Annotated in this window: 114 protein-coding genes (2 of these 114 cut by a window edge); 58 read left to right on the top strand and 56 right to left on the bottom strand. The window is 62.8% G+C overall.

Annotated elements, in window-relative coordinates:
- The 4 genes from rpsD to G471_RS0107125 form a co-directional block, all read left to right on the top strand.
- Nucleotides 1–596, top strand: partial view of a 30S ribosomal protein S4 gene (rpsD, locus tag G471_RS0107140; protein WP_028994745.1) — the 3' portion only. It extends 22 nt beyond the left edge of the window; only the last 596 of its 618 coding nucleotides appear in the window; the start codon falls outside the window, past its left edge; the stop codon is at nt 594–596.
- 18 nt (nt 597–614) lie between these two features.
- Nucleotides 615–845, top strand: coding sequence for a hemin uptake protein HemP (hemP, locus tag G471_RS16965; protein ID WP_043420982.1), 231 nt, complete (start codon nt 615–617; stop codon nt 843–845).
- A 265-nt stretch (nt 846–1110) separates the two neighbouring features.
- A complete protein-coding gene (locus G471_RS0107130) occupies nt 1111–1317 on the top strand; it encodes a hypothetical protein (RefSeq protein ID WP_028994744.1) in 207 nt (68 codons plus the stop codon).
- Nucleotides 1301–1732, top strand: coding sequence for a hypothetical protein (locus G471_RS0107125; protein WP_028994743.1), 432 nt, complete (start codon nt 1301–1303; stop codon nt 1730–1732). Before G471_RS0107130 ends, G471_RS0107125 begins: the two co-directional genes overlap by 17 nt.
- A 117-nt stretch (nt 1733–1849) precedes the next feature.
- On the opposite strand, the gene G471_RS0107120 is transcribed toward G471_RS0107125, so the two are convergent.
- Genes G471_RS0107120 through G471_RS16955 form a run of 5 tightly spaced genes read right to left on the bottom strand, consistent with a single transcriptional unit; the run spans nt 1850 to nt 8267 of the window.
- Nucleotides 1850–3190, bottom strand: a complete 1341-nt coding sequence (locus tag G471_RS0107120; protein WP_028994742.1) for a dihydroorotase — start codon at nt 3188–3190, stop codon at nt 1850–1852.
- Nucleotides 3191–3192: 2 nt separating this feature from the next.
- Nucleotides 3193–3753 carry a gamma carbonic anhydrase family protein gene (locus G471_RS0107115; RefSeq protein WP_028994741.1) on the bottom strand — a complete coding sequence of 187 codons (561 nt, stop codon included), beginning with the start codon at nt 3751–3753 and terminating at the stop codon, nt 3193–3195.
- Entirely contained in the window at nt 3750–5693 is a 1944-nt protein-coding gene (thrS, locus tag G471_RS0107110; protein ID WP_028994740.1) for a threonine--tRNA ligase, read from the bottom strand. The genes G471_RS0107115 and thrS overlap by 4 nt, the downstream gene beginning before the upstream one ends.
- Before the next feature lie 37 nt (nt 5694–5730).
- Nucleotides 5731–7164: a cysteine--tRNA ligase gene (cysS, locus tag G471_RS16960; protein ID WP_043420979.1), complete on the bottom strand. Its 1434-nt coding sequence runs from the start codon at nt 7162–7164 to the stop codon at nt 5731–5733.
- Nucleotides 7161–8267 (bottom strand): CobW family GTP-binding protein, encoded by a 1107-nt coding sequence (locus G471_RS16955; protein ID WP_043420976.1) that lies wholly within the window; start codon nt 8265–8267, stop codon nt 7161–7163. Before G471_RS16955 ends, cysS begins: the two co-directional genes overlap by 4 nt.
- A gap of 252 nt (nt 8268–8519) precedes the next feature.
- Here G471_RS16955 and G471_RS19500 point away from each other — a divergent pair, with 252 nt between their 5' ends.
- The 17 genes from G471_RS19500 (at nt 8520) to G471_RS0107015 (ending at nt 26762) form a co-directional block, all read left to right on the top strand.
- A complete protein-coding gene (locus G471_RS19500) occupies nt 8520–9791 on the top strand; it encodes a DUF2325 domain-containing protein (RefSeq protein WP_051295329.1) in 1272 nt (423 codons plus the stop codon).
- A 75-nt stretch (nt 9792–9866) separates the two neighbouring features.
- Nucleotides 9867–10046, top strand: a complete 180-nt coding sequence (hemP, locus tag G471_RS0107090) for a hemin uptake protein HemP (protein WP_028994738.1) — start codon at nt 9867–9869, stop codon at nt 10044–10046.
- Between the two features lie 102 nt (nt 10047–10148).
- Nucleotides 10149–10796, top strand: coding sequence for an energy transducer TonB (locus G471_RS0107085; protein ID WP_028994737.1), 648 nt, complete (start codon nt 10149–10151; stop codon nt 10794–10796).
- Between the two features lie 2 nt (nt 10797–10798).
- Nucleotides 10799–11545, top strand: a complete 747-nt coding sequence (locus G471_RS0107080) for a MotA/TolQ/ExbB proton channel family protein (protein ID WP_028994736.1) — start codon at nt 10799–10801, stop codon at nt 11543–11545.
- 1 nt (nt 11546) lies between these two features.
- Nucleotides 11547–11969, top strand: coding sequence for an ExbD/TolR family protein (locus tag G471_RS0107075; protein ID WP_028994735.1), 423 nt, complete (start codon nt 11547–11549; stop codon nt 11967–11969).
- Nucleotides 11970–11993: 24 nt separating this feature from the next.
- A complete protein-coding gene (locus G471_RS16950; protein ID WP_051295328.1) occupies nt 11994–14153 on the top strand; it encodes a TonB-dependent receptor plug domain-containing protein in 2160 nt (719 codons plus the stop codon).
- Entirely contained in the window at nt 14153–14650 is a 498-nt protein-coding gene (locus G471_RS18285) for a TlpA family protein disulfide reductase (protein ID WP_051295327.1), read from the top strand. The genes G471_RS16950 and G471_RS18285 overlap by 1 nt, the downstream gene beginning before the upstream one ends.
- Before the next feature lie 12 nt (nt 14651–14662).
- Nucleotides 14663–16603: a ferrous iron transport protein B gene (feoB, locus tag G471_RS0107060; RefSeq protein ID WP_028994734.1), complete on the top strand. Its 1941-nt coding sequence runs from the start codon at nt 14663–14665 to the stop codon at nt 16601–16603.
- A gap of 7 nt (nt 16604–16610) precedes the next feature.
- Entirely contained in the window at nt 16611–16853 is a 243-nt protein-coding gene (locus G471_RS0107055; RefSeq protein WP_028994733.1) for a ferrous iron transport protein A, read from the top strand.
- A 10-nt stretch (nt 16854–16863) separates the two neighbouring features.
- Nucleotides 16864–17376 carry a sigma-70 family RNA polymerase sigma factor gene (locus G471_RS0107050; RefSeq protein ID WP_028994732.1) on the top strand — a complete coding sequence of 171 codons (513 nt, stop codon included), beginning with the start codon at nt 16864–16866 and terminating at the stop codon, nt 17374–17376.
- Nucleotides 17373–18368 carry a FecR family protein gene (locus G471_RS0107045; protein WP_211226396.1) on the top strand — a complete coding sequence of 332 codons (996 nt, stop codon included), beginning with the start codon at nt 17373–17375 and terminating at the stop codon, nt 18366–18368. The genes G471_RS0107050 and G471_RS0107045 overlap by 4 nt, the downstream gene beginning before the upstream one ends.
- A 157-nt stretch (nt 18369–18525) precedes the next feature.
- Complete coding sequence (locus G471_RS0107040; RefSeq protein WP_081700141.1) at nt 18526–21378, top strand: TonB-dependent receptor; 2853 nt, start codon at nt 18526–18528, stop codon at nt 21376–21378.
- Nucleotides 21379–21436: 58 nt separating this feature from the next.
- Nucleotides 21437–22525, top strand: coding sequence for a cytochrome-c peroxidase (locus G471_RS0107035; RefSeq protein WP_028994729.1), 1089 nt, complete (start codon nt 21437–21439; stop codon nt 22523–22525).
- Nucleotides 22525–25251, top strand: coding sequence for a M16 family metallopeptidase (locus G471_RS0107030; RefSeq protein WP_028994728.1), 2727 nt, complete (start codon nt 22525–22527; stop codon nt 25249–25251). Before G471_RS0107035 ends, G471_RS0107030 begins: the two co-directional genes overlap by 1 nt.
- A gap of 129 nt (nt 25252–25380) precedes the next feature.
- The gene (gene bfr / locus G471_RS0107025) at nt 25381–25866 is read left to right on the top strand and encodes a bacterioferritin (protein WP_028994727.1); all 486 of its coding nucleotides are present in this window, start codon (nt 25381–25383) and stop codon (nt 25864–25866) included.
- Between the two features lie 10 nt (nt 25867–25876).
- On the top strand, nt 25877–26359 hold the full coding sequence (bfr, locus tag G471_RS0107020) for a bacterioferritin (protein WP_028994726.1): 483 nt from the start codon (nt 25877–25879) through the stop codon (nt 26357–26359).
- 199 nt (nt 26360–26558) lie between these two features.
- Entirely contained in the window at nt 26559–26762 is a 204-nt protein-coding gene (locus G471_RS0107015; RefSeq protein ID WP_028994725.1) for a (2Fe-2S)-binding protein, read from the top strand.
- Nucleotides 26763–26813: 51 nt separating this feature from the next.
- On the opposite strand, the gene G471_RS0107010 is transcribed toward G471_RS0107015, so the two are convergent.
- From G471_RS0107010 to hemN, 10 genes are all read right to left on the bottom strand, one after another.
- The gene (locus G471_RS0107010; RefSeq protein WP_028994724.1) at nt 26814–27827 is read right to left on the bottom strand and encodes a Fe(3+) ABC transporter substrate-binding protein; all 1014 of its coding nucleotides are present in this window, start codon (nt 27825–27827) and stop codon (nt 26814–26816) included.
- 14 nt (nt 27828–27841) lie between these two features.
- Entirely contained in the window at nt 27842–28525 is a 684-nt protein-coding gene (locus G471_RS0107005) for a Fe2+-dependent dioxygenase (RefSeq protein WP_028994723.1), read from the bottom strand.
- Between the two features lie 3 nt (nt 28526–28528).
- Nucleotides 28529–29635, bottom strand: coding sequence for an alpha-hydroxy acid oxidase (locus G471_RS0107000; RefSeq protein ID WP_028994722.1), 1107 nt, complete (start codon nt 29633–29635; stop codon nt 28529–28531).
- Nucleotides 29636–29711: 76 nt separating this feature from the next.
- Nucleotides 29712–31988, bottom strand: coding sequence for a TonB-dependent receptor (locus G471_RS0106995; RefSeq protein ID WP_245580517.1), 2277 nt, complete (start codon nt 31986–31988; stop codon nt 29712–29714).
- A 210-nt stretch (nt 31989–32198) separates the two neighbouring features.
- A complete protein-coding gene (locus tag G471_RS0106990) occupies nt 32199–32516 on the bottom strand; it encodes a hypothetical protein (protein WP_157272461.1) in 318 nt (105 codons plus the stop codon).
- Nucleotides 32506–32712, bottom strand: coding sequence for a heavy-metal-associated domain-containing protein (locus tag G471_RS0106985; RefSeq protein ID WP_028994719.1), 207 nt, complete (start codon nt 32710–32712; stop codon nt 32506–32508). Before G471_RS0106985 ends, G471_RS0106990 begins: the two co-directional genes overlap by 11 nt.
- Nucleotides 32713–32715: 3 nt before the next feature.
- A complete protein-coding gene (locus tag G471_RS16940; protein ID WP_245580516.1) occupies nt 32716–34377 on the bottom strand; it encodes a putative bifunctional diguanylate cyclase/phosphodiesterase in 1662 nt (553 codons plus the stop codon).
- 49 nt (nt 34378–34426) lie between these two features.
- Nucleotides 34427–36622, bottom strand: a complete 2196-nt coding sequence (locus G471_RS0106975) for a heavy metal translocating P-type ATPase (protein ID WP_051295326.1) — start codon at nt 36620–36622, stop codon at nt 34427–34429.
- 1 nt (nt 36623) lies between these two features.
- The gene (locus G471_RS0106970; protein ID WP_028994717.1) at nt 36624–37295 is read right to left on the bottom strand and encodes a sulfite exporter TauE/SafE family protein; all 672 of its coding nucleotides are present in this window, start codon (nt 37293–37295) and stop codon (nt 36624–36626) included.
- Between the two features lie 62 nt (nt 37296–37357).
- Complete coding sequence (gene hemN, locus G471_RS0106965; RefSeq protein ID WP_028994716.1) at nt 37358–38761, bottom strand: oxygen-independent coproporphyrinogen III oxidase; 1404 nt, start codon at nt 38759–38761, stop codon at nt 37358–37360.
- 85 nt (nt 38762–38846) lie between these two features.
- Here hemN and fnr point away from each other — a divergent pair, with 85 nt between their 5' ends.
- Entirely contained in the window at nt 38847–39590 is a 744-nt protein-coding gene (gene fnr, locus G471_RS0106960; protein ID WP_028994715.1) for a fumarate/nitrate reduction transcriptional regulator Fnr, read from the top strand.
- A gap of 3 nt (nt 39591–39593) precedes the next feature.
- On the opposite strand, the gene G471_RS0106955 is transcribed toward fnr, so the two are convergent.
- Nucleotides 39594–40724: a PQQ-dependent sugar dehydrogenase gene (locus tag G471_RS0106955; protein ID WP_342663998.1), complete on the bottom strand. Its 1131-nt coding sequence runs from the start codon at nt 40722–40724 to the stop codon at nt 39594–39596.
- Between the two features lie 13 nt (nt 40725–40737).
- A complete protein-coding gene (locus G471_RS0106950; RefSeq protein ID WP_028994713.1) occupies nt 40738–41673 on the bottom strand; it encodes a LysR family transcriptional regulator in 936 nt (311 codons plus the stop codon).
- A 139-nt stretch (nt 41674–41812) separates the two neighbouring features.
- Here G471_RS0106950 and rnk point away from each other — a divergent pair, with 139 nt between their 5' ends.
- Entirely contained in the window at nt 41813–42187 is a 375-nt protein-coding gene (gene rnk / locus G471_RS0106945) for a nucleoside diphosphate kinase regulator (protein ID WP_028994712.1), read from the top strand.
- A 22-nt stretch (nt 42188–42209) separates the two neighbouring features.
- Nucleotides 42210–43553 (top strand): NADP-specific glutamate dehydrogenase, encoded by a 1344-nt coding sequence (gene gdhA, locus G471_RS0106940; RefSeq protein WP_028994711.1) that lies wholly within the window; start codon nt 42210–42212, stop codon nt 43551–43553.
- On the opposite strand, the gene G471_RS0106935 is transcribed toward gdhA, so the two are convergent.
- The 8 genes from G471_RS0106935 to G471_RS0106900 all read right to left on the bottom strand — a co-directional run bounded on the left by G471_RS0106935 (nt 43550) and on the right by G471_RS0106900 (nt 50503).
- Complete coding sequence (locus G471_RS0106935) at nt 43550–43930, bottom strand: SirB2 family protein (RefSeq protein WP_028994710.1); 381 nt, start codon at nt 43928–43930, stop codon at nt 43550–43552. The two genes, gdhA and G471_RS0106935, sit on opposite strands and share 4 nt — an antisense overlap.
- Nucleotides 43927–45213: a hypothetical protein gene (locus G471_RS0106930; protein ID WP_028994709.1), complete on the bottom strand. Its 1287-nt coding sequence runs from the start codon at nt 45211–45213 to the stop codon at nt 43927–43929. The genes G471_RS0106935 and G471_RS0106930 overlap by 4 nt, the downstream gene beginning before the upstream one ends.
- A gap of 6 nt (nt 45214–45219) precedes the next feature.
- On the bottom strand, nt 45220–45444 hold the full coding sequence (locus G471_RS0106925) for a DUF2249 domain-containing protein (RefSeq protein WP_028994708.1): 225 nt from the start codon (nt 45442–45444) through the stop codon (nt 45220–45222).
- The gene (locus tag G471_RS0106920) at nt 45444–45887 is read right to left on the bottom strand and encodes a hemerythrin domain-containing protein (RefSeq protein WP_043421111.1); all 444 of its coding nucleotides are present in this window, start codon (nt 45885–45887) and stop codon (nt 45444–45446) included. The genes G471_RS0106925 and G471_RS0106920 overlap by 1 nt, the downstream gene beginning before the upstream one ends.
- An 87-nt stretch (nt 45888–45974) precedes the next feature.
- Nucleotides 45975–46715 (bottom strand): oxygen-binding di-iron domain-containing protein, encoded by a 741-nt coding sequence (locus G471_RS0106915; RefSeq protein ID WP_028994706.1) that lies wholly within the window; start codon nt 46713–46715, stop codon nt 45975–45977.
- 19 nt (nt 46716–46734) lie between these two features.
- The gene (locus G471_RS16935; protein WP_043420973.1) at nt 46735–47310 is read right to left on the bottom strand and encodes a chemotaxis protein; all 576 of its coding nucleotides are present in this window, start codon (nt 47308–47310) and stop codon (nt 46735–46737) included.
- Nucleotides 47307–49055: a PHA/PHB synthase family protein gene (locus tag G471_RS0106905; protein WP_081700139.1), complete on the bottom strand. Its 1749-nt coding sequence runs from the start codon at nt 49053–49055 to the stop codon at nt 47307–47309. The genes G471_RS16935 and G471_RS0106905 overlap by 4 nt, the downstream gene beginning before the upstream one ends.
- A 35-nt stretch (nt 49056–49090) precedes the next feature.
- A complete protein-coding gene (locus G471_RS0106900; RefSeq protein WP_028994704.1) occupies nt 49091–50503 on the bottom strand; it encodes an MBL fold metallo-hydrolase in 1413 nt (470 codons plus the stop codon).
- Between the two features lie 83 nt (nt 50504–50586).
- On the opposite strand from G471_RS0106900, the gene G471_RS0106895 reads away from it, so the two are divergent.
- On the top strand, nt 50587–51030 hold the full coding sequence (locus G471_RS0106895) for a universal stress protein (protein WP_028994703.1): 444 nt from the start codon (nt 50587–50589) through the stop codon (nt 51028–51030).
- Nucleotides 51031–51063: 33 nt separating this feature from the next.
- A complete protein-coding gene (locus tag G471_RS18280) occupies nt 51064–53223 on the top strand; it encodes an ATP-binding protein (protein ID WP_157272460.1) in 2160 nt (719 codons plus the stop codon).
- Here G471_RS18280 and G471_RS0106885 read toward each other — a convergent pair whose 3' ends face one another.
- Genes G471_RS0106885 through G471_RS0106865 form a run of 5 tightly spaced genes read right to left on the bottom strand, consistent with a single transcriptional unit; the run spans nt 53224 to nt 58298 of the window.
- Nucleotides 53224–53715, bottom strand: coding sequence for a hydrogenase maturation protease (locus G471_RS0106885; RefSeq protein ID WP_028994702.1), 492 nt, complete (start codon nt 53713–53715; stop codon nt 53224–53226). It abuts the gene before it with no gap.
- Nucleotides 53712–55175 (bottom strand): Ni/Fe hydrogenase subunit alpha, encoded by a 1464-nt coding sequence (locus G471_RS0106880; protein WP_028994701.1) that lies wholly within the window; start codon nt 55173–55175, stop codon nt 53712–53714. The genes G471_RS0106885 and G471_RS0106880 overlap by 4 nt, the downstream gene beginning before the upstream one ends.
- A gap of 12 nt (nt 55176–55187) precedes the next feature.
- Nucleotides 55188–55742: an NADH-quinone oxidoreductase subunit B family protein gene (locus G471_RS0106875; protein ID WP_028994700.1), complete on the bottom strand. Its 555-nt coding sequence runs from the start codon at nt 55740–55742 to the stop codon at nt 55188–55190.
- A 1-nt stretch (nt 55743) separates the two neighbouring features.
- Nucleotides 55744–56505, bottom strand: coding sequence for a 2Fe-2S iron-sulfur cluster-binding protein (locus G471_RS16925; protein WP_051295324.1), 762 nt, complete (start codon nt 56503–56505; stop codon nt 55744–55746).
- A complete protein-coding gene (locus tag G471_RS0106865) occupies nt 56502–58298 on the bottom strand; it encodes an NAD(P)H-dependent oxidoreductase subunit E (RefSeq protein WP_051295323.1) in 1797 nt (598 codons plus the stop codon). Before G471_RS0106865 ends, G471_RS16925 begins: the two co-directional genes overlap by 4 nt.
- 144 nt (nt 58299–58442) lie before the next feature.
- Here G471_RS0106865 and G471_RS19040 point away from each other — a divergent pair, with 144 nt between their 5' ends.
- The 8 genes from G471_RS19040 to G471_RS0106830 all read left to right on the top strand — a co-directional run bounded on the left by G471_RS19040 (nt 58443) and on the right by G471_RS0106830 (nt 66852).
- Entirely contained in the window at nt 58443–58694 is a 252-nt protein-coding gene (locus tag G471_RS19040) for a hypothetical protein (RefSeq protein WP_157272459.1), read from the top strand.
- Complete coding sequence (fabI, locus tag G471_RS0106860; protein WP_028994698.1) at nt 58691–59479, top strand: enoyl-ACP reductase FabI; 789 nt, start codon at nt 58691–58693, stop codon at nt 59477–59479. Before G471_RS19040 ends, fabI begins: the two co-directional genes overlap by 4 nt.
- A 74-nt stretch (nt 59480–59553) precedes the next feature.
- Nucleotides 59554–60132, top strand: a complete 579-nt coding sequence (locus G471_RS0106855) for a hypothetical protein (RefSeq protein WP_028994697.1) — start codon at nt 59554–59556, stop codon at nt 60130–60132.
- Nucleotides 60133–60136: 4 nt separating this feature from the next.
- The gene (locus G471_RS0106850; protein WP_028994696.1) at nt 60137–60619 is read left to right on the top strand and encodes a hypothetical protein; all 483 of its coding nucleotides are present in this window, start codon (nt 60137–60139) and stop codon (nt 60617–60619) included.
- A gap of 32 nt (nt 60620–60651) precedes the next feature.
- Nucleotides 60652–62070: a bifunctional enoyl-CoA hydratase/phosphate acetyltransferase gene (locus G471_RS0106845; RefSeq protein ID WP_028994695.1), complete on the top strand. Its 1419-nt coding sequence runs from the start codon at nt 60652–60654 to the stop codon at nt 62068–62070.
- A gap of 2 nt (nt 62071–62072) precedes the next feature.
- Nucleotides 62073–63254, top strand: coding sequence for an acetate/propionate family kinase (locus tag G471_RS0106840; RefSeq protein WP_028994694.1), 1182 nt, complete (start codon nt 62073–62075; stop codon nt 63252–63254).
- A gap of 201 nt (nt 63255–63455) precedes the next feature.
- A complete protein-coding gene (locus G471_RS0106835) occupies nt 63456–66350 on the top strand; it encodes an adenosylcobalamin-dependent ribonucleoside-diphosphate reductase (RefSeq protein ID WP_028994693.1) in 2895 nt (964 codons plus the stop codon).
- 199 nt (nt 66351–66549) lie between these two features.
- A complete protein-coding gene (locus G471_RS0106830; protein ID WP_028994692.1) occupies nt 66550–66852 on the top strand; it encodes a DUF3579 domain-containing protein in 303 nt (100 codons plus the stop codon).
- A gap of 63 nt (nt 66853–66915) precedes the next feature.
- Here the strand turns inward: G471_RS0106830 and rpsT are convergent, their stop codons facing one another.
- Nucleotides 66916–67191, bottom strand: coding sequence for a 30S ribosomal protein S20 (gene rpsT / locus G471_RS0106825; protein WP_028994691.1), 276 nt, complete (start codon nt 67189–67191; stop codon nt 66916–66918).
- A gap of 207 nt (nt 67192–67398) precedes the next feature.
- On the opposite strand from rpsT, the gene G471_RS18275 reads away from it, so the two are divergent.
- From G471_RS18275 to G471_RS19570, 6 genes are read left to right on the top strand one after another with little or no spacing between them, the layout of a single operon-like run.
- The gene (locus tag G471_RS18275) at nt 67399–67794 is read left to right on the top strand and encodes a GspH/FimT family pseudopilin (protein ID WP_081700137.1); all 396 of its coding nucleotides are present in this window, start codon (nt 67399–67401) and stop codon (nt 67792–67794) included.
- A gap of 13 nt (nt 67795–67807) precedes the next feature.
- Nucleotides 67808–68242, top strand: a complete 435-nt coding sequence (gene pilV, locus G471_RS0106815) for a type IV pilus modification protein PilV (RefSeq protein ID WP_028994690.1) — start codon at nt 67808–67810, stop codon at nt 68240–68242.
- An 11-nt stretch (nt 68243–68253) separates the two neighbouring features.
- The gene (locus G471_RS0106810; protein WP_028994689.1) at nt 68254–69084 is read left to right on the top strand and encodes a PilW family protein; all 831 of its coding nucleotides are present in this window, start codon (nt 68254–68256) and stop codon (nt 69082–69084) included.
- Nucleotide 69085: 1 nt separating this feature from the next.
- Complete coding sequence (locus G471_RS18670) at nt 69086–69679, top strand: pilus assembly PilX family protein (protein ID WP_281170385.1); 594 nt, start codon at nt 69086–69088, stop codon at nt 69677–69679.
- A gap of 26 nt (nt 69680–69705) precedes the next feature.
- Nucleotides 69706–73077, top strand: coding sequence for a pilus assembly protein (locus G471_RS16910; protein WP_081700135.1), 3372 nt, complete (start codon nt 69706–69708; stop codon nt 73075–73077).
- Between the two features lie 3 nt (nt 73078–73080).
- Nucleotides 73081–73470: a type IV pilin protein gene (locus G471_RS19570; protein WP_028994687.1), complete on the top strand. Its 390-nt coding sequence runs from the start codon at nt 73081–73083 to the stop codon at nt 73468–73470.
- A 49-nt stretch (nt 73471–73519) separates the two neighbouring features.
- Here G471_RS19570 and ispH read toward each other — a convergent pair whose 3' ends face one another.
- The 5 genes from ispH to G471_RS0106770 are packed head-to-tail and all read right to left on the bottom strand — an operon-like array spanning nt 73520 to nt 79082.
- Nucleotides 73520–74440 (bottom strand): 4-hydroxy-3-methylbut-2-enyl diphosphate reductase, encoded by a 921-nt coding sequence (gene ispH, locus G471_RS0106790; RefSeq protein ID WP_028994686.1) that lies wholly within the window; start codon nt 74438–74440, stop codon nt 73520–73522.
- Nucleotides 74440–74871, bottom strand: a complete 432-nt coding sequence (locus G471_RS0106785) for an FKBP-type peptidyl-prolyl cis-trans isomerase (protein WP_028994685.1) — start codon at nt 74869–74871, stop codon at nt 74440–74442. The genes ispH and G471_RS0106785 overlap by 1 nt, the downstream gene beginning before the upstream one ends.
- Entirely contained in the window at nt 74868–75347 is a 480-nt protein-coding gene (gene lspA, locus G471_RS16905) for a signal peptidase II (RefSeq protein WP_043421100.1), read from the bottom strand. The genes G471_RS0106785 and lspA overlap by 4 nt, the downstream gene beginning before the upstream one ends.
- Complete coding sequence (ileS, locus tag G471_RS0106775; protein ID WP_028994684.1) at nt 75340–78153, bottom strand: isoleucine--tRNA ligase; 2814 nt, start codon at nt 78151–78153, stop codon at nt 75340–75342. Before ileS ends, lspA begins: the two co-directional genes overlap by 8 nt.
- Nucleotides 78154–78161: 8 nt before the next feature.
- Nucleotides 78162–79082: a bifunctional riboflavin kinase/FAD synthetase gene (locus G471_RS0106770; protein WP_028994683.1), complete on the bottom strand. Its 921-nt coding sequence runs from the start codon at nt 79080–79082 to the stop codon at nt 78162–78164.
- A 130-nt stretch (nt 79083–79212) separates the two neighbouring features.
- Between G471_RS0106770 and G471_RS16900 the strand changes: the two genes are divergently transcribed.
- Complete coding sequence (locus G471_RS16900) at nt 79213–80256, top strand: GGDEF domain-containing protein (RefSeq protein WP_051295319.1); 1044 nt, start codon at nt 79213–79215, stop codon at nt 80254–80256.
- Nucleotides 80257–80269: 13 nt separating this feature from the next.
- Here G471_RS16900 and G471_RS0106760 read toward each other — a convergent pair whose 3' ends face one another.
- The gene (locus G471_RS0106760; RefSeq protein WP_028994682.1) at nt 80270–81577 is read right to left on the bottom strand and encodes an N-acetylmuramoyl-L-alanine amidase; all 1308 of its coding nucleotides are present in this window, start codon (nt 81575–81577) and stop codon (nt 80270–80272) included.
- A complete protein-coding gene (tsaE, locus tag G471_RS18665; RefSeq protein WP_081700150.1) occupies nt 81511–82026 on the bottom strand; it encodes a tRNA (adenosine(37)-N6)-threonylcarbamoyltransferase complex ATPase subunit type 1 TsaE in 516 nt (171 codons plus the stop codon). Before tsaE ends, G471_RS0106760 begins: the two co-directional genes overlap by 67 nt.
- On the opposite strand from tsaE, the gene queG reads away from it, so the two are divergent.
- The gene (gene queG, locus G471_RS0106755; protein ID WP_028994681.1) at nt 82021–83073 is read left to right on the top strand and encodes a tRNA epoxyqueuosine(34) reductase QueG; all 1053 of its coding nucleotides are present in this window, start codon (nt 82021–82023) and stop codon (nt 83071–83073) included. The two genes, tsaE and queG, sit on opposite strands and share 6 nt — an antisense overlap.
- On the opposite strand, the gene G471_RS0106750 is transcribed toward queG, so the two are convergent.
- The 4 genes from G471_RS0106750 to G471_RS0106735 form a co-directional block, all read right to left on the bottom strand.
- On the bottom strand, nt 83074–83913 hold the full coding sequence (locus tag G471_RS0106750) for a sulfurtransferase (RefSeq protein WP_028994680.1): 840 nt from the start codon (nt 83911–83913) through the stop codon (nt 83074–83076).
- Complete coding sequence (locus G471_RS0106745; RefSeq protein ID WP_028994679.1) at nt 83910–84260, bottom strand: SpoIIAA family protein; 351 nt, start codon at nt 84258–84260, stop codon at nt 83910–83912. The genes G471_RS0106750 and G471_RS0106745 overlap by 4 nt, the downstream gene beginning before the upstream one ends.
- Nucleotides 84261–84291: 31 nt before the next feature.
- Entirely contained in the window at nt 84292–85143 is an 852-nt protein-coding gene (locus G471_RS0106740) for a DMT family transporter (RefSeq protein WP_028994678.1), read from the bottom strand.
- Between the two features lie 75 nt (nt 85144–85218).
- On the bottom strand, nt 85219–86355 hold the full coding sequence (locus G471_RS0106735) for an aromatic ring-hydroxylating oxygenase subunit alpha (protein ID WP_028994677.1): 1137 nt from the start codon (nt 86353–86355) through the stop codon (nt 85219–85221).
- A gap of 103 nt (nt 86356–86458) precedes the next feature.
- Between G471_RS0106735 and xseB the strand changes: the two genes are divergently transcribed.
- Genes xseB through folE2 form a run of 4 tightly spaced genes read left to right on the top strand, consistent with a single transcriptional unit; the run spans nt 86459 to nt 90247 of the window.
- Complete coding sequence (gene xseB, locus G471_RS0106730; protein WP_028994676.1) at nt 86459–86698, top strand: exodeoxyribonuclease VII small subunit; 240 nt, start codon at nt 86459–86461, stop codon at nt 86696–86698.
- A 20-nt stretch (nt 86699–86718) separates the two neighbouring features.
- Nucleotides 86719–87579 (top strand): polyprenyl synthetase family protein, encoded by an 861-nt coding sequence (locus G471_RS0106725; protein WP_051295318.1) that lies wholly within the window; start codon nt 86719–86721, stop codon nt 87577–87579.
- Nucleotides 87580–87581: 2 nt separating this feature from the next.
- Entirely contained in the window at nt 87582–89456 is a 1875-nt protein-coding gene (dxs, locus tag G471_RS0106720; protein ID WP_043420964.1) for a 1-deoxy-D-xylulose-5-phosphate synthase, read from the top strand.
- Nucleotides 89453–90247: a GTP cyclohydrolase FolE2 gene (gene folE2 / locus G471_RS0106715; RefSeq protein WP_028994674.1), complete on the top strand. Its 795-nt coding sequence runs from the start codon at nt 89453–89455 to the stop codon at nt 90245–90247. The genes dxs and folE2 overlap by 4 nt, the downstream gene beginning before the upstream one ends.
- 122 nt (nt 90248–90369) lie before the next feature.
- Here folE2 and rplS read toward each other — a convergent pair whose 3' ends face one another.
- From rplS to rpsP, 4 genes are read right to left on the bottom strand one after another with little or no spacing between them, the layout of a single operon-like run.
- Nucleotides 90370–90741: a 50S ribosomal protein L19 gene (gene rplS, locus G471_RS0106710; RefSeq protein WP_028994673.1), complete on the bottom strand. Its 372-nt coding sequence runs from the start codon at nt 90739–90741 to the stop codon at nt 90370–90372.
- Nucleotides 90742–90763: 22 nt separating this feature from the next.
- Complete coding sequence (gene trmD / locus G471_RS0106705) at nt 90764–91528, bottom strand: tRNA (guanosine(37)-N1)-methyltransferase TrmD (RefSeq protein WP_211226394.1); 765 nt, start codon at nt 91526–91528, stop codon at nt 90764–90766.
- Nucleotides 91525–92037 (bottom strand): ribosome maturation factor RimM, encoded by a 513-nt coding sequence (gene rimM, locus G471_RS0106700; protein ID WP_245580515.1) that lies wholly within the window; start codon nt 92035–92037, stop codon nt 91525–91527. The genes trmD and rimM overlap by 4 nt, the downstream gene beginning before the upstream one ends.
- 12 nt (nt 92038–92049) lie before the next feature.
- Nucleotides 92050–92304, bottom strand: coding sequence for a 30S ribosomal protein S16 (gene rpsP, locus G471_RS0106695; RefSeq protein ID WP_028994670.1), 255 nt, complete (start codon nt 92302–92304; stop codon nt 92050–92052).
- 159 nt (nt 92305–92463) lie between these two features.
- On the opposite strand from rpsP, the gene G471_RS0106690 reads away from it, so the two are divergent.
- Genes G471_RS0106690 through G471_RS0106680 form a run of 3 tightly spaced genes read left to right on the top strand, consistent with a single transcriptional unit; the run spans nt 92464 to nt 94969 of the window.
- A complete protein-coding gene (locus G471_RS0106690; protein WP_043420962.1) occupies nt 92464–93975 on the top strand; it encodes a hypothetical protein in 1512 nt (503 codons plus the stop codon).
- 35 nt (nt 93976–94010) lie between these two features.
- Nucleotides 94011–94607 carry an NAD(P)H:quinone oxidoreductase gene (gene wrbA, locus G471_RS0106685; protein WP_028994668.1) on the top strand — a complete coding sequence of 199 codons (597 nt, stop codon included), beginning with the start codon at nt 94011–94013 and terminating at the stop codon, nt 94605–94607.
- A complete protein-coding gene (locus tag G471_RS0106680) occupies nt 94604–94969 on the top strand; it encodes a DUF2069 domain-containing protein (protein ID WP_028994667.1) in 366 nt (121 codons plus the stop codon). The genes wrbA and G471_RS0106680 overlap by 4 nt, the downstream gene beginning before the upstream one ends.
- A 27-nt stretch (nt 94970–94996) precedes the next feature.
- Here G471_RS0106680 and G471_RS0106675 read toward each other — a convergent pair whose 3' ends face one another.
- From G471_RS0106675 to ilvB, 5 genes are all read right to left on the bottom strand, one after another.
- Entirely contained in the window at nt 94997–96541 is a 1545-nt protein-coding gene (locus G471_RS0106675; protein WP_028994666.1) for a 2-isopropylmalate synthase, read from the bottom strand.
- Between the two features lie 16 nt (nt 96542–96557).
- The gene (pssA, locus tag G471_RS0106670) at nt 96558–97310 is read right to left on the bottom strand and encodes a CDP-diacylglycerol--serine O-phosphatidyltransferase (protein WP_028994665.1); all 753 of its coding nucleotides are present in this window, start codon (nt 97308–97310) and stop codon (nt 96558–96560) included.
- A gap of 193 nt (nt 97311–97503) precedes the next feature.
- Nucleotides 97504–98520 carry a ketol-acid reductoisomerase gene (gene ilvC, locus G471_RS0106665; protein ID WP_028994664.1) on the bottom strand — a complete coding sequence of 339 codons (1017 nt, stop codon included), beginning with the start codon at nt 98518–98520 and terminating at the stop codon, nt 97504–97506.
- Nucleotides 98521–98545: 25 nt separating this feature from the next.
- Nucleotides 98546–99037 (bottom strand): acetolactate synthase small subunit, encoded by a 492-nt coding sequence (gene ilvN / locus G471_RS0106660; protein ID WP_028994663.1) that lies wholly within the window; start codon nt 99035–99037, stop codon nt 98546–98548.
- Nucleotides 99038–99055: 18 nt separating this feature from the next.
- The gene (ilvB, locus tag G471_RS0106655; protein ID WP_028994662.1) at nt 99056–100756 is read right to left on the bottom strand and encodes a biosynthetic-type acetolactate synthase large subunit; all 1701 of its coding nucleotides are present in this window, start codon (nt 100754–100756) and stop codon (nt 99056–99058) included.
- A gap of 59 nt (nt 100757–100815) precedes the next feature.
- On the opposite strand from ilvB, the gene G471_RS0106650 reads away from it, so the two are divergent.
- From G471_RS0106650 to G471_RS16885, 4 genes are read left to right on the top strand one after another with little or no spacing between them, the layout of a single operon-like run.
- Nucleotides 100816–101436, top strand: a complete 621-nt coding sequence (locus G471_RS0106650) for an RNA polymerase sigma factor (protein ID WP_245580514.1) — start codon at nt 100816–100818, stop codon at nt 101434–101436.
- A complete protein-coding gene (locus G471_RS18660; protein WP_157272458.1) occupies nt 101433–101831 on the top strand; it encodes a DUF3619 family protein in 399 nt (132 codons plus the stop codon). Before G471_RS0106650 ends, G471_RS18660 begins: the two co-directional genes overlap by 4 nt.
- Nucleotides 101801–102307 carry a DUF3106 domain-containing protein gene (locus tag G471_RS16890; RefSeq protein ID WP_081700132.1) on the top strand — a complete coding sequence of 169 codons (507 nt, stop codon included), beginning with the start codon at nt 101801–101803 and terminating at the stop codon, nt 102305–102307. The genes G471_RS18660 and G471_RS16890 overlap by 31 nt, the downstream gene beginning before the upstream one ends.
- Nucleotides 102308–102321: 14 nt before the next feature.
- Complete coding sequence (locus tag G471_RS16885; RefSeq protein ID WP_081700131.1) at nt 102322–102786, top strand: RDD family protein; 465 nt, start codon at nt 102322–102324, stop codon at nt 102784–102786.
- Here the strand turns inward: G471_RS16885 and lptG are convergent.
- Both lptG and lptF read right to left on the bottom strand, forming a co-directional pair.
- Nucleotides 102736–103809: an LPS export ABC transporter permease LptG gene (lptG, locus tag G471_RS0106630; RefSeq protein WP_028994660.1), complete on the bottom strand. Its 1074-nt coding sequence runs from the start codon at nt 103807–103809 to the stop codon at nt 102736–102738. The genes G471_RS16885 and lptG overlap by 51 nt on opposite strands.
- Nucleotides 103806–104900, bottom strand: coding sequence for an LPS export ABC transporter permease LptF (gene lptF / locus G471_RS0106625; protein ID WP_028994659.1), 1095 nt, complete (start codon nt 104898–104900; stop codon nt 103806–103808). The genes lptG and lptF overlap by 4 nt, the downstream gene beginning before the upstream one ends.
- A gap of 73 nt (nt 104901–104973) precedes the next feature.
- Here lptF and G471_RS0106620 point away from each other — a divergent pair, with 73 nt between their 5' ends.
- The 5 genes from G471_RS0106620 to G471_RS0106600 are packed head-to-tail and all read left to right on the top strand — an operon-like array spanning nt 104974 to nt 111707.
- Nucleotides 104974–106470 carry a leucyl aminopeptidase gene (locus G471_RS0106620; protein ID WP_028994658.1) on the top strand — a complete coding sequence of 499 codons (1497 nt, stop codon included), beginning with the start codon at nt 104974–104976 and terminating at the stop codon, nt 106468–106470.
- A complete protein-coding gene (locus G471_RS0106615) occupies nt 106467–106889 on the top strand; it encodes a DNA polymerase III subunit chi (protein ID WP_028994657.1) in 423 nt (140 codons plus the stop codon). Before G471_RS0106620 ends, G471_RS0106615 begins: the two co-directional genes overlap by 4 nt.
- 8 nt (nt 106890–106897) lie before the next feature.
- Nucleotides 106898–107239, top strand: coding sequence for a hypothetical protein (locus G471_RS0106610; protein ID WP_028994656.1), 342 nt, complete (start codon nt 106898–106900; stop codon nt 107237–107239).
- Between the two features lie 30 nt (nt 107240–107269).
- Nucleotides 107270–108820 (top strand): glycosyltransferase family 39 protein, encoded by a 1551-nt coding sequence (locus G471_RS0106605; protein ID WP_081700130.1) that lies wholly within the window; start codon nt 107270–107272, stop codon nt 108818–108820.
- Between the two features lie 49 nt (nt 108821–108869).
- Nucleotides 108870–111707: a valine--tRNA ligase gene (locus G471_RS0106600; protein ID WP_028994654.1), complete on the top strand. Its 2838-nt coding sequence runs from the start codon at nt 108870–108872 to the stop codon at nt 111705–111707.
- A gap of 25 nt (nt 111708–111732) precedes the next feature.
- Here the strand turns inward: G471_RS0106600 and pabB are convergent, their stop codons facing one another.
- The 3 genes from pabB to G471_RS0106585 form a co-directional block, all read right to left on the bottom strand.
- On the bottom strand, nt 111733–113346 hold the full coding sequence (gene pabB / locus G471_RS0106595) for an aminodeoxychorismate synthase component I (protein WP_051295316.1): 1614 nt from the start codon (nt 113344–113346) through the stop codon (nt 111733–111735).
- A 122-nt stretch (nt 113347–113468) separates the two neighbouring features.
- Nucleotides 113469–113696, bottom strand: coding sequence for a sulfurtransferase TusA family protein (locus tag G471_RS0106590; protein WP_028994652.1), 228 nt, complete (start codon nt 113694–113696; stop codon nt 113469–113471).
- Between the two features lie 37 nt (nt 113697–113733).
- On the bottom strand, nt 113734–113957 hold the 3' portion of the coding sequence (locus G471_RS0106585) for a M48 family metalloprotease (protein ID WP_028994651.1). Its footprint extends 1225 nt past the window's final position; 224 of the gene's 1449 nt are visible here — the last part of the coding sequence; the start codon falls outside the window, past its right edge; its stop codon occupies nt 113734–113736.

Genomic DNA, 113957 nt, shown 5'->3' with positions numbered 1-113957 from the left:
GCCTCAAAGTCCTGCGCGCCCTCGGCGTCGATCTGCCGGGGCTGTCACGCAAATCGATGCAGGAACGCAACCAGCCGCCCGGCCAGCACGGCGCCCGCAAAGTCACCTCGCGCAAGTCCGAATTCGGCCTGCAACTGATGGAAAAACAAAAGCTGCGCTACAACTACGGCCTGAGCGAACGCCAGCTGCGCCGCGCCGTTGCCGATGCCAAGAAGGATCGTGGTGCTACCGGCAACAAGCTGGTCGAACTGCTCGAACGTCGGCTCGACAACATGGTCTTCCGCGCGGGTTTCGCGCCGACCATTCCGGCCGCGCGCCAACTGGTCAGCCACGGTCATTTCCAGCTCAACGGCAAGCGCGTGACCATTCCTTCGATCCGCCTGCGCATCGGCGACGCCTTCGGCCCGACCGAGGCCGGACGTAAGATCGATCTGGTAAGGGCTACGCTGGAAGAGCCGGCGCTGGAGCGCCCACAATGGATCACCTTCGATGACGCGACGACCTGCGCCCGCCTGACCCACCTGCCCGACGGCGACGCGGCGCCCTTCCCACTCGACCTGCAGCGTGTGGTCGAGTACTACGCCACCCGGATGTAATCCCTCGAGGAGCCCATCATGGAACCGAGCAAACAGACTCTGCGCATTCCTTTCCTGCATGCCAACGGTCCGCGCCCGACCTTGCGTCTCAAGCCCGAACAAGCCGCCGCCCGGGCCGCAAGCTGCGCAGTCCAGTGCATCGCCAGCAAAGCCCTGTTTGGCGAATGCAACGAAATCTGCATCCGCCACAGCGGCAGCGAGTACCGCCTGCGCATCACCCGCCAGGGCAAGCTGATCCTGACCAAGTAAGCCCCACCGAGCAAGCCGGAGCAGGTCGCTGACCCCGCCTGCTCCTCCGGAGGGCGCCGATCACACGCCGGCGCCCTCCACCCGAAAATATAGCATTGTCACAAAACGAAACAATTCTTGTTTGACTAAATTCGCTATTCACGTATATTAAGAACCATTCTCACTCACGCGAGGCGCCACATGAACAGCCTGTTGATCCATACCGGTATCGCCGCCACCCTGCTCTGGCTGATGCTGGCCGGCGCCAGTTTCTGAGGAGAAAACCATGCCGAAAAGCGACATCTGGGCCGCCACCCTCAGCCTGGTCCTGATCCACGAAGAGACCGGGTGTCGTCAATCCGCGCTGCACGCGGCACGACTGCTTGAGCATCTGTGCGATCAGGACATTGATCATGAAACCCGTGAATTGTGCGAACGCGCCAGCCAACGCCTGGGTCAGCGTCAGGAGTTACACCATGCTTGCCCCGCTTGAAAACCGCGCCATCCTCGAAAAGGAACCTGCCGAGCCGCAGAGCGCCCTGGAAAGGGAAAACGCCGCCCTGCGCCGCGCCTTGCAGAAAGCCCGCAGCAGCCAGAAGCGGATGATCACGCTCAATGCTGCCCGCAGCATCGAACAAGCCAATCGCATCGCGGTGCTCGAAACACAATCCAGCAATCTACGCGCGCGCATCGCCCAGCTCGAATCCGGCCAGGCCATCATCGAACTGGGCCGGCAACTGATGGAACTGCGGGAAGCCAACGAACAATTGATCGTCGCCGCCCAGCGCGTCTGGCACTTGGACAAGACCATCTGCGCCGCGCACCGCGAGTGCGAGCGCCTGGCCCGCGAGCGCGACGACCTCGCCTTCCGCTTGTGCCAGCACGCCAGCCATCACATCGAACACTAAGTTTCTCACCCTCGCTTCCAGCAAGCCAGCCAGACGCCAGCCAGCTGTTTTTTTAAGCACAGCCAGGTGAAACTTCAGGATGGAACGCATCCTTCTTGACGCGGCTTGATGCTACGGTCAACCGGAAGAATCGCGCAAAAATGAAAGTGCTTGCCCACGGCAGTTCGGCCGTAATTGACCTTCATGCCAGGCAAGCTGACCCGAAACAACCGTAGTGGAAACCCGGCTGCGAAAGCGTCGGCCAACAAAGGGTGACCAGCCGCAACGGCTGAGGATGGGATCGTCCGGTGCATCGATATCGCGGCCGCCAATCAACACCAGATCGGCCCAGTAGCCTTCGCGCAGATAGCCGCGTTCGGCAATCGCAAACAGGTCGGCGACGCGGTGGCTGGTCTTGGCAACCAGCGTCGGCAGGTCGATGACGCCGTCGTGCACCAGCCCCATCAGGCCTGGCAGCGCGTGCTGGACGAGCGGCAGGCCGGACGGTGCCTGGAAGTAGTTGCCGGCCTTTTCTGCCAGCGTGTGCGGCGCGTGATCGGTACCGATCACATCCAGCCGGTTAGTGTTGAGCGCGGCGCGCAGGGCATCGCGGTCAGCCTCGGTTTTGACCGCCGGGTTGCACTTCAGATGACTGCCGAGGATGGCATAGTCCCGCTCGTCAAAGAGCAGGTGATGAACGCAGACTTCGGCGGTGATACGCTTGTCGGCCAGCGGCTTGTCTTCAAAGAGAGCCAGTTCGCGGGCGGTGGAAATGTGCAGCACATGTAGTTGTGTGCCGTGTTTCCTGGCCAGCTCGACCGCCAGCGAGGAGGATTTGTAGCAGGCGTCGGCGTCGCGAATCAGCGGATGGGCCGAGAACGGCACGGCGTCGCCATATTTTTTGCGCCATTTCTCCTCGTTGACCGTAATCGACGGTGTGTCCTCGCAATGGGTGATCAGGATGGTTGGCGCGCAGGCGAACAGGCGCTCCAGCACGGCCGGGTCATCGACCAGCATGTTGCCGGTGGAGGCGCCCATGAAGACCTTGATGCCGGCCACTTGGCGCGGATCAAGCGCGGCCACGGCATCGATGTTGTCGTTGGAGACGCCAAAGTGGAAGGCGTAGTTGGCCAGCGAATCCCGCGCCCCGATGGCTTTCTTTTCCGCCAGCGCCGCCATCGACAGGGTCGGCGGCTTGGTATTCGGCATGTCCATGAAGCTGGTGATGCCGCCAGCCACCGCCGCCGCCGATTCGGTCGCGATACAGCCCTTGTGCGTCAGCCCCGGCTCACGGAAATGCACCTGATCATCGATCATCCCGGGCAGCAGCCATTGCCCGGCGGCGTCGATTTCCTCATCGGCGCTGGCCGCGATGCTAGTCGCAATCTTGTCGATACGGCCATCGCGCACCAGCAGGTCGGATTCAAAAATTTGCCCTTCGTTGACCAGACGGGCGTTGCGGATCAGGAGGGTGGTCATGGTCAGAACTCGTTCTGCAGCTTCTTGTAGCCTTGCACCAACTCATGGTTGGTACGCACGACATCTTCCGAGAATTCGGTTGCTTCTTGCGGCACACGGGGCACAGTTGAAAGATCGGTTTTCGGGCCGATGCGTAGCGTGGAGGAGACGTAGAAACCCGGCGGCAGGTCGGTGCCATCGACCACGGCGTTGTGGCGGATGACGCAGCCATCACCGATGCTGCAATTGAAGACGACGCTGTTGAAGCCGAGAAAGACGTTGTTGCCGACCACGCAGGGACCGTGCACGATGGAGCGGTGGGCAATCGAGGTGTGCTCACCAATATCGACCAGGGCACCGGACTTGGAATGGATGACGACGCCATCCTGGATATTGGAGTGGGCACGGATGCGGATCGGCGCCAAGTCGCCGTCGGCATTCACCTCGTCGGCGCGGATCACGGCGTAGGGGCCGACGAAGACGTTTTCTTCGATGATGACCTTGCCGCAGATGATGGCGGTCTGGTCGACGTAGGCGGATTCGTGGATTTGCGGCAGATCGCCGCGCGGGTTCTTGCGGATCATGTTCTAGACTCGAAGGTGGTGGATAGGTCGTTAACCGGGGGCCAAGCTTCCTGCTGCAAGCGCGCGATGACCTCGTCCAGCGCCAGGCTGCCGAGATCCTCACCCGCTCGCGAGCGAAGTGCGACACGGCCTTCGGCTTTTTCCCTGTCGCCGACGACGAGCAGATAAGGCACTTTCTGCAGCGTGTATTCGCGGATCTTGTAGCCGATCTTTTCGTTGCGCAGATCGACCGAGGCGCGCAGCCCGGCCTTTTTCAAGGCTTGCAACACGCGTTGCGCATAGTCGGCCTGAGCTTCGCTGATGTTGAGCACGACCGCCTGTTGCGGTGCCAGCCAGAGCGGAAAAAGGCCGCTGTAGTGTTCGATCAGGATGCCGGTGAAGCGCTCGAGCGAGCCGAACAGCGCCCGGTGCAGCATGACCGGCCGTTCGCGTTCGCCCTGTTCGTTGATGTAGCTGATGTCGAAGCGCTCGGGCAGGTTGAGGTCAACTTGCAGCGTGCCGCATTGCCAGTCGCGGCCGATGGCGTCGCGCAGCACGAATTCCAGCTTCGGGCCGTAGAAGGCCCCTTCGCCGGGATTGATGCGGTAGGCGATGCCCATCCGGTCGAGCGCGCCGGACAGCGCGCCTTCGAGCTGATCCCAGGTGTCGTCGCTGCCGATACGGTTGGCCGGCCGCGTCGACAGTTTCACGGCAACATCGTCGAAGCCGAAATCGCGGTAGATGGCGAAGACCAGGGCAATGGTGCGGGCGCATTCGTCCTGCATCTGGGCCGGCGTGCAGAAGATGTGCGCATCGTCCTGGGTGAAATGGCGCACGCGCAAGAGTCCGTGCAATGCGCCGGACGGTTCGTAGCGATGCACCTTGCCGAACTCGGCCATGCGCAGCGGCAGGTCGCGGTAGCTTTTCAGCCCCTGGGCAAAGAGGGAAACGGCGCCCGGGCAGTTCATCGGTTTCAGCGCGAACACGCGCTCGTCCTCGGTCGTCGTCGTAAACATCGCTTCGCGATAATTGAACCAGTGGCCGGAGGTTTCCCACAGGCCCCGATCCATCACGTCCGGGGTGTTGATCTCGACATAATCAGCCCGCTCCTGCTGGGTGCGCATGTAGCCGATCAACTGCTGGAACAGGGTCCAGCCTTTCGGGTGCCAGAACACCGAACCCGGTGCGCAGTCGTCAAAGTGGAACAGGTCGAGCTGGGCGCCGAGCTTGCGGTGATCGCGCTTGCCGGCTTCTTCGAGGCGGGTCAGGTAGGCCTTGAGCGCTTTGGCGTCCGCCCAGCAGGTGCCGTAGATACGCTGCAGCATGGCGTTCTTGGCATCGCCGCGCCAATAGGCGCCGGCCACCTTGGTCAGCTTGAAGGCCTGCAGCTTGCCGGTGCTCGGCACGTGCGGGCCGCGACAGAGGTCTTCAAAATCGCCCTGACGGTAAAGCGACACCGTTTCGCCTTCGGGAATGGCGCGGATCAGCTCGGCCTTGTAAGACTCGCCAAGTTGCTCGAAATAGGCGATGGCCTCGTCACGCGGCAACTCGCGCCGGCTGAGCGGCAGATCAGCGGCGGCGAGGTCCTGCATGCGGGCTTCGATCTGCGCCAGATCGTCGGGCGTGAACGGGCGCTCGAAAGCAAAGTCGTAGAAAAAGCCATCCTCGATGACCGGGCCAATGGTGACCTGGGCGCCCGGATGGAGCTGCTTGACGGCCATGGCCAGCAAGTGGGCGCAGGAGTGGCGGAGGATTTCCAGCCCTTCCGGGTCGCGGGCTGTGATCAGGCTGACGCTGGCATCCCGGTCGACGATGAAGGCGCCATCAACCAGCCGACCATCGACCCGGCCGGCCAGGGCGGCCTTGGCCAAACCGGGGCCGATGTCGGCAGCCAGTTCGGCGATGCTGACTGCTTGCGAAAAATGTCGTTGGCTGCCATCGGGCAGGGTGATGCTGGGCATGTTTTAGGGTCTCTTGATGTTGTCAGTGGGGGCAGCCTTACTGGCCGGCGGGACCGGATCGAGCCCGCCGGGATGCCACGGGCTCCGCGTGCAGGCGATGCCAGGTGGTGCCGCTGGCGCTGTCTTCGATACCGATGCCCAGGGCGGCGAGTTCCTGGCGCAGGGCATCGGCGCGGGCGAAATCACGCGCTGCACGGGCGGCTTGCCGCGCGGCAATCAGGGCTTCGATCTGTTCGGGGCTCGGGCCGCTGGCCTGCCCGGTCGCCGCCATGCTGCCTTGCTGCCGCCACTGGGTCGGGTCGGCTTGCAACAGCCCGAGCAAATCGGCGCCATCACGCAGCACGGCGAGTAGCCTGGATTGCTCGTCCGGGTCCGAACATTTGCGCAGGGCGCTGGCGGTTTCGTGCAGACAGGCCAGTGCCAGCGGGGTGTTCAGGTCATCGGCCAGTGCCGCCTCGACGGCTTCGGCACGCACTTTGGGTGGCGGGCTGCCGGTGGCTGGCAGGCTGGCGTACAGGCGGTCGAGCGCTGCCCGGGCCTGATCGAGTGCGCTCAGCGAAAAGTCGAGCGGCTTGCGGTAGTGACCGGCGAGCAAGGCATAGCGGATGACTTCGCCCGGGTAATGCTGCAGCAGGTCGCGCACGGTGCGGAAGTTGCCCAGCGATTTCGACATCTTTTCGCCGTCGACCGTGACATAGCCGTTGTGCAGCCAGTAGCGGCAGTACTGGCTACCATGGGCTCCTTCGCCTTGGGCGATCTCGTTTTCATGGTGCGGAAAGATCAGGTCCTGGCCACCGCCGTGAATGTCGATCGACGACCCGAGGTGGGTGTTGATCATCGCCGTGCATTCGATGTGCCAGCCCGGACGACCGACGCCCCAGGGGCTCTCCCAGCCCGGCTGGGCGGCGGTCGACGGTTTCCACAACACGAAATCGGCTGGATCACGCTTGTAGGGCGCGACTTCGACCCGCGCACCGGCAATCATGTCCTCGCGATTGCGGCCGGAGAGCTTGCCGTAATCCGGCAGCGACGGCACGTGGAAGAGCACGTGGCCTTCGGCGGCGTAGGCATGGCCGCGTTCGATCAGGCACTCGATCAAGGCGATCATCTGCGGCACATGTTCGGTGGCCCAAGGTTCGACGCCGGGCGGCAAGGCATTCAACTGGGCCATGTCCTCACGGTAAGCCGCGGCAAAGCGCTCGGCCAGCACGCGGATAGTCTCGCCGTTGGCGGCTGCAGCCGCGTTGATTTTGTCGTCCACGTCGGTAATGTTGCGGGCGTAAATCACCTGCGGGAAGTGCCGCGCCAGCAGTCGGTAGAGCACATCGAAAACGACCACCGGGCGGGCATTGCCGATATGCACGTAGTTGTAGACGGTGGGCCCGCAGACGTACATCGTGACGCGCTGCGGATCGGCCGGTACAAAGGCTTCCTTCTGCCGGCTCAGCGTGTTGTGCAGGCGAATGGTCATGGCATGCGTCCTTCGGCAACCAGCGCTTCCCGGCGCTCGCCATCAAGCACGCCGCAGAACATGGCGAAAGCTTTCTCGATCAGGAGTTGATCAAGGCCACGCACGATGAACACCAGGCGGCTTTTGCGGTCGTTGTAGGGGGCTTCGGCCGGCCACTCGTCGAGGCGGGTATAGGGGTAATTGGTGTGCTGGACGCACTGAATGACGCGTGGCTTGTCATCACCGATCACATTGAGCAGGCCCTTGATGCGCAGGATGCGGTCGCCCATGCCCTGCAGCAACATACTCACGGCGTCGACGAAACTGACCCACTGCAGCGGCTGGTCGAAAGTCAGGGCGAAGCTGTAAACCTCGGCGTCGTGCCGGTCGACATCGTGGTGATGGTGGTGATGGCCGTGGGCCTTGCGTCGTTCCTCGCGCACCTTTTCCTCGGCCAGCCAGCCGGCGACATCCGGCGTCTTGCTGCCTGGGTCGTAGAGGCCGCAACCGGTCAGCGAGGCCAACGCGACTTCGCCACGGCGTACGAAAATCTGCGGCGCGCCCGGGTTGATCCGGCGCAAGGTCTGACTGATCGCTTCGATGGCCGGACCATCGGCCAGATCGCACTTGCTGAGCAGCAAGCGGTCGGCCATCGCCACCTGCTTGACCGCCTCGGGATGCTGCGCCAGTTGTCCGGCCGCATGCGTCGCATCGACCACGGTCACCACCCCATCGATACGGAAGCGCTCGGCAATGAAAAAGTCTTCCATCAGCGTGAAGATGACCGGCGCCGGATCGGCCAGCCCGGTGGTTTCAATGACTACGCGGTTGATCGGCACGATCTTGCGCTGCAGGCTCTTCATGAACAACTCGGTCAGGCTGCGCGTCAAATCGCCGCGCACCGTGCAGCAGATGCAACCGGAGTCGAGCAGGATCAGGTCTTCGTCGATCTTGGTCACCAGATGGTGGTCGACCGCAACACTACCGAATTCGTTGATCAAAACGGCGGCGTTGGCCATGTCCGGCTGACTGAGCAGGTGATTGAGCAGCGTTGTCTTGCCGGCACCCAAAAAGCCTGTCAGCAGGGTGACAGGTATGCGCCGGTCGCTAGAAAGAACACTCATCGGATTAAGCCTTTTGCTGACGAAGTGAAGGTTATAAAAACAAAATGCAATGTTATAACATTGCATTTTTAACACCAAGACTCCGCGATGGATGAATCAATTCCCGAAATCCACAATTGGACTGGAAGTCGTTGTAACGCCCTCCTTCGGACAAAAGCCATCCCTTGTTTGCATACAGCATCGAGCCAGGTTGACTGAATGCAATCGATAAACGATAATTGTTCTCGTTCGCAACCAAAAGAGAACTGAACCATGGCCGATTATCCCTATCATGTCGCCGGTGGCAGTTTTACACCCAGCCGCCGCCCGCTGGCGTTGTTCGAGTCGATGACCAACGCTGCACCGCAGTTGCCGCAAGACGCCCCGACCAGCTCCCGACGCCGCAAGCTCTGGGAAATCGCCCACAAATTTCACTGCCCGGTGATCGGCACCTGCTTCGATGTCACTGAATTGCGCAGCCTGATGAAAAAGGTGATGCATTTCCCCGCAGACACCACCGATTTCGTCCTGCACACCACGGCCGTTGGCAATTGCGAGGTCCGCAGCAAACTCGCCGAAGTGCTGCACAAGCAACTGGAAAAACGCTATCACGCCACCATCCGTCGCTTTGCCGGCGCCAAGGACAGCGACGCGCTGGGCAAGCTGTGGCGCGAAGCCACCGCCATCGGCAGCGAAATTCCGGCCGCCCTGTGGGCCACCTGGACGCACCCGGCCTGCGACTCGACGCTGGAGCACGAGGTCTATGGCGACATCCACATGATCCAGCATCAGGTCGGCACCGGCACCCGGGCCGATCTGAAGACGTTGAAGTCGCTGCAGGCCGAAAACCGGCAACTCAAACAGCAACTGGAAAAAGCCCGCCAGGAAAACGAATCGCTGCGCCAGGAAAAATCCTCCGAGACCCAGGCACTGGGACAACGCGTCATCGAATTGCGCGCCGAACTGGCCGGGCGTGACGCACTGATCGCCAACCAGGCCGGACAACTTGATCTTTTGCGCAGCAGCCTGCCCGACCTCAAGGACCGGCAGAGCCTGCTGCGCCGCGCCAGCGACGCCGAAGCCCGATGCACTGCCCTGACCGCCGAGGCCGAGGGGCGCGAAACCGAGGTCTGGCACCTGCGCCAACGGCTGCGTCATGCCGAGGAAACGATCAACCAGTTGCTCAGCGAAGACGACGAGGCTTTGAAGCTTGCTGACACCACCGCACCGGAAAATCTTTCCGGCAAATGCGTGTTGTGCGTTGGTGGCCGCACCGGCGCCGTCGATGCCTACCGGCAGGTCGTCGAACAGTCCGGCGGGCGTTTCATGCACCACGACGGCGGCCTCGAAGAGAGCCTGCATCGCATCGACAGCGCGCTGTCCGCTGCCGATCTGGTGATCTGCCAGGCCGGCTGCATCAGCCACAACGCTTACTGGCGGGTGAAGGAGCAATGCCGGCGCACCGGCAAGCCCTGCCTGTTCGTTCGTAACGCCGGGGTTTCCAGTTTTGGCCGGGTGATCAGCCAGGCCTGCACCACCGAGTAAACTTCAATACGAATATTATTGACAATCGTTCTCGTTTAGTTACAATTGGAGACATTCAAGTTACATAAGAAACACATGAACACCCCGCCGAAACCCGCCCCAGATGCCAGCCCCCTGCCAGCAAGCAACGCCTCCCTGCCGCGCGTGGATAGCGGGCAGATTCTGCAAGGTGCCAATACCGTCGAAATCGAACACGCAGGCCAGCGTTATCTGTTGCGCGTGACCCGCGAAAACAAGCTGATCCTGACCAAATAGTTTTTCTCTCCGTTGTAAGACCTTTCCCGTAGCCAGCGCGCCTCCCGGCCAGCAAGCCAAGGGTTTTTTCCTGGCGGGCGCGGAACCAACCGAACAAACGCCATGAGTTACGCTTTATCTCCTCCATCGACCAGCCGCCGCAGCAGCCTGCTGACCATCGTCATCGGCCTCCACGCCGGCGCCCTGTTGCTGGCCCTGGCCGCCAAGACCATGGCGCCACAGATCATGGAAATGCCACTGATCGTCGACCTGCTGCCGGCACCGCAAATCGAAGCGCCGCCCGAGGCCAAGCCGTTGCCGATGGCCAAGCCCGAACCTGTGGTGCGCAAGCCGCTACCCCAACCCAAGACACCGGCCCCAGTCCTAGAAACCACCGCCAGCACAGCGCCAGCCGACAACGCCCCGGTCGCCACGCCTCAGGTCGCCGAACCCACGCCGCCAGCCCCGGCGCCAACGGCCCCGGCAATCAGTCAAGCCCGCTTCGACGCCGACTACCTGCGCAACCCGCCCCCCCCGTATCCGCCGCTATCGCGACGCATGGGCGAGGAAGGCAAGGTCATGCTGCGCGTTTCGGTCAATCCACAAGGCACGGCCGACAGCGTCGAGGTACGCACCTCTTCTGGCAGTAGTCGCCTGGACGAGTCGGCATTGAAGACCGTACGCAACTGGCGATTCATTCCGGCCAAGCGCGGCGATGTCGCCGTTCAGAGTTTCGTCCTGGTCCCCATCATTTTCAAACTGGAGCAATAGCAATGCAGGAAAGCGCACAAGAAAACGTCTTCGGGCTCGCCCATCTATGGGCCCAAGGCGATACCGTTTCCCACTCGGTCGCCATCGTGATTGTCGCCATGTCGATCGCCAGCTGGTACCTGATCCTGGCCAAGGCCTGGGACTGGTGGCGTCTGCGCAAGGCAGCCCGTGCCGTACCCGCATTCTGGGCCGCCAGCAGCGTCGCCGAAGGCATCGAAAAACTGCGCGAGGCCGGTGAAGACAGCCCCTACGCGCAACTGGCCAGCCAGGCCAACTGCTGCAATCACGACTGCGAAGCCGTTACCGGTCGCCTGGTTTCCCAGTTTGATCCGTCCGAGCAGATGGAACGTGCCCTGCGGCAGCAACTGTCGACCACTCAGGCCGGCATGGAAAACGGCCTGACCTTCCTCGCCACGACCGGCGCCACCGCCCCCTTCGTCGGCCTGTTCGGCACCGTCTGGGGCATCTACCACGCGCTGGTCGCCATCGGCATGACCGGCCAGGCCGCGCTGGAAAAAATCGCCGGCCCGGTCGGCGAAGCGCTGATCATGACCGCCGCCGGCCTGGCCGTCGCACTGCCGGCCGTGTTTGCCTACAACACTTTCACCCGCGCCAACCGCGTCATCTTCGCCGACCTCGACGCCTTTGCCCACGATCTGCACGCCTTCTTCACCATCGGCAAGCCGCTGGTCGCCAATAGCGCCCAGATCCACCCGATGCGTGCCCGCGCCGCTGCCGGAGCTGTCTGAGATGGGCATCGGAACCTTCAGTAACGGCGGCAACCAGATGCCGACCGCCGAAATCAACATGGTCCCGCTGATCGACGTGATGCTGGTGCTGCTGATCATCTTCATGATCACCGCACCGCTGATGACGCACTCGGTCAAGGTCGACCTGCCGCGCGCTTCAAGCACGCCCACCCCGGAAAAACCGATGACCCTGCAGGTGGCGATCACCGCCGACAACAAGGTGTTCATCGGTAGCGAACCGGTCGATGCGGCAACGCTGGAAACCCGTTTCCGCGACGCGGTCAGCCAGGACGCCAACGTCGAACTGCACCTCAAGGCTGACCGCGACAGCCGTTACGAAGCCGTCGCCGAAACCATGAGTGCAGCACGCCGGGCGGGACTGAGCAAGATCGGCTTCGTCACCCAACCCGGCAACAACGAATAAACAAAAAAACTCAGGGAGTTCATCATGCAGCACGTCGACCCGAAGCCACTCAGCCTCGCGATCATGCTCGCCTTCGCCGGCCCGGCGCTCGCCGACAAGCAGTTGAGCGAAATCACCGTTTCATCCGGCAAGACCGTGGGTGCCAAGCCGGTGCTGCGTGATGAAATCATCGCCACCGAATCACTCGGCGCACGCGAACTGGAAAAGACCGGCGCCACGATGCTGACCGAAGCACTCGACAAACGTCCAGGTATCTCGGTGCAGACCGAATGCTCGATCTGCAACGTGCGCAACGTCGTGCTCAACAACCTGCCGGGTCGCTACACCACGCTGCTGATCGACAGCATCCCGATCTTCTCGTCGGTGTCCACCGCCTACGGTCTGGACAGCGTCAGCCTCGGCGGTGTCGAGCGCATCGATATTTCCCGCGGCGCCGGTACCAGCCTGATTGCGCCGGAAGCGCTGGCCGGTTCGGTCAACATGGTCACCCGCCGCCCGACCAAGGACGAGTTCATCGGCGTCCAGCAATTCGGCTCCTACGGCCACATCAATACCGACCTGTTCGGCGCCAAGGTCTTCCAGGGGGGCGCCCTGACCGCCAATTTCAATCACAACGGCCACGACTCAGTCGACGCCGATGGCAACAAGGTTTCCGAATACACCGGCTTCAAGCGCAACCTTGGTGGCATCGGCTTCTTCCTCGATGATGTGGGCGGATTCAGCATCAAGGGGCGCCTGGACATCGTCGACGAAAAACGCATGGGCGGCGCCATGGGCGATGACTACGCGAAGGTCAAGGCCGACCAAAGCGGCAACCCCTTCCTGTGGAGCAAAGGCAAGAATGGCTCGCCAAGCAATGCCGGCTGGGTGACGGTGGATGGTTTCGACAGTGATGGCAGCGGTTTCATTGGCGACCATCCGGACGATGTGGCAGCCGGTGGCATTCGCAATTACGACGACGGTCTGGGCGGCATGTCGGAAATCATTTTCACCGACCGCCAGCAGTTCATCTCCAGCGCCACGCACAAGCTCGGCGACGGCAGCTTGCGTTTCGCCGTCGGCCTGGCCAAGCACAAGCAGGACTCCTACTACGAACATGCAATCTACAAGGCCGAGCAGACCCAGTACTACCTGGAAGCCAGCACCCAGCAGCCGATCGGCGCCACGCTGGTGACCGGCGGCGTCACCTACCGCTACGAAGACCTGAAGAGCAAGGGCGCAATGGCCGACGGCACGCCCAACGACGGTATCGACGACTACAAGTACAAAACCCCGGGCTTGTTCCTGCAGGCCTACCACGCCTTCCTCGACGGTGTCGTCGAGGTGAACGGTTCGGTTCGCTACGACGACCACAACATTTTCGGCGGCATCACCAGCCCGCGCTTCAACGTGCTGTGGAACCACAGCCACGAACTGAACAGCCGCTTCGCGGTAGGCCGTGGCTTCCGGGCACCGACCTCGTTCTTCGAACAGGATCACGGCATTCTCGATACCTCGCGCATCGTCCGCGACATCGACAAGGCCGAGATTTCCGACAATGCGTCCTACGCCCTCTCGTACGCCGGGGATCGTCTGGCCTGGGTCAGTTCGCTGAATTACAACAAGATCAAGAACATGGCGATGATCGACTCCGGGGCCACCGACCCGGTTTCGGGGGCCCCCATCACCTTGTTTACCTCGGCCAAGAAGCCAGTCACGGTCATCGGCGGCGACATCACGCTGACCTACAAGCTGACGCCGACACTGGAAACCACCGTCGCTGCCGAACGCTTCAGCTATCGTTTCTCGGAGCCCGGCACGCTCGCCTTCGCCCGTCCGGAAACCCGCGCCTACCTGCGCCTCGACTACGAGAGCGGCCCCTGGACCGGGATGATCCGCGGTACCTGGACCGGCCCGATGGACCTGAAGAAGTTCTACGACTACGCCAACACGCCGCGCTACAACTTCGACGGCACGCGCAAGATGGACAAGAGTCCGGACTATTGGACCATCGATTTGCGCGGTGAATACCGGCTCGACAAGCGCTGGTCGCTGTTCCTCGGCGTCGACAACCTGACCGACTTCAAGCAGTCGGACAAGGAAAGCATGCTCTGGGTCGATGGGGCCGGCAATTACGATGTCACCCAGATCTGGGGCCCGAATCGTGGCCGCTTCGTCTACGGCGGCGTAAAACTGGCCCTGTGATGCGGCGACTTGCCCTCATTCTCAGCCTGCTTGCCCAGACCAGCACAGCCTTGGCGACCGATCCCCCGTCGGTCGCCAAGGCAGCGCTCGACTTCGAACTTTCCGACGGCCACCGCTTCGTCACCCTGGCGTCGCTGCCGGCACAGCCGACGGTCATCAACTTCTGGCGCGCTGACTGCCCACCCTGCGTCCGCGAAATGCCCGAGCTTGCCGCCCTCGCCCGCGCCGGCCGGGTGCGCGTGATCACCGTCGCCCTGCAGCGCCCGGCCGAAACCGCCGCCGCACCAGCCGCCATCCAGGCGGCGCTGCAACCGCCGCTGCTCTCCTTGCACGGTCCGGGCGAACCGCGCGGGCTGCTCGCCCGCTTCGGTAACCGCGCCGGCGCCCTGCCCCACACCGTCATCCTCGACACCGATCGCCGCGCCTGCGCGCAGCACACTGGTGAAATCAACCGCCGCTGGCTGGCCGAAGCGCTGGCCACCTGCGGCAAAACCTGAACCGGGAAGTCCATGAACGCCACCACCGCCAACGCCATCCTTCTGGTCGGCCACCCCAACGTCGGCAAGTCCGTCCTCTTCCACCGCCTGACCGGCGCCTACGTCAACGTCTCGAACTATCCCGGGACCACCGTCGAAGTGACCCGCGCCAGCGCCCGCTTCGATCCTCAGGCGGCGCTGCTCGACACGCCGGGCGTGCTCGCGCTGCCGTCGCGCAGCGACGACGAGCGGGCGACCATGCGCGCGCTGCTCAACGAGTCGAGCCGCTGCCTGGTCCAGGTCGGCGACGCCAAGAACCTGCGCCGGACGCTGACCCTGACCGCGCTGCTCGCCGAACTCGGCGTCCCCATGGTGCTGGCCCTGAACATGCACGACGAGGCGACCGCGCGCGGCGTCACCGTCGACATCCCGGCGCTCGCCGAACAACTGGCGATTCCGGTGCTGGCCACCGTCGCCACCGGCGGCGAAGGCATCGGCGAGCTGACCGGCAGCGTCGCCCGCGCCGGCGTCGCCGACCGCATGCTGCGCTACGACCCGGCCCGCGAAGCCGACATCGAGGCGCTCGCCGCCGCCATCACCGAACACGCACCGCACCCGCGCCTGGCGGCACGCGGCCTGGCCATCCTCTTCCTCGGCAACGACAGCGAAGTCGAAGGCTGGCTGCGCGAACACGCCGGCGACGCTTACGGTCAACTCGACAATCTGCGCAAAAATGCCGTCGACCGTGCACCGGGCGATCTGCCCGGCCTGCTCGCCCGCGAGCGCACCGAAGCCGCCGACGCACTGGCCGCCACCGTCACCCGCCGCGCCGTCAACAGCAGCCCGCTGCTCTCGCAGCGCATCGGCCAGGCCGTCGTCCATCCGCTGTGGGGCATTCCCATCCTGCTCGCCGTGCTCTACGCGGTGTACCAGTTCGTCGGCGTCTTCGGCGCGACGACGCTGGTCGGCCTGCTTGAGGAAGACCTTTTCGAAGGCATCCTCAACCCCGGCTTCACCGGGCTGGTCCAGGGCTGGTTCGGCGAAGGCCTGCTCAGCGAACTGCTGGTCGGCGACTACGGCCTGTGGACGATGGGCATGACCTACGCGCTGGCGCTGATCCTGCCGATCGTCACCACCTTCTTCATCGCCTTCGGCGTGCTCGAGGATTCCGGCTACCTGCCGCGCCTGTCGGTGATCGCCAACCGCCTGTTCGCGGCAATCGGCCTCAACGGCCGCGCCGTGCTGCCGATGGTCCTCGGCCTCGGCTGCGTGACGATGGCGACGCTGACCACGCGCATCCTGCATTCGCCGCGCGAACGCCTGATCACCGTCTTCCTGCTGGCGCTGGCGATTCCCTGCTCGGCCCAGCTCGGCGTCGTCCTCGGCATGCTTGGCGGCGTGTCGTTTTCTGCCGTACTCATCTGGACCCTGGCCATGGTCGGCGTCCTGCTGCTCGCCGGCTTCCTCGCCGCCAAGCTGATCCCCGGCCGGCGCATCCCCCTGGTCACCGAACTGCCGCCGATGCGCCTGCCGATCGCCGGCAACGTCGTCAAGAAGACCGCCGGCCGCCTCAAGTGGTACCTGATCGAAGTCATCCCGCTGTTCCTGATCGGCACCTTCCTGATGTTCGCACTCGACAAGGTCGGCATCCTGCCGGCCATCATCGAAGCCGGCGAACCGCTGGTCAGCGGCTGGCTCGGCCTGCCCAAGGAAGCCTCGGCTGCCTTCGTCATGGGTTTCCTGCGCCGCGACTTCGGCGCCACCGGCCTGTTCGCCATGGCCGATGCCCTCGACCCGATCCAGGCCATCGTCGGCATGATCACGATCACGCTGTTCATCCCCTGCTTCGCCAGCCTGCTGATGATGGTCAAGGAACGCGGCATGAAGACCGCCGTCGCCATGGTCGCGATCATCGTTCCCTTCGCCTTCTTCATCGGCGGCCTGTTCAACCTCGCCCTGCGCGCCCTCTGGTAAGACGACCATGAGCCAACACAACGAAGCCCGCCTTCCCCTCGCTTTCATCGCCCCCGGCAGCGAAGTCCGCCTCGCCGGGCTGGGCGACGAGATCGACCCGCTCCAGCGCGAGCAGCTGACCGCCTACGGTCTGGCCGAAACGCAGTCGCTCAAGGTGCTCCAGCAAAAACCGATGACGGTGATCCTCGCCGACCAGGTCGAGCTCGCGCTCGAACACGCGGTCGCCCGCCACATCTGGGTCGTCAGCTGAGCCCCGGGCGATGTCCGCTGCTACCAGCCCGGATCCGCTGCACCAGCTATACGCCAGCCACCATGGCTGGCTGCACGGCTGGTTGCGGCGCAAGCTTGGCTGCCCGGAGCATGCCGCCGACGTCGCCCAGGACACCTTCCTCCGCCTGATCGGCTCGCGCGACGTGCTGCTCGCGCTGTGCGAGCCGCGTGCCTGGCTGACCACCACCGCCAACCGCCTGATCATTGACCGGGCCCGCCGCAACGCCATCGAGCAGGCATGGCTCAACGAACTGGCGGCACTGACCGACCCGCTCGCCGGCTTCGCCTCGCCGGAAGAACAATTGCTCGCCGCCGAGGCGCTGGCGCAGATCGCCGCCGCCCTCGAAACGGTTCCGGCCAAGGCCGGCGAAGCTTTCCTGCTGCACTACCTGGACGGACTGACGCACGCCGAGATCGGCGAACGCCTCGGCGTCGGTCCACGCATGGTGCGCAAGTACCTGGTTCAGTGCCTGGTCGCCTGCGCCCCGGCTGATCCCGCGTGAACAGCCGCCTGCCGAACACGCCGGAAACCCTGGCCGCCCAGGCTGCCGACTGGATTGTCCGCCTGTCCGCCGACGACCCGGATGAGCGACGCACAGCCGAAGCCGGCTTCACCGCCTGGAAACAGGCTGATCCGCGCCACGCCGCTGCGGCAGCCCGACTTGAAGCGCTGATCGGCCAGCTCGACCACATCCGCGACAGAGGCAGCCAGATCCCGGCCCGGCAAGCCTTACGCACCCTCCGAGCACAATCTTCACCGCGCCGTATCGTCGCCGCCCTGGCCCTGGGTGCGGCCCTCCTACTGCCCGGCTGGCTGGCGCTGCAATCAGCACCACCAACGGTGCTGCTCGCCGACCTGCGCACCGGCAGCGGCGAATGGATCGACCAGCGGCTGGCCGACGGCAGCCGGCTGTCGCTCAACGGCAATTCCGCGGTCAACCTCGAATTCGACGCAAAAACCCGCACCATCGCGCTGCTGCGCGGCGAAATCCTGGTCGACGTCGTCCCCGACCGCGACCGCCCCTTCGTGGTCAGCACCGCGCACGGCAGCATCCGCGCGCTGGGCACGCGCTTCCTGGTCAGCCGCGAGGCCGACGCGACCGTGCTCAGCATGATCGAGTCGCGCGTCGAGGTCAGCATCGACGGCCAGCCCCGGCCGCTCGTCGTCGGCGCAGGCCAGCGCCTGCGCTTCGGCAGCGACGACGCCGGCGAACTGGCCGCGGTCGACGGCGAGCTGCTCGAAACCGCCTGGCAGCGGCACCAGCTGGTCGTCCGCAACGAGCCGCTGGGCAAGGTTCTCGAGCAACTCGCCCGGCACCGCCCTGGCGTGATCCGCTACGATGCCGCAGCACTCGCCGGCCTGCACGTTTCTGCCGTGCTACCGCTCGACGATACCGACCGCGCCCTGCAACTGCTCATCAACAACTTCCCCGGCCTGCGCATCCGCACGCTGACGCCCTACCTGGTCGTCGTCGATCACCCGAAAACCCGCTGAAGATTTTTTTGCCCGGACAGTTCCGCTTTCGCGATCTCGTCCGTCAATACCCATGAAAGACGAGATTGGGTAGCCACGCAGCATCCACAGTCGCGCCAGCCAGTTCCGGTACTCGTCCCTGCCCGCCCGGGCTTGCCAACCCCAATGGACGCCGACGATGACTAAACCGACCACTCCCCCGACCCGCCACGGCCGCCTGCGCACCCGCCTGAAGCCGCTGGTTTTCCTCACCCACCTGGCCTTGACCGCGACCCTCGCTGCCACCACAGCACCAATCGCCTATGCCCAGGCCAACCGCCACTACGACATTCCGGCCGGCCCGCTCGACGCCGCACTCAACCGCTTCGCGGTGCAATCCGGCGTTTCGCTGGCGATCGACGCCGAAAAGCTCAAGGGCCTGAACAGCGAAGGACTCAAGGGCAACTACGCAATCGACGCCGGTTTCACCGCACTGCTGCGCAACACCGGCTACGGCGTCGCCCGCACGCCCTCCGGCTACATCCTGGTCGCGCTGCCGAAGAGCGTCGAAGCGTCTGCCGGCAGCACCCGCGAGGCACAACTGGCACCAGTCATCGTTGTCGATCAACGTGAGCCTTTGGGTACGACGGTAATCAGCCGCAGAACCATTGAAGCAATGCCTGCCGGCAACGGAGACATCACCAGCCTGCTCAAAACTGTCCCGAACATCCAGTTCGACAACAAACAGCAGAGCAGCAAGACTCCCGGGGAAATCGCGCCCGCTGACATCAGCATCAATGGCGCCAAGTACTACCAAAACGCATTCATTGTTGACGGCACAAATTTCAATAACGACATCGACCCCGGCGAACGAACCGAATCCAGGATCAATTCCCTTGCTGATGTTCCCGGACAAAGCCAGGGCTTGGCCCTGGACACCGACTTGCTCGACAGCATCACTGTGTACGACAGCAACGTACCCGCGTCCTACGGCCAATTCAATGGGGGCGTTGTCGAAGCCAAAACGCGCAAACCCAGCAAGGAACTGCGCGGCAAGATTTCCTACCAGATGTCGCGGTCCTCGTGGACCCGCTATCACATTGACGACAGAGAACAGCAGGATTTTGAGAATTCCTCGTCGCACTTCGATCAACCCGAGTTCGAAAAAACCATCCTGCGTGCCACGCTGGAGGGCCATCTGACAGAAAACTTCGGGCTGATGGCCAACATCTCGCAGAAGCGTTCGACCGTTCCGACGAGTTTCTACTCGTCTACCAACGTAGCAACCATGGGGGTCCAGAAGCGAGACCAGGAACGCTCGATCGACAACTATTTTCTCAAAGCATTCTGGAAACCAGTCAGCCGGCTTGACCTGGAAGGCAGCATCACACATGCACCGGAACAAAACACCTACTGGCGAGGCAATGCTGCCAATTCCTCTTTCGAGACCCGTAACGGAGGGAAACTGTTAACGCTGGCTGCCAAATGGGATGGCGACGCGGTCAAATTCAATCAGAGCCTTTCCTATAGCGAATTCGATCAATCCCGAGACTCGGATTTCGATGACTGGTACACGTGGCGAAAATCCTCGAGCAAATTCTGGGGTATCGGCAACACCGCAAGCACCAGCAGTCTTGAAGGAGGCTACGGAGATATCGAGCAACAGCAAAAGACATGGCGCTACAAGGCCAGCGGCGACTGGAACACATTCAATCTTCTCGGCATGCAACACAGCATCCAGAGCGGCTTCGAATTTTCTCACCAACAGGTCAACTACAAACGCCTGACCGAAAACAGTACCTACACGACACCAGTTTCGACAGCTACCTGCACCAACAGTAGCGGTGTCGTGGTCGATGCCTGTTCGCTGGGCACCACAGTCAACGGATGGCCTGGTCAACTCCTGACGCGGCGCACCCGTTTCGCCAAGGGGGAATTTGATTTCACCGTCACCCAATGGGGCGCCTGGCTACAGGATGATTTGGAAATCGGGCGCCTATCCTTGCGTCCTGGCGTTCGAGTGGACGGCGACGACTACACCAACAAAACGACTGTCGCCCCGCGACTGGCCATCAAGTATGACCTGTTCGCCGACAGCACCACCATCCTGAATGCCGGCGTCAATCGTTACTATGGCCGCAACATCACCGGCCTGCGTCTGCGCGAGGGGCGCAACCGTCTGCGCTACAACAGCGAGCAGCGAAACACCGTTGATTCCACCTGGACGGTGGGCACTAGGGCCGCCGACAACATGAAGTTCAATCAGCTCGATATTCCTTACGACGACGAGCTGATGGCCGGCATCGAACAACAATGGCGAGGGTTCAACTACCGCCTGAAATATGTCCATCGTCAGGGCCGAGACCAAATCATCCAGGTCAAGGGCAGCAGCATCGGCGAACCGTCTACCGACCCGACCAATCTCTCCAGTAGCTATACGACATACACCAACGGTGGCAAGAGCGAAACCGACGTTGTGTCATTCACAGTGACTCCGCTTGAAGAGTTTAGCTGGCTCGGCACCCGAACCAAAGGCCAATTGGCCCTTGACTGGTGGCAGAGCAAGAGTAACGCCCCGGACTACATTGACACCGACACCGACATTTACCTTGCCAACCCGTACATTCAGTACAAGGGCAGCGTGATGCGCTATACCGATCGTCCGGCAGAAAACTTCAACCGCCCATGGACTCTGCGTCTCAGCACCGAAACCAGGATCCCGCAATGGAATCTCACCTGGTCGAACTTCCTTCGCTATCGCGCGGCTTACAAAGCCGTCGGTCAAGTTGCCTCAGCCAACACCTCGGGGGTATTCCATGAAGGAATACAAATCGCGGTCTGGGAAGAGCGCAGCTACAAGCCCGCCCTTACCTGGGATCTGCGCCTCGGCTGGGAATACCCGACAACTCGTGATCAAGCCTTCTTCGTCAATTTCGATGTCTTCAACGTACTCGATAAGGCTTCGGTTGCCCAAAGCAGTGTCAGTTCCAGCACCATCCCCACCTACGAAATCGGCCGCCAGTTCTGGGTAGAGCTTGGCTACCGTTTCTGACTTCTTCACTGTCGACGTGCGCCGGCCGAAAACGCCGGCGCCTTCACCCCCGAATGCCATGAAAAAAATTCTCCCTTTGATCATCCTTGGCCTGCCGTTCCTCGCCTCCGCAGCCAGCGATTGTCGCCAACCGCTAGATGGCCGCGACCCGGGCTGCCTGCGCCAGGCCTACGCCCGGCCGCTGGCCGAGTGGCCGGCGCCGCAGGTCGAAGGTCAGGTCGCCTGGCAGGAGATGGCGTCGGCAAAAACGCCCGACCTGCCATCCATGATTTCCTACCCGATGCTCAAGCTCGGCATCCGTCTGTTCTTCGATCCGGCACTGTCGGCGTCCGGCAAGATCGCCTGCGCTTCCTGCCATCGCCCCGAGCATGCCTACGCCGATACGCTGGCGGTCACGCCCGGCCACGAAGGGCGTCAAGGCCGGCGCAATGCGCCGGCGCTGGTCGGCGTCGCCGGCGCCAGCAGCCTGTTCTGGGACGGCCGCGCGCCGACGCTGGAACACCAGGCGCTCGGCCCGATCGCCGACCCGGCCGAGATGGCAATGGAGCTCAAGGAACTGCCGGCCAAGCTGACGGCGATCCCCGGTTACGCCGAGGAGTTCGCCGCTGCCTGGGGCGACAGCGCGGTGACGCTGGAACGCATCCAGGGCGCGCTTGCCGCCTACCAGCGCACGCTGGTTGCCGAGCGTACCGCCTTCGACGCCTTCATCGACGGCGATCACAAGGCACTCGACGACCGCCAACTGCTCGGCCTTCACCTGTTCCGCACCAAGGCACGCTGCATGACCTGCCACAGCGGTCCGGCACTCAACGACAACGAATTCCACAACCTCGGCCTGACCTACTTCGGGCGTAAATACGAAGACCTCGGCCGCTACAACGTCACTGGCAAGAATGAGGACGTCGGCAAGTTCAAAACGCCGACGCTGCGCAACGTCTCGCGTAGCGGCCCGTGGATGCACAACGGACTGTTCCGCTCGCTGCGCGGCATCGTCAACATGTACAACGCCGGCATGTTCCACCCCAAACCCGCCAACGAGGCACAGGCCAAGGATCCGCGCTTCCCGGTGACATCAACACTGGTCAAGCCGCTTGAGCTCGACGAGCGCGAAATGCAGGCGCTTGAAGCTTTCCTGAAGACACTTTGATGCGCCGACTCGCCATTCTCGCCCTCGCCGCGCTACCAGCACTGGTCGCTGCCTCGCCCTGGCAGCCCGAAGCCCGTGCCGGCGGCTTTTCTTCGTATCGGCTGAACAACGGCTTTCGCCTGATCCTGGCGCCCTTTCCCGATGCGCCGACAACGCGCGTCGAGCTGCTGGTCAAGACCGGCAGCAAGCACGAAGGCTATGGCGAAACCGGCATGGCGCACCTGCTCGAACACATGCTGTTCAAGGGTGCCGGCCGCCACCACGACCTCAAGCAGGCACTGACGGCCCTGGGCGCGACCTGGAACGGGACCACCAACACCGACCGCACCAATTATTTCGCCACCGTGCGCGCCGAGCCGGAAAAAGTCGATGAATTGATCCGCATCGAGGCCGACCGCTTTCTGCGCCCGACGTTCAGCGCCGCCGACCTGGCCAGCGAGATGACCGTCGTGCGCAACGAACTCGAACGTAACGACAACAACCCGGGCAGCCTGGTCGCCCGCGCCCTGCAACGTCAGAGTTTCTTCTGGCACGGCTACGGGCGGCCGACCATCGGCGCCCGCAGCGATATCGAGAACGCCCCCTTTGCCGCGCTGCAGGCTTTCCACCACCGCCACTACCGGCCGGACAACGCAGTCCTGATCGTTACCGGCAAGTTCGACGCGGCGCGCGTGCTCGACCTTGTCGGTCAACTGTTCGCGCCGGCCCAAAACCCGCCCGGCCCGCCGCCAGCCACATGGACCCGCGAAGAGGCCGAACGCCTGCGCCAGCGCGCCGAAATTTACCGCGAAAGTGGCAGCACCGTTGCCGCTGTGGCCTGGCTGCTGCCCGGCGCCAGCGACCGCCAGACGCTAGCCGTCGACCTGGCGCTGCCGGCGCTGTGCGCCGACAGCTGGGGCAGCCTGCGGCGGACGCTGGTCGATGAAAAACGTCTGGCCCTCGGCGCCGCCTGCGTCGTGCAGGACCGCCCCGAATACTCACTACTGATCGCCAACGTCAGCCACGATAAAGACGCCGACGCGGCGACGCTGGCCGCCGCCTTGCGCGAGGCGGTCGACCATTTCGCCCGCCACGGCATCGATGCTGCCCAGCTCAAGCGCGTGCGCACCAGCCGCCTGCGCCAGTTCGACCGCGCCCGGCTTTCACCCGAGACGACCGCCAGCGCCCTCTCGGGGGCCGAAGTTGCCGGCGACTGGCGGCTGTTCTTCGTTGAACGCGACATCGTCGCCACGCTGACGCTGGACGAGATCAACGCCGCGCTGCGCCACTGGATCGCCGGCGTCGCCCCGGCCGAAGTCCTGCTCCACCACGGGCCGCCGCCGCGCACGCCTGAACCGCCGGCGGCGGTTCCCGGGCGGATGCTGGTCGAGGCCCACGGTAAACGCGACTGGCCGGTACCGACGCTGGCCATCGACCCGTTACCGAAATCGCCGGCCGAGCTCGGTACCGCCACCGTCGCTATCCCGCTGGCCGACCCGTCGGCCAAAGCCGCGCTGATCTCGCGGCGGACCCAGGACGGCCGGGCGCGGCTGGTGATTGCCAACGATTTCGGCGACAGCGAATCGCTGCGCGGGCGCCAGACTGCCTGTCGGGTTGCCGGCAGCCTGCTCGCCGAGGGCGGCGCCGGCATCGAACGCAGCGAACTCGGGCGCAAACTCGCCACGCTGCAGGCTCAGGCCAGCCAGAGCCTCGGCCGGATCAGCCTGACCGCACCACCGGCCAAGCTCGGCCCGGCACTCGAACTGCTGCTCGCCGTGCGCCGCCAGCCGACGCTGCCGGAAGCCGCCTTCGAGCGCATCCGGGCGATGGAGATCGCCAGCCTTGAGGCCAGCCAGAAGCACCCGGGCGAACTGGCAAGCCGGCAAGCCATGCTGCGCTTCAACAACTATTCGCCCGAACACCCCAACCGCCCACGCACGGTGGCCGAGCAACTGGCCGAACTGCGCGCCCTGAGCCTCGACGACGTGCGTCGCTGCATCGCCGATTTCGGCGGCCGTTCGCAATTGCGCATTGCCGCTGTCGGTGACCTCGACGAGGCAGCAGTCCAGGGCTTCTGGCAGAGCTTGCAAAGCTTGCCGCAAGCCACGCTACCCTACGCCAGAATCGCCCAGCCGACAGCGCCGATGCAGGTGGACACCGACGCCATCGTGGTCGCACTGGGGCCTTTCCCGAACGCCGATGTCGTTGGCCTGAGCCAGCTACCGCTGCGCGACGACGACGAAGATTACCTGCCCCTGGCGCTCGCCGTCCGCCTGCTCGGCGGCGACGCCAGCAGTCGCCTGCGTGTGCGTGTGCGCGAGCAGGAAGGCCTGGCCTACAGCGTCAATGCCGCGCTCGCGGCCAACCCCTTCGACGCCCGCGCCCGTCTGACGATCACTGCCAGCGTCGCCAGCGACCAGGCCGAGCGTGCCCGCGAGATTCTGCGCGAAGAACTGGCGCGGGCGCTCGCCGAAGGCTTCAGCGAGCAGGAAGTCGCCGCCGGTATCGCCCGCTGGCAGGAAAGCCGGCGCCGCACGCTGCAGGCCGAAACCACCTACGCCGACCGTCTGGCGGCGATGCTGCAGACCGGCCGCGATGTTACCTGGGACGTCGCGCACGACGCGCGTATCGCCGAACTCACGGCAGCCGGGGTCAATGCCGCGCTGCGCCGTCATCTCGGCCAGGCGCCTATCGTCTGGGCGATCGGTAAAGGGCAATCTGACAACACAAATGAGAACGGTTCGTAGTTCATTGTAAATAAAGCACTTTTTCGGGAACAATGCTTTGAATTGGGCGTCTGAGCTTCTACAATCCGGCCCACGGCAAGCCAGCCGCGTCACGCCAGCCAGCCACCCCTCATTCTCAGGAGAAATGCCATGAAGGGCGACAAGAAGATTATCGACATCCTCAATGAATTGCTGACCGGCGAACTGACTGCCGTTGACCAGTACCTGATCCACGGCGAGATGTACGCCGACATGGGTCTCAACGAGCTGGCCGAGAAATCGATCCACGAATCCGACCACGAGCGCCAGCACGCCCGCGCCCTGATCCAGCGCATCCTCTTCCTGGAAGGCAAACCCGACCTGTCCAAGCGTAACCCGATGAAGGTCGGCAAGGCTGTCCCGGACATGCTCAAGGCGGATCTGGCGCTCGAATACGAGGTCGATGGTCACCTGAAAAAAGCCATCGCCGCCTGCGAAAAAGCCCAGGACTACGTCTCCCGCGACATGCTGGCAGTGCAACTGGAAGACACCGAAGTCGACCATGCCTACTTCCTGGAAAAACAATTGCGCCTGATCGAACTGGTCGGTCTGCAAAACTACCTGCAGAGCCAGATGGGCTCGGGCAGCCCGGCCTGAGGAGGACGACATGAAAGGCGACAAGAAGATCATCGACATCCTCAACAAAGTCCTCAAGAACGAGCTGACCTCGATCAACCAGTATTTCCTGCACGCCCGCATGTTCCGCAACTGGGGCCTGGAAAAGCTCAACGACTACCAGTACAAGCAGTCGATCCGGGTGATGAAGGAAGCCGACGAGCTGATCGAGCGCATCCTCTTCCTCGAAGGCCTGCCCAATCTGCAGAACCTCGGTAAGCTGATGATCGGCGAGAACGTCGTCGAATGCCTGCAGGGCGACCTGAAGTACGAGCAGACCATCCAGCGCCCGCTACTGATCGAGGCCATCGCCCTGTGCGAGGAACTCCAGGACTACGTCAGCCGCGAACTGCTCGAAGACCTGCTCGAACACTGCGAGGAAGCCATCGACTGGCTGGAAACGCAGCAATCGCTGATCAAGGACGTCACCCTGCCGAACTACCTGCAGGCGCACATGGAGCCGGGCGAAGGCTGAACCCACCTTTCACCCAGGTAAAAACCGCGGCTAGTCCGCGGTTTTTTATTGCCCGCCGTCCGGGCATTCTTTTTGCGACAACGAGGCCACGGGGCGGGAATTGTCGTCAAGACAACAAATCGCTCAAAGTTTATTGACATTCATTCGCATCTGTATAGAATGCAAATTGTTCTTATTTGAATCTCCACGGAGACGTGTCATGTACGTTTGCGTTTGCCAGGCAGTCACAGATCGCCAAATCCGCGAAGCCGCGGAAAGCGGCGCGCGCACGCTCAAGGACCTGCGCCGTGACCTCGGTGTCACCCGCGACTGCGGCCGCTGTGCTTCGTGCGCGCATGAATGTCTCAAGGAAGTACATGGCCAGCAGGGCAAACCGAGCAAGCTCATGCGAATGGCGGCCTGATCACCCAGGTCAATGAAAAACGGGAACCTTGAGGTTCCCGTTTTTCATTGTTCAGCGATACCCTACCCTGTCCAGCAGTTTCTGTGCTGCCGGCAACTGGTTGGCAATCGTCACCAGCGCCGTTGTATCCGGCTTGAATTGACCAAGTTCGGCCAGTTCTTCGTTATGCACTTTGACCGTCGGCACCGCCGGCCACTCGTTGTTGCCGTTGGCGAAATAACGTTGAGCCTCGTCACTGGCCAGGTACTCGAGGAAACGCAGCGCCGCTTCGCGGTTGCGGCTGGTCTTGACCATACCGCCACCAGAGACGTTGATGTGGGTGCCGTAGTCATTCTGGTTCGGCCAGACAATGCCGAGCCGCTTGACCAGGTTGCGGTCCTCGACCCGCTCCGAAGCCATCATCCGGGCCAGGTAGTAGCTGTTCGAGACAGCCACGCCGCATTCGCCGCTGGCCACCGACTTGATCTGGTCGGTATCCCCACCTCTGGGATTGCGTGCCAGATTGGCAACTAGACCACGCGCCCAATCCTCCGCCCTGGCTTCGCCATGATGAACCACTTGTGCGGCAACCCAGGTCAGGTTGTAGATATGCCCACCGGGAATGCTGCAGTACATGCCCTTCAGCTTGGGATCGGCAAGCGACTCATAGGTCGGTACATCCTCGGCCTTGAGCTTGCGCTTGTTGTAGATGATCATCCGCGCCCGGGTCGAGAAGGCAAACCAGGTATCCGAGCGCAGGTGCGCGGGAATCCGGCTCTCCAGCACGGCCGACTTGACCGGAGCGAAGATGCCCCAGGCGTTGGCCACGGCCAGACTGGCAGCGTCCACGGTGATGAAGACGTCGGCCGGACTGTTCACCCCTTCGTTGCGTATGCGCTCGAGCAATTCGTGCGCCTTGCCTTCGATACGGTTGATGCGGATGCCGGTCTGCTTGGTGAAATCGTTGTACAAGGCCTCATCGGCTTGGTAATGGCGGGCTGAATAGAGATTCAGCACTTTCTCCTGGGCCTGTGCTGCGTTCAGCGATAGCAAGGCAACCAGCAAGGGAAAAAGTTGTTTCATCATTGCTTTGCTTCCCTTTACGGCTGCGCCCACTGACGCAGCAGGTTGTGATAAACGGCGGTCAGCTTGAGCAAGCGCTCATCGTCGGGCGGCACCACGCCGGTCATGCCCTGGATGGCCTGATCAAGGTCGAAGAGCAAGGTGCGCGAACTGTCGTTCTGGACCATGCTCTGGATCCACATGAAGGAGGCGACACGCGCCCCGCGCGTCACCGGCGTCACCCGGTGCAGGCTGCTCGACGGGTAGAGCACCATGTCGCCAGCCTCCAGCTTGGCCGCCTGGATGCCGAACGGACCTTCGATCTCCAATTCGCCACCATCGTATTCTTCCGGCTCGGCCAGGAACAAGGTTGCCGACAGGTCGCTGCGCACCGAAACCGACGTTCCCGGCACCTGCATCACCGCGCTATCCACATGCGCACCATAGGTCCCGCCATCGGCGTAGCGGTTGAACTTGGGCGGGTAGATACGTGCCGGCAAGGCCGCCGAGATGAACAGCGGGTTACCACCAAGCTTCCTCAGGATGCGGTTGCCAAGCTCGACCGCCAACGGCGAACCATCCTCCAGTTGCAGGTTGCGCTTGACCGCCCGAGCCAGGGTGCCGGCCGTTTTCAGACCATCCTGCCAGTCAGCAGCGTCGAGCAAATCGCGGAACTGTTTCACTTCGTCCTTGCTGAGGACGCCTTCGATCGGAATCAACATTATTTAAGCCTCGTCCTTGTTTCGATAAATCATTTGCGGGCCAATGTCGGCCAATGTGGCGCAACCGGCCTGGGCCATGCACGCCTCGAGCTCCTCGCGCAACAGGCGCAGCATGTGAGCCACGCCCAATGCGCCCGCCACCGCCAAGGCATAGACCTGCAGGCGGCCAACCAGTACCGCGTTGGCTCCCGCAGCCAGCCCCCGGAAAATATCGGTACCCGAACGGATACCGCTATCGAGCAACAGGGGATAGCCGGGCCCCACCGCCGCGCGCATCGCTGGCAGCACCTCCAGGCTCGCCGGTGCGCCATCGAGCGAACGGCCACCATGATTGGAAACGACCTGCCCGGCGATCCCCATCGCTTTCAGCATCAGCGCATCCTCCGGATGCAGTACGCCCTTGACGACAATCGGCAGCCGGGTCTGCCCGAGCAGCCAGCGCAGGTCGTCGAGATTGGGAGCACCGGCCATGGCCCCCTGAAAAATGCGGCTCTGCCCCCGCGCCAGCGCAAGCGCTGCCGGCGCTTGATAATTCGTCAGATTGGCGGCGACAACCCGTGCCGGCATGGAAAAGCCACTGCGCAATGCCCCAAGACTCGGCAGTTTTATCGCCGTATCCAGGGTCACCACCAGCACCTGGCAAGCTGCAGACTCCGCACGTCTGACAAGGTCCAGTGTTGCCGCCCGATCAGTTTGGAAATAAAGCTGGAACCAGCGTGCCTCACCCGCATGTGGCATGGTTTCCTCGATGCTGCGCCCCGACAGGGTACTCAGGATCAGGCAGCTATCGGTGGCCGCCGCCGCCCGGGCAACGTCGATTTCTCCTTGCGGATGCGCAAGTGTCTGATACGCCAGCGGTGCCAGCATGATCGGATGCGGCAGCGCATGGCCCAACAGCGTGCTCGCCAGGTGTCCATGCCGGACGTCACGCAAAAGACGCGGCCAGAGGCGGACCGAGTCAAAGGCCTCACGGTTGGCCCGCAAGGTCGAATCCCGACCGCAGCCCCCGGCGATATAAGCGTAATCGCCTTCACTCAGGAAGTGTCGGGCCAGGATTTCGTAATCCTGGGCACAATGAACTTCAGCAGGGATGGAATTGAGGGCAGCCATGGAATGCAAGGATGAATTTTTTCAAAAGCGATACGGGCGAACCCACTGGGGTCGCCCGTACTGTTACCACGTCGCGTCAGAAGTCGTAGTTCAGGGTCAAACGGGCATTACGCGCGTCGCCCTTGTAGACGAAACTACCGGATCGATAGCCAGCCAGGTAATAATCCTTGTCGAGGACATTGCCGATATTCAGGCGCAGCTTGGCAGCCTTGTTCAGGCGGTAATCAGCAAACAAATCCCAGACTGTGTAGGCTGGAATCGGTTGATTGTAGACACCATTGGCGTCATATGACGCTGCGGTATCAGGCTCGCCGGCATACTTCTCACTTTCGTATTTGACCGCAGTACCGAAGGCAAAGGCCGGTGTGGCCTGATAGCGCAACTGCGCCGATGCCGACGTATCGGCAAAATTGCTCAAAGTTTTCCCAATTTTCGATGCCGTTGCCGACTTGGTAACCTTGGCATTCATGAAAGTGACGCCGGCGAAGGCACTGAGCTTGTCGGTAAGATTGCCAGCCAGACCAAACTCGACCCCCCTCACTAGGTTCGCTGCACTGTTGAAGGTGCCTGTCGAGGAATAGCCATTAGCCTCCATCACATCACTTTTTTTGATGTGAAATAGTGCTGCAGTGGCCAGCAACTTACCCCCCATCAGGTCCCACTTGGTACCCAACTCGAGGTTTTGCGTCGTCTCCGGCTTGGCACCGGCTGCGCTGCCATTGAAGGTAATCAAGCCGCCATAACCGCCGCTGGTTCCAACATCGGATTCGCCACCATTAATATCCTTGGCCGAGGCATAGGTCAGATAGACATTTGCATATGGAAGGAATTTGTAGGTCACGCCGACATGACCGTTCCACATACTGTCACTGTATGAATAATCGCCGGTTATTACACTGGTCGCCGGCGTCTGGGTTTTCAACGAGAGCTTGGTATGGTCGTAACGTACCCCGGCGAATGCGGTCCATTTGTCACTCAGATCGACAGTATCCATGACCGAGAGCGAAACTGTCTTGGCACGCCAGTCCTGATCCCAATTGAACTTGCTGATATTGCTGTGATCGATTGCTCCCTGAACGCCAGAAAAAGGAACATTGGGAGCGGTAGGCTGATTTGTTGCAGTAACGCCATTGATCGAGTAGATACCATTCAAGACCGCATGGTCGGTGTACTCCAGGCCAAAATTCCACTCGTGTTTCATGCCGGCAATTTGGGCATCCACGAACAGATTGGTCTGATTGGCGAAGTAATCTACCTCCTGCCAACCTTGATGGGTCGTCAGTCGCAATGCGCTATCACTGACGTAGCCAGCGCCGGTAACCACGTATCCGTTTTCTGATTTACCCCAACGAGTGGCATTGGTCAGCCGGACATTATCGTTGAAACGGTAATTCAGACGAGCAGTCAGGGTATCGACATGGGACTTCAGGAAATCCCCATCCTGAGCGTAAACCGGCGGATTTTCGAAGGGCTTGCGGTTGGGAACCGTACCATACAGATAGGTACCCATATCCGGACGGTCGTTGCCGCGAAAACCATAGTAATCGAGCAGGACACTCAAGTTCTCACTCGGTTTGAACAGTCCCGACAGCGCGACACCCTTGCGTTCCCGATCAGCTGGATTACGGTCCGGGACCTCTTCATAGCTGTAAAGCAAGTTGGCACGCAATGCCACCGTATCGCTCAATGCATAATTGGTATCAAGGGTAAAACGCTGATGATCATCAGTACCCAGGCCTACCGAAAGTTTGGTGAAGTCATAGTCGGTCGTTGCCTGCTTGGTGATTGAATTGATCGCACCACCGGCCGTTCCACGGCCGGCGAAACTCGAACTCGGCCCCTTGGAAACTTCGACTTGTTCGACGGCAAAACTTTCTCGGATGCTCATCCCGGGATCGCGCAAGCCATCAACGAAGACATCGCTACGAGCTTCCTGACCACGGATGATGTAGCGGTCGCCGAAAGCATTGCCGTTTTCGCCGGTACCCAGCGTAATCCCCGGTTGCGTATCGAGAATGTCGCGCAGGTCGGTGTAACCCGAATCCTCGATCTGCGTTTTTGTCAGCACGTTGATTGTGGCCGGCGTTTCGGCTAACGGGCGCTTGCGTCGCTCGTCGCCGGAAATTCGGGCCTTGTACGGCGCATCCGGTTCGGCGTAGGGATTGTGATCGATCACACGCTCAACCACGGTCACCGTAGCCATTTCCGTTTCCTTGGCCGCTTCGTCGGCGATAGTGGAAACCGGTGCCAGCATGGCGGTGGAGATGCCGATGGCGATGCTGGTCTTGGTATAGGAAGGGGAATTGGTCCGGAAGCTTGCCGGAACCATCACATGACGGGCTTTTCGTTTCACAGTCGTATCCTTGGAAACACGCTGCGCGGGACAATCCGAAAAGCTGGTGACAAACCCTATGCCCAACCGCCTGACGGGTGCCCCAACAGCGATACGGTTGGGGAAAAGCTGGCTGGCTGGCGGCTGGCTTGCTTCTAATTGCGGTTGATAATATATATCATTTACAAATTTGTGACAAAAAACACAACATATGCGGGCATATCAGCGCCCCTAATGTTGTATTTTTACAATCCTCTGGCACCCCATTTGCAGCATGCTTGACAGGACACCGACCAGCGCATCCCGTGACATCAGGACCTGCAGGACGAACGGGTAGCCATCGAATCGTGAAGTATCCGGCAGCACAAAAGCCTGCATCTCACCCGCCGAAAACGCCTTGCCGTTCCAGGTTTCGGCAAGATGCACACCAGCCAGGGATCTGAGCAGCCGAAGTTGCTGTTCCACATCGGCCATCGTCAGCCCTTCTGCCACGCCCGCCATCAGGACACAGGATTCCTCAGGCGAGGAATCACGGGCGTCACTCGGCATCGAACCCCGCATCCTCGATCGCCGCCAGCAATTCAGCCCGGGAAATCGCCTGCGGGTCGAAAGCCACTGTCGCCGCGGCCTTTTCCAGCGACACTTCGGCCGTCGCGACGCCGGACAGCGCGCTCAGGACGCCGGTAATGTTCTTAACGCACCCCTGGCAGCTCATGCCGCCGATGCTGATCTCGGTATTTTCCATGGCTCATTTCTCGTAACGAAAGGGTTGATCGCGCAGCAGTTCGGTCATCCGGGCTGCCGTCACGGGACGACTGAAATGATACCCCTGAACCATGCTGCACCCCATCTGGCGCAGCAGGGCGAGCTGCTCGGCAGTCTCCACGCCTTCAGCGAGGACGGTCAGGCGCAGGCTGCTGCCCATGTTGACGATGGTCGACGCAATCGCCCGGTCATCGTGATCGGTTTCCAGGTCCATGATGAAGGAACGGTCGATCTTCAGCTTGCCGACCGGAAAACGCTTCAGGTAGGCCAGCGACGAGTAACCGGTGCCGAAATCATCGAGCGACAGGCAAACGCCCATGCGATTGAGTGCCGACAACGTGCCGAGGGTAAATTCCGCGTCGTGCATCACCGTCCGTTCGGTCAATTCGAGTTCCAGGCGCTCGGCGGCCAGCCCCGTGGTACCCAGGGCACCGGCGACCATTTCAACGAATCCGGCCTGGCGGAACTGCACCGGCGCCACGTTGACGGCCATGGTCCGCAAGGACAGACCGGCATCGATCCAGGCCTGCGCCTGGCGACAAGCTTCGAACAGGACCCAGTCGCCGATCGGGTTGATCATTCCGGTTTCCTCGGCCACCGGAATGAAACGATCCGGCATGATCACCCCGAGATCGCGGTGGCACCAGCGGATCAGCGCCTCGACGCCGACGATCTCGCCGCTGCGCAGGCAGACCAGCGGCTGGTAGTGCAGCTCGAACTCGTCACCGGTCAGCGCATGACGCAGGCTGCTCTCCATCATCAGCCGTTCCAGCGTCGCCGTGTTCATCTCCCGGGAATAGAACTGGAAGGTGTTGCGCCCGAGTTCCTTGGCCTTGTACATCGCCGTATCGGCGTTCTTGAGCAGGGTGTCGATATCCCGGCCGTCCTGCGGATACAGGCTGATGCCGATCGACGAAGTCACCGTCAGTTCGTGCCCGCCGACCGAGAACGACGAGCCGGCGATTTCCAGCACCCGGCGGGCGACATCCGCCGCGCTGGCAGCACTGACATCGGGCAGCAGGATGATGAACTCGTCGCCCCCCAGGCGCGCCAGCGTATCGACCCGGCGCACGACGCCGGTATAGCGCTGCGCCAGCGCGCACAGCAGGTCGTCGCCGACGCTGTGACCCAGTGAATCGTTGACCCGCTTGAAGTGGTCGATGTCGAGGAACATCAGGGCAGCAGTACCGCCATCGCGTTCGGCCGAAGCAATCATCTGCGCCATGCGATCGTGCAGCAGGCGCCGGTTGGGCAAGCCGGTCAGGGCGTCGAAATCGGCCAGCTCGCGGATGCGCCGTTCGGCGTTCTTGCGCTCGGTGACATCAAGCACCGTGCCCACCGACACCGGCAGATCGCCGAAAGTTGCCGGCATGCCAAGCACCGACATGGTGAACAACGAGCCGTCGTGGCGCCGGGCAGTCAGTTCGTACGCCTTCCCCGGCACCCCGGCGGCACGCAGGGCCATCTGTTCGCGGACCAGGTCATGCTGTTCGGGAACAACCAGGTCGAGCGGACCGATACGGCTTTGAAAATCCTCGGCGCTATAGCCGAACAACTCGCATATGAAAGGATTGACGTAAATGAAGCGCCCGCCGCCGAGAACGAAGATGCCGACCTGAGCCGCCTCCATGGTGGCCTGAAACAAGTTGGTTCCTTCACTGGCCACCCCGGTCATCGCTACGCCACTTTCCCTTCTATCGTTTCAGGTCATGCGGCCGCCAGCGCTTGAGCAGCAAGGAGTTGGTCACCACCGAGACCGAACTCATTGCCATCGCAGCGCCGGCAATAACCGGATTCAACAAGCCCATTGCCGCAAGCGGCAAACCCGAAACATTGTAAACGAAAGCAAAGAACAGATTCTGCCGGATCTTGCCCAAAGTCGCCCTGGACAAGGCGATGGCGTCAGCCACACCACGCAGGTCGTTGCGGATCAGGGTCAGGTCGGCGGCCTCGATGGCCGTATCCGAACCGGCACCGATGGCGAAGCTGACATCGGCCGCAGCCAGCGCCGGCGCGTCGTTGACCCCGTCGCCAACCATGGCCACCAGAGCATCTCCAGACTTCAGGGCATTGATCACCGCCGCCTTGTCGCCGGGCAGGATGCCGGCGCGGAATTCGTCGATGCCGGCCTGCGCGGCAATCGCCGCGGCGGTCGCCACATTGTCACCGGTCAGCATCACCACGCGGATGCCTTGCGCTCGCAACTGCGCCACGGCCTGCCGCGACGTCGGCCGCAACGCGTCGGCAATGGCGATCAGCGCCAGCACTGCAGTTGGCACCTCACCATTCATTTCGGCCAGCACCACGACCGTCTTGCCGGCCGACTGCAGTTCGGCAATCGCTTCGTCGTCCAGCCCGAACCAGGCCGGCGAACCGAGTCGCAAGACGCGGGAATCGACTTCGCCGCTCACACCGTGTCCGGCCAGCGCCCGGAAGTTATTCACCGGCGGCAGTTCTCCGTCGCCATGCGCCGCCACCACGGCACGCGCCAGCGGATGCTCGGACTGGTGTTCGAGCGCCGCCGCCAGGCGCAAGGCTTCCTCGCGCTTGCAAGCCATGGGCACCACGTCGGTGACCTGCGGCTGACCGCAGGTCAGCGTCCCGGTCTTGTCGAGCGCCAGGACACCGATCTTCTGGGCGCGTTCGAGCGCCTCGGCGTTGCGCACCAGGATGCCGGCGCGGGCGCCCTGGCCGGTGCCGACCATGATCGCCGTCGGCGTCGCCAGACCGAGCGCGCACGGACAGGCAATGACCAGCACGGCAACCGCATTGACCAGCGCCTCGGCAAATTCACCACCGATCCACCACCAGGCAACAAAGGTCGCCAGTGCGATCAAACAGACCACCGGCACGAATATCCCGGAAATGCGGTCGGCCAGGCGCTGCACCGGCGCCTTCGAGCCCTGTGCCTCGCCGACCAAGCGGATGATGCCGGCCAGCAGAGTCTGTTCGCCGACGCCGGTTGCCCGGCAACGCAAGGCTCCCTGGCCGTTGGCCGTCGCCGCGAACACGCGGTCGCCTGCGCCTTTGCCCACCGGCATGCTCTCGCCGGTCAGCATCGCCTCATCGACGCTGGAGTCGCCGTCGATGACCTCGCCGTCCACCGGCACGCTCTCGCCCGGACGCACCAGGAAGATGTCGCCCGGCATCAGCGCATCGACGGGCAGTTCCAGCCACTGCCCGTCGCGCTCGACGCGGGCGGTTTTCGGGCGCAGGCGGATCAGCGACTCGATCGCCTCCGAGGTGCGTGCCTTGGCCCTGGCCTCAAGCAATTTGCCGAGCAGGACCAGGGTGATCACCGCCGCCCCGGCCTCGAAATACACATGCTGATCGTGCAGGCCGAACACCGTGACCACGGCCGAGAAGCCCCAGGCCATGCTGGTGCCGAGCGCGACCAGCACGTCCATGTTGGCACCGCCGCCGCGCAAGGCCTTGGCCGCGCCGTCGTAGAAACGCCAGCCGATCCAGAACTGGACCGGGGTCGCCAGCAGCAATTGCAGCCAGCGCGGCAACTCGTTCTCGTGCCCGCCCTCGCCGAACATGAAAATCATCTGACCAACCAGCGGCAAGGTCAGCACGACGGCGATCCAGAAACGGCGGACCTCCTGCCGATAGACTCGTTCCTTCTCCTGCTTTTCCCGCTCGCGCGTTCCCGCATCGACCAGGGTCGCCGAAAAACCGGCCTTGGCCACCGCCGCGATCACCGCCTCCGGCCCGACCCCGCTCAGGCGCACACGCGCCCGCTCGGCCGCCAGATTGACGTTGGCCTGCATGCCGGCCTGGCGGTTGAGCACTTTTTCCAGGCGCGTGGAACAGGCGGCACAGGTCATGCCGCCAATGGCGAATTCAATCACCTGTTCCGCACTGTCAGGCAGGGTCTTGTCGGTCACCTCAGACGTTCTCCATCAGATAGGGCAAAGCGTACAGGCCGTAAATCCCGAAACCGAGAATCAGCAGGCCGGACAAGGTACGGACCACGGGCCGGCGGACAAATTCGTTGAGCCGCGAAAAAAGGATGCCGGCGAGCAACAGGTTGGGCAGGGTCCCCAGCCCGAAGGCCAGCATCAGGGCGGCGCCACGCCCGGCCGAACCGGCCGACAGCGCACTGGCTAGGGCGCTGTATACCAGTCCGCAAGGCAGCCAGCCCCACAACAGGCCCAGCGGAAAGGCCTGACGGACGGTGGTGGCCGGCAGGAAGCGCCGGGTCAGCGGCTGGATGCGGCGCCATAGCGCCTGGCCGGCGCGTTCGGTGAACGCCAGCACCCGGGTCGCACCGAGCAGGTAAAAACCCAGCGCGATCAGCATCAGGTTGGCAAACAGGTAGAGGATCAGCCGCGCCGGCACCTGCCCTTCCAGCCCCAGGCTGGCCGCACCGAGGGCACCGGCGAGGGCGCCGGCAGCGGCATAGGAGAGGATGCGGCCACCGTTGTAGGCCAGGTGCATCGACCAGCGCGACGCGCCGCCCATGGCCAGCGCGCCGACGATACCGCCGCACATGCCGACACAATGTGCACCGCCGAGCAGGCCGACGAGAAACAGGGCAAGGAAACCGGTATCGGGCATGAAACAGGGCTGGACAGGAAACAGGCGGGAAGTTTAACCCGCCCGCCCCTCCGCCGGCACCGTCAGATCACTTTCGAGTAACGCGTCCGCTGCCGGTCGGCGCGCAGGTAACGGTCGAAGGCCATGGCGATGACGCGCACCAGCATGCGCCCCGGCGGCAGCACGGTGATCCATTCGCGTTCGATCTTGAGCAGACCACCGCGCTCCAGCTCGCGCAAATCCTCGATCTCGGCAGCGAAATACTTGTGGAAATCGATCAGGTGCGCGCTCTCGATGCTTTCGATCGACAGCTCGAAATGACACATCAGCGCCTGGATGATGGAACGGCGCAGGATGTCGTCGGCGGTCAGCTCGATACCGCGAATCACCGGCAGCATCGGCGCGTCGAGCCGATCGTAGTATTCGTCCAGGGTCTTGACGTTCTGGTAGTAGGTCGGCCCGACCTTGCTGATCGACGAGATGCCGAATGACAGCATGTCGCAGTCGGCATAGGTCGAGTACCCCTGGAAATTGCGGTGCAGGCGTCCCTGACGCTGGGCCACGGCGAGCTCGTCGTCGGGCTTGGCGAAGTGGTCCATGCCGATGAACACATAACCGGCGTCGGTCAGTTTCTTGATCGCCAGCGCCAGGATCTGCAGGCGCGCATCCGGCGTCGGCAGGTCGGCGTCGGCAATCCGCCGCTGCGGCTTGAACAGGCCCGGCAGGTGCGCGTAGTTGTAGATCGACAGACGATCCGGGTCCATCGCCAGCACCCGCTCCAGGGTCCGGTTGAAGCCCATCACGCTCTGGTGCGGCAGGCCGTAGATCAGGTCGACCGACACCGACTTGAAGCCGCTGGCGCGTGCCGCCTTGATCACGTTGAAGGTTTCCTCTTCGCTCTGCACGCGATTGATGGCGACCTGGACCTTCTCGTCGAAATCCTGAACGCCGACGCTCATCCGGTTGAAACCGAGTTCGCCGAGCAGGGCCACGGTGGCCGCATCGACCTTGCGCGGATCGACTTCGATCGAGTACTCACCGCCATCGAGTAACTTGAAGTGCTTGCGCGTCTCGGCCATCAGCTGGCGCATCTCGTCGTGCGACAGGAAGGTCGGCGTACCGCCGCCCCAATGCAGCTGGATGACCTCGTGCTCACCGTCGCGGCCTTCGAGCGAAGCGCTCTGCAGGGCCAGTTCCTTACCCAGGTACTTCAGGTATTTGGCACTGCGCCCATGATCCTTGGTGATGATCTTGTTACAGGCACAGTAATAACAGATGGTGTTGCAGAAGGGGATGTGGAAGTATAATGACAGCGGCCGGCTGATACCGCCGATGTTGCGCTTGCCGAGCCAGAGCGCTGCAGCCTCCGAGTCGAATGCTTCGACAAAGCGGTCTGCGGTGGGATACGACGTATAACGCGGGCCGTTTACGTCATAACGGCGAATGATCTGTGGATCGAAGACGAGGTTTTCAGTTGCGAAATTCATTTAACATAGCGCCAAGTTTAGGCTTGATTATGTGGGGATGGATCGCAGTTCCGGTTGACATGGATCAAGCCAACGCAGGTTGCCAATGCCCAGCACAATCCCGTTGAATCAGGAAATTACGCTGACCGTCATCAAGACGGCCTGCTCCAACTGCAACCTGCGCGAACTGTGCCTGCCCTTCGGTCTCAGCCTTGAAGAACTCGAGCGTCTCGACGACCTCATTTCGACCCGCCGCCGGATCAAACGCGGCGATCACCTGTACCGTGCCGGCGAGGCTTTCGACTCGATCTACGCGATCCGCAGCGGCTTCTTCAAGACCGACGTGCTGCTCGAAGACGGCCGCGACCAGGTGACCGGCTTCCAGATGGCCGGCGAACTGCTGGGCCTCGACGGCATCAGCACCGAACACCATACCTGCAACGCCATCGCCCTCGAGGACAGCGAGATCTGCGCGATCCCGTTCAACCGGCTGGAAAGCCTGTCGCGCGAGATCCACAACCTGCAGCACCACTTCCACAAGGTGATGAGCCGCGAGATCGTCCGCGACCACGGCGTCATGATGCTGCTCGGCACGATGCGCGCCGAAGAGCGGCTGGCCGCCTTCCTGCTCAACCTGTCACAGCGTTTCACCGCCCGTGGTTTCTCGCATGCCGAGTTCTACCTGCGCATGACGCGCGAGGAAATCGGCAGCTACCTCGGCCTCAAGCTGGAAACCGTCTCGCGCGCCTTCTCGAAGTTCCAGGAAGAAGGCTACATCGCGGTCCAGCAGAAGCACATCCGCATTCTCAACGTAAACGGCCTCAAGGCCCTGATGAACCACCGCGCCTGAGTTTCAGCGCGCCGGTTCAAGACGCAGCAGCTTGCCGTCAGGCGCGTCGGTAAGCAGGTAGATCAAGCCGTCCGGCCCCTGACGAACATCGCGAATCCGGCCTTCGCGCCCGCTCAGCAGGCGCTCCTCATGTACCACCCGCTCGCCGTCGAGTTCCAGGCGGACCAGCATCTGGTATTTCAGCGCGCCGACGAACAGGTTGCCACGCCACGCGGGAAAACGCTCGCCGCCATAGAAGGCCATGCCCGACGGGGCAATCGACGGCGTCCATTGGTACAGGGGTTGCTCCAACCCTTCGCGATGCGTGCCGACGCCGATTTTCGTGCCGATCACGTAATTCACCCCGTAGGTGATCACCGGCCAGCCGTAGTTGCGTCCTTTGCGCACGATATTGATCTCGTCGCCGCCCTGCGGGCCGTGTTCATGGGTCCACAAAGCGCCGCTGACCGGGTGCAGCGCCGCCCCCTGGACGTTGCGATGGCCGACGCTGAAGATTTCCGGATGCGCGCCGGCCACTCCCCGCCAGGGATTGTCCGCCGGCACCCGACCATCATCGTGCAGCCGGACCTGCTTGCCGGCCAGATCGTCGAGCTGCTGCGCCCGCGCCATCGTGCCGCGATCGCCCTGGCTGATGTGCAGGAAGCCATCCCGGTCGAACACCAGGCGCGAGCCGAAATGCTGCCCGCCGGACGATTTGGGCCGTTGTCGGTAGATCACCCGCAGGTCTTCCAGCCGGTGACCGGCGGCATCGGACACCCAGCGTCCGCGCGCCACCTCGGTACCGACCCCGCCCTCGCCGGCCGCGGCGTAGCTCAGGTAGATCCAGCCGTTGGCGGCAAAGTCCGGATGCAGCACGATGTCGAGCAAACCGCCCTGTCCGCTCGCCGCAACGGCCGGCACGCCCGCCACCGGGCGCGGATCGACACGACCGTCGGCCGCCAGCAAGCGCAGGCGTCCCGGCCGCTCGCTGACCAGCATGCGACCGTCGGGCAAAAAAGCCAGCGCCCAGGGATGCACCAACCCCTCGCTGAGCACGCGCACCCGGAAATCCTCGCGTTCGCTGCGCAGCACCTCGGCCTGCGCCGGCAATCCCAGACCAGCCACCAGACCGGCGACCATCAACAGACGTTTCATCGGCATTTCCTCGTTATCGACTCAGGCCCAGCCACAGGCGTTCGCCGGGCTGATCCCAGTAAGGCTGTTCGCCGAAGCGCTGCTGCAGGAAATCGATGAAGGCGCGCACCTTCAGCGGCAGATGGCGATTCGGCAGATGCACGGCGTAGATGAAGCGCTCGATCGGCACATAGCCCGGCAACACTTCGACCAGCCTTCCGGCCTGCAGTTCGCTGCCGATGATGAAGGTCGGCAGCAGCGCCAGGCCGAGACCGCCGAGGACGGCCTGCGACAGCGCCTCGTCGTCGTTGATGCGCAGCGAACCTGACACCGGCACCGAAATGTCGCCGTCCGGCCCCTGCAGGTGCCAGAAACCCTGCGTCGTCAGATAGGTGTAGTCGAGACAGTTGTGCCGGGCCAGGTCGGCAGGCACCTGCGGCACGCCCCAGCGCGACAGGTAGGCCGGGCTGGCGCAGATCTTCCGCCGGATCGGCGCCAGTCGGCGGGCAACCAGGTTGCCGCCGGGCTCCGGGGCGATACGCAAGGCCAGGTCGTAGCCTTCGTCGACCAGATTGACCAGGCGGTCGCTGATCGTCATATCCACCGACAGCTCCGGGTACTGCAGCATGAAATCGGCCAGCGCCGGCGCCACGTGCAGCGTGCTGAAAGCCACCGGCGCACTGAAGCGCAGCTTGCCGCGCGGCGTCTGGTGCAGGCTGCCGATGGTGCTGTCGGCGCGCGCCAGTTCGTCGAGGATGCGGTCGCAATGCTCGAAATAGGCCTCGCCCACTTCGGTCAGGCTCAGCCGCCGCGTACTGCGCTGCAGCAGGCGGACGCCAAGCGCGGCTTCCAGGCGGGCCACCGACTTGCTCACCCGGGATTTGGAAATCCCCAGGCGCAAGGCCGCCCCGGAAAAACTGCGGGCCTTGACCACCTGGGCGAACAGCAGCATGTCGTTGATGTCGTGCATGGCACATCCATTGTTTCCTTAATGGAAACAGTCTTATTCAAACTTGCCGACTTATCAAGACCAGCCAGTGCAACTAACATCCTTGGTCCATCAACTTGCTTGGCTGAGCCAAACACACGAAACAGAAAAAACACAGTAAATGCAACAGACTAACCTGATCATCAGCGAGATGGATTTCGTCCGCCTGATGGCTATCCAGCCGCCCCCGGATCTGCGCGCGGAGCTTGAGCGCGCCATTGTTACCCCTGACGATTCAATGAAAACCGACATCGTCACCATGGGCTCGCGCGTGCGCTACACCGAACACGAGACCGGCAACAGCCGCGAAATCGAGATTGTCTTCCCGGAAGAGGCCGAAGCCGCCGCCGGCAAGGTCTCGGTTTTTGCGCCGGTCGGCGCCGCCTTGATCGGCCTCGGCGTTGGCCAGGAGATCGAGTGGGACTTTCCGGGCGGCAGCACCCGCCGGCTGACCGTGGTTGAGGTCATCCAGCCAGAAAAACAAGCAGGACACTAATCACATCAAGGGAGACCCGATCGTGCGCTACACCTCATTCCATGACTTCACCCAACATGTTGCCGCACGAAACCCCGGGCAACCCGAGTTCCACCAGGCGGTCGATGAAGTCATCGAAAGCCTCTGGCCCTTCATCCAGCAGCATCCGAAATACGCCGAACACGGCCTGCTCGACCGCCTGGTAGAGCCGGAGCGGGTGCTCATGTTCCGCGTCTCCTGGGTCGACGACCATGGCGACGTCCAGGTCAATCGCGGCTACCGCATCCAGCACTCGTCGGCGATCGGTCCGTACAAGGGCGGCATCCGCTTCCACCCGTCGGTGAACCTGTCGATCCTCAAGTTCCTGGCTTTCGAGCAGACCTTCAAGAACGCCCTGACCACGCTGCCGATGGGCGGCGGCAAGGGCGGTTCCGACTTCGATCCGAAGGGCCGCAGCCCGGGTGAGGTGATGCGCTTCTGCCAGGCCTTCGTCAGCGAACTGTTCCGCCACATCGGCAGCGACACCGACGTGCCGGCCGGCGACATCGGCGTCGGTGGCCGTGAGGTCGGCTACATGGCCGGCATGATGAAGAAGCTGTCGAACCGCGCCGATTGCGTATTCACCGGTAAAGGCCTGAGTTTCGGCGGTTCGCTGATCCGCCCGGAAGCGACCGGCTACGGCACTGTCTATTTCGCCGAGGAAATGCTCAAGCAGCAAGGCCGCAGCTTCGAGGGCCTGCGCGTCAGCGTCTCCGGCGCCGGCAACGTCGCCCAGTACGCCGTTGAGAAGGCCATGGCGCTGGGTGCCAAGGTGGTCACCGTATCCGACTCCAGCGGCACCATTCTCGACGAGGAAGGCTTCACCGCCGAAAAGCTGGCCGAACTGATGGAGGTCAAGAACCACCTTTACGGCCGCGTCAGCGATTACGCCGGCCGCGTCGGCGCCACCTTCCTGCCCGGCGTCCGTCCCTGGCACATCCCGGTCGATGTCGCCCTGCCCTGCGCGACGCAGAACGAACTCGACGCCGGCGACGCGCGCACGCTGATCGACAACGGCGTGATCTGCGTTGCCGAAGGCGCCAACATGCCGTCGACCGCTGACGCGGTCCGGCTGTTCGAAGCCAGCCAGGTGCTCTACGCCCCGGGCAAGGCCAGCAACGCCGGCGGCGTCGCCACTTCAGGCCTGGAAATGAGCCAGAACGCGATGCGCCTGTCGTGGCCGCGCGAGGAAGTCGATGCCCGCCTGCACCAGATCATGGTCGACATCCACGAAACCTGCCTGCGCTACGGCCGTGCCGCCGACGGCAAGGTCAGCTATGTCGATGGCGCCAACATCGCCGGCTTCGTCAAGGTCGCCGACGCAATGCTGGCGCAGGGCGTGGTCTAAACCAGGACGAAGGGCTGGCGGGTCAGCGCCACGGTGACGATGTAGCCGTAGGCAAGCACCGCCAGCGCGCCGAAACGCAGGCGGATGGCCACCGTCCGACCGCGCTTCAGCGCCATCGTGCCGCAGCCGATGTAGAGCAGCAGGCCGATCAGCTTGGCGGTCAGCCAGTCCATAACAAACGGATACTGGCCGCTGATCCAGGCCAGACTCAGTGCGCTCAGCAACAACAAGCTGTCGACAACGTGCGGCAGCACCCGGCTGGTCCGCCGCTGCAGACAGGGCGACTGCCGCCACATCCAGAACAAGCGCAACAGGAATCCCGTGCCACTGAGCACGACGCAGGTAACGTGCAGATGCTTGAGCAGAACGTAGCTCATGCGCTGACCGCCGTCAGCCGGGCCCGCCGATAGTTGCGCGTGCCGGCCGCCAGGTTCCACCACAGCCAGCCAGCCGTAGCCATCAGGCACAGTCCGGCCGGCACGGCCAGCCAGTCCGGCCGGATCGCCGCAGCGACGGCCAGCAGCAGCGCGGCCAGATAGAGGCGCCATTGCCCCAGTCCATCCTTGTCGGCCAGCAGCTTGTTCATCGGCGGCACCGGCTTGCCCGGCCGGGCCAAGGGCTGCAGGTGCAGCCACAGCAGGAAGGGAACGATCTTGTAGAGCATGCCGATGATGAAGGCGGACAGGCCGGCAAGCAGGATCAGGACGCCGAACACGCCCATCCACGCCGGCACCCCGGCCAGCGGCGGATGCACGGCCGAAGCCAGCAGCATGAGCAAGGCCAGTAGCGACGCGTACAAGGCTCCCTGCCAGTAGCGAAAAGTCGAATCCGGGCGGGCCCGGCGGCGCGCCGCCTGCAGTTTCATCGTCTGCCCGACGAAGAGCAGGCCGCCGACGGCCAGCGCCGCCTGAGCCAGACGCTGCAGCGCTTCGGCGGAGACGGCCCAGGCCAGGCTCCACAACAGCAGCGCCGCCATCAACAGCAACGGGAAACGCCACGCGGGTTTCGCCGGGTAACCCGGCGTCAGCTGGAACATCGGCACCACCACGTAAGCCACCGCCGCCAGCAGGATGCCGGCCCAGCCGCCCAGCCCCCAGGCAGCGTGCAGGTCGGCCAGCGGCATCAGCGGCACGGCCCAGCCACCGGCCAGGGCCAGCAGCATGAACAAGCCGCTCGCCACGGTCACCGCCAGACCGATCACCGACAGCTTGAGTCCGCGGATGCTCGGACTGGTCGACGGTACGCGGAAGATGGCCAGCCCCGCCGCCCCGATGAAAACCGTCAGGCTGCCGCCGAGCAGCACCCCGGCGGCGTGCAGCCAGCCCGGCGCCGATTGCAGGAAACCCAATGCCAGTGCCAGCGCGCCGAGCGCCAACCCCGGATGAACGATGCCGGCGATCAGACGCGGCCGGGCCAGGTTGGCGCCGGCCAGCACCGGCAGGATCTGGATCAGCGCCCCGACCATGATCTGCAGCATGAAACCGGCGGTGACCAGGTGGGTTGCCGCCAGCGCCGCCGGCGTCCACCGCGAGGCAAACAACGCCTCGCCTTCAAGCACGCCCAAGGCGCCAGCCAGAACCAGGAATAGCGGTGCAGTCAGGAAGAAACGCAGCGGCGCCGACAGCGGCGGACTTTGATCGTAGGACAGCAGGGCTTGCATGGAAGCTCAGCAGCGGATGGTGACCACGAAGGTGCCATCGTCCTGCAATTCGGTCCGCCAGCCATGTCCGTTCTGCTGCAGGACGCGATACAGCGGGTGCGGCTCGCGGTAGAGCAGCAACTGCATTTCCTCGCCGGGCTGCAGGGTGTCAAGCATTTCCATGGTCGCCACGAAGGGCTGGGGCGGTTCCATGAACCGCCCGTCGACGACGCGTTCGGCCTGGCGCGTCATCAGGCGGTCTGCAGATCGCCCTGCAGGCGTTCGATCAAACTGTCCTGCTCGGCGGCCAACTGTTGGTCGCACATCGGGTAGAGCACGTTCTCTTCCTTCATGTTGTGCTGCTGCATCATGATCAGCAGGGTTTCCAGCTGACCAAGGAAGGATTCAGCGTCGTCCTGCGCCAGCGCATCAACGGCAGCCACCATCAGTTCGCGCATCTGTTCGTGTTCCATGCGCATCACCTGGGTCGGCCCCATGCGCATGCCGGTACGTTCCTCGAAGGCCGGGAACAGGGTCTGCTCCTCGCCGAGAAAATGGCGCAGCATGGCCATCTGGAAATTGCCGAAGCTACTGCGCGCGCGGGTCAGGCTGCCATCGGCGGCGGCCTGCTCGGCCAGGGCAAAAAGATCATCGCAGTGGCGGTGATCGTCGCTCATGAATTCCCGGATCGTCATGATGTTTTCCATTGGGGTTGGGTCGGGACGATTGTCCGCCCCGCCCGCCCCCGACGGCCTTGATCCGCATCAAAACCGGGAAATGCCTCAACCGTGCAGGACGCCGACGGTCAGCCCATCGAACCAGTCAATGAAACGCCTGACATCGGCACCGCGGTAAATGGCACCGTGCTGCGGGCAGAGCATGTCGATGTCCATCGCCGCTACCCGCTCGCACCAGCGGCGCTTGGCCTCATTCGATCCCATCCAGCGCTTGTGGAAAGCTTCGGCATGGCGGATGTGGCTATCGAAATTCTCGACGAACAGGCCATCCTGGCCATGCGGCAGCAGGGCGGCACCAACGTCACCCGAGAACAGGATCTTGGCCTGCCGGTCGTAGAGATGGAAATTGCCCGAGGAATGCAGGTAATGCGCCGGCACCGCCTGCAGGGTCAGCCCGTCGAGTGCAATGTCCATACCCTCGTCGGGAATCGAGACGAAAGTATCGGCCGTACCGCCGAAATGCGGGATGAAGCTGGTCCACAACCAGCTGACGTAGCACTTCATGCCCGGGTTGAATTCCAGCCACAGGGCCAGCGAGGAACAGATGTCCGGGTCCTGATGCGAGGCGAAGATGCCGCTCAGGGCGGACGGATCGAATTCCCCGGCCAGGGCCGAGAACACGGCCGGAAAGACCTCGGCACCGCCCGGGTCGAGCAGAATGGCCTTGCCGCCGTGCATGACCAGGTATTCGTTGGTATCGATCAGGTGTCCGGGACGTTCGTTGTCCCTGACGATGGCGACCCACTTGTGATCGCCGTCCTGGTAAATCGTGCTGGTTTTCTTCACCCTGCCCCCGCCATCCGTTTTATTTGAAAAATTCCGAACGCTGCAAGGCCTGCAGCGAGTTGCGGATTTCCTCGACGATCCCGTCGAACTCCCCCGATACCTGGGCCAGCGCCCCGGCAAAACCCTGTCCGTAAGCCGCTTCGATCTTGGCCGACTTGGCCAGCACGCCGCCCAGCTCGACCAGCTGGAAGGCATCCTCGAGCGCCCGCTGCAACTGCCGGCGCAGGCTGGCCAGACGCGCCTGGTGCTCGCCGTTGGCCAGTTCGCGCCGTTTCAGCGCCAATCCCAGTTCGGGCCGCGACGTCCCGGCCACCGCTTCGCGCAACAATTTGGTATTCCGAACGTCCTGCAGGACGACCGAGACCTCGTTTACGCAGCGATGGATCAGTCCGCTCAAGCCGCCCATGCAGGTGCGCAGGTCTTGCGAGAAAACCCGTAATTCGTTGGACAGCACACCGAAACCCAGCGCCGCCGTACCGGCGCGCTTGGCGAGGAAAATGGCGTTGAGTGCCATGATGTTGATCTTGAAGGCGACCCCGACGACCGCCTTGATCTCCTCGTTGATGCGCACGATGCGCAGCAGGTCGGTACTCATTTTTCCAGCACGTAGGTACCCGGGGCATCGGCCAGCCCGGGGAACTTGCGGTTGGTCGCCGGGTAGGCCTCGACCAGCTCGCCGCTGCGTTCGCCCAGCCAGGCCGTCCAGTCTTCCCACCAGGTGCCGGGCTTCTTCTCGGCACGTTCCTGCCACTGCTCCCAGTGCTCGTTACGTTCGGGTTCGGCAATCCAGTAAGCCCGTTTGGGCGGATTGACCGGCGGATTGACGATGCCCAGGATGTGCCCGGAAGTCGACAGCACGAAGCGCACCGGCGCCTTGACGTTGACGTACTTGCGGATGCGGTAGCACTGCTTCCACGGCGCGATGTGATCGTCCTCGGCAGTCACCGCATAAAGCGGCTGGACGATGCGGTCGAGGTCGATCGGTTCGCCGGCGACGGTCAGCGAATCGCGCTTGATCAGCTTGTTGTTCAGGTAGAGTTCGCGCAGGTACCAGGCGTGCATGGCCTGCGGCATGCGCGTCGAGTCGACGTTCCAGAACAGCACGTCGAACGGCGGCAAGGGTTCGCCGAGCAGGTAGCTGTTGACCCAGTAGCTCCACACCAGGCTGTTCGAGCGCAGCAGGCGGAACGAGGTCGCCATCTCGTTGCCGTCGAGATAGCCTTTCTTGGCCATCGACTCTTCGAGCGCGCTGATGCAGGCATCGTCGATGAAGACGTCGATGTCGCCGGGGTTCGAGAAATCGGTCAGGGTGGTGAACAGCGTCCAGTGCGCGACTGGCACCTGATCTTCGCCAAAACGCTTGTTGGCCCAGGCCATGTAGGTCGACACCAGCGTTCCGCCGATGCAGTAACCGACCAGATGCACCTTGGGCTGCTTGCAGAACTCACCGGCGACACGGACGACCTCATTGACGCCTTCAAGCAGATAGTCGTCGAAACGGACGTCGCGCATGTCCGCATCGGGATTCTTCCAGCTGGTGATGAAGACCGAGAAACCCTGGTCGGTCAGGTACTTGACCAGGCTCTTCTTGGCGTTCAGATCAAGAATGTAGAACTTGTTGATCCACGGCGTGACGATGACGATGGGCATCGCCCGCACCTTGTCGGTGGTCGGCGTGTAATGGATCAGTTCGACCAGGCGGTTGCGGAACACCACCTTGCCCGGCGTCGTCGCCAGATCCTTGCCGACAGTGAAGGCGTCTGGCTCGACCATCTGGATGTTCTTCGCCTTCGCGTCACGCTGGAAATTCTCCCAGCCGCGGCGCAGGCTTTCGCCCTGGGTGGCGACGGCACGTTCGAGGGCGACCGGATTGGTCCAGAAGAAATTGGTCGGCGCCACCATGTTCAGCCACTTGCGCAGCCAGAAGGCGGCCCGCCGACGTTCCTTGTCCGACAGGCCGGGGGTTTCGAAATACATGTCCTGCAGACGGTGGGTGAAGGCCAGGTACCACTCCTTGGCAATGTCCCAGGACGCCGAATCGGTCCAGATCGGATTGGCGAAGCGCGCATCGTCGGCGTTGGGCTGGATCACGTCATCGGACGGAATGCCGAGCGCCCGCCGGGTGACGTGGGCCTGCAGGGCGAGCAGGTCGCCGGACAGCGCATTGACGGCGCGAACCAGTTCCTGCGGGTGCATCAGCCAGGCCATTTGCGCGCTGAGCAACGAGGTCGTCACACCGAAGGGGTCGATGGCCTTGCTGACCGACTTTCCCAGGGATTCGAACGGACTCAGTCCGTCGAGTTCGAGGGTGTCATGCTGGGCTGCGGATTTTGCGGACATTGCTTTGTTCTCCCTGAGGCGAATTCATCACCATCTTACAGCGTGACCATGCTCCCCGGGAGGGGCAAATGCACTTCCTCCCAGCCAAAACGCGCCTGTACGGCAGCACGGAAATCGGCCGAGGCACCTGCCTCGCCGTGGACCACGAAAAGTTTGCCCGGCGGCTTGTGAAAGCCCGCCAGCCAGTCGAGCAAGGCCGCCTGGTCGGCATGCGCCGACAGACCGCCGACGGTGCAGATTTTCGCGCGCACCGGCACCGTCTCGCCGAAGATGCGCACCAGCCGGGCACCGTCGACCAGGCGCCGGCCGAGCGTCCCGGCCGCCTGAAAACCGGCGATCATCACCGTGCATTCGCTGCGCCGCAGGTTCTCGCGCAGGTGGTACTTGATCCGTCCGGCGTCGCACATGCCGCTGGCCGAAATGATCACCGCGCCGTGACGGATGTCGTTCAACTGCCGCGAGCGTTCGACATCGGCGACGAATTCGATATTCACCTTGTCGGGATGGGCCTGCTGCCAGTCGATCAATTCACAGGTAGGGTCGTCGAGCAGATCGCGATGTTCGAGCGTGATCCGGGTGGCGGCGTTGGCCATCGGCGAATCGACATAGATTTTCAGCGGGTCAAGCCGCTGGCGCCGGACCAGGTCGGTCAGCAGGTAGAGGATTTCCTGGGTGCGGCCGACGGCGAATGCCGGGATCACGATATTGCCGCCGGCTGCCCGGGTGCGTTTGAAGGCGGCGACGATTTCCTCTTCGGTCTCGGCAAACGGCCGGTGCAGGCGGTTGCCGTAGGTCGATTCGATGAGCACGGCATCGGCACTCGCCGGCGGTGCCGACGGGTCGTTGAGCACCGGCCGGCCGGGCATGCCCAGGTCGCCGGAAAAGACCAGCCGCCGGGCCCGCCCACCGACATGGACGAGCACTTCCAGCGACGCCGAACCGAGGATGTGGCCGGCGTTGTGGAAACAGACTTCGATCCCCTCGCTCGGCCGGACGCGCTGGCCGTAGTCGACCGGGCGCACCTGTTTGAGCACGGTCTGGGCTTGCAGGACCGAATACAGCGGCGGCTGGATGCCGCGCTCGCTGCGCCCGCGCCGCCGCCGGTTGCGGATCTGCCACTCGGCTTCCTTTTCCTGGATATGGGCACTGTCCGGCAGCAAGACTTCGAGCAGGGCAGCGGTGGCCCGGGTCGCATAAACCGGCCCGCGATAGCCGAGCATGGCCAGGCGTGGCAACAAACCGGAGTGGTCGATGTGGGCATGCGTCAGCAGCACGAAATCGAGACGACGCACGTCGAAACCGAAGTCGAGCGCCTTTTCGTTCTTGGAACGCGCTTCCGCGCCCCCCTGGAACATGCCGCAATCGACCAGAAAGCGGCACTCGCCGGTATCCACCAGCGTGCACGAACCGGTCACTTCGCCGGCTGCACCGTAAAAGCCAAGTCGCATGTTTGCAATCCTCCGGACTTGGCGTAGCATGAACCTCAATAAGGCGGAAAGCAACGCCAGCACTTCATTTCAGGAGGTAAAGCATGTTCAAGCACATTCTCGTTCCGACCGATGGATCCGAACTGTCACGCGCTGCGGCCAAGCGTGCCATATCCTTCGCCAGCGAGGCAGGTGCCCGGGTCACGGCGTTCTATGCCAAGCCGGAATACCCGATCGCCTATTTCGGCGAAGGTGCCCTGATCGACCCGACCACGCCGGAAAAATTCACCGAAATGGCCGAACAGCAAGCCAGCCAGTATCTCGCCGAAGTCACCGCCTGGTGCCAGGAAGCCGGCGTCGAATGCAGCACGCTGTCGACCACCAGCGACATTCCCTACGAAGCCATCATCAACGCCGCCGAGCAATCCGGTTGCGACCTGATCTTCATGGCCTCGCACGGCCGTAAAGGCATCAGCGGCTTCCTGCTGGGCAGCGAAACGAACAAGGTTCTGACCCATTCCAAGGTTCCCGTTCTCGTCTATCGCTGACCCCCGCGCTCAGCCCCGGAGCGCAGCAGATTGATGCCCTTTCCGTCACAGACACTGCGTTTCCAGCGACAGATTCTGTTGCCCGTCGGCTGCGTGCTGCTGGCGCTGGTCGTCGCCTTCGCAGCGGTTTTCCAGTGGCACCAGGAGAAGCAGGAGCGGGAACGCACACTAAACGCTGCTGGTCAGGCCAAAGCCGCCTGGCAACGCCTGCATGACGAAAGCTTGCAGCACCTGAGCTGGTTCGCCCGCGAAGCCGCCAGCGACGCGCAGTTGCGCCAGGCCATGCAGCAAGGCAACCATGCGGCCCTGCTTGAGGCCAGCCGCCAACGCTTCGCCGAATTGCGCAAGCAATTCGGCATCAGCCACTGGTATTTCATCCGCCCGGACGGCCACATCCTGCTGCGCGTGCATGCACCACAACGCAGCGGCGACCTGATCACCCGGAAAACCCTGACTCAAGCCATGCGTAGCGGCCAGCCAGGCAGCGGACTGGAACTGGGCCCGCTCGGCACCTACGCGCTGCGCCACGTGCTGCCCTGGCATGACGGCGACACCCTGATCGGCTACATCGAACTGGCGCAGGAAGTCGAATATTTCGCCAGTGCCATCGGCGAGATGCTGGAAGTCGAGGTGATCACTGCCGTCGACAAACAGGCGACCAGCGAAGCGGCGTTTGCCGCCGGCAAGCTTGAACTGGGATTCAGCGGTTTCTGGAACGAACACCCGCGCATTGCCATCCAGCAGCAAGGCGGCCGGCGCCTGCCGGAAAAACTGGCCGAGTACTGGAATACTCACCCTGGCGGACAGGCCGCTCAGGTACTGGCGTCGCACGGCGAACTCAGTGACTGGTCGGCCAGCCTTTTACCCTTGCCCGATGTCGATGGAGAAGCCGTCGCTTCCATGGCCATCGTCCGCGACGTCGGTAGCGAACGCACCGAAGCCCGGCGCAAGCTGCTCTCCGGCTTGCTGCTGGCCGCCGGACTGGCGACACTGCTGTTGCTGGCTTTGGCCACGCGCACCCGCCGGATTGAACAACGATTGCTGTCGGCCCATCAGTCCCTGGCCGCCAACGAACAGCGTTTCCAGGACATTTTCTCGACCAGTTCCGACTGGTGGTTCTGGGAAACCGACGCCGATCACCGCTTCACTTTCATGACCGACAATCTGCACACCCTGCTCGGCATCGAGGTGCGTGATTTAATGGGCAAATCGCGCCGGGACATCATGGTCGCCGACGACCCGGAAATGCAGGCCAGAATCGAGGCGCATTTTGCCGACCTGGCCGCCCATCGCCCCTTCCACCGCTTCGAGTACGAAGCCAGGCTGGCCGACGACAAACGGGTCTGGCTGTCGGTCAGCGGCGTCCCGGTATTCGGCGACAAGGGGCAATTCCAGGGTTACCGCGGCGCCGCCTCGAATGTCAGCCTGCTGCACGAGCAGACCATGGCCCGGGAGCGCGCCCTGGCCGCCGAACACCTGGCTCTGGAAGAAGCCGCGGCAGCCAACCGGGCGAAGAGCGAATTCCTGGCCAACATGAGCCACGAACTGCGCACCCCGATGAACGGCGTCATCGGCATGTGCGATTTGCTGCTCGACACGCCCTTGTCCGATGAACAGCGGGACTATGCCGAAACCGTCAGGGACAGTGCCAACGGCCTGCTCGGCGTGATCAACGACATCCTTGATTTCTCGAAAATCGAATCCGGGAAGCAGGCGGTCGAAGCGATAGACTTCATGCTTGGCGATGTCCTCAACGCCACCTGCAGGCTGCTCGGCACGCTCGCCGAGGGCAAGCAACTGGCCTTCCGCTGCACGCTGTCGCCCGAGCTGCCGGAAATCCTGTGCGGCGATCCCTGCCGGTTGCGCCAGGTGCTCAACAATCTGATCGGCAATGCGATCAAGTTCACCGAAAACGGCAGTGTCGAACTCGAAGTCGTTCCCGACGGCGAGGCGTGGCTGCGTTTCACCGTCCGCGATACCGGCATCGGCATGACGCCAGCGCAGATGGAACGCCTGTTCCAGCCCTTCTCCCAGGCCGACGGTTCGATGACCCGGCGCTTCGGCGGCACCGGTCTCGGCCTGTCGATTGCCAAACGGCTGGTTGAACTGATGGGTGGGGAAATCGGCGTCAGCAGCGCACCCGGCCAGGGTTCCACCTTCTGGTTCACTCTGCCACGCAGGCAGCCGGACTGATCAGGGCGTCGCCTGCCCCTCCCAGCTTTCCCGGTCCGGGTGCCGGAACAACTGCTGCAGACAGGCCCAGGCCCCTTCGACATTCTCCTGGGCCGCCTGGCTCAGCGGCTCGCCCAGCTCGAAAGCCTCACCGCGCACGCACAGCACGAAGGCTGCCGGCGGCTCCTGATGCAGGGTGCGGCGAAACACCTCGAGCACCGCCTCCGGTGGCAGCTCGTGGCTGCTGTGGGCGATACCCGGCGCTGGTTCGATCCGGGTAAAACTAAAGGGTGCCGGCGTGCCCTCGCCAGCGTCGATAAACAACACCAGTTCGCGCCCCAGCAGGTCGAGCGCGTGTTCGATATTGAGCTGGAAATCCTCGATCAACTCGAACTGCCCGGCCATCGGCGTATCCCTGAGCCAGGCCACCAGCCGCTCGTGGAGGATGGGCCCGATCGCGTCGTCGCCGCGGCTGGGATTACCGACGGCGAGGATGACGATCGGTGCGCTCATGCCTTGCTCAGCGACGAAGCGAGTTGACCGTCGGCGTCGACCACCTCGACGGTCAGCGGCATCTTGCCCAGCGCATGCGTCGCGCAGGACAAGCAGGGATCGTAGGCGCGGATCGCGCATTCGATGTGGTTGAGCAGACCCTCGGTGACCTCGCGGCCGTCGAGATACTGCCGGGCGACGGTGCGGATCGCTTCGTTCATTGCCTGGTTGTTGTTGGTCGTCGACACGATCAGGTTGCAGTAGGTGACCTGGTCGTCCTCGTTGACGCGGTAGTGGTGGAATAAGGTACCGCGCGGCGCCTCGATCACGCCGACCGCCTCGTAGCGACGCTCGCCACGATCGGCCATGAGGTCGGTGCCGAGGATGTCGGGATCGTTGAGCAGGTCGCGGATCATCTCGGCGGCGTGCAGGATTTCGACCAGGCGGGCCCAGTGGTAGAACAAGGTGCCATGCACCGGCTTGCCGTTGCCGAGTGCCATCATCTTCTGCCGCTCGATCTCGGCCAGCGGTGTCGCCAGGTAGGTCGCGGCCTGGACGCGGGCGAGCGGGCCGACCTTGTACCAGCCCTTGTCGGCGCCGAGGCTCTTGATGTGCGGGAACTTCATGTAGCTCCACGGCTTGATCTCTTCCTGCAGCACCTGCTGGTAATCGGCGTAATCGACCTGGTCGAAGATCGTCTGACCCAGCGGATCGACCGCGCGCAGGGCACCGTGGTAGAAGTCGAGGGCGCCGTCGGGGCGCATCAGGCCCATCATGTTGCCGGCCGATTCGCCGAAGACGTTGTAGAAGCCGGGATTGGTCTCGTGCAGGCGGCGCACCATGTCGATGGCGCCCTGCGTCCAGCCTATCATTTGCTCGATGTCGCGCGCCATTTCGTCACGCTCGACGACGGTCAGGGCCTTGTTCACGCCGCCAGGAATGGCGCCGGTGCCATGCACGCGCTTGCCGGCGACGTGGCGGATCACTTCCTGGCCGTACTTGCGCAGCAGTACGCCCTGCTTGGCGATTTCCGGAAAATCAAGGGCGACGCCGACGATGTTGCGGCGGGTGAAATCGCTGTCGAAGCCGAGCAGCAGGTCGGGCGAGGCCAGGTGATAGAAGTGCACGGCGTGCGACTGCACCATCTGGCCGTAGTGCATCAGCCGGCGCAGCTTCTCGGCGGTCGGCGTGAGCGGACCGTAGCCGGCGATCTGGTCCATCGCCTTGACTGCGGCGAGCTGGTGGCTGACCGGGCAGATCCCGCACAGGCGCTGCACGGTGACCGGCACTTCCCAGTACGGGCGGCCTTCGATGAAGACTTCAAAGCCACGGAACTCGACGATGTGCAGGCGGACCTGGTGAATCTTGTTGTCCTGGTCGAGCAGCAGGGTGACCTTGCCGTGGCCTTCGACCCGGGTGACGGGGTCGATCGCAACCCGGCGCAGGGTTTCGGGGTGGGCGGCGGTTTCCAATTGGGACATTTGGTGCTCCGTTCAGTCGAATTTGAGCAGCGGGTGCTCGATGCGCGGCGTGCGGCCGGTCAGCAGGTCGGTGAGGAATTTCCAGATGGTGTCGGCGGACGGCGGACAACCGGGCAGGAAGTAGTCGACGCGGACCACTTCGTTGACCGGATAGACCTTGTCGAGCAGCAACGGCAGTTCCGGATCGTCGGGAATCGCCGTGGCGCTGCCGTCCGGCGTGCGGTAAACCTGGCTCAGGCACTGGCCGACGTCGAGGTGGTTGCGTTGCGCCGGCAGGCCGCCATTGACCGCGCAGGCGCCGAAGGCGACCAGGATCTTGGCATTGGCGCGCAGCTCGCGCAGGACATGGACGTTCTCGGCGTTGCAGACGCCGCCCTCGACCAGGGCCAGATCGCAGTGCTGGCTGCAGTGCTTGATGTCGGTGATCGGCGAACGGTCGAATTCGACCAGGGCAGCAAGTTCGAGCAGGCGCTCGTCGATGTCGAGGAAGGACATGTGGCAGCCGAAGCAGCCGGACAGCGAGGTAGTGGTGATGCGCAGCTTGCGCGGGTTCATCGGTGCATTCATTTCAGCGCTCCTCGGTGGCCGCAACGGGCACGATCGGGATGTGGCGGGCGGCCAGGTAATCGACCTGGCGGCTGATCGGCTGCTCGTCGAACTGACGTTCGCCGATCGGCACCGCGTAGCCGACGCGCTTGACCATGATCGCGCCAACCGGACAGACATGGACGGCGGCATCGTCGATGCTGAGCGCACTGTCGCCGAGCCGGCCGCTCGGCGAATTGACGACGATGTGCGAATCGACGCCGCGTCCGGCGAGGGCGAACACGTTCTTGCCGTCGATGTCGCGGCTGGCGCGCACGCACAGCTCGCACATGATGCAGCGGTTGAGGTCGAGCCAGACGTCGGGATGGGTGGTATCAATCGGCCGCACCGGATAGGCATGGCGGAAGTGCGGGGCCAGCATTTCCAGGTCGTAGGCGAGCGCCTGCAACTGGCAGTTGCCGCTCTTCTCGCAGCCCGGGCAAAAGTGGTTGCCCTCGACGAACAGCATCTGCAGCAGCACGCGACGGCGGTCGTTCAGGGTCGGCGAATTGTTCTCGACCTCGATGCCGGGCATCGCCATCTGTGTACAGGCCGAGCCGTTGCGTCCGTTGACGATCACCGTGCACAGCTTGCAGCTGCCATGCGGCTTGAGATCCGGGTGATGGCACAGGTGCGGGATATAAACGCCGGCGGCGAGCGCCGCCTGCAGGATGGTCTGGCCAGGCGTGAAGGGTATGCGCTGGCCGTCGATGGAAAAGCTGTTGGCGTTGCTGGTTTCGCTCATGCTTCTTCTCCGAGGTGGGCGGCGGCATCGTCGCGGCCGGCCAGTTCGCGGGCGCGGGACAGGGCGGCATCGAGGTCGAAGGCCGGCACGAAGTCGGTTTCGGCCAGCCGCCGTTCGTAGGCGGGACGGAATTTCTGCACGGTGTCGGCAACCGCGTTGCCGGCGGTCTGGCCGAGGCCACAGTGGCTGCCCGGTTTCAATACCTGCTGCAGGCGCAGCAGCTCGTTCATTTCATACTGCGTGCCGCGCCCCTCGGCGATCTTGTCCATGATCTCCTTCATCAGCACCGTGCCGACCCGGCACGGCGTGCAGAAGCCGCAGGATTCGTGGGCGAAGAAGTGGGCGAAGTTGCGCGCCACCTCGAACAGGTCGCGCTGCTTGCCGAAGATCATGAAGGAACCGGCGGTCGGCACGTCCTCGAAGGCGATGCGCCGGCCGAACTCGCGTTCCGACAGGCAGACGCCGGAGGCGCCACTGACCTGAACGGCAATCGCCTCCTGGGCACCGCAGTCTTCCAGCACCTGGGCGATGCGCACGCCGAAGGCGTATTCGTAGAGCCCGGGCCGGGCGCAGTCACCCGCGACGGAAAGAATCTTGGTGCCGGTCGATTGCTTGGTACCGATCGCCTCGTACCAGGCGCCGCCGTTGATGGCGATCTCGGTGACCTTGCACAGGGTCTCGACGTTGTTGACCACGGTCGGCTTGCCCATGTAGCCCGAAGTCACCGGGAAAGGCGGGCGCACGCGCGGGCGGCCGGCCTTGCCTTCGAGCGATTCGATCAGCGCTGTTTCCTCGCCGCAGATGTAGGCACCGGCACCGAGATGGATCTCGATGTCGAAGTCGAAACCGGCGACGCCACCGATGTCGCGGCCGAGCAGGCCGGCGGCACGCATGCCGGCGAGGTAGGCTTCGAGCGGCTGCAGCAGGTAGAGGTATTCGCCGCGCAGGTAGAGGAAGCCGTGGCTGGCGCCGACCGTCCAGGCGGCAATGACCATGCCCTCGAACACGCGGCCGGCGTAAGACTGCAGCAGGACGCGGTCCTTGAAGGTGCCGGGCTCGCCCTCGTCGGCGTTGCAGACGATGTAGCGCGGCGTGGCCGGGGCGTTGCGGCAGGCCTCCCACTTGACCGCGGTGGTGAAGCCGGCGCCGCCGCGACCGCGCAGGTTGGACAGTTTCATTTCAGCCAGCATGCCGTCGCGACCGCGGGCGATTGCCGCGCGGACAGCCTTGCCCGGCTCGTGCGGCGTGCCGAGCAACATGTCGGCACGGCGGATGTTGTCGTCGACGCGGAAGAACTCGGCCGGCCACTTGTCGAGCGGCACCTGGCCGCGGATCAGATCGCAGATTTCGTCGACCCGGCGCAGCGTCATCCGGGTGATCGCCCGGTTGTTGACCAGGATTGCCGGCCCCTGGTCGCACATGCCGGTACAGGAGCAGTAGTCGATGCTCACCAGCCCGTCGTCCGAGACCTTGCCCCGTTCGAGCTTGAGGCGCTTCGCCATGTGCTCGAACAAGGCCTGGTTGCCGGCCATGCGGTCGGTGATGTTGTCCGAGAACAGGACCCGGTAACGGCCCCGGTTCTCGCGGTAGAAGAAGGCGTAGAAGTCCCGCGTGCTGTGCACCTGCGCGTAAGGAATCTTCAAGGCCTCGGCCAGATGGGCCGCAGTTTCGTCGGAAATGAAGTCCACGGCTTCCTGGACCTCGCGCAGAATCTGGACCAGACGATCCGGTCGCCAGGCATGGCGCTGCAGGATCGGCTCGATCAGGCTGGAAATCTCGGCTGAGACAGACACGGTAGGCACCCCCTGGAAAACAGACCACGACACTCTAGTGTTTTGCCCCCGACCGGTTTTGCGCTGGATCAATAAAACGCGACTTCATTATCTTAAAATTTCCGTCATAAATTTCGTAAAACACTGATATGGCTGAATTTTTCCATGTTGCAACAAAAGAACAATGACATTTTTTGTGGCGGCGCAGCATGCCGAAAATCCGCCTGCAGAGCACACCCCGGCAAGCCAGCGCGCGCCCTCTTGCCGCATAGCAAAAAGATAATTCGCCTGCCGCAACAAAGTGACAAATGGACGTCACAATCCCCTACTGAAAAACGTGGTAATCTGCACCGCATGATGCAGCGCAACATGCGCGCCAAGGTTTTCACAACAACACTCCGCGAGGAAACAGCATGAGTTCCAGCACCCCCAGCACCGCCCTCCCCCTGGCTGGCAAAAAAGGCCTGGTCACCGGCATCGCCAACGACAAGTCGATCGCCTACGCTGTGGCCAAGGCCATCGTCGAACTGGGTGGCGAGATCGCCATCACCTACCAGAACGACAAGACTGCCCGTTACACCCAGCCGCTGGCCGAGGCCCTCGGCGCCAAGCGCTTCCTCAAGCTCGACGTGGCCGAGGAAGGCTGTCTGGAAAACGTGATTGCCGAGTGCGGCGCAGCCTTCGGCGAAATCGACTTCGCCATCCACTCGATGGCCTTCTGTAATGCCGACGACCTGCACGGCCGCGTCATCGACGCCACCGAAGCCGGTTTCGACGCCGCCATGAACGTTTCCTGCCACAGCTTCCTGCGCATGGCCAAAGCCCTGGAGCCGCTGATGGCCCACGGCGGCTCGCTGATCACCATGTCTTACCTCGGTGCCGAGCGCGTGGTGCGTAACTATGGCGTCATGGGCATCATCAAGGCGGCACTCGAATCGGCCGTCCGCTACATGGCCTACGACCTCGGCCCCAAGGGCATCCGCGTCTTCGCCGTGTCGCCCGGCCCGATCATGACCCGCGCAGCTTCCGGCATCGCCAACTTCAACAACCTGCTCGAATCCGACGCGCAGAAGGCGCCGCTCGGCCGTACCGTGACCATCGAGGAAGTCGGCGCCCTGACTGCCTTCCTGTGCACCTCCGGTTCGTCCGGAATGACCGGCCAGACCATCTACGTCGACGGCGGCGCCCACATCGTCGCCTGATGTCGCTTGCTACCGCAGGGCGCTCAGCCCTGCGGTATGCTTGAAGCTGACATAACGCACGGACGACCGAGGCCATGACCGATACGCCTGCTCCCATCATTCCCGATCCCGTCCCCGATCACCCGCTACTCAAGGGCCGCAAGGAAATCGGCCGGGGCGAGAGCACCATCGTCGTCGAGGCCGACACGGTTGACGGCCAGGAACGGGTCTACAAGATCCTTTCCTCGCCGACCGACTACGCCTACTACACGGCCGATGACCGACCGACCGGCCGCCATTTCCCCATCGTCTTCGCCGACCATGGCCCGGCCGGCCGCTCCAGCCGGGGCTATCCCTTCTACATCGTCGAAGTCGAACGCCTCTACCCGCTGCCCGGAACGGGTGATGCGGCCGAAGTGGCGACCAAGATTTCGACCTCGTATTTCGACGCCTGCATGATGTGGCGCAACCTGGCTCAGGACATGGGCCGCATCGCCCTGCACCACCTGGCGGTGACGCCGATGGGCTGGGCCGACACGGTGCAGGAATCGCTCAAGGCGCTGGAAACCTTTTCCAGCGAATACGGCGCCCTGCCCGACCTGATCAAGGCCGACAACCTGATGATGCGCAAGGACGGCACCCTGGTCTTTTCCGACCCGGTGTTCATGGAATGAAGCAATGACCATCAACCACGTCCGTTACACCTCGCGCAAACTGGCCGAATCGCTGGCCGGCAACCCCTACATGGCGGTCATCTCGATCACCGATCCGACCACGCCGGAAGCCCGGCTCGATCCGCTGTTCCGCCACGTGCTGCGGCTGTCGTTTTTCGATGCCGTGCCGGCCGACGAATTCCAGCCGCCGCTGCCCGGCTTGTTCAACCGGCAGATGGCGCGGCAGATCGACGATTTCGTCCGCGAAATCCAGGCGGCGCCGTTCGCGATGTCGGTCATGGTCCATTGCGAATACGGCGTCAGCCGCTCGGCGGCCGTGGCGCTGTTCGTCGAGGCCTTTAGCGGTGCGCCGCTGGACGCGCGCGAATTCACCTATGAAGCCAATCCCTGGGTGGTCGACACCCTGCTCAGCCTGCATCCGCAACTGAGTATCGAAATCCCCCGTCCCGACGCGGCGCGCGACCGGCGTACCGCGATGCGGGCCTGAATTTTTCCCGTTTCCGTTCACGGAGCCGCACCATGTCCGAAGCCAGCGAAAGCCGCTACCTGACCAACAAGACCTACGACGAAGTTGCCGTCGGCGACAGCGCCAGCCTGACCCGCACGCTGATGCCGGAAGACGTGAAACTGTTCGCCATCCTGACCGGCGACATCAACCCGGCGACCATCGATCCGAAATACTCGGAGAGCGGCATGTTCCGTGAGGCCATCGCTCACGGCATGTGGAGCGGCTCGCTGATCTCGACCGTGCTGGCGACCCAGTTTCCCGGCCCGGGCACGATCCTGATCGACCAGGCCCTGCACTTCGCCCGCCCGGTCACCATCGGCGACCGCATCGCGATCACCGTCACGGTCAAGCAGAAATACGACCACAACCGGCACATCGTCTTCGACTGCGTATGCACCAACCAGGAAGGCCTGGAAGTGGTGCGCGGCACCGCCGAAGTGCTGGCGCCGACGGAAAAGGTCTCGCACCTGCAGGATAACCACGCGCCGTCGATCCACATCGACGACAAGCACGCCCGCTACACCCAGTTGCTGTCACGGGTGAAGGGGCTGGAACCGATCCCGACCGCGGTCGCCCACCCCTGCGACGAGGAATCGCTCAAGGGCCCGGTGCAGGCTTACCAGGCCGGCATCATCGAACCCATCCTGGTCGGCCCGGAAGGCAAGATCCGTGCGCTGGCCGAGGAATTCGGCATCGACCTGTCCGGCATCCGCATCGTCAATGCCGCACACAGCCACGACTCGGCCGCGCTGGCCGTTTCACTGGTCAAGACCGGCGACGCCGAGGCGCTGATGAAGGGCAGCCTGCACACCGACGAACTGATGGCCGAAGTCGTTGCCCGCGCCAACGGCCTGCGCACCAACCGCCGCATCAGCCACGTTTTCCTGATGGACGTGCCGACCTATCACCGGCCGCTGCTGATCACCGACGCGGCGATCAACATCGCGCCGACGCTCGAGGAAAAGGCCGACATCATCCGCAACGCCATCGAGCTTGCTCACGTGATCGGCATCCCGGAGCCCAAGGTCGCCATCCTGTCGGCGGTCGAGACCATCAACCCGAAGATCCAGTCCACCCTCGACGCCGCCGCCCTGTGCAAGATGGCTGACCGCGGCCAGATCAAGGGCGGCATCCTCGACGGCCCGCTGGCCTTCGACAACGCCGTCTCCATCGTCGCCGCCAAGACCAAGGGGATCAAGTCGGCGGTCGCCGGCCACGCCGAAATCCTGGTCGTTCCCGACCTCGAATCCGGCAACATGGTGGCCAAGCAGCTCGAATACCTGGCCAACGCGCTGACCGCCGGTATCGTGCTCGGCACCAAGGTCCCCATCGTCCTGACCAGCCGCGCCGACACCGCCGAAACGCGTACCGCCTCCTGCGTGATCGCCGCCCTGGTCGCCCACGCCAACCGTAACAAGGGAAATTCCTGACAATGAAACAAGGCATTCTGACGATCAACGCCGGTTCGTCCTCGATCAAGTTCGCCCTCTTTTCGCTCGATCACCCGATCTCGCCTGACGCCGAAGTCTCCGGCCAGATCGACGGCATCGGCACCAACGCCACCAAACTCATCGCCAAGAACCGCGCCGGCGAGCGCATCGCCGACCAGCTCATCGCCGGCGATGCGGTCAGCCACACGCAGGCGCTCGACGCCATGCTCAAGTGGTTCCTCGCCACCTACACCGGCTGGCAGATCGTCAGCGTCGGCCATCGCGTCGTCCATGGCGGCGACCTCTACTCGCAGCCGACCGTGGTCGACGCCCAGGTACTCGAACACCTGACCGGCTTCATCCCGCTGGCACCGCTGCACGAACCGCACAACGTCGCCGGCATCAAGGCGCTGCAGGCGCTGCTGCCCGACGTGCCGCAGGTCGCCTGCTTCGATACCGCCTTCCACCGCAGCCAGCCGGAAGTCGCCCAGTTGTTCGCCCTGCCGCGCGCGCTGACTGCCGAAGGCATCAAGCGCTACGGCTTCCACGGCCTGTCCTACGAATTCATCGCCCGGGCGCTGCCGCAGCACTCGCACCGCGCCGACGGCCGCGTCGTCGTCGCCCACCTGGGCAACGGCGCCAGCATGGCGGCCATGGTCAACCGCAAGTGCGTCGCCACCACGCTCGGCTTCTCGACCATCGACGGCCTGATGATGGGCACCCGCTGCGGCAACCTCGACCCCGGCCTGGTCCTCCACCTGATGGAAACCAAGGGCCTCTCGGTCAAGGACATGAGCCGCATCCTGTACAAGGAATCCGGCCTACTCGGCGTCTCCGGCATCAGTCAGGACATGCGCACGCTGCTGTCGAGCGACAAGCCGGAAGCGCGTGAGGCGGTCGACCTGTTCTGCTACCGCATCGTCCGCGAACTCGGCTCGCTGGTCGCCGCCGCCGGCGGCATCGACGCGCTGGTATTCACCGGCGGCATCGGCGAACACGCCGCCGAAGTCCGCCGCCGCGTCTGCCTGCAGGCCGAATGGCTGGGCATCCGCGTCAATCCGGAAGCCAACGCCCGCCACGATCTGGTGATCAGCGCCGGCAACAGCAGCGTCGACGTGCTGGTCATTCCGACCAACGAAGAATGGATGATGGCGCACCACGCACAAACGCTATTGGCGCTTTAACAAATCTTTTTTTCGCTGCCGAGCTCCGCCACCGAAAGGTGCCGGAGCCTTGTTTTTTCGGGCTTTTCCGGCACATGACAAGAGCACGACAACCCCCAAGCAAACATACTGCATCTAGTCAAGGTATTGCCTCGATACACTACATCTAGTAGATTCCCTCCTCACCGCACCCTATACAAAACCAGACGAGAGGAGTCTTCAATGAGCAAGATCGCCGAGCAGTTGTCGCTGACCGACATTCCCGCACCGCCGCAATTCGCCCCGCTGCCGGAGCAGGAAATTTCCGGCGAAGTCCTCATTGAAAAGTACGCCAAAGGCAAGGAAACCAACGTGCACGACGTGCGCAAACGCGTCGCCTGGGCGCTCGCCCAGGTCGAGCAGGAAGCCGACCGCGCGCACTGGGAAGGCCGCTTCCTGTGGGCCCAGGAAAACGGTTTCATCCCGGCCGGCCGTATCAACTCCGCCGCCGGTACCGACCTGCAGGCGACGCTGATCAACTGTTTCGTGCAGCCGGTCGGCGACTCCATCGTCGAGAACACCGACGGTCGCCCCGGCATCTACAAGGCCCTGATGGATGCCGCCGAAACCATGCGCCGCGGGGGCGGCGTCGGTTACGACTTCTCCTCGATCCGCCCGCAGGGCGCCCGCGTCAAGGGCACGCAATCGCGCGCTTCCGGCCCGGTCTCCTACATGCGCGTCTTCGACCGTTCCTGCGAAACCGTCGAATCCGCCGGCGCCCGCCGCGGTGCCCAGATGGGCGTGCTGCGCTGCGACCATCCGGACATCGAGGAATTCATCCACGCCAAGGACAAGGGCGACCTGACCAACTTCAACATTTCGATCGGCGTCACCGACGCCTTCATGGAAGTGGTCGATGCCGACGGCGATTTCGAACTGACCCACCGCGCCGAGCCGAATGCCGAGATGCGCGAAGCTGGCGCCTACCAGCGCGACGACGGCACCTGGGTCTATCGCAAGGTGCGCGCCCGCGACCTGTGGGACCAGGTGATGAAATCCACCTACGACCACGCCGAGCCGGGCATCCTGTTCCTCGACCGGATGAACAAGGACAACAACCTCAATTACTGCGAAGTCATCGAGGCCACCAACCCCTGCGCCGAACAGCCGCTGCCGCCGTACGGCTGCTGCTGCCTGGGTTCGATCAACCTGACCCTGTTCGTGCGTGACGCCTTCTCCGACAAGGCCAGTTTCGATTTCGACGCCTTCGCCGAAGTCTGCCGCGTCTCCACCCGCATGCTCGACAACGTGCTCGACGCCACCCACTGGCCGCTTGAGCGTCAGCAGCAGGAAGCCGCCAACAAGCGCCGCGTCGGCCTCGGCTTCACCGGCCTCGGCGACACCCTGGCCATGCTCCGCCTGCGCTACGACAAGCCGGAAGCCCGCGCCATGGCCGCCCGCATCAGCGAATTCATGCGCGATTCCTCCTACCTGTACTCGGTCGAGCTGGCCAAGGAACGCGGCGCCTTCCCGCTGTTTAACGCCGAGCTCTATCTGTCCGGCGGCAACTTCGCCTCGCGCCTGCCGGCCGACATCAAGGCCGAAATCCGCAAGCACGGCCTGCGCAACTCGCACCTGCTGTCGATCGCGCCGACCGGCACCATCTCGCTGGCCTTCGCCGACAACGCCTCGAACGGCATCGAACCGCCGTTCTCCTGGACCTACAACCGTAAAAAACGGATGCAGGATGGCACGATCAAGGAATACTCGGTCGAGGATTACGCCTGGCGCCTGTACAAGCACCAGGGTGGCGACGTCAGCAAGCTGCCGGATTACTTCGTGACCGCCCTGGAAATCTCGGCCAAGGCCCACGCCGACATGGTCGCCGCCGTCGCGCCGTACATCGACACCTCGATCTCGAAGACGGTCAACGTCCCCGCCGACTATCCGTACGAAGACTTCCAGGATCTCTACATGCAGGCCTGGAAGGCCGGCCTCAAGGGCCTGGCCACCTACCGTCCGAACAGCGTGCTCGGCTCGGTGCTGTCGGTCAGCAGCGAACCGGCCAAGGAAGCCGCCGACGACGCCAAGTCGCCGCAGGATTTCGTGTCGGATGCCAACCGCCGCCTGTCGATCAAGAACCTGCCGGCGCCGGTGCTCTCCAGCCTGCGCTGGCCGGGCCGCCCGAACCTGCCGGAAGGCAACCTGTGCTGGACCTACATGGTCGACTCGCCGATCGGCAAGTTCGCCCTGTTCGTCGGCCACGTCGAGCAGGAAGGCCACGCCTGGCCGTTCGAAGTCTGGGCCAACGGCCCGGCCGAACCGCGCGGCCTCGGCGCCGTTGCCAAGACCCTGTCGATGGACATGCGCGCCAATGACCACGGCTGGCTGGAAATGAAGCTCGAAGCCCTGGCCAAGACCCCGGGCGACTCCTTCGAGATGCACATGCCGCCGCATGGCGAGAAGAAGCGCATGCCGTCCGTCGTCTCGGCGATGGCCCAGGTCATCCGCTGGCGCGTCGAACAGCTCGGCGCCCTCACCCATGACGGCGCGACCCCGGTCAAGGACGCCCTGTTCAGCACCAAGGAGCCGAAGACCGGCACCGACGGCACGCTGTCCTGGACGGTGGACATCAACAACGCCTCGACCGGCGAAGACTTCGTCCTCGGCCTCAAGGAAATCACGCTGCCCGACGGCGTCACCCGCCCCTACTCGATGTGGCTGGCCGGCAACTACCCGCGCGCCCTCGACGGCCTGTGCAAGCTGCTGTCGCTCGACATGCGCGTCGTCGATCCGGCCTGGATCGGCATGAAGCTGCGCAAGCTGCTCGACTACTCCGAACCCTTCGGCGACTTCATGGCCTTCGTCCCGGGTTCGCGCAAGCAGCAGACCTACCCGTCGACGGTCGCCTACATCGCCCAGCTGATCATCCACCGCTACGCCATGCTCGGCATCCTCGACGAGGAAGGCTTCCCGCTACAGCAGATGGGCATCCTCGAAGCCCCGGAAGACACCACCAGCAACAAGGTGCTGCCAACCCAGGGCAAGCTGTGCGGCGAATGCGGCAACCACACGATGATCCGCAAGGACGGCTGCGACTTCTGCACGGCCTGCGGCGCCGTAGGAACCTGCGGCTAATACCGCTGCTCACCAGCAAAAAACAAGGCCCGTCAGCCAAGCGCTTGACGGGCCTTTTTGCACTCACGGAAGCTGAAAAACGCCACCCCGGCCGCATTTTCACAATGCGCAAGGTGATTGTCGATTATGGTAAGACCAAGCGCTTCTGCTAGAATGCAGCGAAAAGCAAGGTCGCATACCCATAAGCGCAGAGTACATAATGACAACACAAGAATCGACCACATTCATCATTGTCGGCGTCACCAAGGAAGGAAAGAAATTCCGCCCCAGCGACTGGGCCGAACGCCTCTGTGGCGTGATGTCCGCTTTTGGCGCGGAACGCAAGATGAAGTACTCCCCCTATGTCGGCCCCGGCGATTTCAACGGCGACAAGGCGGTCTTCGTCGATGGCAGGCTGGGCGAGGTCGAACCGATGGCCTACCGTTTCATGCTCAACTTCGCCCAGGACAACGACCTGCAGATCATTGACGGCGTCTGCTCACTGGAAGACAAGAAAAAGTAATTTCCCGCCAGTACGGACAAAAAAAAGGCGCCTTGCGGCGCCATTTTTTGGTGTGCAGTGCGCTCAGGCAGCAGCAACACCCAGCGCCTTGATCTGCGAAGACAGGCGGCTCTTGGTACGGGAAGCGGCGTTCTTGTGAACGATCTTCTTGTCGGCGATGCGGTCGATCACTGCGACGGACTGCTGGAAAACCAGCTGTGCGGCGGCTTTGTCGCCGGCGACGATCGCCTTGCGCACACGCTTGATCGCGGTGCGCAGGGTCGAACGCAGGCTTGCGTTGTGGGCGCGCTGCTTGTCAGCTTGACGTGCGCGCTTGCGGGCTTGTGCGCTGTTGGCCATGAATGAATCCAGGTGGGTGAAGAATTAAAAGCGGGATTATAACCGCTCATGAATCAATTGCAATCAAAATCGAAGCTCAATCTTCATTTTGGGCAATTCCGTTGCGTAAGCCGCCAGTCTTTCGCAAACGACCGCTCGTCCCCTCCCTCCCCCAAACCAAATCGAGTTGCCATAGACTGAAATCGCCAAAAAGTCCCGGAAACGACCATGTGCCTTCCATACTTGAAAACTCGTTTGCAACAAGGCTTCTCGCTGGTCGAGATGATGGTTGCTGTGGCTATTATGGCCATCCTGGCTGCCGTTGCAGCCCCACAAATGCAAAATCAGATAACAGGGAATCGTGTCACTGCGGCGACCAACGAGCTTCTCGCCGCGCTCGCCCAGACCCGATCCGATGCCATCAGAAGCAGTCAGGCACGCACCGTCGACCCAGCAGTGGTTCTTGCTGCAAGGCTGGGCAATGTAAACATGAACGCCGACATGGCGAATATCACCTTCAACGCGAACGGCACGACCAACAACACCGGACAAATCACGCTTTCGAATACGGCACGCACAAGAACGATCACTGTTCTCGGTAGCGGTAAAGCCTTTCTGAATTGACCAGCGAGTTCCCATGAACACCTTCACGACATCTCCCAGCAACCGGCAAGCAGGCATGACCCTGATTGAGGTCGTCGTCGCTATCGTTGTACTGGCCATTGGCGCCTTGGGGGTCGCCGGACTGCAGGCACGCGCCCTCAAGGGAAACGAAAGCAGCCTGCAACGCACCCAGGCGGTAATTGCAGCCAATTCCCTGATCGATGCCATGCACGCCAGTGTGGTTCCCCGAAACAGCACAGCCATGATTTGCAATGGCGGCGCCGGGTTCTTCATCACCTGGCTGGGTGACCTGCAAGCCAATCTGGGTGCAGGCAGTTGCGGACAGATCACCTGCGCTGCCAACGCCAACCCGCCCGGAAGCACGCGTTGCGTCGTCACGGTGCAATGGAATGACCGGCGCGCTGGCGGCGCCATGGCGCAACAGCTACAACTGACCGCACTGTTCTGAGAGCCGTCACCATGAAAGACATCCAATCACAACACGGCCTGACACTCGTCGAACTGATGGTCGCCATGACCATCGGCCTGATCCTAATGCTGGGCGCGACCGGCGTACTGATCACCAATCAGCGCGCCTTCACGGCCACGGAAGGCCTATCCCAGATTCAGGAGAACAGCCGTATCGCCGTGGACATGATCGCACGCGATATTCGCGAGGCCGGCGGTCATCCTTGCATGGCGATGACCCTGAACGACCATACTGGCGGCGATGCCACCGCAGTTGCCATTGCCAACATTCTCAGGAATTCCAGTGGCGTCGTGGTCAATCCGGCGACCAATCCGGGTAACCGCAATACTGGGCAGGGCGCCTTGCAACTTCTGACCTCGACAAACACACTATCGATCACCACCCATACCACCGGCGAAAATGTCTTCACGGTCAATAACAATCTGCGCGCAAACGACATCATCATCGTCTGCACCGGAAAATCGGCACACATCCTCAGGGTAAGCGCCGCAACCCCTGCCAACGTCACCGTCACCCAGGCACCCGGCGTCAATCTTCAAGGCGCGACGATCGCTGCGGGTCTGAACATTCGCACCTGGTATGTCGGCACCGACAACTTCCTTTACCGCAGCGAAGGCAATGGCGCTGGCGTCCGGATGATCGACAATGTTGTCGGCCTCAATGTAACTGACGTCCTACCCAATAACAATGGCGCCATCCAGGTCGGCTTCACTCTCTGTAGCCGCAATCAGAATACAGAGATCGCCGCAGCGAACAACCTCTGTGCGGCCACGCAGATCGAACGCCGAGTCACCACCGTCGTACAACGCAGGACTGCCTGACATGTGCCAGACATATACCCTCTCCAGCCGGAAATCCCAGCACGGCGTCATTCTGATCGTGGCGATGGTCATGCTGGTCGTCATGAGCATCCTTGGCGTTTCCAGTGTCCGCAGCGTAGCTTTAGAAGAACGGATGAGCGGCGCCTCGCATGACCGAAGCATCGCCCTGCAAGCTGCCGAAGCTGCCTTGCTGGCGGGGGAAACCGATGCCAGAAATCGCGTCGGACTCAACGGCTTCGACCCCGACGCAGCTACCGTTGCCGGCGTTCCGGCAATCAACAACGGGTTCGTGGCTACGCCAACCACTCAGCCCCCCGACTGGGTGCTGGGCATCAATTGGCAAAACAGCGCACGCGAACTTGCCAATGTGGACCTGGGCAACCTCGCCGGCACACGACCACGCTACCTGATCGAATACCGTGGACAGGCCGTCTGCAAGTCGCTGAACCCAAATGAAGCAGCTGCTGATTGCAGCACCCCGGAAGGAAAACTTTCGCCGACCTGCAATTGCTACCTGTTCAGAATCACCGCCCGCAGCAATCCTGGACAAGGCCGGGCAGAAGTCATTCTGCAAAGCCTGTTCACCACCTTCTGAAAGCCCATTGAGCCAGGAGACCGGAAATGAGACAACAATCTGCAAACCACACCGCCAGCCAACGCCGGCTGGCCAGGCTGATGGCCTTCTCTTTCGTGCTGACCACTGTCGTTCCGGCGCAAGCCGCACTGAACATTCCGGACACACCGCTGCAGACCAGCGTCTCCGCCGAACCGAATATCATGTTCATACTTGACGACTCGGGTTCTATGCACTGGGAAATCACCCCGGACTCATATTCATACTTCGTTTTTCCGCGGCCTAGCAACGTCTATGGGAGTAGCAACTACGATTCCTACGTATCGACCACCGTGGATACCTCTCCGTACAACGCCTATACCCGCTCCCCGCAGACCAATCCCAGCTATTACGACCCGGGAACAACCTACCTTCCCTGGTCTAATGCTGACGGCACACTCTGGCCTAATGCAACACCTAGCGCCGCTTACCACAACCCAGCCAAGACAGCGGTCGGTACGAGAAACCTGACCACAGACAATACACAGACAGCAACATGGGAAACCTGCACCTCTGAATCAACTTCCAGTTGCAGCGGCACAAGTACCAGTCGGACTTTCTGGCCAGCCACTTATTTCTGGCATAACGGGGGTGATAAGTGGAACCGTAGCAATTACACCAAGGTTGAAATCAGGAGCACAACGGCCAATTACAGTGGACATGGCCGCGCAAACCGCACGGACTGCACCAGCGGCACATGTACCTACACCCAGGAAATCCAGAACTTTGCCAACTGGTACACCTACTATCGCTCACGTATTCTCACCGCGCGCGCTGGTATTGGCCGCGCCTTTGCCTCTCAGAACGACGGGCTGCGCGTGGGATTTGGCACGATCAACAAGGCCAGCACTTCTGTTGACAATGTCAGCACGCAAACCATCGTTAGCGGTGTCCGAGTGTTCAAGGACAGTGATCGGACGAATTTCTTCAACACCCTGTACACCCGAGATATCCCAACATCCTCAACTCCGCTGCGCCGCGCATTGCGTGACGCCGGGGAATATTTCAGCCGTAACGATGACCGGGGCCCTTGGAGCACAACCCCTGGACAGTCTGGTGGCAGCGACCTGGCATGCCGCCTGAGCTATACAATATTGATGACCGATGGCTACTGGAACGATAGCTATACCAATTCAAGCATTGCAAATTCCGACAATACCGCCGGCGCCACAATTACCGGCCCCAACGGTCAGTCCTACACCTACCAGCCGGTTTCGCCTTTCCGGGACAGCCACTCTGATACCCTAGCCGACGTTGCCATGCACTACTGGAAACGCGACCTCCGGACCGACATGACAAACGTTGTTCCCAGCGGCCCCAAGAACCCTGCTTTCTGGCAACACATGGTCACCTTCGGTGTTGGCCTGGGAGTCAACGGCTCTATCAAACCGGAAGACGCTTACGCAGCCATTGGCGATCCAAACAAGACCATCACGTGGCCCAACCCGACCTCCAGTAACGCTGCAAAACTCGACGATCTCCTGCACGCTGCCATCAATGGCCGGGGTGAGTTTTTCAGTGCGCAGAACCCAACCGAATTCGCCAATGCCATGACCGGCATGCTCAAGGAAATCATCGAACGCAAGAGCTCCTCATCATCGGTATCCCTGACCGGCACACGCCTGAGCACGGGCAGCAAGGTCTTCAGCCCCAGTTTCAACACATCGGGCTGGATTGGCGAACTCGCGGCCTATAACCTGAGCAGCAACGGCGTTTCCAGCACACCTGTGTGGAAAGCCTCGGAAAAAATCCCTGAACACGCCAGCCGCAAGATATTCGTCACAACCAGTTCCGGTGAAAAACGCGAATTTCTGTGGGGCAACCTGAGCACCACGGACCGCACCACCATCGGGAGCGAAGCCATTCTCAACTTCCTGCGCGGAGACCGCAGCCAGGAAACGGCACGAGGCGGCACACTGAGAACACGGAATTCGCTGCTCGGCGATATCGTCCACTCTTCGCCCGTGTATCACCAAGGGACGCAGACAGTCTATGTCGGTGCCAATGACGGCATGCTCCATGCCTTTAATTCGGAAACCGGCGTCGAGCGTTTTGCCTATATCCCCAGTGCCGTGCTTGGCAACTTGCGACAGCTGAGTGCAACCTCCTATCAACACAAGTATTTCGTCGACGGTGAATTAACCATTGCCGAAAAGAGTGACACCGGGCTAAGTAGTACCTATCTGGTTGGCACCATGGGCGCTGGCGCCAAGGGTCTGTTCGCGCTGGACATTACCGCCCCTGCCTCGTTCGCCGCCAGCAATATTGCCTGGGAATACGTCAACAGCGGCGATACCGAGTTGGGTTACATGATGGGCAAGCCAATTTATGCCCGACTTAACGACGGAAGTCGTGCCCTGATCGTTGGCAATGGTTACAACAGCAGCAGCGGCAAAGCAGCGCTTTACATCATCAACCTGCAGACTGGTGCGCTGATCCGCAAATTCGTGGTGGACAACGTCAGCGACAGCGGCATGGCCACCCCGGGCATCGTGGACACCAATGGCGACGGTCTGGTTGATCTTGTCTACGCGGGCGATCTAAAGGGCAATGTATGGAAATTCGACCTCAACTCGAAAATTCCGTCGGCTTGGTCGCAATCGAAGTTCTTCACCGCTATCGGCCCCGACAACAATGTCCAACCGATCACGGCCCAGATCACTTCGGCGGTTAATTACCTGAACGACGACCCCAACAGCGGCAAGCGCTATATCTTCTTCGGTACCGGCTCCTACTTCCAGGCCGGGGACATCAACGACAAGTCGGTGCAGAGTTGGTATGGGTTGATTGACACAGGAAGTACAATCAGTGGCAGGAATAACCTCACCAAGCGGAGCATCAGTAGCACTCTTACCACAGCTGATGGCAAACCCGCGCGGACCTTCAGCAAGGCAGCTACAGACGCAACCACCGGCAAAGTAACAGACATGACCAACAAGCAAGGCTGGTATTTAGACTGGGTCAATCCAGTCAACATCAAGCTTGGCGAACGCGTCATCTCACCGTCCGTCATGTATCGCCTGACCGAACCAACACTGCTCGGCAGTTCGATTACGCCTGAAGCCAATGACCCGTGTCAGCCCGGTGGCACCGGGTATGTCAATGCAATCAACGCCTTCACTGGTGGCAGCCTGACCAAGGCATTCTTCACCAGCGAGGTCAGCGGAGATGCGGTCGTTGGCTCACTCGATCTCGGTATCGGCATGCCCAGTCAACCTGCACTGGTAATCAGCGATGACGGTGCCGGACAACTGATCGTTGGCGGTTCGGGGGATACAGGTGCCAGCGGTACGGGCGGCAGCAATGTCGGATCAACCGGCTTCAACCCGGGCAACTATGGTGGCAGAATCTACTGGCGTGAAATCATCAGGGGGAACTAATTAATGAAACAACGACAAGCCGGCTTTACCTTGATTGAATTGATGATCGTGGTAACCATCATCGGTATTTTGGCGGCAGTAGTGTTTCCGGCTTATCAGGAGCATGTGCGTAGCGCCCGTCGCACTGCAGCGATGGGCTGCCTGATGGAACGGACACATTTCATGGAGCGTTTCTATTCCGCCAACATGACATATGTCGGTGCAGCACCCCCGGCATGCCCCGGAGAGGTTACACAGTTCTACAACATCGCGGACCCCGCCAATCTGACCGCGACCACCTATACCTTGGCCGCGAACCCTATTGGCGCACAGGCGGGTGACCGCTGCGGCAATCTTTCAGTCAATGAAACCGGCAACCGGCAGGCTGCCGGTGGGGCAAACTGCTGGCAATAAGTCAGTGACCACGATGAACCGCTTGTTCCAGTTCATCGTGGTCAATTTTTCAAGCAAGCTCCCGTGGCAAGGCGAACGACACACCCTCTTCAACCCCTGCCAGTTGCGCCACTTCCGCACCTGAGAGATGACGGATGCGGGCAACGACTTCCTGCACCAGTACCTCGGGTGCGGATGCACCGGCGGTGACGCCGATGCGTTGTTTGCCGGCCAGCCAGGATTCGTCGATTTCGGCAGCACCGTCGATCAGGTAGGACTCGATCCCTCGACCCGCGGCAACTTCCTTCAGGCGGCGTGAGTTAGAACTGTTGGGACTACCGACGACGAGCACCAGATCACATTGCCCGGCCAGTTCCTTGACCGCATCCTGGCGGTTCTGGGTGGCGTAGCAGATGTCGTCCTTCTTTGGCCCCTGGATCAGGGGGAAGCGCTGTTTCAGGGCGTTGATGACGATCTGGGCATCGTCCATCGACAGCGTGGTCTGGGTGACATAGGAAAGCTGCTCGGGTAACTTGACCGTCAGTTTTTCCACATCATCGACGGTCTCGACCAGATACATGCCGGCTTCGCTCTGACCCATTGTGCCTTCGACCTCGGGGTGGCCTTTATGGCCGACCATGACCACTTCGCGCGTCTGACCGCGCATCTTGCCGACTTCGACGTGGACCTTGGTGACCAGCGGACAGGTGGCGTCGAACACTTTCAGGCCGCGCGCCTCGGCTTCGGCGCGAACCGCTTTCGAGACGCCGTGGGCGCTGAAGATCACCGTGCTGCCGGCCGGCGCCTCGTCGAGTTCCTCGATGAAGACCGCTCCCTTGGCACGCAGGTCGTCGCAGACAAACTTGTTGTGCACGACCTCGTGGCGGACGTAAATCGGCGCGCCGAATTTTTCCAGCGCCCGTTCGACGATGGTGATGGCGCGTTCGACACCGGCGCAGAAGCCGCGGGGATTGGCAAGGATGACCTGCATTACATGATTCCGATGATTTTCACCTCGAAACGGATCGTCTTGCCCGCCATCGGGTGATTGAAGTCGAACAGGGCGCTGGTTTCATCGAGCTCGCGCAGGAAACCAGCGAAGGTCGCGCCATTGGGCGCGGTGAATTCGACGACGGAATTCTCCTTGAGTTCCATGCCGGCAGGCAGACCGCTACGGGCGATACGCTCGACCAGGCGTTCGTTATGCACGCCGAAGGCCTGTTCCGGTTCCAGTTCGAACACGTAATGCTCGCCGGCATTCAGGCCAAGCAGCACGCTTTCGAGGTTTTCGGCAAGCTGACCGCTACCCATCTGCAACGTCGCCGGGCTCATGTCAAAGGTCGACAGGAATTCCTCACCATCGAGGGCGGTGACGCGGTAATGCAGGGTCAGGTAGCTGTCGGGGCGGACGGTGGTGCTCATGCGTTTTCTTTCTGTTCTTTATGGGTCAACGAGGCGATGATCAACAACACCGCGCCGACACTGATCGCCGAATCGGCAACGTTGAACGCCGGCCAGTAGAAACCGGCGGCGTGCCACTGGATGAAATCGACGACAGCGCCGAAACGCACGCGGTCGATGACGTTGCCGAGTGCGCCGCCCATGACCAGGGTCAGCGCCAGGGCCATCAGCTTTTGCTCCGGATGCTTTTTCAGCTCGAACGCGATCCAGCCGGAAACACCGAGCGCCAGCACGGTGAAGAACCAGCGCTGCCAGCCCGGCTGGTCGGCGAGGAAGCTGAATGCCGCCCCAGGGTTGAAAGTCAGCACCCAGTTCCAGAACGGCGCGACGTAGATCACCTCGCCCGGCGCGATGCTGCCGAGCACGACCCACTTGCTGATCTGGTCGAGGACGACGATCAAGCCGGCCAGCGCATACCAGTGCTGCGCCTTAGGCATGCGTGCGCGCCTCGCCGTCGCCATGCAGGTTGCTGACGCAGCGCCCGCACAGGCCCGGATGCGCCGGATCGGCGCCGACATCCTCGCGCACGTGCCAGCAGCGTTCACACTTGGCGTGGGCCAGCGGCGTGGCAGTCACCGACTCCTCGGCGGATTCGATCACGGCGGTCGCCGAGCAGATGAAGACGAACTTCAAGTCGTCGCCGAGCGCCGAGAGCGCGGCGAACTTGTCGCCGGCGCAGCGGATTTCGACGGCGGCCTGCAGTGCGGCGCCGATCTCGCCGGCCTCGCGGCGAGCTTCCAGCGCCTTGGTGACGTCGTTGCGCACTTCGCGGACAATCGCCCATTTCGCCAGCAGCTCGCTCTCGCCGTTCTGTTCCGGCAGTTGATGCCATTGCTGGAACATCACCGAGTCGTCGGCGTCGCCGGTCAGCACCGCCCACACTTCCTCGGCGGTGAAGGCGGTGATCGGCGCCAGCAGGCGGACGAAGGCCTGGGTGATGTGCCACAGTGCCGACTGCGCCGAGCGGCGGGCAAGCGACTTGGGCGCCGTCGTGTACAGGCGGTCCTTGAGGATGTCGAGGTAGAAGCCGCCGAGGTCTTCCGAGCAGAAGCCCTGCAGCGCCTGGACCACGCGGTGGAACTCGAAGCGCTCGTAATCGCCCTGGCAGGACTGCTGCAACTGGCGGGTCAGCGCCAGCGCATAGCGGTCGATTTCCAGCCACTGGTCGGCCGGCAGCATGTCGGCGGCGGCGTCGAAATCGGAGACGTTGGCGAGCAGGAAGCGCAGCGTGTTGCGGATGCGGCGGTAGCCTTCGACGACGCGCTTCAAGATTTCGTCGGAAATGGTCAGCTCGCCCGAGTAATCGGTGGAAGCCACCCACAGGCGTAGGATGTCGGCGCCCATCTTGTCGGAAACCTGCTGCGGCGCGATGACGTTGCCCTTCGACTTCGACATCTTGTGGCCCTTGCCGTCGACGACGAAGCCGTGCGTCAAGAGCGCCTTGTACGGGGCGCGACCGTCGATCGCGGCGCCGGTCAGCAGCGAGGAATGGAACCAGCCGCGATGCTGGTCGGAGCCTTCCAGGTAGAGGTCGGCCGGCCAGCCCAGTTCGCCGTGCGAGCCGCGCATCACGCTCATATGCGTGGTGCCGGAATCGAACCAGACGTCGAGGATGTCGGTGGTCTTGACGTAGTCGGCGGCATCATTGCCGAGCAGTTCGGCGGCGTCCAACTGTGTCCACGCTTCGATGCCGCCCTGCTCCACACGCTTGGCCACGGCTTCCATGAGTTCAAGCGTGTTCGGATGCAGTTCGCCGGTCGCCTTGTGGGTGAAGAAGGGCAGCGGCACGCCCCAGTTGCGCTGGCGCGAGATGCACCAGTCGGGGCGGTTGGCGATCATCGCGTGCAGGCGGTTCTTGCCCCAGGCGGGATAGAAGGCGGTGTCCTCGACGCCCTGCAGCGCCGCTTCGCGCAGCGTGTGGCCGGCCGGCTCGGTGGCGGCGACGCCCTGGCTATCGACATCCGGCGCATCCATGCGCACGAACCACTGGCTGGTGGCGCGGTAGATCAGCGGCGTCTTGTGGCGCCAGCAGTGCATGTAGCTGTGCTCGATGGTGGCGTGCTTGAGCAGCGCGCCGACTTCGGCCAGTTTCTCGACGATGACCGGGTTGGCCTTCCACACGTTCATGCCGCCGAAGAACGGCAGGTCGGCGGCAAACGTGCCGTCGCCCTGCACCGGCGTCAGGATCTGCTCGTTGTGCATGCCGTAGTTCTTGCACGACTGGAAGTCTTCCAGACCATAGGCCGGTGCCGAATGGACGATGCCGGTACCGGCATCGAGCGTCACGTAATCGCCAAGGAAGACCGGCGACAGACGATCGTAGAACGGATGGCGGAAGGCAATGCGCTCCAGCGCCGCGCCTTTACAGGCGGCAACGGTGGTGCCGGTCAGACCGTAGCGGGCGAGGCAGGCTTCCTGCAGGTCGGCGGCGAGGATCAGGCAGCCCTTTTCGGTCTGCACCAGGTGGTAGGTGAATTCCGGGTGGGCGTTGAGCGCCTGGTTGCCGGGGATGGTCCACGGCGTCGTCGTCCAGATCACCGCGTAGGCTTCACCGGCCGGCAGAGCCGCCAGGCCGAAGGCAGCGGCCAGCTTGTCGCGCTCGGCGGCGGCAAAGGCGACGTCGATCGCCGGCGACTTCTTGTCCTGGTATTCGACTTCCGCTTCGGCCAGCGCCGAACCGCAGTCAAAGCACCAGTTCACCGGCTTCAGGCCGCGATAAACGAAGCCGCGCTTGACCATCTGGGCGAGTGCCCGGATCTCGTCGGCCTCGGTCTTGAAGTTCATCGTCTTGTACGGGTTGTCCCATTCGCCGAGCACGCCGAGGCGGATGAAGTCCTTCTTCTGGCGCTCGATCTGCTCGCCGGCGTAGGCGCGCGCCAGCTGCTGCACCTGCTCGCGCGGGATGTTCTTGCCGTGCGTCTTCTCGATCTGGATCTCGATCGGCATGCCGTGGCAGTCCCAGCCCGGCACATAGGGCGCATCGAAACCAGCCAGCGTCTTCGAGCGGACGATGATGTCCTTCAAGACCTTGTTGACCGCGTGGCCGATGTGGATGTCGCCGTTGGCGTACGGCGGGCCGTCGTGCAGGATGAATTTCGGCCGGCCGGCGCAGATTTCGCGGATCTTCCGGTAGAGCTGCTTCTCCTGCCACTGGGCGACCCATTGCGGCTCACGCTTGGGCAGGTCGCCGCGCATCGGGAACGGGGTGTCGGGAAGGTTCAGCGTATCTTTGTAATCAGCCATTTGCTTGCTCACCGCTTGAAGAAGGCCCGCGCCGCCGCGGCATCGGCCGCGATCTGCGCCTTGAGGGCGTCGAAATTGGGAAAACGTTGCTCGTCGCGCAGCTTGTGCACGAAACGCACCGAAATGTGGGCGCCGTAGATGTCGCGGTCGAAATCGAACAGATGCACTTCCAGCAGCGGCCGCGTACCGCCGACGGTCGGCCGAACGCCAAGGTTGGCGACACCGGGCAAGGCTTGCTCGCCAAGGCCGGCAACCTCGACGGCGAAGACGCCGGTCATCGGCAGCGGGTTGTGCTTGATGCGCAAGTTAGCCGTGGCAAAACCGAGCTGGCGGCCGAGCTTCTGGCCGTGCACGACCTGGCCGTCCATCATGTAAGGGCGCCCGAGCAGCTTCGCCGCATGCGTCATGTCACCATCGGCCAGCGCCCGGCGCACGCCGGAACTGGAGACGCGCTCACCATCGACAACAACGCTGCCCATCGCCTCGACGGTGAAACCGTGGCGTTCACCAGCCGCCTGCAGCAAGGCAAAATCACCAAGCCGCCCCTTGCCGAAGCGGAAATCGTCACCGATCACCACATGCCTGACCTGGAGCCCGCGAACCAGCACCGCTTCGATGAACTGTTCGGCGCTCAGCGCAGCAAAAGCCCGGTTGAACGGACAGATCATCGCCTGGGCAACGCCGCTGTCGGCCAGTAGTTCAAGCTTTTCGCGGAAGGTGCTGAGCCGGGCCGGCGCCGAGTCGGGCGCGAAGAATTCGCGCGGATGCGGCTCGAAGCTGAGCACCGTCGGCACCACCCCGCGCTGGCCGGCGATGTCGACCAGCCGGCCGATCAGCGCGGCGTGCCCAAGATGCACGCCATCGAAATTGCCGATGGCCAGTGCAACGGGAGCCGGAACAGGACGGGAATAACCGCGAAAAACGCGCATCGGATGCTGCTGCAAAAAAGCGCGATTATACCGGGCCAGCCCGGTTTTCCGGGTAAATCCACGAAAAAACAGCCCCTTGGCAAGCCGGCAGTGGCTATAATCGGGCGACCATTTTTGCGCGTTGTTAAACATGCTGGGATTGATCAACCATGTCGTAAGGATTTCTGCGCGGCGCGACCGCACCGAAATCAATTCCGCCATGGTCGATGCCTTGATGGATCTGTTCGCGCCCGAACGCCTGACCATCTATCGCTGCTACACCGGCAAACGCAAGACCATCGTCTTCGCCTGTGCCGGCTACGGTCCACAAGGCCAGTTCCTGCGCAACGCCTACCTGCCCGATCATCATTTCTGCCAGCCGATTGATCGCGATCCGCTGCTCCGCCAATGCCGCAAGGAATTGTCGGCCGTGCTCGACTACCAGGAAGACGGTTCGCACCGCATCATTTTCCCGGTACTGCGCCTGGACGAACCAATCTATTTCATCGATCTGGTCCTCTCGGACGAGTTCTCGGCTGACCGCCGCGTCACGCTGATGGGCCTGATCGAGTACTTCGGCAACCATATCGCCCTGCTCGATTACGGCGAGGCCGATACGCTGACCGGACTGGCCAGTCGCAAGACTTTCGACAAGCATCTGTTCGAGCTGCTCGGCCAGGCCGCTTCCGACGAACTGCTCGGCAATGAACACCAATTCGCCCGCCGCACGCTGGCGCCGGACAGCAACCACTGGCTGGCCGTCTGCGACATCGACCATTTCAAGCACATCAACGACAACTTTGGCCACCTGATCGGCGACGAAGTGCTGATCATGCTGTCACAGGTGATGCGTCAAAGTTTCCGTTTCGACGACCAGTTGTTCCGCTTTGGCGGCGAGGAATTCATCGCGCTGCTGCAGCCGACCGACCGTGCTTCGGCGCAGGCAACACTGGACCGCTTCCGCAGCGACGTGGAAAAATCCGTTTTCAGCCGGGTCGGGCATGTCACCGTCAGCATCGGCTTCAGCCAGCTACTCAGCTGCGACACGCCGACCGACGTCATCGAACGCGCCGACGAAGCGCTCTACTACGCCAAGCGCAACGGTCGCAACCAGGTGGCCTGCTACGAACAGTTGATTACCGACGGCCGGCTCGCCGCTCGCGAAATCGCCAAGGGCGAAGTCGAGCTGTTCTGACGCGGGCTGGCGATCAGCTGGCGCGGCCGCTGCCGGCCTTTGGCCCCGGCGGATGCTTGATGAAATACTGACGGATGCCGCGCATCAGGGCATCGGCCATCTGTTCCTGATAAGCCTCGTCCTTCAACCGCAATTCCTCTTCCGGATTGGAGATGAACGCCGTCTCGATCAGCGCCGACGGAATATCCGGCGCCTTGAGCACGGCAAATCCGGCCTGTTCGACATGCGCCTTGTGCAGGCGATTGATCGAGCCCAGTTCGCCGAGCAGGTATTTGCCCAGCTTCAGACTGTCGTTGATCGTTGCCGTCTGCGACAGGTCAAGCAGCGTGCGGGCCAGGAAAACATCCTTGGTCTTGGCCAGATTGACCCCGCCGATCAGGTCGGCGTTGTTTTCCTTCTGCGCCAGCAGGCGAGCCTGCGTGCTCGTTGCCCCCTGCTCGGACAGCACATAAACCGACGACCCGCGGGCATCCGGCTTGATCCAGGCATCGGCGTGAATCGACAGGAAGAGGTCGGCCTGGATGCGCCGCGCCTTCTGCACACGAACATGCAGCGGGACGAAGAAATCGCCGTCGCGGGTCAGCACCGCGCGCATGTTCGGCTCGGCATCGATGCGTTTTTTCAGGCGCTGCGCAATCGCCAGCGTCACGTTCTTTTCATAGGTCCCGCGCTTGCCGACCGCGCCGGGATCTTCGCCGCCGTGACCGGGATCGAGCATGATGGTGACCAACCGGTTGACCGCCGGCTTGCCGGAACGCGCCGCCGACTGCGGCTTCGCCGGTTCCGGCTGGCGACTGGCCAGCTCTTCGTCCAGGCGCAGCGGCTCGACCGCATCCTGCCGGCCCTGCAACAGCGCCATCAAGGGATCGGCCGGATTTTCCGGATAGACATCGAGCACCAGACGGTGACCGTATTCGGCAACCGGCGCCAGCGAAAAGACCTGCGGCTTGACCTTGGTCTTCAACTCCATGACCAGACGGACGACGCCGGGCTTGAAGCGCCCTGCACGCAGCAGCTTGATGTAGGGATCGTGCTCGGCGACCTTGCCGGCCAGGCTTTCCAGGACGCTGTTGAATTCCACACCTTCGATGTCAACCACCAGGCGATCCGGATTTTCAACGGCGAAATGGGTGAACTTGAGCGGCGCGTCGTGTTCCAGCGTGACCCGCGTGTAATCCTCGGCCGGCCAGATGCGCACGGCGATGATGCTGGGACGGTTGGCGGCAATCCCCGCCAGCGGCGTAACCGAGAGAACTAGGGCAGATCCGGCGTAGCGCAGGAGTTGCCGGCGGCGCGGATCGAGGCGAGTGTCCTTATGCATGACGCCCCCCTTTCGGACGAAGCTGCGAGTTCTGCAACACGCGCGGACCCGGCGTGCCGCAAGTGTATGCGCAGGTCCGGCGATGGCACGCAGCCCACTGCCTTGTCAGGCCATTCGACCAGACAGACGGAAGCTTCGTTGAAGTATTCGCCAAACCCCGCATCGAGGAACTCCTCTGGTGACTCGAAGCGATAAAAATCAAAGTGATACAAGTATAAACTCGAAACTACGTAAACTTCAACCAAAGCGTAGGTCGGACTCTTCACCGGGCCGGTGTGCCCCAGGGCGCGGATCATGGCGCGCGCCAGCGTGGTTTTGCCGGCGCCGAGGTCGCCTTCGAGAAAGATCACCTGGCCGGGCAGCAGCGTCTGCGCGAGATTTTTGCCGAGTTCCTGCGTCGCCGCTTCGTCGGGCAAATCGAAAAGGGCGGTAACATCCGTGCCATGCATGATCAGGACTCCAAACTGGACCACGCGGCCATCAAGGCGCGCATCCGCGAACTCGGCCGGGAACTGGGTTTTGCCGACATCGGCGTGGCCCGCGCCGAACCGGGCGCGGCCGTCGACCGGCTGCGTGCATGGCTGGCCGCCGGCATGCACGGGGAGATGGATTATATGGCGCGCCACCTCGAACTGCGCGCCCAGCCACAGCAACTGCAGGCCGGCACGATCACGGTGATTTCCGCCGCCATCGACTACCTGCCGCACGACCGGACGGCCGACGCCCCCGGCCAGGCGGCCATTTCCCGCTACGCCCAAGGCCGCGATTACCACAAGGTGGTGCGCAGCCGGCTGCAGAAACTGGCCGACGCCATCGCCGGACTGGCCGGCCCCTTCGGCTACCGCGTGTTCTCCGACTCGGCGCCGGTGATGGAGGTCGAATACGCCAGCCAGGCCGGCCTCGGCTGGCGCGGCAAGCACACGCTGCTGTTGTCGAAACGGGGCTCGTGGCGCTTTCTCGGCGAAATCTACTGCGACCTGCCGCTAGCGCCCGATGCGCCGGTCGACGAGCACTGCGGCACCTGTCGCGCCTGCCTCGACGCCTGCCCGACCGGCGCCATCGTCCAGCCCTACGTCGTCGATGCCCGGCGCTGCATTTCCTACCTGACCATCGAACTGGCCGGCGCCATTCCGCTGGAATTCCGGCCGCTGATCGGCAACCGGATATACGGCTGCGACGACTGCCAGACCTGCTGCCCGTGGAACCGCTTCGCCCAGCTCGGCGACCCGGAATTTTCCCCGCGCCACGGCCTCGACTCGGCCACGCTGATCGAATTGTTTGCCTGGAGCGAAACGCAGTTCAACGACCGCCTGGCCGGCAACCCGATCCGCCGCATCGGCCACGAACGCTGGCTGCGCAACATTGCCGTGGCGCTGGGCAACGGCCCGGCCAGCCCGGCGGCAATCGCCGCCCTGCAGGAAAGATCGACGCACGCCTCGGCACTGGTGCGCGAGCACGTGGACTGGGCACTCGCCCGCCTCAGCAGCGGAAATTGATCAGCGCGCGACCGGTCGTTCCGGATCGGCGCACCATTCGCTCCACGAACCGCCATAGAGCCGAGAGCCGGACAGACCGGCAATTTCCATGGCCAGCAGGTTGTGGCAGGCGGAAACGCCAGAGCCGCAATAGTGCACCATCTGCTCGGGCGCAAGCCCGCCCAGCAGGGACTGCCACTCGGCGGCCAGTTCGCCGGCCGGCTTGAAGTGACCGTCGGCAGCAAGGTTGTCGCGGAAGAAACGATTGACCGCACCGGGAATATGACCGCCAACCGGGTCGATGGTCTCGTTTTCGCCACGGAAGCGGTCATTGGCCCGGCCATCGACCAAGCGCATCGACGGCGAATCCAGCATGCCGCGGACGAACTGCGCGTCGACGGCAAAATTGCGCGTCACCGGGGTGAATTCCCGGGGCTTAGCCACGGGCGGCTGAGCATCGACTGCCGCGCCGGCCGCCAGCCAGTCCTGCCAGCCGCCGTCGAGCACAGCCACGGCGTCGTGGCCGAGCCAGCGCAGCAACCACCACAGCCGGCCGGCGATCATGCCCTGGGCGTCGTCATACACCACCACCTGGGTCTGCCGGCCGATGCCGATGCTGCCCAGACGGGCGGCCAGCACCTGCGGATCGGGCAGCGGGTGACGACCATTGCGGCCGCTCATCGGCCCGGACAGATCGCGGTCGCAATGCAGGAAGTGGGCGCCCGGAATGTGGGCTTCGGCGTAAACCCGTTCGCCATAGGCGACGTCGGCCAGTTGATGGCGGACGTCGACGACGCACCAGTCGGGATTGCCCAGTTGCGCCTGCAACTGGGCGACGGAAACCAGCGTGCCGAAACTCAAGCCTCGTTCTCCAGCCACTCGTCGGCGGCTGCCGCATCGTCGAAGACCTGCACGTCGGCATTGACGAAGGTCTGCGAAATCCAGGCGCTCCAGGTCACCCATTCGCTGTCGGTGACAACCGCCACGCGGTTGAAGTCGTTGGCGTGGGCGCGCGAGAACTTGACCTCTTCCCAGGCCACGTCAAGCGTCAGCGTGCCCATCTTGGTCAGATCGAAGAACAGGTCGACCGGCCCCTCGAACTTGATCTTGTAATTGACGACTTCCTCGAACTCCCGGTAATCCGCCAGCGTGAACTCGCCGAAGACGGAAACATTGACGCGGTGGCCTTTATGGTCGATGACGATCATGGTCTTGCTCCTTTGTTGTTCTGGGTCCAGTTTAATCCTGCTCCACCGGGCTGGCACGCGAAAAATGCGTGGCCGCAATGCCCGACAGGATGATCAGGCCGATCGCCGCCCACGCCGACGCCGGCAGGACTTCGCCCCAGAACAGCATGCCTGCGAGGCTGGAGAAGATCACCGTGGAGTAGGCCAGCGCCGCCGACATCAGCGTCTTGCCGCGCGAATAGGCCCGGGTCATGGCCAGTTGGGCGAGCGTGGCAAAAGCGGCGACGCCGAACAGGATCAGGCCGCTGTCGGCATCGACCGGGTTGATTTCGCCGAAAGCCAGCCAGACGGCGGAACAGACGGTGGCCACCAGCGAGAAGTAGAAGACGGTGCGCGTTTCCGGTTCGCCACGTGCGCCGAGTTCGCGCACACTGAAGTAGGCCATGCCGGCGAGCACGCCGGAACCGAGGCCGATCAAGCCGCCGACCAGTTGATCTTCGTGCAAGGTCGGCTTGAGCAACAGGACGACGCCGGCCAGGCCGATCGCCAGCGCGCCGAGCATGCCAGTACGCATGCGCCAGCCGGCCAGCACCAGGTAGAGCGCCAGGAAGATGGCCGAGGTGTAGTTGAGGGTCACCGCCGTCGCCAGCGGCAGCAGCGTGATCGCATAGAAATAGGAAAACAGCGCCGAGAAGCCGACCACCCCGCGCGTGATCTGCCAGCGCCAGTGCGGCGTGCGCAGCGAAACGCCGCGCAGGCGGACCAGGCCGTACATCAGCAACAGGGCGATGGCACTGCGCCAGAAGGTGATTTCCACCGCGTTGTGGGTTTCGGCGGCGAGCTTGACGCAGACGCCCATGCAGGCGAACAGGAAGCTGGCGGCGATCATCCACAGGGATTGCATGCGGGAACTCGAAAATACGAAGGGCGCCGGATTTTACCCCGGCGCCCTCATCGGCAGCGTGAATTCAACGGGAACTCAGCGGGCCTCGATGTCCTTCTGCATGATCCGCCGGTAGAACTCGTGGAAGTGCTGCATGCCGTCTTCCATCGGGCTCTGGTACGGGCCGACCTCGTTCTTACCTTGAGCCAGCAGCGCCTTGCGGCCACGGTCCATGCGCTCGCCGATGTCGTCGTCCTCGATCGCCGTCTCCATGTAGGCAGCGCGTTCGGCCTCGATGAACTCGCGTTCGAAATCGACGATTTCCTCGGGGTAGTAGAACTCGACGACGTTCATCGTCTTGTCCACGCCCATCGGGATCAGCGTCGAAACGACCAGCACGTGCGGATACCACTCGACCATGATGTTCGGGTAATAGGTCAGCCAGATCGCGCCTTGCGGCGGCGTCTGCCCGCGATCGCCGTAGTACTCGCGGACGACCTTCTGCCAGCGGTTGTACACAGCCGAGGTGGATTCCTTGAGCAGCGAGGTGATGCCGACCTTCTGCACCGAATACCAGTCGCCGAACTGCCAGCTCAGGTCGTCGCAGGTGACGAAATTGCCCAGACCCGGATGATAGGGCACGACGTGGTAGTCCTCCAGATAGACCTCGATGAAGGTCTTCCAGTTGTAATTGCACTCGTGCATCTCGACGTGGTCGAGCTTGTAGCCGGAGAAGTCGAGGTCGCGCGCGGTGGTCATGCCGGCCAGGTCGGCGTTGGCCGAACGCGGCCCCTTGAACAGCAGGCCGTTCCAGTTTTCCAGCTTGACCTTGTCGAGGTTCAGGCAGGGGTTCTGCGGGAAGTGCGGTGCCCCGATCAGTTCGCCGGATTGCTCGTAGGTCCACCGGTGGATCGGACAGACCACCGGCCCTTCGAGCTTGCCCGAGCCTTGCAGCATGATCGCCTGGCGATGGCGGCAGACGTTGGACATCTGCCAGATGCCGGCATTCGGCCCGACCGCGCCGCCGTTGAGCAGCATCTGGCCGTGGTCTTTCCATTCCTGCGTCCGGTAATCGCCCGCTTCCGGCACCATCAGCTGGTGACCGACATAGCCCGGACCGGCATCGAAGATGAGTTTCTTCTCCAGCGCGTGAATCCGTTCATCGAAGTACCAGTCCACCGGCAGTTGGGAAACTGCGGGGGCCAACCGGGACGAAGTCGCCATGTCGGACATTCCAAGCCTCCAGCGGGTTAAAAAGGATATTGATTTTATCCTGAAATTTGACCGAAATACCCCGGATGGAGTATTTTCACGCGTTTCCCCAAGACTGTGTGACATGGATCCGACGTCGATCGCCGACCTGAAATTCGAGACCGCACTGGCTGAACTTGAGGCCATCGTCTCCGGCATGGAAGGCGGCCAACTCGAACTCGAAGCCTCGATCGCCGCCCACCAGCGCGGCATGGCGCTGATCCGTCACTGCCAGGCGCAACTCGAACGCGCCGAAGAACAGATCCGCATCATCGAGAACGGTGAAGCGCGGGAAATCGACCGCAAAACCCTGGAGGCGCAGTGAGCGTTCCCTTTGCTGACTGGATGGCCGCCACCCAGGCGCGCACCGAATCTGCCCTGAGCCGCTTCCTGCCGGCCGGCGAGATGATCCCGCAACGCCTGCATGAGGCGATGCGCTACGCCACCCTTGGCGGCGGCAAGCGCGTGCGTCCACTGCTCGCCTTCGCCGCCGGCGAGCTGACCGGCGCCAGCGCGGACAAACTCGATGTCGTCGCCTGCGCGGTCGAATTGATCCACGCCTATTCGCTGGTGCACGACGATCTGCCGTGCATGGACGACGATGTGCTGCGCCGTGGCCGGCCGACCTGCCACGTCGAATACGACGAACCGACCGCCCTGCTGGTTGGCGACAGCCTGCAGACGCTGGCCTTCGAACTGCTGGCCAGCCAGCCGCTCGGCGAGCGCCAGCTCGAAATGATCGCCCTGCTCGCCCACGCCAGCGGCTCGCGCGGCATGGCCGGCGGTCAGGCCATCGACCTGGCCTCGGTCGGCAAACCGCTCGAACAGGCCGAACTCGAACTGATGCACGCGCTCAAGACCGGCGCCCTGATCCGTGCCGCCGTACTGCTTGGCGCCCTGACCGGCCAGCCGCTGTCGGCCGACGAACGCGCCGGCCTCGACCGATTCGCCAAGCGCGCCGGCCTGCTTTTCCAGGTCGTCGACGACATCCTCGACTGCACCGCCAGCACCGCCACCCTCGGCAAGACTGCCGGCAAGGACGAAGCCGCCGACAAGCCAACCTACGTCGCCCTGCTCGGCCTCGAACGCGCCCGCGCTTACGCCGGGGAATTGCGAACCGAAGCCCTGTCGGCGCTGTCCATCTTCGGCGAGCGTGCCAGCCGCCTGACCCAACTGGCCGATTTCATCTGCCACCGCCAATTCTGATCATGAGCCATCCGCTGCTGGAAACCATCGACAGCCCGGCCGACCTGCGTCGGCTGGAGCGCAAGCAACTGCCCCAGCTTGCCGGCGAACTGCGCGAATTCCTGATCGAATCGGTGTCGCAGACCGGCGGCCACCTGTCGTCCAACCTTGGCACCGTCGAACTGACCATCGCGCTGCACGCCGTCTTCGATACGCCGGCCGACCGCCTGGTATGGGACGTCGGCCACCAGTGCTACCCGCACAAGATCCTGACCGGTCGCCGCCAGGGCATGGACAAACTGCGCATGCGCCACGGCATCGCCGGTTTCCCCAAGCGCTGCGAGAGCGAATACGACACCTTCGGCGTCGGCCACTCGTCAACCTCGATCTCGGCCGCCCTGGGCATGGCCCACGCCGCCCGCCTCAAGGGTGAGGCGCGCAAGGTCGTGGCCATCATCGGCGACGGCGCGATGTCGGCCGGCATGGCCTTCGAGGCCATGAACAATGCCGGCGTCGGCGAGACCGACATGCTGGTCATCCTCAACGACAATGAAATGTCGATCTCGCCGCCGGTCGGCGCGCTGAACAACATCCTGACCCGGCTGACCTCGAGCAAGACCTACAACGCCGCCCGCGAGGCCGGCCGGCACATGCTCGGCTTCGCCCCACCGCTGCTCGAACTGGCGCGCCGCGCCGAAGAACACGTCAAGGGCATGATCGCCCCGGGCACGCTGTTCGAGGAATTCGGTTTCCATTACTACGGCCCGATCGACGGCCACGACCTCGACGCGCTGATCCCGACGCTGGAGAACCTCAAGCAGCTCAAGGGCCCGAAGTTCCTGCACGTGATCACCAAGAAGGGCCAGGGCTACAAGCTGGCCGAGAGCGACCCCATCCTCTACCACGGCGTCGGCAAGTTCTCCGCCGACCAGGGCATCGCCAGCGGCAAGGGCGGCGGCAAGCTGACCTACACTCAGGTTTTCGGTGACTGGCTGTGCGACATGGCGCGCGCCGATTCGCGCCTGGTGGCGATCACCCCGGCGATGCGCGAAGGCTCCGGCATGGTCCGCTTCGCCAGCGAATTCGCCGACCGCTACCACGATGTCGGCATCGCCGAGCAGCACGCCGTGACCTTCGCCGCCGGGCTGGCCTGCGAAGGACTGAAGCCGGTCGTCGCCATCTACTCGACCTTCCTGCAGCGCGCCTACGACCAGTTGATCCACGACGTCGCCCTGCAGAACCTGCCGGTCGTCTTCGCCGTCGACCGGGGCGGCCTGGTTGGCGCCGACGGCCCGACCCATCACGGCACTTTCGACCTGTCCTTCGCCGCCTGCATCCCGAACCTGGTGGTGATGACCCCGGCCGACGAGGCCGAATGCCGGCGCCTGCTATCCACCGCCTTCGCCCATGACGGCCCCAGCCTGGTCCGTTACCCACGCGGCAGCGGTACCGGCACGCTGCCGTCGAGCGAGCTCGACACACTGCCGCTGGGCAAGGGCGAAATCCGCCGTCGTGGCCAGGGCGTCGCCCTGCTCGCCTTCGGCAGCCTGGTCGCCGCCGCCGAAGCTGCCGGCGAGGTGCTCGACGCCACGGTCGCCAACATGCGCTTCGTCAAGCCGCTCGACATCGAACTGATTGTCGAGCTGGCGGGGAACCATTCGCTGCTCGTCAGCATCGAAGAGAATGCCGTGATTGGCGGCGCCGGCTCGGAAATCGAGCGGGTGCTGGCCGAACGCGGGTTGAACGTGGCCGTGCTGCGTCTCGGCCTGCCGGATCGTTTCATCGATCATGGCGAACAGGGTCAGCTCCTCGCCGAGCTCGGCCTCGACAAGGACGGCATCGTGCGCAGCGTGCGCGAACGCCTGGCCAATCAATCACCCGACAGAACAGCACAATGACCACTACCAGCATCCCTGACGTCCAGAACTCCGCCGACACCCGCCAGATCGCCATCAACAAGGTCGGCATCAAGTCGATCCGCCACCCGGTCAAGGTCGGCGACAAAGCCGCCGGCGTCCAGCACACCATCGCCGTTTTCAACATGTACGTCGGCCTGCCGCACAACTTCAAGGGCACGCACATGTCGCGCTTCGTGGAAATCCTCAACAGCCACGAACGCGAGATCTCGGTCGAGAACTTCCCGGCCATGCTCCAGGACATGATCGTCAAGCTCGAGGCCGAAACCGGCCACATCGAGATGAACTTCCCCTACTTCATCAACAAGACGGCGCCGATCTCCGGCGTGCAGAGCCTGATGGACTATGACGTCACCTTCATCGGCGACATCAGGAACGGTGAAATCGTCACCTCGACCAAGGTCGTCGTCCCGGTCACCAGCCTGTGCCCGTGCTCGAAGAAGATTTCCGAACGCGGCGCCCACAACCAGCGCTCGCACGTCACCGTCACCGCCCGCACCAACGATTTCGTCTGGATCGAGGAGCTGGTGCAACTGGTCGAGGCCGAGGCTTCCTGCGAGCTCTACGGCCTGCTCAAGCGCCCGGATGAGAAGTACGTCACCGAACGCGCCTACGACAACCCCAAGTTCGTCGAAGACATGGTCCGCGACGTCGCCGCCCGCCTCAACGCCGAGCCGCGCATCGACGCCTACGTCGTCGAGTCGGAGAATTTCGAATCGATCCACAACCACTCGGCGTATGCGTTGATCGAGCGGGACAAGAAAAACGGCTGATTGCCCCGATCAGCCCCGGATTCCCCCAAAGAGGCTACGGCCTCTTTTTTGTTGCCCGGCATTTTCCGTAGACGAAAAAAAGGGGCCGAAGCCCCTTTTCGTGTCCTGCAGCAAACCGTCGATCAGGCAGAAGCCTTCTTCGCCGGCAGCTTTTCCTTGATGCGTGCGGACTTGCCCGAACGCTCGCGGAGGTAGTACAGCTTGGCGCGACGGACGTCACCGCGGCGCTTGAGTTCGATCGACGCGACCAGCGGCGAATAGGTCTGGAAGGTACGCTCGACGCCTTCGCCCGAAGAAATCTTGCGGACGATGAAGTTCGAGTTCAGGCCACGGTTACGCTTGGCGATGACGACGCCTTCGTAAGCCTGCAGACGCTCGCGGTTGCCTTCCTTGACCTTCACTTGAACGACAACGGTGTCGCCCGGTGCGAAATCAGGAATGGTCTTGCCCAGGCGGGCGATTTCTTCTTGTTCCAGCTGTTGAATCAGGTTCATGTGAGATCCTTTTTATAAAACATTACTCACCGCATTGCTCCTCTCCGGATATTTCCGTGAGGAGTTGCGTTTCCTCCGCAGTCAGACTGCGGTGCGCCAGCAAATCCGGGCGACGCTTCCGGGTCCGCGCCAGCGACTGCTTGAGTCGCCAGCGACGAATTTTCTTGTGATCGCCGGAGATCAGCACTTCAGGCACCGCCATTCCCTCGTAAACCTCGGGACGGGTGTAGTGCGGACAATCCAGCAGACCACCGACAAACGAATCTTCCACCGCCGAAGCGGCATCGCCGAGCACACCGGGCAACTGGCGGACAATGGCATCGATCAGCACCATCGCCGGCAATTCGCCCCCGGAGAGCACGAAATCCCCGATCGAAATTTCCTCATCGACACAGCGCTCGATCAGACGCTCGTCGATTCCTTCATAGCGGCCGCACAGCAGGATCAGCCCCGCCTCGCCGCTGGCCAGCTGCATGACCCGTTCGTGGGTCAGCGGCGCCCCCTGCGGCGACAGGTAGATGACCCGGCTGCTCGCCAGGCCCGCTGCCTGCTGCTGCGCCTTTGCTGCAGCAATCGCCTTCTCCAGCGGCCCCGGCTGCATCAGCATGCCCGGTCCGCCGCCGAAGGGACGATCATCGACGCGACGCCAGGCGTTTTCGGCGAAATCCCTGGGATTCCAGCCTTGCCAGGCCCAGCGCCCTTCTTCCAGCGCCCGTCGGGTAATACCGCTTTGCGTCACGGCGGCGAACATCTCCGGAAAGATGGTCACGCAGTCGAACCGGATCACCAGTCGCTGCCCCACGCAACGCGAATGCGCCCTGCTTCCTTCTCCACCGTCAGCACCACCGCCTCGACAAAAGGCAGCAGCCGTTCGGTGCCATCCTCGGCGACCACGCGCAACACATCGTTGGCGCCGGTTTCGATCAGCCCGGCAACCGTGCCGAGCGTTTCGTCTGCTTCATTGACGACCACCAGACCGACCAGGTCACCCCAGTAGAACTCGTCATCGGCAGGCGGCGGCAACATCTCGCGCGGCGCGCCCACCAGCGTTCCCTTCAGCGCCTCGGCGGCCGTCCGGTCGGGGACTTCGTCCAGCAGGACGACAATCCCGTCACCATGCGCTTTCAGACCCTTGAGCCCGACTTCGCGCCACGGTCCGCCTTCGCGACCGATCCACCAGACCGGCATCTCTGCCCAGGCCAGCGGATCATCCCCGAAAGGATGCAGTCTCAGCCAGCCGCGAATCCCGTAAGGATCGGCCAGCCGACCCAGGACGACGATTTCGCTGCCGGACAAGGGCAAAGCCGCTTAGGCAGCCTGCTGGGCAGCGTGCTGCTTGACCAGACGGGCAACCGTCGGCGACAGCTGGGCGCCGTTGTTCTGCCAGTAGGCCAGACGATCGGCGGAAATACGCAGGGCTTCGGCATTGCCGGAGGCAACCGGGTTGTAGAAGCCGATGCGCTCAACGAAACGGCCGTCACGACGGTTACGGGAATCGGTAACAACCATGTTGTAGAACGGGCGCTTCTTGGCGCCGCCACGGGCAAGACGGATAACAACCATTGGAATACTTTCGTTAGCTGGGAAAAAGACGCAAGATTATATCTGCAAATCGATAAAAAACAAGCCACTTAAGACCCGCTCAATTACCGAGCCCCCTAGCTTGGACCACAGGGAGCAAGATAGGGAGAAATGCCCTTTTTTGCTATCCTTGCAGAAATCATGGCAAAAACACCACAAAACGACACACCGGTGGCCGGCGAAGGCGGCATCAAGGGCATCCTTGAATGGCTGGCGTTGGCTCACGGCCGTTCGAATGCGGAAGATACCGAGGAACTGCTGCGCCAGGTGCTCTATCTCCGCGAAGCACCGATTGCCACACCACAACGCATCAAATTGCTTGATCTCCTCTACGCCCACACCGAGGAAGTCGTACGCAGCGAACTACCACGCCTGAACGAGTTGTCGCTACCGATCTCGCGCAAGATCCGCCAGCGCGTCCGCCTGATCCTTGAACTGCTGGAAACGCTGACCCAGGATTATTTCAACACCCTGGCCGCCCTGTTCGACCCGCAGGGCAACACCCTGGGCAATGGTGCCCAGACCTCACTGCGCCGCGCCATGCTGTCGATTGCCTGGCAAATCCGCATCCACCACCTGGTTGCTGCCCCACCCCGCCCCGGGCTCTGGCAGCAACTGCATGCTGCCTTCCGCACCGCCCGCCGCCTTGGCGTCGAACACCACCCCGGCCCACGCGAATCGGCCAGCATCCAACGTCTGTACACCAACATCCTGCTGACCGCGATTGCCCAGCCGGCTTCGTTTTCTTCGGACGAACTCGAGTTCATCAACGCGCTCGTCGAACAAAGCGGGCAAGCACCGGTACTCAGCGAAAATATCAGCGGACCACTCGACAGCTGCTTCTGGATCGATCTCGACCGAGACTTCCCGGCCCACGCCTTGAGCCGGCGCACACCGGGCAGCGACATCCAGCCCCTGTATTTCTCCTGCGCCGAACTCGCCCGGGAAATTGGCGACATCCGCCAACGACTGAACACCGGCACCCCGCCCCGGCAAATCGAACTCCCCGACTTCGCCGGCACCCACAGCGGCCAGGGTGTTCTCCGGCGCCTGGAAAAGCTATGGGGACTGCCCGCCAAACGGAAGTTCCCGCGCCGTCGGCAGTCCTACCGCGCCCGACTCTGCGCCGGCCTGGAAAGTCTTCACCAGCTACTGGAGAATCCGGACCAGGACGTGGAACTCAGCGAATGGATGGTGACCAACGAAAGCCCCGATGGCTTTGCCCTGATGCACATGATGGGCAGTACCACCCAGTTGCGGGTCGGTGACATCGTTGCCATCCAGACCCAGAAGGAAGCCGGCAACGGCGACGCCTGGCACGTCTGCATCATTCGCTGGGCCATCTCGGAAAATCCGGAACACGTCGAGGTCGGCCTGCAATTGCTGGCCCCCAGAGCCATCGCCGCGCGCATTGCCCAACCGTGGAACCTCGAAGCCCCCCAGGTCAACGCACTGATCCTTCCCGAGACACCACCGCTGCGCAAGAATCAGTCGCTGGTTGTCAGCCCCGGACTACTCAACGAGGACAGCCGCCAGATTGTGTTGCTGATCGAACAGGACAATTTCGCCGTCCGCGAAGTCCGTACCACGGGCATCGACGAGCAGACCAGTTCGGTCGAAATTTTCCCGATCAGCCCCGAAGACATGGAGTGATGGCCGCTGGCCGCCTGGACGTATAATCCGGGCCCATGCAAGACATACTCGTCCTTTACTACAGCCATCGCGGCTCGGTCCGCGCCCTGGCCGAACGGCTGGCCCGCGGCATCGATTCCGTTCCCGGCGCCCAGGCTCGCCTGCGTACCGTTCCCCGAGTTTCCACCGTCTGCGAAGCCAGCGCCCCGGGCATTCCCGACGCAGGCGCGCCTTACGTCGAAATCAGCGACCTTGAGGAATGCGCCGGCCTGGCCCTGGGCAGCCCGGTCCGTTTCGGCAACATGGCAGCGCCGATGAAGTATTTCTGGGACGGCACCATCGCCACCTGGCAGAACGGCAGCCTGGCCGGCAAACCGGCCTGCGTGTTCACCTCCAGCGCCAGCCAGCACGGCGGCAACGAAGCCACGCTGCTGAGCATGATGCTGCCGCTGCTGCACCACGGCATGCTGCTGATGGGGCTACCCTATACCGAAGCCGAATTATCGACCACGCGCAGCGGCGGCACGCCCTACGGGGCCAGCCATGTCGCCGGTGGCAACGGTGATCCGACACTGACCGAAGCGGAAAGCCAGCTGGCTTTCGCCCAAGGGCAACGCCTGGCCCGACTGGTCGTCCAACTGGGGAAATCATGAACGCCCGCCTTTACCAGAACCTGACCAGCGCCGCGCTGATCGCCCTGATCTTCCTCTGCCTGGCCTGGGAAGGCTGGCTGGCGCCCTTGCGCCCAGGCGGTTCGTGGCTGACGCTCAAGGCCATCGTCCTGCTGGCGCCGCTGTTCGGCATCCTGCGCGGCAAGCGCTACACCTACAAGTGGCTGTCGCTGCTGATCCAACTCTACCTGCTCGAAGGCCTGACCCGGGCGACCAGCGAGCACGGCCTGTCACAATGGCTGGCTGTCGGCGAAACCGTGCTCGCCGTGCTCATCTTCTACTCAGCGGTGATGTTCATCCGGGCGACACGAAATACCGAGATAAAAAAAACCGCGTCGTCGTGACGCGGTTTTTTGCCAGGGCGCGCTGACTCAGATGTCGTCGCCCTGGGCGCGCACCTTGTCGAGCGTCGATTCGAGCTTGTTCAGCGCATTCAGGTAGGAGCGCGCCGACGCGATGACGATGTCGGTATCGGCGCCGTTGCCGTTGACGATGCGACCGCCCTTGGCGAGGCGCGTGGTCACTTCGCCCTGGGCGTCGGTACCGGTGGTGATCGCATTGACCGAGTAAAGCAGCAACTCGGCACCGCTACCAGCGATGCTTTCGATGGCCTTGAACGTGGCATCGACCGGGCCGCCACCACCGGCTTCGGCCTTGTGCTCGACGCCGCCGACATTGAGGATGACGGTCGCCTGCGGCATCTCGCCGGTTTCCGAGGTGACCCGCGAATAAACCAGCTTGTAGTGTTCCTGCTCCGGCGTCACGACTTCGTCGGAAACCAGCGCATGCAGGTCCTCGTCGAAAATTTCGTGCTTGCGGTCGGCCAGTTCCTTGAAGCGGGCGAAAGCGGCGTTCAGGGTCTCGTCGCTGTCCAGCTCGATGCCGAGTTCCTGTAAGCGGGACTTGAAGGCATTGCGCCCGGAGTGCTTGCCGAGCACCAGCTTGTTCTGCGTCCAGCCGACATCCTGGGCACGCATGATCTCGTAGGTCTCGCGGTGCTTGAGCACGCCGTCCTGGTGGATGCCAGATTCGTGCGCGAAGGCGTTGGCACCGACGACGGCCTTGTTCGGCTGCACCGGGTAGCCGGTGATCTGCGAGACAAGCTTGGAAGCGGCGACGATCTGCGTCGTGTCGATCCGCGTCTCGACCGGGAAGACGTCGGCGCGGGTGCGCACGGCCATGACGATTTCTTCCAGCGCAGCGTTGCCGGCGCGCTCACCGAGACCATTGATCGTGCATTCGACCTGGCGGGCGCCGGCCAGCACGGCGGCCAGCGAGTTGGACACGGCCAGGCCGAGGTCGTTGTGACAGTGCACCGACCACACCACCTTGTCGGAATTCGGCACGCGCTCGATCAACTGGCGCATGGTTTCGGCGTACTGCGAGGGAATGTTGTAGCCGACCGTATCGGGCACGTTGATCGTCTTCGCGCCAGCCTTGATCACTGCCTCGAAGATGCGGCACAGGAAGTCGATTTCCGAACGCCCGGCGTCCTCCGCCGAGAACTCGACGTCGTCGGTATATTGCCGCGCCCAGCCAATCGCCTTGACCGCCTGCTCGACCACCTGATCGGGGCTCATGCGCAGCTTCTTCTCCATGTGGATCGGACTGGTCGCGATGAAGGTGTGGATGCGGCCCGACTTGGCCGGGCGAATCGCCTCGCCGGAGCGGGCGATGTCGTTCTCGCTGGCGCGCGCCAGCGAGCAGACCGTCGAATCCTTGATCGCCTGGGCGATCGCCTGGATCGATTCGAAATCGCCGGGCGAGGCGGCGGCAAAGCCGGCCTCGATGACGTCGACGCGCATCTTTTCCAGTTGGCGGGCGACGCGGATCTTCTCCTCGCGCGTCATCGACGCGCCGGGGCTCTGCTCGCCGTCGCGCAAGGTGGTATCGAAAATGACCAGATGTTGTTTCATGATGACTCCGTCAAACTCAGGCCGGCTTGCGCTTGAGCAGGCCGATCAGGGCCAGGACATAACCGGACAGGCAATAGACCACGAAGAAGCCGAACAGTGCGATTTCCGGGCTGTAGGCGATCAGCGCGAAGACCAGCGCGATCGCGGCAATGGCAAAGAAAGGCACGCTCTTCTTCAGGTTGATGTCCTTGAAGCTGTAATAGCGGATGTTGGACACCATGGTCACGCCAGCGAGCACGGTGACGCCGCAGGCCAGCCAGCGGATGTCGTGCCCGGAAACCTCGGCGACGATGCTGACCCACACCAGCCCGGCAACCAGCGCAGCCGCTGCCGGCGACGGCAGCCCCTGGAAGAAACGCTTGTCCATGACTTCCAGCGTGGTATTGAAGCGCGCCAGCCGCAATGCTGCACCGGCGCAGTAGATGAAGGCAGCGATCCAGCCGATGCGCCCCAGATCGTTCAGTGCCCACATGTAGATGACCAGCGCCGGCGCCGCGCCGAAGCTGACCATGTCGGACAGCGAATCGTATTCCGCACCAAAGGCCGACTGCGTATTGGTCAGCCGCGCCACGCGGCCGTCGAGGCCGTCGAGGACCATGGCGATGAAGATGGCCATCGCCGCCTTCTCGAAATCGCCCTGCATGGCCTGGACGATGGCAAAGAAGCCGGCAAACAACGCCGCCGTCGTGAACATGTTCGGCAACAAGTAGATGCCGCGACGTTTGACTTCCGGATTGAACAGGGCTTTGCGGGGTTTGAGTTCGGTCATGGGCAGCAAGGGAAAGCTGGAACGGCTGAAGGATACACCCGGAAGGTGTCAGCCCAGAAACAACTTGGGCGGTGCAGTCTCCCACACCGCCCAAAGCGCCAAAGCGAACACGGAGCTAGGCGCGCGGGCGAAGACAGTACGTTAGTACGGCAAGCCCAAGCAACGACGCTCCGTGGAGCCGGCGACTATCCAATTAGTTCTTGGACTGATCGACCAGCTTGTTCTTCTTGATCCACGGCATCATGTCGCGCAGCTGGCCGCCGACCGTTTCGATCGGATGCACGGCGTTCAGGCGACGACGCGCCGTCATGCTCGGGTAGTTGGTACGGCCTTCGAGGATGAACATCTTGGCGTACTCGCCGGTCTGGATGCGCTTCAGGGCGTTGCGCATGGCGGCGCGCGACTGCTCGTTGATGACTTCCGGACCGGTCACGTACTCGCCGTACTCGGCGTTGTTCGAGATCGAATAGTTCATGTTGGCGATGCCGCCTTCGTACATCAGGTCGACGATCAGCTTCAGTTCGTGCAGGCACTCGAAGTAGGCCATTTCCGGCGCGTAGCCGGCTTCGACCAGGGTCTCGAAGCCCATCTTGACCAGCTCGACGGCGCCGCCGCACAGAACAGCCTGCTCACCGAACAGGTCGGTTTCGGTTTCTTCGCGGAAGTTGGTCTCGATCACGCCACCCTTGGTGCCGCCGTTGGCAGCTGCATAGGACAGGGCGATGTCCTTGGCCTTGCCGGACTTGTCCTGGTAGATGGCGATCAGCGACGGCACGCCGCCGCCCTTCAGGTACTCGGAGCGAACGGTGTGGCCCGGGCCCTTCGGGGCGACCATGATCACGTCGAGGTCGGCGCGCGGCACGACCTGGTTGTAATGCACGTTGAAGCCGTGGGCGAAAGCCAGGGTAGCGCCCTGCTTGATGTTCGGCTCGACGTCGTTCTTGTAGACTTCCGGAATGTTCTCGTCCGGCAGCAGGATCATGACCAGGTCGGCAGCAGCGACGGCGTCCTTGACTTCGGCAACCTTCAGACCGGCGCCTTCGGCCTTGGCCCAGGAAGCACCGCTCTTGCGCAGGCCGACCGTGACGTTGACGCCGGAGTCGCGCAGGTTCTGGGCGTGGGCGTGGCCTTGCGAGCCGTAGCCAACGATGGTGACGTTCTTGCCCTTGATCAGGGAGAGGTCGGCGTCCTTGTCGTAATAAACTTTCATGAATCCCTCTTGAGAAAAACAGTAATCAGACTTTGAGAATACGATCGCCACGACCGATGCCACAGACACCGGTACGGACGGTTTCGAGAATCAGGCCGGCATCGAGCCCGGCGATGAAGGAGTCAAGCTTGGTGCTGGCTCCGGTGAGTTCGATGACATAGGTCGATTCCGTGACATCGATGATGCGGCCGCGGAAGATGTCGGCCATGCGCTTCATCTCCTCGCGATCCTTGCCGGTGGCGCGAACCTTGATCAGCATCAGTTCGCGCTCGACATGGGCAGCTTCGGAGAGGTCGACCACCTTGACCACGTCAACCAGCTTGTTGAGCTGTTTGGTGATCTGTTCGAGCACGTCGTCCGAGCCCGAGGTCAGGATGGTCATCCGCGACAACGAGGGATCTTCCGTCGGTGCCACGGTCAGCGATTCGATATTGTAGCCGCGGGCCGAGAACAGGCCGGCGACGCGGGACAGGGCGCCCGCTTCGTTTTCGATCAGGATGGAAATGATGTGTCGCATGTTGTTTTCCTTACCCGCTTACAGTTCTTCGGCCAGGATCATTTCGGTCAGGCCCTTGCCGGCGGCGACCATCGGGAAGACGTTGGCACCCGGATCGATGATGAAGTCCATGAAGACCAGGTCATCCTTGTGCTCGGTGAAGGCCTTGCGCAGTGCCGGCTCGACGTCTTCCGGCTTCTCGATGCGCATGCCGACGTGGCCGTAGGCCTCGGCCAGCTTGACGAAGTCGGGCAGCGAGGTGACGTAGGACTGCGAGTAACGCTTGGAGTAGAACATCTCCTGCCACTGGCGGACCATGCCGAGCATGCCGTTGTTCAGGTTGATGATCTTGACCGGCAGGCCGTACTGCTTGCAGGTCGACATTTCCTGGATACACATCTGGATCGAGCCCTCGCCGGTGACGCAGGCGACCTGCGCATCCGGATTGGCCATCAGCACGCCCATGCCGTAAGGCAGGCCGACGCCCATGGTGCCCAGACCGCCGGAATTGATCCAGCGCCGCGGCTTGTCGAACTTGTAGTACTGCGCGGCGAACATCTGGTGCTGACCGACGTCGGACGTGATGAAGGCGTCGCCGCCGGTCACTTCGTAGAGCTTCTCGACCACGTACTGCGGCATGATGTGATTCGACTGACGATAAGCCAGCGACTTGCGGCCGCGCCATTCGTCGATCTGCTTCCACCAGTCGGCCACTTCCGGATCGGTCTTGCAGCCGCCGTCGAGCAGCTTGAGCATTTCGTCGAGCACGTCGGCAACATTGCCGACGATGGGCACATCGACCTTGACGCGCTTGGAGATCGACGACGGATCGATGTCGATGTGGATGACGCGGCGCTTCTCGCTGCTGAAGTGTTCCGGGTTGCCGATCACGCGGTCGTCGAAACGGGCACCGACGGCCAGGATCACATCGGCGTAGTGCATCGCGTTGTTGGCTTCGAAGGTGCCATGCATGCCGAGCATGCCGACGAACTGACGGTCGGTGGCGGGGTAGCCGCCGAGGCCCATCAGCGTGTTGGTGACCGGGAAATCGAGTTTCTTCGCCAGTTGCGTCAGCTTGTCGGCCGCGTCGGACAGGATCACGCCGCCGCCGGTGTAGATGATCGGCCGCTTGGCTTCCTGCAGCATCTGCACGGCCTTCTTGATCTGGCCGAGGTGACCCTTGACCACCGGATTGTACGAACGCATCTGGATCGTCTTCGGGTAGTCGAACTCGCACATCTGCGCGGTGACGTCCTTGGGGATGTCAACGACCACCGGGCCGGGACGACCGGTCGCAGCAATGTGGAAGGCCTTCTTGATGGTGATCGCCAGATCCTTGACGTCCTTGACCAGGAAGTTGTGCTTGACGCAGGGGCGGGTGATGCCGACCGTGTCGCACTCCTGGAAGGCATCCTGGCCGATGTACTGGGTCGGCACCTGGCCGCACAGCACGACCATGGGGATCGAATCCATGTAGGCTGTGGCAATACCGGTCACGGTATTGGTCACACCGGGACCGGAAGTCACCAGCGCGACGCCGACGCGTTGCGAAGAACGGGAATAGGCGTCGGCAGCGTGTACGGCAGCTTGCTCATGGCGAACCAGAACATGCTTGACGTCGTCCTGCTTGAACAAGGCATCGTAGATGTGCAGCACGGAACCGCCAGGGTATCCGAACACGCAATCGACCTTTTCTTCCTGCAGGCACCTGATTACAATTTCCGCACCGCTGATCATCATATGCAAGCCCAAAAAGCTGTTGACTGAAAAGGGCGTAACCTTAATCGACACGCCCCCCGGTGGTCAAGGTACCCCCTGAAAAACAACAGCATCCGTGCCTTTTTGCCGAAAGAACAATCCTGGCCTCGCCGCACCAGCTCGCCACCTTCCTCGAATCCTCGGAACGCCGCGCCTTCAAGCAGGCGCTCTATGCGGTACGCGAAGAAGAAGCCGCCCTCGACATCGTCCAGGATGCGATGATGAAGCTCGCCGAGAAATACGGCGACCGGCCGGCCGAGGAATTTCCGATGCTGTTCCAGCGCATCCTGCAGAACACCATCCGCGACCATTTCCGGCGCAGCAAGGTGCGTAACCTGTGGACCACCGCGCTGTCGGTTTTCAGCCAGGACGACGACGAACAGGATCCGCTCGACACACTGCAATCCGGCCAGGATCAGGGCAACGCCAAAACGCCGGAAAGCGAGCTGCTGCAAAGCAGGACACTGGCGGTGATCGAAAACGAAATAAAAAAACTTCCGCCACGTCAACGCGAAGCCTTTGTCATGCGTTACTGGGAGGAAATGGATGTCGCCGAGACGGCAAATGCAATGGGATGTTCCGAAGGAAGCGTCAAGACCCATTGCTCGCGTGCAACGCACACGCTGGCGGCAGCGCTGGCGGCAATGGGGATCAGTTTATGAATGTAGAAAGACAGGCATATCGCATCAGGCAGGTGCTGAATCATGGCTTGCGGGACGTCTCCCCGGCGGCTTCCCGTCGCCTGGAAGCCGCTCGCCACATGGCACTGAACCGGCAAAAACAGCCCGAACACCAGCTGGTGGCGGAGCTGGCCGGCTATCCGGCCGGCAGCCCGACCATCGGGGGGAAACAGGAAGTTTCCGCCATCGGACGTTCGCTGCTGGCAATCCTCGCACTACTGTTCGGCATGTGGCTGGCTTTCCATTGGCACAGCGAACGCTACGTCGCCGAGATCGAGGCCATCGACAGCGCACTGCTGACCGACGACCTGCCTCCGGACGTATTGCTCGACAGGGATTTCCTTGAATGGCTCAAAGACAACTCATCCGAGGACTGATCCTGGCGCTGGCCTGCCAGTTTCCAGCCCATGCCGCACCGCCGACGACAGCAATCATCGGCACCGCGCCGCAACCGGAATGGCAGGCACTGCCGGCCAGTCAGCGCAAGATACTGGCGCCGCTGGCTGATGAATGGAGTGCGATGGAACACGTCAGGCGCAAGCAGTGGCTGGCGTCGGCCGCCCGCTATCCATCAATGTCGGAAACCGAAAAACAGCGTTTCCAGGCCCGGATGAACGACTGGGCAAAAATGACGCCCGAGCAGCGAGCCAAGGTGCGCGAGAACTACCTGGAGATCAATCGACTGCCCACGGACGAGAAGGAAGTGATCAAGAAAAAGTGGTCGGCCTACAAGCAACTGCCCGAGGAAAAACGACAAGGAGTCCGCGAGAACCACAAATCGGCTATCCTTCTCGCCCCGCCACCTGAACCGGAAACCGGAACGGAGGAAGCGACAGCCGCCTCCGTCGAGTAAGCCGGCTGTACCGCATGATTCACGATCCATCCAGTCTGGGCCGCCGCCTCGGCGCCATGCTCTACGAAGGCCTCGTCGTCTTCGCCATCCTGCTCGCCACCTTCCTGTTCCCGCAGGTCATCCTGTCCGGCTTCGGCTTCAACCCGGGCGGAAAACTGCTCTGGCTGCATGTCTTCCTGGTGCTTGGCGCCTATTTCATCTGGTGCTGGCTGCATGGCGGCCAGACGCTGCCCATGAAAACCTGGAAACTGCGCGTGGTCGACCAGAGCGGCATGCCGCTCCGCCCCCTGCAGGCCATCCTTCGCTACATGGCCGCCTGGCCCAGCATTGTGCTGTTCGGCATCGGCATTTTCTGGGCTTTGTTCGACCGCGAGGGACTGTTCCTGCATGACCGGATCGCCGGCACGCGCATCGACCGGGAAGCGACCTCAGCGCCGCTCGACCCACCAGATCAGCGAAACCGCCGCCAGGAAAAATAGCGCCGCCGGCGCTGCCGCACTGGCCATCGGCGGCCAGGCGTTGATCACGCCGAGATTCGAGAACAGGCCATTGAGGGCGTAAAAGGCAATCCCCAGCATCACCCCCGCGAAGATCTTCAGGCTGACACCACCAACCCGGTCGTGTACGTAACCGAAAGGCAGCGCCAGGGTCACCATGACCAGCGAGGCCAAGGGGTAGAACAGCTTCTTCCAGATGGCGATTTCGTAGCGTTCGGTGTTCTGGCGGTTTGCCGACAGATGTCGCGTATAGCGAAACAGGTCGTACAGGGACATTCGCTCCGGGAGCACCATCAGCGACGACAACAAGCGCGGTGTGATCGACGACTGCCAGACATCTGTCTCCTGGTGCTCGACCCGGGCGACGTCATCATTGATCGTCGTCTTGACCAGACCATCCAGCACCCACTTTCCGTCATCGGCGAATGTCGCCGTACGGGCATCGAGAACCGACTGCAAGGCTCCGCTGCTATCGAACCGGTAGATACGTACCCGCTCAAGGAAACTGTCACTGGCAGCCTGCCGGAAATTGATGAATTCCATCCCGTCCTTGATCCAGACCCCACTCAGGAATCCTTGCTGGGCAAATGGCTTGTTCATCGCCTGTGACTTCAATTCCTGCCCCATCCGTCCGCTGAACGGAACCACCAGCTCCCCCAGAACGAAGGTCAGGATGGCCAGGATCGCGGCAACGCGGTAGAACACCCCTAGCAACTGCGCCATCGACATGCCCGAAGCGCGCAGCACGACAATTTCGGAATGCCTGGCAAATGTTGCCAGGGCATACAAAGTCCCGATCAGACAGGCAACAGGAATGAACTCATAAGCCAGGCCGGGGATGGAGAAAAACACATACCCCAACGCAACCCCGATGCCATAACGCCCCTGGCCGACGCTGCGGGCTTCTTCGATGAAATCGAAAAAGGCAAACAGAACGACGAAGGCCAGCAACACCAGGAAAACGGCCTTCAACGCCTCGCGCATCAAATAACGACGATGGATCATCGCATTACCCCAGCAGCATTCACCCGCTTGAGCCTGAAACCTGACATCCGTCCGTAATACAAAGCCACCATCGGCAACAACATCAGGACATGCGGCAACAATACGGCAACCAGAAACGGCAGCTTTCCGCCAATGAACCAAGCCTGACAGGTCAGGATCAGGTTACTGTAGATCGCATAAACCAGAATCGCGATCAACAGATTGGCGGAACGCCCCGAGCGAGGATTGACGTAAGCCAGAGGCAGCGCCATTACAGCCAGCAGCAAGGCCGACACCGGCATAGCCAGGCGCCAGATCAACTCCCCCAGATTCTCGGCGGATGGCTGCTCAAGCAATTCTGCAAGAGACATCCTGCTTGGCGACATGCTCGTCTTGCGCACCTCACCTCCCGAGTTGCGCACCGCATAACGCTCAAAATCCATGATCTTGAAGGCCGCGCTACCCGGCTCCACTTCATAGCGCCGGCCATTTTCCAGAACCAGAAAGCGATCACCGTTTTCACGGGTTTCCTGCCGCCCCCCCACCGACATCACGACGCCGAGTTTCCCCTCCTGAATGGAGGCCATGAAAACATTGCCGATCTTGTCGACCTCGCCATCAAGCCGCTCGACAAAATAGACCAGCCGTCCATTGCGCACCTCGGTAAAGGCTCCTGGCGATATCGTCGTCAGCTCGGAGCGCGCTGACAACTCTGCAAGATAATCCCCCTGAACTCGGTTTGCCCATGGCGACAAAGAAAGCGAAAGCACTGCAATCACCACCACCAGCGGCAAGGCAAAACGCAAGACCGGACGGAGCCAGTCGGTCAAGGGCATGCCGCTGGCAAACCAGACAACCATTTCCGAATCCCGGTACATTCTGGTCAAAGGCAGCAGGACTGAAACGAAAAGCGTCAGGGTCAGCAGCATCGGCAAAAACTTGACCAGCGCAAAACCCAGCAATGCCACCACCCCTTCGGGTGCGACATGACCGCCGGCGGCATCCTTGAGGAGCCGGATCAACTGGATGGAGGTGACAATGGCCAGCAGGACAATGCTGATGCCAGCTGCTGCCTGAGCGAATTCACGCCTTGCGGTGCGCTCGAATATCATGCTTTGACGAAACCGAAAAAATACGTGGATAATCCACGGGATGCCGATATTTCCTTGGTACTAGGAGCAGCGCGTGGAATTTAGCATAAAAAGTGGTAGCCCGGAGAAACAGCGCAGCGCTTGCGTCGTCGTCGGCGTGTTCGAGAACCGGCGCCTGACGCTTTCCGCCGAACTGCTCGACAACGCATCCGGCGGTTTCATCGGTGAAATCGTCCGGCGCGGCGACATGAACGGCAAGTCTGGCTCCACCCTGCTGCTGCACAACGTTCCCGGCACGCTCAGCGACCGCATCCTGCTGGTCGGCCTGGGCAAAGAAAAGGACTTCCGGGAAAAGGACTACTGTTCCGCCATCCGCACGGCGGTCAAGGCCCTCGACGGAACCGGCGCCCAGGATGCCAGCGTGTTCCTCAGCGAAGTCGCCGTCCGCAAACGCGGCATTGCCTGGCGCATCCGCCAGGCAGTGGTCAGCGCGCTGACCGCCACCTACCGCTTCGAGCAATTCAAGAGCAAGGCCGACGAGCCCCGTCGACCGCTGCGCAAGCTGACCCTGATCGTCGAACGGCGCAACGAACTCGGCCTGGCTGAAAACGCCCTGCAGCAAGGCCTGGCCATCGGCGAAGCCTGCGCCTTGACGCGCGATCTCGGCAACCTGCCGCCGAATGTCTGCCACCCGACCTATCTCGCCGAACAAGCCCGGGCGCTGGCCGCAGAATTCGGACTGGACTGCGAGGTCCTCGAACGCAGCGACATGGAAGCCCTCGGCATGCATTCGCTGCTGGCGGTTGCCCATGGCGCCGAACAGCCACCCAAACTGATCGTCCTGCATTACAAGGGCGCAGCCAAGTCCGAAAAACCCGTGATCCTGGTCGGCAAGGGCGTCACTTTCGACACCGGTGGCATTTCGCTGAAGCCTGGTGCCGACATGGACGAGATGAAGTACGACATGTGCGGCGCCGCCAGCGTGCTCGGCGCGATCAAGGCGGTGGCGAAGATGGCCCTGCCGATCAACCTGACGGTAATCGTGCCGGCGACCGAGAACATGCCCGACGGCAAGGCCACCCGCCCGGGCGACATCGTCACCTCGATGTCCGGCCAGACCATCGAAATCCTCAACACCGACGCTGAAGGCCGCCTGATCCTCTGCGACGCGCTGACCTACGCCGAGCGCTTCAACCCCGAGATCGTCATCGACGTCGCCACCCTCACCGGCGCCTGCGTCGTCGCCCTCGGCAACGTTGCCACCGGCCTGTTCGCCAACAAGGACAGCCTGGCCCGCGACCTGCTCGAAGCCGGCGAGGAAACCGGCGACCGCGCCTGGCACCTGCCGCTGTGGGACGAATACCAGGATTTGCTGAAAAGTCCGTTTGCCGACATGGCCAACATCGGTGGCCGCTGGGGCGGTGCGATCAGCGCCGCCTGCTTCCTGTCGCGGTTCACCAAGAAATACGACTGGGCGCACCTCGACATCGCCGGCACGGCCTGGACCTCGGGCAAGGACAAGGGCGCCACCGGGCGGCCGGTTCCGCTGCTGACCCAGTACCTGATGCAACGCGCCGGACAAGTCGATTGACCCAGGTCTTCTTCTACCACGGGGCATCGGACAAGATCGCCGCCGCCTGCGCACTGATCGGCGGCGCCTGGGCCAAACGCAAGCCGATGCTGGTCTATGCGCCGGACCAAGCGGTCGCCGACAGTGTCGACCGCCTGCTATGGACGCGCGACCAGTTGAGTTTCGTCCCGCACTGCCGGGCCGACGCGCCGCATGCCGACGAAACGACTATCCTGATCGCCGTCAAGCTGGACAAGATCGCGCAAACCGAAAGACTGATGAATCTTTCGCGCGACATCCCGGCCGCCTACCAGCGCTTCCAGAGCCTGATCGAAGTCGTCGGCCAGGACGAGGATGAACGACTGGCCGCCCGGGAACGGGTTCGTCTTTACAAGGAACAGGGCTGTGAAGTCCGTTACTTTGACCTGAACGACCGCTAGGAGGACGCATGCCCAGCCCCATCCTTGCCCGCGCCGACGCCCTGATGCAACGCCGTCACCTGAACACCACCGACAGCGAGGATGTCCCGGTGCTCACCGACGCATTGCCCGCCGACGACATCCCGACACTCTTCGATGTCGAAAATCCGCCGCCAGCGAAGACCATGCCGTGTTCGCCAGCAATTCAAGCGGAGACCCGGACCGAGCCGGCAGACATCAGCGCAGCAGAAACCCAGGAAGCCATCATTCGCGAACTGAGCCAGCAGATCATCCAGCGGCTGAATCAAGCGCTCCCCACCATCATTGAAGCGACTATTCGCGATTATCTGGCCGAACAAGAGATGCGATGACCCGCATGCGGGTCATCGCAAACCAGCACCATGATCACTGGCAGCCCCTGCAGACGTTTTCCGGCGCGGAAGGAATTCTTCCTGTCGCTACCTGGCGTGATGATCGCAGTTGCGATCTATACATTCGTGCATGGTACGACCCGCCTCATTGCCTCGAACAACCTGGGCGAAGACGACCCGCTCGACAATCTGCTTGTGCAGACCCTGGCCAATGGCTACACCACTGAGCATGGCCCGCTCTACAACTGGCTGCTGTGGTTGTTGCAGCAAGTCATGGGCCACGGTCCGGCCAGTTTTCTCGTCCTCAAATATTCGCTGCTGACCGGCGTTGCTGCTTTCATTTTCCTGATTACCCGGCGCCTTACCGGTAGCCCCTGGTGGGCATTCATTGCGGTCGAATCACTGGCCGCGGTTTACCAGACCTTCTGGCGATTGCACGAAGGCTTCACCCATCGGGTCGGGACCATGTTCCTGATCATGGCCACCCTGTGGGCAGCCATCCAGCTTGCCGAACACGGACGCTGGCGCGACACGTTACTTTTTTCCTTGCTCATCGGCCTCGGCCTGCTCAGCGAACATTGGTTCATTGCTTTCTTCATCGCGCTATTGCTGGCCGGCAGCTTGCAGCCGCAGATCAGGGAGCGCCTGTTCTCGGCGCGACTCCTTGCCTGCCTGCCGCTGACCTTGCTGATCGCCGCCCCCTACCTGCTTTGGCTGAGTGGCGAGCCACAGCGCCTGAACGAACTGGTCGCCACCTATCGCCCTGATCTTGCATCTCACTCACCTGCCGGCATGCTCGCCGGGGCACGCGATGCGCTGCTTCTCCCGATTCTTGTTCTCGCACCATGGATATTCATTGTTCCGGCAACTTTTCCTGGCATCTGGCGCGGCCTGTGGCAGGCCCCCTCGCCTGCCGACGGCGGTGTAAACCTGTTGCGCTGGCTGCGCGACATGTTGTTGCTCCAGTTGTTTGGCCTCGTCTTGATCAAGGGACTACTGTTCGCCCATTCGAATTACGCCGTGCATGGCTTGCTGCCCATGTTCCTGCCGACCGTCATCTGGCTGACCGCAAAGATCAGCGAATCACAACCGTCCCCCGGGCGCATCAAGGCGTTCATGATCATTCTGCTGGCCTTTACTGCCACCGCCTACGGCATGCGGGCCGGCAACCTGTTCGTCCAGGAACCCTTCTGTTCTCGTTGCCGCTGGGGAATTCCCTACGCCGAACTGGCGAACGACATCCGCGCCCGGGGATTCAGCGACGGCCTGCTGATCACCAACAGCGTCCAGACTGGCGGCAATCTTCGGCCTTATTTCCCACAAGCACGCATTGAAATCGCCGGCCAGTCGACTGGCAGTATCCCGACCGGGCAAAGCCTCGCCATCGTCTGGACAACGAACAATGGCAAACTGGATGGCGAAAAGGAACTGCAACAACTACTGACCGAATACCGGATCACCAAGCAGCCCGACATCAAACACTTTCCATGGCAGCATCACTGGCGGGAACCGGGATACCGGGACGCGGCCTGGGGCATCGTGCTAGCCCCTCCCGCAGCTACGGAATTCGATACTCACTGATTCCCCGGCTGGGTATAATCGTCGGTTTTCCCCACTCGTCGCCAAGCCCATGGAACTCGCCAAAGCCTTTGAACCCGCCGACATCGAACGCCACTGGTATCCCGAGTGGGAGGCCAAAAATTACTTCGCGGCCGGCGTAGACAGCAAGCAGCAAGACAATTTCTGCATCCTGCTGCCGCCGCCCAATGTGACCGGCACGCTGCACATGGGTCACGGCTTCAACCAGACGATCATGGACGCGCTGACCCGCTACTACCGGATGCGCGGCCACAACACGCTGTGGCAGCCGGGCACCGACCACGCCGGCATCGCCACCCAGATTGTCGTCGAGCGCCAGCTCGATGCGCAGGGCATCAGCCGCCACGACCTCGGCCGCGAGAAGTTCCTGGAAAAGGTCTGGGAATGGAAGGAATACTCGGGCAACACCATCACCAAGCAGATGCGCCGCATGGGCACCAGCCCGGACTGGACGCGCGAGCGCTTCACCATGGATGCCGGCCTCAACAAGGTCGTCACCGAAACCTTCGTCCGCCTGTTCAACGAAGGCCTGATCTACCGCGGCAAGCGCCTGGTGAACTGGGACCCGAAGCTGCACACCGCCGTCTCCGATCTGGAAGTTGTGCAGGAAGAGGAAGACGGCTTCATGTGGCAGATCCGCTACCCGCTGGCCGACGGCTCGGATAGCCTGGTGGTCGCCACGACGCGTCCGGAAACCATGCTCGGCGACACCGCCGTGATGGTCCATCCGGAAGACGAGCGCTACAAGCACATGATCGGCAAGATGGTGAAACTGCCGCTGACCGGCCGCGAAATCCCGGTGATCGCTGACAGCTACGTCGATCTCGAATTCGGTACCGGCTGCGTCAAGGTCACGCCGGCCCACGACTTCAACGACTACGCCGTCGGCCAGCGCCACAACCTGCCGATGATCTCGATCCTGACGCTGGACGCGAAGATCAACGATCACGCGCCGGAAAAATATCGCGGCCTGGACCGCTTCGACGCCCGCAAGGCCGTCGTCGCCGACCTCGAAGAACAAGGCATCCTGGTCAAGGTCGACAAGCACAAGCTGAAGGTGCCGCGCGGCGACCGGACCAATGTCGTGATCGAGCCGATGCTGACCGACCAGTGGTTCGTCGCCATGAGCAAGCCTGGCGAGGACGGCAAGTCGATCACGGAAAAGGCGCTGGAAGTCGTCCATTCCGGCGAGATCAAGTTCTACCCGGAAAACTGGGTCAACACCTACAACCAGTGGCTGAACAACATCCAGGACTGGTGCATCTCCCGCCAGCTGTGGTGGGGCCACCAGATTCCGGCGTGGTACGGCGTCAATGGCGAGGTCTTCGTCGCCCACAGCGAGGAGGAAGCCCGCGCCCAGGCCGACAAGGCCGGTTACGCCGGCCAGTTGAGCCGCGACGAGGACGTCCTCGACACCTGGTTCTCGTCCGCCCTGTGGCCGTTCTCGACGCTGGACTGGACCGGCGACGAAGCCGTCGACGCGGCCAACCCGCTGCTCAAGCAATACCTGCCGTCATCGGTGCTGGTCACCGGCTTCGACATCATCTTCTTCTGGGTCGCGCGCATGGTCATGATGACCAAGCAGATCACCGGCCAGATCCCGTTCAAGCACGTCTATGTGCACGGCCTGATCCGCGACGGCGAAGGCCAGAAGATGTCGAAATCCAAGGGCAACGTGCTCGACCCGATCGACCTGATCGACGGCATCGGCATCGACGCGCTGGTCGAGAAACGCACCTTCGGCCTGATGAACCCGAAGCAGGCCGAAAGCATCGCCAAGAAGACGCGCAAGGAATTCCCGGAGGGCATCCCAGCCTTCGGTACCGATGCGCTGCGCTTCACCTTCGCCTCGCTCGCCTCGCCCGGCCGTGACATCAAGTTCGACCTGAATCGCTGCGACGGCTACCGCAATTTCTGCAACAAGCTGTGGAACGCCACGCGCTTCGTGCTGATGAACGTCGAAGGCCACGACCTGGCGCTCGACCACCAGCAGTTGCAGGGCGGTGCCTGCGCCGTGCCGGAAGGTGAATCGCGCCTGAAATTCAGCTTCGCCGACCGCTGGATCGTCAGCCAGCTGCAACGCGTCGAAGCCGAGGTCGAGCAGCACTTCATCGACTACCGCTTCGATCTGCTCGCCCAGGCCATCTACAAGTTCGTCTGGGACGAGTTCTGCGACTGGTATCTGGAAATCGCCAAAGTCGAAATCCAGACCGGCGACGAAGCCCAGCAGCGCGGCGCCCGCCGGACCCTGATCCGCACGCTGGAAGCCATCCTGCGCCTGGCCCACCCACTGATTCCCTTCGTCACCGAGGAACTGTGGCAGACCGTCGCCCCGATTGCCGGGCGCAAGACGCACGACTCGATCATGCTCGCCGCCTACCCGCGTGCCGACCTGTCGCGCCTCGACGCAGCCAGCGAAGCCAAGGTCGAGCGACTGAAAGCGCTGACCCACGCCTGCCGCAACCTGCGTGGCGAAATGAATCTTTCGCCGGCCCAGCGCATGCCGCTGCTGGTTGCCGGCGGCGGTGAAGAAATCGCCGAGTTCGCGCCCATCCTGCAATCGCTGGCCAAGCTGTCGGAAGTCCAGATCGTCGCCGACATTCCGCAGGACGCCATGGCGCCGGTCGCCGTCGTCGGCGAAACCCGGCTGATGCTCAAGGTCGAGATCGACGTTGCCGCCGAGAAGATCCGTCTGGGTAAAGAAATCGAGAAGCTGGAAAAGCAGATCGCGATTGCCCAGGGCAAGCTCGCCAACGAGGGCTTCGTCGCCCGCGCGCCGGCTGCCGTGATCGATCAGGAAAAGCAGCGGGTCGCCGATTTCAGCGCCACGCTGGAAAAACTCAAGCCGCAACTGGCCAAGCTCGGCTGAAAACCGGGCCGGCTGAAACGCGTTTTCAGCCGGCCTGCTGCCAGCGCGCCGGCATCAGGCCGCGCAGGGCATTGCCCAGCCAGAAACCTGCGGCCAGATCGGCCGGGTACAGCACCGCCTCGCGGGCGCGCCCGCTGGCCAGCAAGCTGGCCCGCAACACGCCGGGCAAGGCGCCGCTGCTCAAGGGCGGCGTCAGCAGCACACCGTCGCGCTCGACGAAGACGTTGCTGCGTGCGCCTTCGGCCACTTCGCCCCGTTGATTGAGAAAAATCGCGTCGAAACAGCCGGCCGGCAAATCCTCGAGCGCCCGGTCGTAAACCGCCCGCGCCGTCGTCTTGTGGCGGCGCAGCGGATCGTCGGCATCGATCGGCGTCGCCGCCAGGACCGCCTCCTGAACCTCAGACGGCGTCGTCGCCAATGGAAAGGAGTGCACGGTGATCGTACCCGCCTTGTCGAGCGTCAGCCGCACCCGCCAGGTACCGGCGGTCGGCTGCCCGGCGAGCTCCCGGCACAGCAACTGCTCGTCGAGCGGAAAACCCAGCCAGGCGGCAGAACGTTTCAGGCGCGCCAGGTGCCCGGCCCACATGGGATAGACGCCGCCGTCGCGGCGCAGGGTTTCGATCAATTGCAAGCCGGGATCGCAATCGCGCAGGAAAGCAGCCTTCAGCCGGCACTCGGCCCATTCGGCCGCCCCCTCGGAATCGGCAACGATGCCGCTGCCAACGCCCATCCGCCCGCATCCACCGGCAGCCAGTGCCAGCGTACGGATGGCGACGTTGAGCCGGAAGTCGCCATCCGGCGCCAGCCAGCCGAAAGCGCCGGTGTAGATGCCGCGCGGTGCCGCTTCCAGTTCGCCGATGATCTGCATGGCACGGATCTTGGGCGCGCCGGTGATCGAACCGCAGGGAAACAGCGCCGGCAGGATTTCGGCAAAACGCCGACCACCGACCGACGCGGAAATTTCCGAAACCATCTGGCGCACCGTCGGGTAATCCTCGATCTCGAACAGGCGGTCAACACGCACGCTGCCGTTGTCGGCGATACGGCCAAGGTCGTTGCGCAGCAGATCGACGATCATCAGGTTTTCGGCGCGATCCTTGAGCGAATCGCGCAGCACTTCCGGCGGCATATCCAGCGGCGCCGTTCCCTTCATCGGCCGGGTCAGCAAGCGCTCACCGCGCCGTTCGACGAACAGCTCCGGCGACAGCGAGACGATCCCCTGCCGATCATCGCCGACAAAACCACCGTAGCGGACCGGCTGGCGCTGACGCAGCCGGGCGTACAGGTCGAGCGGCGAGCCGAACCAGTCGAATTCGAGCGGAAAGGTGAAATTGACCTGATAGCAATCGCCGGCGGCAATCCACGCCTTGATCCGGTCAATCGCGTCGACATAGGCAGGCTCATCGAGCGTTTCATGCCAGCCGCCAATGCCGGCCGGCCGGCCCGGCGCGTGATCGGCCAGCCAGCCCGCAGCCTGCGCTGCGTCCAGTGCGATGCGTTCGCGGAAACGCCAGAAGCGCGCCAAGGGCCGACCGTCCGGTTGCCAGCCCGGCGGCGCCGAGCGCGGCTCGAGCAGGTAACCCAGTTCGTAGTCGAGCGCGACGACCGTCCACGCCGGTGTTTCGTCGATCTGCCGCAATGCATCGGCCAGCGTCTGCCGGTCGACAGCCTCGATCAGCGAGACGAAACCGGCGAAACGAAAAGCGGCGGGTTCGCCCGCCGGCGCCCGCCTGTCTTCGAAAAACGCGGTGAATCCGGAGCTTATTTGCGCTTCAGGTAGTACTCGAAAACCCGATCCTCTTCCCGCTGGGCGACCAGCTCGTTGCCGGTCTGCTTGGCAAATGCGGGGAAGTCCTTCAGGGAACCGGGATCGGTCGCCTGCACACGCAGCACCTGACCGGAATCCATTTCGGCCAGGGTCTTCTTGGTGCGCAGGATGGGCAGCGGGCAATTCAGGCCCTTTACGTCGAGGTCGCGATCAAATTCCATGGTCGTTTTATCTGGGAACAATGTCGGGATTTTACCCTTAATTGCGGCTTTCCTTGAGTTCTTCAAGACGTCGCAGTTTGAGTTCCCGCAAACGTGCATCGATGGCCGACATTTCGTAGAAATTACCGTCGCCGGCCTTGGCGGCCAATTCCAGCTGTTCGATGGCCCCGGCCGTCTGTCCCTGCAAGGCAAAGACTTCGGCCAGCGCCCGATGCTGCATGGCGTTCTGGCCGAGACCGGCATGGGAGGCGGCACGCAGGC

This window comes from Azonexus hydrophilus DSM 23864 (genome assembly GCF_000429605.1).
In the GTDB taxonomy this organism is placed as follows: Bacteria; Pseudomonadota; Gammaproteobacteria; order Burkholderiales; family Rhodocyclaceae; genus Azonexus; species Azonexus hydrophilus.
Note: the sequence above shows the minus strand (reverse complement) of the source record. Positions and strands in the feature narration are given on the sequence as shown.

Excerpts from the sequence above, each read along its gene's own strand:
- G471_RS0107115 (WP_028994741.1), bottom strand. The coding sequence starts at position 3,753 with ATGATCCGCAAGAACCCGCGCGGCGATCTGCCGCAAATCCACGAATCC.
- G471_RS0107085 (WP_028994737.1), top strand. The coding sequence starts at position 10,149 with ATGAGTTACGCTTTATCTCCTCCATCGACCAGCCGCCGCAGCAGCCTG.
- G471_RS19040 (WP_157272459.1), top strand. The coding sequence starts at position 58,443 with ATGTTGCAACAAAAGAACAATGACATTTTTTGTGGCGGCGCAGCATGC.
- G471_RS0107010 (WP_028994724.1), bottom strand. The coding sequence starts at position 27,827 with ATGATGAAACAACTTTTTCCCTTGCTGGTTGCCTTGCTATCGCTGAAC.
- G471_RS0106590 (WP_028994652.1), bottom strand. The coding sequence starts at position 113,696 with ATGGAATTTGATCGCGACCTCGACGTAAAGGGCCTGAATTGCCCGCTG.
- G471_RS0106690 (WP_043420962.1), top strand. The coding sequence starts at position 92,464 with ATGGCAAAAACACCACAAAACGACACACCGGTGGCCGGCGAAGGCGGC.
- G471_RS0106990 (WP_157272461.1), bottom strand. The coding sequence starts at position 32,516 with ATGCCGAGTGACGCCCGTGATTCCTCGCCTGAGGAATCCTGTGTCCTG.
- G471_RS0106605 (WP_081700130.1), top strand. The coding sequence starts at position 107,270 with ATGATCACTGGCAGCCCCTGCAGACGTTTTCCGGCGCGGAAGGAATTC.
- G471_RS16955 (WP_043420976.1), bottom strand. The coding sequence starts at position 8,267 with ATGAGTGTTCTTTCTAGCGACCGGCGCATACCTGTCACCCTGCTGACA.
- rnk (WP_028994712.1), top strand. The coding sequence starts at position 41,813 with ATGCAACAGACTAACCTGATCATCAGCGAGATGGATTTCGTCCGCCTG.
- G471_RS0106850 (WP_028994696.1), top strand. The coding sequence starts at position 60,137 with ATGACCATCAACCACGTCCGTTACACCTCGCGCAAACTGGCCGAATCG.
- G471_RS0106920 (WP_043421111.1), bottom strand. The coding sequence starts at position 45,887 with ATGACGATCCGGGAATTCATGAGCGACGATCACCGCCACTGCGATGAT.
- G471_RS0106600 (WP_028994654.1), top strand. The coding sequence starts at position 108,870 with ATGGAACTCGCCAAAGCCTTTGAACCCGCCGACATCGAACGCCACTGG.
- xseB (WP_028994676.1), top strand. The coding sequence starts at position 86,459 with ATGGATCCGACGTCGATCGCCGACCTGAAATTCGAGACCGCACTGGCT.
- G471_RS18660 (WP_157272458.1), top strand. The coding sequence starts at position 101,433 with ATGAATGTAGAAAGACAGGCATATCGCATCAGGCAGGTGCTGAATCAT.
- G471_RS0106955 (WP_342663998.1), bottom strand. The coding sequence starts at position 40,724 with ATGAAACGTCTGTTGATGGTCGCCGGTCTGGTGGCTGGTCTGGGATTG.
- G471_RS0107055 (WP_028994733.1), top strand. The coding sequence starts at position 16,611 with ATGAGCCAACACAACGAAGCCCGCCTTCCCCTCGCTTTCATCGCCCCC.
- G471_RS0106770 (WP_028994683.1), bottom strand. The coding sequence starts at position 79,082 with ATGCGCGTTTTTCGCGGTTATTCCCGTCCTGTTCCGGCTCCCGTTGCA.
- G471_RS0106745 (WP_028994679.1), bottom strand. The coding sequence starts at position 84,260 with ATGATCGTCATCGACCATAAAGGCCACCGCGTCAATGTTTCCGTCTTC.
- hemP (WP_028994738.1), top strand. The coding sequence starts at position 9,867 with ATGAACACCCCGCCGAAACCCGCCCCAGATGCCAGCCCCCTGCCAGCA.
- G471_RS18670 (WP_281170385.1), top strand. The coding sequence starts at position 69,086 with ATGTGCCAGACATATACCCTCTCCAGCCGGAAATCCCAGCACGGCGTC.
- rpsT (WP_028994691.1), bottom strand. The coding sequence starts at position 67,191 with ATGGCCAACAGCGCACAAGCCCGCAAGCGCGCACGTCAAGCTGACAAG.
- ilvC (WP_028994664.1), bottom strand. The coding sequence starts at position 98,520 with ATGAAAGTTTATTACGACAAGGACGCCGACCTCTCCCTGATCAAGGGC.
- G471_RS16885 (WP_081700131.1), top strand. The coding sequence starts at position 102,322 with ATGATTCACGATCCATCCAGTCTGGGCCGCCGCCTCGGCGCCATGCTC.
- pssA (WP_028994665.1), bottom strand. The coding sequence starts at position 97,310 with ATGACCGAACTCAAACCCCGCAAAGCCCTGTTCAATCCGGAAGTCAAA.
- G471_RS16900 (WP_051295319.1), top strand. The coding sequence starts at position 79,213 with ATGCTGGGATTGATCAACCATGTCGTAAGGATTTCTGCGCGGCGCGAC.
- G471_RS18275 (WP_081700137.1), top strand. The coding sequence starts at position 67,399 with ATGTGCCTTCCATACTTGAAAACTCGTTTGCAACAAGGCTTCTCGCTG.
- lptG (WP_028994660.1), bottom strand. The coding sequence starts at position 103,809 with ATGATCCATCGTCGTTATTTGATGCGCGAGGCGTTGAAGGCCGTTTTC.
- G471_RS0106985 (WP_028994719.1), bottom strand. The coding sequence starts at position 32,712 with ATGGAAAATACCGAGATCAGCATCGGCGGCATGAGCTGCCAGGGGTGC.
- G471_RS16925 (WP_051295324.1), bottom strand. The coding sequence starts at position 56,505 with ATGAGCGAAACCAGCAACGCCAACAGCTTTTCCATCGACGGCCAGCGC.
- ilvB (WP_028994662.1), bottom strand. The coding sequence starts at position 100,756 with ATGATGATCAGCGGTGCGGAAATTGTAATCAGGTGCCTGCAGGAAGAA.
- G471_RS0106885 (WP_028994702.1), bottom strand. The coding sequence starts at position 53,715 with ATGAGCGCACCGATCGTCATCCTCGCCGTCGGTAATCCCAGCCGCGGC.
- ileS (WP_028994684.1), bottom strand. The coding sequence starts at position 78,153 with ATGGCTGATTACAAAGATACGCTGAACCTTCCCGACACCCCGTTCCCG.
- G471_RS0107035 (WP_028994729.1), top strand. The coding sequence starts at position 21,437 with ATGAAAAAAATTCTCCCTTTGATCATCCTTGGCCTGCCGTTCCTCGCC.
- ispH (WP_028994686.1), bottom strand. The coding sequence starts at position 74,440 with ATGCAGGTCATCCTTGCCAATCCCCGCGGCTTCTGCGCCGGTGTCGAA.
- rpsP (WP_028994670.1), bottom strand. The coding sequence starts at position 92,304 with ATGGTTGTTATCCGTCTTGCCCGTGGCGGCGCCAAGAAGCGCCCGTTC.
- fabI (WP_028994698.1), top strand. The coding sequence starts at position 58,691 with ATGAGTTCCAGCACCCCCAGCACCGCCCTCCCCCTGGCTGGCAAAAAA.
- G471_RS16890 (WP_081700132.1), top strand. The coding sequence starts at position 101,801 with ATGGCTCAAAGACAACTCATCCGAGGACTGATCCTGGCGCTGGCCTGC.
- G471_RS0106610 (WP_028994656.1), top strand. The coding sequence starts at position 106,898 with ATGCCCAGCCCCATCCTTGCCCGCGCCGACGCCCTGATGCAACGCCGT.
- G471_RS0106785 (WP_028994685.1), bottom strand. The coding sequence starts at position 74,871 with ATGAGCACCACCGTCCGCCCCGACAGCTACCTGACCCTGCATTACCGC.
- G471_RS0106895 (WP_028994703.1), top strand. The coding sequence starts at position 50,587 with ATGTTCAAGCACATTCTCGTTCCGACCGATGGATCCGAACTGTCACGC.
- rplS (WP_028994673.1), bottom strand. The coding sequence starts at position 90,741 with ATGAACCTGATTCAACAGCTGGAACAAGAAGAAATCGCCCGCCTGGGC.
- wrbA (WP_028994668.1), top strand. The coding sequence starts at position 94,011 with ATGCAAGACATACTCGTCCTTTACTACAGCCATCGCGGCTCGGTCCGC.
- G471_RS0106680 (WP_028994667.1), top strand. The coding sequence starts at position 94,604 with ATGAACGCCCGCCTTTACCAGAACCTGACCAGCGCCGCGCTGATCGCC.
- lspA (WP_043421100.1), bottom strand. The coding sequence starts at position 75,347 with ATGCCTAAGGCGCAGCACTGGTATGCGCTGGCCGGCTTGATCGTCGTC.
- G471_RS0107015 (WP_028994725.1), top strand. The coding sequence starts at position 26,559 with ATGTACGTTTGCGTTTGCCAGGCAGTCACAGATCGCCAAATCCGCGAA.
- G471_RS0106855 (WP_028994697.1), top strand. The coding sequence starts at position 59,554 with ATGACCGATACGCCTGCTCCCATCATTCCCGATCCCGTCCCCGATCAC.
- G471_RS19570 (WP_028994687.1), top strand. The coding sequence starts at position 73,081 with ATGAAACAACGACAAGCCGGCTTTACCTTGATTGAATTGATGATCGTG.
- fnr (WP_028994715.1), top strand. The coding sequence starts at position 38,847 with ATGCCCAGCACAATCCCGTTGAATCAGGAAATTACGCTGACCGTCATC.
- G471_RS0107050 (WP_028994732.1), top strand. The coding sequence starts at position 16,864 with ATGTCCGCTGCTACCAGCCCGGATCCGCTGCACCAGCTATACGCCAGC.
- G471_RS0106675 (WP_028994666.1), bottom strand. The coding sequence starts at position 96,541 with ATGAAACAACATCTGGTCATTTTCGATACCACCTTGCGCGACGGCGAG.
- feoB (WP_028994734.1), top strand. The coding sequence starts at position 14,663 with ATGAACGCCACCACCGCCAACGCCATCCTTCTGGTCGGCCACCCCAAC.
- G471_RS0106735 (WP_028994677.1), bottom strand. The coding sequence starts at position 86,355 with ATGTCCGACATGGCGACTTCGTCCCGGTTGGCCCCCGCAGTTTCCCAA.
- dxs (WP_043420964.1), top strand. The coding sequence starts at position 87,582 with ATGAGCCATCCGCTGCTGGAAACCATCGACAGCCCGGCCGACCTGCGT.
- hemN (WP_028994716.1), bottom strand. The coding sequence starts at position 38,761 with ATGAATTTCGCAACTGAAAACCTCGTCTTCGATCCACAGATCATTCGC.
- hemP (WP_043420982.1), top strand. The coding sequence starts at position 615 with ATGGAACCGAGCAAACAGACTCTGCGCATTCCTTTCCTGCATGCCAAC.
- G471_RS0107030 (WP_028994728.1), top strand. The coding sequence starts at position 22,525 with ATGCGCCGACTCGCCATTCTCGCCCTCGCCGCGCTACCAGCACTGGTC.
- G471_RS0106905 (WP_081700139.1), bottom strand. The coding sequence starts at position 49,055 with ATGTCCGCAAAATCCGCAGCCCAGCATGACACCCTCGAACTCGACGGA.
- G471_RS0106725 (WP_051295318.1), top strand. The coding sequence starts at position 86,719 with ATGGCCGCCACCCAGGCGCGCACCGAATCTGCCCTGAGCCGCTTCCTG.
- G471_RS0106950 (WP_028994713.1), bottom strand. The coding sequence starts at position 41,673 with ATGCACGACATCAACGACATGCTGCTGTTCGCCCAGGTGGTCAAGGCC.
- lptF (WP_028994659.1), bottom strand. The coding sequence starts at position 104,900 with ATGATATTCGAGCGCACCGCAAGGCGTGAATTCGCTCAGGCAGCAGCT.
- cysS (WP_043420979.1), bottom strand. The coding sequence starts at position 7,164 with ATGACCATTCGCCTGCACAACACGCTGAGCCGGCAGAAGGAAGCCTTT.
- G471_RS0106970 (WP_028994717.1), bottom strand. The coding sequence starts at position 37,295 with ATGCCCGATACCGGTTTCCTTGCCCTGTTTCTCGTCGGCCTGCTCGGC.
- G471_RS0107120 (WP_028994742.1), bottom strand. The coding sequence starts at position 3,190 with ATGACCACCCTCCTGATCCGCAACGCCCGTCTGGTCAACGAAGGGCAA.
- G471_RS0107080 (WP_028994736.1), top strand. The coding sequence starts at position 10,799 with ATGCAGGAAAGCGCACAAGAAAACGTCTTCGGGCTCGCCCATCTATGG.
- G471_RS0106925 (WP_028994708.1), bottom strand. The coding sequence starts at position 45,444 with ATGACGCGCCAGGCCGAACGCGTCGTCGACGGGCGGTTCATGGAACCG.
- G471_RS0107075 (WP_028994735.1), top strand. The coding sequence starts at position 11,547 with ATGGGCATCGGAACCTTCAGTAACGGCGGCAACCAGATGCCGACCGCC.
- G471_RS0106900 (WP_028994704.1), bottom strand. The coding sequence starts at position 50,503 with ATGCGACTTGGCTTTTACGGTGCAGCCGGCGAAGTGACCGGTTCGTGC.
- G471_RS0106840 (WP_028994694.1), top strand. The coding sequence starts at position 62,073 with ATGAAACAAGGCATTCTGACGATCAACGCCGGTTCGTCCTCGATCAAG.
- G471_RS19500 (WP_051295329.1), top strand. The coding sequence starts at position 8,520 with ATGGCCGATTATCCCTATCATGTCGCCGGTGGCAGTTTTACACCCAGC.
- G471_RS16950 (WP_051295328.1), top strand. The coding sequence starts at position 11,994 with ATGCAGCACGTCGACCCGAAGCCACTCAGCCTCGCGATCATGCTCGCC.
- G471_RS0106875 (WP_028994700.1), bottom strand. The coding sequence starts at position 55,742 with ATGAATGCACCGATGAACCCGCGCAAGCTGCGCATCACCACTACCTCG.
- G471_RS0106830 (WP_028994692.1), top strand. The coding sequence starts at position 66,550 with ATGACAACACAAGAATCGACCACATTCATCATTGTCGGCGTCACCAAG.
- G471_RS18280 (WP_157272460.1), top strand. The coding sequence starts at position 51,064 with ATGCCCTTTCCGTCACAGACACTGCGTTTCCAGCGACAGATTCTGTTG.
- pilV (WP_028994690.1), top strand. The coding sequence starts at position 67,808 with ATGAACACCTTCACGACATCTCCCAGCAACCGGCAAGCAGGCATGACC.
- ilvN (WP_028994663.1), bottom strand. The coding sequence starts at position 99,037 with ATGCGACACATCATTTCCATCCTGATCGAAAACGAAGCGGGCGCCCTG.
- bfr (WP_028994726.1), top strand. The coding sequence starts at position 25,877 with ATGAAAGGCGACAAGAAGATCATCGACATCCTCAACAAAGTCCTCAAG.
- G471_RS0107125 (WP_028994743.1), top strand. The coding sequence starts at position 1,301 with ATGCTTGCCCCGCTTGAAAACCGCGCCATCCTCGAAAAGGAACCTGCC.
- G471_RS16935 (WP_043420973.1), bottom strand. The coding sequence starts at position 47,310 with ATGAGTACCGACCTGCTGCGCATCGTGCGCATCAACGAGGAGATCAAG.
- tsaE (WP_081700150.1), bottom strand. The coding sequence starts at position 82,026 with ATGCATGGCACGGATGTTACCGCCCTTTTCGATTTGCCCGACGAAGCG.
- G471_RS0106740 (WP_028994678.1), bottom strand. The coding sequence starts at position 85,143 with ATGCAATCCCTGTGGATGATCGCCGCCAGCTTCCTGTTCGCCTGCATG.
- G471_RS16910 (WP_081700135.1), top strand. The coding sequence starts at position 69,706 with ATGAGACAACAATCTGCAAACCACACCGCCAGCCAACGCCGGCTGGCC.
- G471_RS0106930 (WP_028994709.1), bottom strand. The coding sequence starts at position 45,213 with ATGCAAGCCCTGCTGTCCTACGATCAAAGTCCGCCGCTGTCGGCGCCG.
- G471_RS18285 (WP_051295327.1), top strand. The coding sequence starts at position 14,153 with ATGCGGCGACTTGCCCTCATTCTCAGCCTGCTTGCCCAGACCAGCACA.
- G471_RS0106935 (WP_028994710.1), bottom strand. The coding sequence starts at position 43,930 with ATGAGCTACGTTCTGCTCAAGCATCTGCACGTTACCTGCGTCGTGCTC.
- G471_RS0106760 (WP_028994682.1), bottom strand. The coding sequence starts at position 81,577 with ATGCATAAGGACACTCGCCTCGATCCGCGCCGCCGGCAACTCCTGCGC.
- bfr (WP_028994727.1), top strand. The coding sequence starts at position 25,381 with ATGAAGGGCGACAAGAAGATTATCGACATCCTCAATGAATTGCTGACC.
- G471_RS0107000 (WP_028994722.1), bottom strand. The coding sequence starts at position 29,635 with ATGGCTGCCCTCAATTCCATCCCTGCTGAAGTTCATTGTGCCCAGGAT.
- queG (WP_028994681.1), top strand. The coding sequence starts at position 82,021 with ATGCATGATCAGGACTCCAAACTGGACCACGCGGCCATCAAGGCGCGC.
- folE2 (WP_028994674.1), top strand. The coding sequence starts at position 89,453 with ATGACCACTACCAGCATCCCTGACGTCCAGAACTCCGCCGACACCCGC.
- G471_RS0107130 (WP_028994744.1), top strand. The coding sequence starts at position 1,111 with ATGCCGAAAAGCGACATCTGGGCCGCCACCCTCAGCCTGGTCCTGATC.
- G471_RS0106845 (WP_028994695.1), top strand. The coding sequence starts at position 60,652 with ATGTCCGAAGCCAGCGAAAGCCGCTACCTGACCAACAAGACCTACGAC.
- G471_RS0107005 (WP_028994723.1), bottom strand. The coding sequence starts at position 28,525 with ATGTTGATTCCGATCGAAGGCGTCCTCAGCAAGGACGAAGTGAAACAG.
- G471_RS0107040 (WP_081700141.1), top strand. The coding sequence starts at position 18,526 with ATGACTAAACCGACCACTCCCCCGACCCGCCACGGCCGCCTGCGCACC.
- thrS (WP_028994740.1), bottom strand. The coding sequence starts at position 5,693 with ATGCCCAGCATCACCCTGCCCGATGGCAGCCAACGACATTTTTCGCAA.
- G471_RS0106880 (WP_028994701.1), bottom strand. The coding sequence starts at position 55,175 with ATGTCCCAATTGGAAACCGCCGCCCACCCCGAAACCCTGCGCCGGGTT.
- G471_RS0106835 (WP_028994693.1), top strand. The coding sequence starts at position 63,456 with ATGAGCAAGATCGCCGAGCAGTTGTCGCTGACCGACATTCCCGCACCG.
- G471_RS0106810 (WP_028994689.1), top strand. The coding sequence starts at position 68,254 with ATGAAAGACATCCAATCACAACACGGCCTGACACTCGTCGAACTGATG.